Here is a 113613-nt window from a genome sequence, read left to right on the forward strand (position 1 = left end):
AACATGACGCAGGGCAAGGTCGCCATGTGGTACGACGCCACCTCAGCGGCCGGATCCCTGGAGGCGGCCAACAGCCCCGTCAAGGGCAAGGTCGGCTACGCCCCCGCCCCCGTGGAGCGGACGAAGTCCTCCGGCTGGCTCTACACCTGGGCCTGGGGCATCCAGAGGGCGTCCCGCAACCCCGACAAGGCCTGGAAGTTCGTCTCCTGGGCGTCCAGCAAGGAGTACGAGCGGCTGGTCGGCAAGGAGATCGGCTGGTCCAACGTCCCGGCCGGCAAACGGGCCTCGACGTACGCCCACCCCGCCTACCGCCAGGAGGCCGCCGCGTTCCAGGAGATGACCCGCGAGGCCATCGAGGCGGCCCGGCCCGACGACCCCGGGGTGCAGCCGCGCCCGGCACCCGGCATCCAGTTCGTCGGCATACCCGAGTTCACCGACCTCGGCACCAAGGTCTCCCAGGAGATCAGCGCGGCCATCGCCGGACGCCAGTCCGTCGAGGAGGCCCTGCGGACCTCCCAGCGGCTCGCCGAGCAGATATCCGAGGAGTACGAGGGACGATGACCGCGACGACAACGGCCCCGGTGGCCGCCACCCCCGTACGCACCACCCCCCGGCCCTCGCCCCGGCTGCGCGCCTGGGCCACCCGGGCCCCGCTGCTGCCCGCCCTGGTCTTCATGGTCGTGGTCACCCAGCTGCCGTTCGTGGCCACGCTGGTGATCTCCTTCTTCGACTGGAACGCCCTGTACCCCAAGGCCCGGCACTTCACGGGCCTGGACAACTACCGGGACGTGCTGACCGACCCCGACCTGCGCCGCTCGGTGGGGACGACCGTGCTGCTGACGGCGGCCGTGGTGCTGGCGAGCCTGGTCCTCGGCCTCCTCCTCGCCCTGCTGCTGGACCGGAGGTTCCGCGGCCGGGGCGTGGTCCGCACCCTGCTGATCGCCCCGTTCCTGGTCGTCCCGGTGGCGGCGGCCCTGCTGTGGAAACACGTCCTCTACAACCCCGAGTACGGGCTGCTGAACGGTCTGCTGCACTACGTCGGCGGCCCGCAGCCCGACTGGATCTCCGGCACCCCGCTGCTGGCGATCGAGGCCGCGCTGGTGTGGCAGTGGACGCCGTTCATGATGCTGATCCTGCTCGCCGGGCTGCAGAGCCGCGACCACGAGCAGATCGAGGCGGCCCGGGTGGACGGCGCGAGCGACTGGCAGATCTTCCGCCATCTCACGCTGCCGCACCTGCGCCGCTACCTGGAACTCGGCGCCCTGCTCGGCTCCATCTACATCGTCCAGAACTTCGACGCGGTCTTCACGATCACCTCCGGCGGCCTGGGCACCGCCAACCTCCCCTACACCGTCTACCAGAGCTTCTACCAGGCCCACGAGAACGGCCTCGCCTCGGCCGCGGGCGTCCTGGTGGTCATCGGCTCGATCGTCATCGCGACCTTCGCCCTGCGCGTGGTGTCGTCCCTGTTCCGCGAGGAGGTGGCGCGCGCATGAGCGTCGTACGCCGCAACGGTCTCGGCCTGCTGGCCTGGCTGGCCTCAGTCGTCTTCTTCCTGCCCCTCGCCTGGATGGCGCTGACGTCCTTCCACTCCGAGCAGGACGCGGCGACCAACCCGCCGTCCTTCACGGCCGCCCTGACCCTGGACGGCTACCGGGAGTTCTTCGGCGCGGGCGGCGGCGCGAGCCCCTGGCCGGCGCTGGTCAACTCGGCGGTCGCCTCGGTGGCGTCTACGGCCCTAGTGCTGCTGCTGGCCTTCCCGGCGGCCTACGCGCTGTCGGTCAACCGGGTCCGCAAGTGGACGGACGTGCTGTTCTTCTTCCTCTCCACCAAGATGCTGCCGGCGGTGGCGGGCCTGCTCCCGGTCTACCTCTTCGCGAAGAACGCGGGGCTGCTGGACAACATCTGGCTGCTGGTCGTGCTGTACACCTCCATGAACCTGCCGATCGCGGTGTGGATGATGCAGTCCTTCCTCGCCGAGATCCCGGTGGCGGTGATCGAGGCGGCCCGCGTGGACGGGGCCCGCCTGCCGACGGTCCTCGCCCGGGTCGTGGCCCCCATCGCCCTGCCGGGCATCGCCGCCACGGCGCTGATCTGCTTCATCTTCAGCTGGAACGAACTGCTCTTCGCCCGGGTCCTGACCGGCGTGGTCGCCGAGACCGCCCCGGTCTTCCTGACCGGCTTCATCACCAGCCAGGGCCTGTTCCTGGCGAAGGTGTGCGCCGCGTCGCTCGTCATCTCCCTGCCGGTGCTCGCCGCGGGGTTCGCCGCCCAGGACAAACTCGTCCAGGGCCTGTCGTTGGGAGCCGTGAAATGAAGGCCGCCGTCATCGAGTCCGTGGGCAAGGCCGTCGTCGCCGAGGTCCCGGACCCGACGCCCGGGCCGCGTGACGTGGTCGTGGAGGTCGCGGCCTGCGGCCTGTGCGGCACGGACCTGCACATCCTCCAGGGCGAGTTCGCGCCGAGGCTGCCGATCGTGCCCGGGCACGAGTTCGCGGGCGAGGTGGTCGGGGTCGGCACCCAGGTCACCGAACTGTCGGTGGGCGACCGGGTGGCCGTGGACCCCTCGCTGTACTGCCACGAGTGCCGCTACTGCCGTACGGGCCACAACAACCTCTGCGAACGCTGGGCGGCGATCGGCGTCACGACCGCGGGCGGTGCGGCGCAGTACGCCGTGGCTCCCGTGGCCAACTGCGTGAGGCTGCCGGACCACGTCCGCACCCAGGACGCGGCCCTGGTGGAGCCCCTGTCCTGCGCGGTGCGGGGCTACGACGTGCTCCGCTCGCGCCTGGGCGCCCATGTGCTGATCTACGGCTCGGGAACGATGGGCCTGATGATGCTGGAGCTGGCCAAGCGGACCGGCGCGGCGAGCGTCGACGTGGTCGACGTCAACCCCACCCGCCTGGAGACGGCCCGGCGGCTGGGGGTGTCGGCAGCGGCGGTGAACGCGGACGAGCTGGACCGCCCGCAGGGCTGGGACCTGGTGATCGACGCCACGGGCAACGCGGCGGCGATCCAGGACGGACTGGAGAGGGTGGCGAAGGCGGGCACGTTTCTCCAGTTCGGGGTGGCGGACTACGCGACCCGCGTGACGATCGACCCGTACCGCATCTACAACCAGGAGATCACCATCACCGGCTCGATGGCGGTCCTGCACAGCTTCGAACGCGCGGCGGAGCTGTTCGCCAACGGGGTGCTGGACCCGGAGATCTTCATCAGCGACCGGGTCCCCCTCGACCGCTACCCGGAGGCACTGGAACAGTTCGCGGCCGGGGTGGGCCGCAAGACCGTGGTCCTGCCCTAGCCGCCGGCCCGGGGGTCCAGGCGGCGGAGCCCCCTGGCCGGGTCGACGAGGCGGAGCACGGGCCCGGCCGGCCGCCAGGTAAGGGAACGGCAAAACGCCCTCGCTCGTTCACCCGGCATGACAGCTATGACCCCCGGCTCGAACATCCCGCTCTCCGTCACCCGTGTGACGGTGGACGTCGCCGCCCCGGTGCGGCTCGACGTATCGGGCCTGCTGCTCACCGCCGACGGCAAGGTGCGCTCCGACGACGACTTCATCTTCTACAACCAGCCCGCCGGCCCGGGCGTGACCTACCGCTCGGGCGGCGGCACCGCCCCCGACGCGATCACGGTCGACACCACCGCCCTCCCCCCGGGCATCGAGAAGATCGTCGTCACCGCGAGCCCGGACGCCCCGGGCCAGACCTTCCAGGGCATCGAGCCGACGGCCACCCTCCGCAACGCGGACGACCACAGCGTCCTGGCCACGTTCACGCCCCCGCGCCTGGGCAGCGAGACGGCGCTGGTGGTCATGGAGATCTACCTGCGCAACGGCCAGTGGAAGGCCCGCGCGGTCGGCCAGGGCTACGCCAACGGCCTGGCGGGCATCGCCACCGACTTCGGCGTGACGGTGGAGGAACCGGCCACCCCGGCGCAGCCCGCCGCCCCGGCGCGACCGGCCACCCCGCCCCCGCCGATGGCCACACCGCACACTCCCCCGGTCCCCGCCGCACCCCCGGCCCCGCCGGCACCCGCGCCCACCGCCGCTCCCGGCACCGGCAAGATCAACCTCGACAAGGGCCGGGTCAGCCTCCAGAAGAACCAGACCGTCTCCCTGGTCAAGGGCGGCCGCCCGCTGCTCTCCCAGGTCAGGATGGGCCTCGGCTGGGAACCGGCCTACCGGGGCAAGGACATCGACCTGGACGCCTCGGTCATCGCGTACGGCCCGCAGCGCAACCACCTCGACAGCTGCTACTTCGGCAAACTGCAGATCCTCAACGGCGCGATCCGGCACTCCGGCGACAACCTCACGGGCGAGGGAGGCGGCGACGACGAGGTGATCACGGTCGACCTCGGCCGTCTCCCGCAGGAGGTCACCGGCCTGGTGTTCACGGTCAACTCCTTCTCCGGCCAGAAGTTCACCGAGGTCGCCAAGGCCTACTGCCGCCTGCTGGACGGCACCACCGGCGAGGAACTGGTCCGCTTCGACCTCACCAACGCCGAACCGCAGACCGGTGTGATGATGGCGAAACTCATCCGCCAGTTCTCCGGCGAGTGGGACATGACGGCGATGGGTGACTTCGTGAAGTCCCGCACGGTGCGGGGGATGGTCAAGCCGGCGGCCCAGGCGCTGTAACCGCGACGGCGACGCGGACGACTCCAGGGTGCCCCGGCTCACCACGGGGCGCCCGGGCGGCGCCCGCCCGGATCATCCCTCCCCGGGGTCCTCCTGCCGGATGTCCGCGAACTCCCACCAGGCGAGCGGCAGCCAGTCCCCGTCGACGAAACCGTCGACGGATCCTCCGCTGCCGCGTATGGCCACCCGGGTGCCTACCGGATACGTGGTGCCGGACAGCCCGGCGACCGGGACCAGCAACGTGCCGAGACGACGTGACAAAGTGGTCGATCCTTCCCCAACGCAACGAACGGGCCTTCGAAGCCCCTAGGTGCAAATCGTCGCATCATGCACCAGTCTGGACTATGAGGCAGAGCACAGAAGACCGGCCGAGCTGCGGGCCGGGGCCTTCCTCGCGACTGGTGCAGCGGGTTCCCGGCACTGCCGCCCCCGGGGTGTGAGCGCATCATCACATTCAGTGGAGGGTTCGAGATGAGGGCCGTCGTGTACAAGGGACCGTTCGAGGTGGCGGTCGAGCAAGTGGAGGATCCCCGGATCCAGCACCCGAACGACGTGATCGTCCGCGTCACGTCCACCGCGATCTGCGGCTCGGATCTGCACATGTACGAGGGCCGCACCGCGGCCGAGCCGGGCATCGTGTTCGGCCACGAGAACCTCGGTGTCGTCGAGGAGGCCGGCGAGGGCGTGACGTCGCTCAGCCGCGGCGACCGGGTGGTCATGCCCTTCAACGTGGCCTGCGGCTTCTGCAAGAACTGTACGGCGGGCTACACGGGCTTCTGTCTGACCGTGAACCCGGGCTTCGCCGGCGGTGCCTACGGCTATGTGGCGATGGGCCCGTTCGTCGGCGGCCAGGCCGAGTACGTACGGGTGCCGTACGCCGACTTCAACTGCCTGAAGCTGCCCGAGGGCACCGAGAAGGAGACCGACTTCGTCCTGCTCGCCGACATCTTCCCGACCGGTTACCACGGCAACGAGCTGGCCGACGTGCGTCCCGGTGAGAGCGTCGCCGTGTACGGCGGTGGCCCGGTCGGCCTGATGGCGGCCTACTCGGCGATGCTGCGCGGCGCGAGCAAGGTGTTCGTGGTCGACCGGGTGACGGAGCGGCTGCAGAAGGCCGAGGAGATCGGCTGCGTACCGATCAACTTCACGGAGGGCGACGCGGCGGAGCAGATCAAGGAACAGACCGGAGGTGAGGGAACCGACAAGGGCATCGACGCCGTCGGCTACCAGGCCCAGGCCCACGGAGAGGACCGCGAGGAGCCGGCGACCGTGCTGAACTCGCTCGTCGAGACGGTCCGCCCGACGGGCGCGCTCGGCGTGCCCGGGCTGTACGTCCCGCGCGACCCCGGCGGACCGGACGAGCAGGCCAAGCAGGGCATGCTGCTGGTCTCCATCGGGCGTCTGTTCGAGAAGGGTCTGCGGATGGGCACCGGCCAGTGCAACGTCAAGCGCTACAACCGCCGGCTGCGCGACATGATCATCGAGGGTCGCGCGACGCCCAGCTTCGTGGTGTCGCACGAGCTGCCCCTCGACCAGGCGCCCACGGCGTACGAGAAGTTCGACAAGCGCGTCGAGGGCTACACCAAGGTCGTACTCCACCCACACGAGTGAGGACGCCTCGCGGGTCCCACGCGCCCGGGGCCCCCTCGCCGGCGCCGGCCGGTGAGGGGGCCCCGCTGCTGTCATCGCGCGCCGCGACACGCGTCCGGCACGCCGGTTCACGCGGGAGGCCGGGGATGTCCCAGGCCCGCGTCCCGCGCGAGGGCCGCTGCCTCGGTGCGGGTCCGGGCGTGCAGTTTCGCCAGGACGTCGCTGACGCGATTGCGGATGGTCTTCTCGGACAGCCCCAGGCGGCGCGCGATGGACGCGTTGTCCAGGCCGCGGGAGATCAGGTCGAGGGTCTCGCGTTCGCGGTCGGTGAGGTGCGGGAAGGGAAGGGCGGACCGGGCGGCTGGCGGGGTGGCGAAGTGGGACAGCACCCGCTGGGCGATCCGGGGGCCGAAGACCGCCTCGCCGCGGGCGACCCCGAGCACGGCGCGGTGGACGTCCGCGCCGTCGGCCTCCTTGAGCAGGTAGCCCCGCGCACCGGCGCGCAGCGCGGCGAACACCGAGTCGTCGTCCTCGTCCATGGTCAGGATGAGCACGGCGGTCCGCGGATGGGCCGTGGTGATCCGGGCCGTGGCCTCCAGGCCGTTCAGGTGCGGCATCCGCAGGTCCATGAGCACGACCGCGGGCCGCAGCCGGCCGGCTTCGGTGACGGCCTCGGCGCCGTCGGACGCCTCTCCGACGACCCGCACATCGGGCAGACCGGCGAGGACGGTGGCCATGCCGGCCCGGAAGACGGGATGGTCGTCGACGACGAGGACGGTGACGGGCTCGCTCACGACGGGTCACCGCCCGCCTGGTCCCCCACCGGAAGGCCGGCCCGTACGAGGGTGCCGCCGCCGGGCGCGGTCGTCACCTCCAGCCGGCCCCCGATCTCGGCCGCGCGTTCCCGCATGCTGCGCAGCCCGACCCCGGCTGTGTGCCGGGGCGGGATGCCGCGTCCGTTGTCGCGGACCGAAAGGATCAACACGGAGTCCTCCATACGGGCGGTCAGCTCCAGGCGGCCGGCGGCGCTGTGCCGGACGGCGTTGGCGACCGCCTCGGCGGCGATGGCGTACGCGGCGACCTCGACGGCGGCCGGGAGGCGCCGGCAGGCGCTGTCGATGCTGCTGTGGCACACGGGGGTGTCGTATCCGGCGAGCAGCTCCCGCAGGGCGCCGGGCAGCCCGAGCTGGTCGAGGACCGCGGGCCGGAGCCCGTGGACCACCGTGCGCAGATCGGTGACGCTGGTGCGCAGCCGGTCGCGCAGTTGCCTGAGGCAGGCGGCCAGGTGGGGGTCGTCGGTGCGCCGGGCGAGGGCGTCGAGCTGGTGGGCGGTGCCGGCCAGGGAGGGGCCGATGCCGTCGTGGAGGTCCGCGCGCAGCCGCCGGCGCTCCTCCTCGCGCACCGACAGGATGCGCGCCCGGCTCCGGGCGATGTCCTGCACGAGACCGGCGGCGTAGGCGAGCGTTCCGGCCCGGTCCGCGACCTCCTCGACCGCTGCCTGCTCCTTCGCCGTCCAGGGGTCGTTGAGGCTGCGCCGGCCCACCCGCAGCACACCGAGTTCGCGGCCCAGAGCACGGCAGGGAAAGGTCCGCCACCCCGCGCCCGCGACGGGGCTGCCGGACGCCGCCGCCACGGCGGGGCTGTCGAAGGCCGCGTAGGGCAGACGCAGCGCGTGCCGCAGGGCGTCCACGAGGTGCTGCAGGGCCTGGACCGGCTCGCAGGCGGGGGCGACACGGCGGCCGACGTGGGCGACGACGGCGTACGGATCGTGGCGGTGCCCGAACAGGGTCCGGTCCACGGCTGCCTGGACGGCGCCGCGGGCACGTGCCGCGAGCAGGGCGGTGAGGGCGATCAGGCACGTCCCGGCCAGGGACCCGGGAGCGATCAGTCCCGCACCGGCGACGACCGCGGCGTACACCCCGAGCACGAGCGCGCTGAGGACGGCGAGGACGATGGCGCGGCCGAGGACGAGTTCCACGTCGAACAGCCCGTGCCGCAGCATGGCGACCGCGACGCCGGCCGGCGGACCCAGCAGCCCCAGCAGCATCACGAGATCACCGAGCACCGCCGGCTGCCCCGTGGCGTCCAACGGGATGGCGAGGAAGGACAACGCCATCAGCAGCCCGCCGAGCAGCAGCCACTGCAGCCGGGCCCGTTCCGCACCGGTCGCCGCCCGGGTGCGCAGCACGAGGAACACGGCCGCCGCACAGGTACCGCCGACCATGGTGGCCCCGGCGCACACGGACATCACCGTGTGCAGCCACTCCCAGCCCGCGATCCCCAGCGGATTGGGCACCCCGCGGACGGGGTCGGTGCCGCTGGGGCGCACCATCGTGGCCAGCGTGCCGGTGGCGGCGATCGTGACCACCGCCCAGGCACACGCCCGGCGCGGCGCCGTCTCCAGGCGGCCGTGCGGGAAGAGCAGAGGAACCAACGGCGTGGCGAACCAGTACCCGGCGAAGCCCCAGCAGCCGATCCAGGCCCCCGCCTCCCAGCCGGGGAGGGGAGCTGCGGCGAGGAAGCGGCTGTAGGCGGCGTAGTAGGCCAGCAGGTGGTACGGCCCGATCATCGCGGGCAGCAGCATCAGCCAGCACACGGGATTGCGCGGACGGTTCCTCGCGACGAGGGCGCCCACCAGCGGCCAGGCCGTGCCGAGCACCAGGTCGGACCAGTACAGAGGCGTCACGGCGACGCGTGCGGCCAGCCAGTGGTGCACGGGCACCGTCACCCCACAGCTCACCGCCCCCAGTCCCGCGATGACGTACGCAAGGTGACGCAGTGCCCGATCCCCCCGACTCACACCCATATGTTCCCCGAAGGGGGCCCTCACCGGGCGGGATCCCGGCAAAACCGTCCCGGTCGTGCGGGACCCGTGTCCCTGGGCGGCGGGACGCCTCCCCCGCGACACTCCCCTCGCCAAGCAGGCCGCTGGGAGAGGGAGTCGACACGCATGAGCACCGTGGAACCGGAGGCGCGCGCGGACGGCGCGGCGCGGCAGGAACACGAGAAGAAGGCGAAGTGGCCCCTGTTCGGGGTCGGAGCGGGTGTGCTCGGAGGGGTCGCCACGCTGGTCACGGACGTCCGGTCCGGCACGGCCGGGCGGGAACCGGTCGATGCGTCGGTCGTCGACGAGGTGAGCCGCCCCGTGGCGCACCTGGGTCTGGTGGCGGGCTTCCTGACGGTCGTCCTGCTCCTGGTGCTGGCCGCGGCCTGGCGCCGGCAGGTCGAGCCGCGGGTGCCCGGCAGCACCGCCGCCTACGTGGTCAGCGGCGCTCTGACGGCCTCGGCCGCGGGACTGACGTACGGCTACGGGTGGAAGGGGGCCCTGGCGATCTACCTGCCGAGCGGTATGGACGAGCGGGCCTTCCGCGAGGACGGGCTGTTCGTCTACTTCATGCTCAACGACTTCGGCGGGTACATCGGCTGGCTCGGTGTCGTGGTCGCGGCGGGAGCGGTGGCCTGGATGGCGTTGCGTGACCGCCTGATCTCACGGTGGATCGGCTGGTTCAGCGTCCTGCCCGTACTGGCGGTCGTCCTGTTCGCGGGCCTCACCGGCCTTCCCGGCTTCCAGGGCGTCGTCGGGCCGGCGTGGATGCTGGTCACCTTCCTGGGACTGACGTGGGGCCGCAGTGCCGTCGTCCGCTGACCCGCCCCAGGGCGCCGCCGCGGCGGCGCCCTGGACCGGCGGCGGACCGGTCAGCGCTTGTGCCGCTTCCACGGCCCGGTGATGGCGAGCATGATGCCCGGGTCCTGGATGTTGGCGTACAGCGTGCGCCCGTCGGGCGAGAAGGTCACACCGGTGAACTCGCTGTACCCGGGCTCCTGTTCGGTGCCGATGTTGAGTTCGTTGCGGGCGATGGGGTACGTCCGTCCGCTGTCGGTGGCGCCGAAGAGGTGCTGCACGCCCTCGCCGTCCTCGGCGATGACGAGGCCGCCGTAGGGGGAGACGGTGATGTTGTCGGGGCCGTCGAAGGCGCCGTCCTGCGCGGGGTCGGGGTTGACGCCGAGCAGCACTTTGAGGGTGAGCGTGCGGCGCTTGGGGTCGTAGAACCAGACCTGGCCGTCGTGCTGCACGGGGCTCTCGGCGCGGGCGTACGAGGAGACGACGTACGCACCGCCGTCGGCCCACCACATGCCCTCCAGCTTGCGGGCACGGGTGACCTGGCCGTCGGTGAACTGCTTGCGGGTCGGGGTGGTCCGGGCGTCACGGTCGGGGACGTCCACCCAGTCGACGCCGTACACCGTGCCGGTCTTCGTGGCGCGGGAGAGGTCGTCGACGAACCTGCCGCCCGAGTCGAAGCACCGGAAGGCCTGGAGGCGGCCCGCGTCGTCGGCGAGGGCGCGGAACCTGCCGTGGCCGTGACAGAAGCCCTCCGGCGGGGTCCAGCGGTAGAGCAGGCCGTTGGGGCCGGCGGCGTCCTCGGTGAGGTAGGCGTGACCGCGCCTGGGGTCGATGACGACGGCCTCGTGGTCGTAGCGGCCGAAGAACTTCAGCGGCTTGGGGTGCAGGTTGGCGCGCCGGTCGACCGGGTCGACCTCGAAGACGTAGCCGTGGTCCTTGGTCATGCCGTTGACGCCGGCCTTGTCGGAGTTCTCCTCGCAGGTCAGCCAGGTGCCCCACGGGGTGCGGCCGCCCGCGCAGTTGGTGGAGGTGCCGGCGATGCCGACCCACTCGGCGACACGGCCGTCGGGGCGTACCTCGACGACGGTGCAGCCGCCGGCGGCGGCCGGGTCGTAGACGAGGCCCTCGGTGAGCGGCACGGGGTAGGTCCATTTGGCGCGCGGCCCCTTCAGCTCGTGGTTGTTGACGAGGAGGGTGGTGCCGCGGGGGCCGTCGAACGTGGCGGTGCCGTCATGGTTGGACGGGGTGAACTCGCCGGACTCCAGCGTGGTCTTCCCGCTGTAGGTGATGATCGTGTACGAGAAGCCGGCGGGCAGGGCGAGGATGCCCTCCGGGTCGGGGATCAGCGGTCCGTAGCCGACACCGCCGAAGGCTTCGGCCCCCTCGACGTCGGTGGCGGCCAGGGCGTTGGGCGCGGAGGCGAGGGCGCCGACGGTGCCCGCCAGTGCGACCCCGGCACCGGTGAGCGCGGAGGTTCTGGCGAAGTCCCTGCGGGTGAGCGACATGGTGTCTCCTGTGACCGTGGGTGTGCCGTGGAGGGTGACGGCCCTCGTGCGGCGCCACCGTCCCGCCCACGCCTGAACACCAGTTGAACCGGGGGCGACCTCCCTGACCCCAGTTACGTGAACCACCCGGCCCCGGCCTGGCCCAGCCCGGAGCGGACAGCGACCCACCAGCGGCGGCACCCCGAATCCCGCTTCACCACCCGGCCCGCCGCGCACAGCCACGAAGCCCCGGCACACCGCCTGCCCGCCGGCCCGCCACACGAGCCGTACTCACCAAGCGACCAACCGAACCCAGCCACCGAAACCCGGCCCACCACCCACAGCCACGAAGCCCCGGCCCACCACCCGACCCGCCGACCGCCGCAGTCACGCCGAAGCCCCGGCCCACCACCCGACCCGCCGACCGCCGCAGTCACGCCGAAGCCCGGCTCACCACGCCGGAACTCCGCCCCACACCCGCCCGGGACAACGACCGAGCCGCCCCGCCACCCACGCTTCCGGTGCCGAGCCGCCCCACTCCCCACGCTCCCGGTGCCGAGCGGCGCAGCCCCCTCACCCCCCGTGCTGGGAGCGTGCCTTGAACGCCGCCTTCCGCGCTTCCTTCGCGATCTTCTTGTCGGGGTGCAGCCGCCCCATCGCCTCCAGCACCTCGGCCGTGGCCGGATGGTCCACCCGCCAGACCGCCGTGAAGAACCCGCTGTGCTGCCGCGCCAGCCCCTGCACCAGGGCGCGCAGTTCCTCGGAGTTGCCCTCGGCCGCCAGTTGCGCGGCCAGGGTGTCGATGGTCAGCCAGAACACCATGGACTCGGAGGGCGCCGGTACGTCGGCGGCCCCGTGCTCGGTGAGCCACACACGGGCCAGTCCGCCCAGCTCGGGGTCGTCGAGAACCTCCCGCAGGGCCGGCTCGGCGGAGGCGCCGACCAGCGACAGGGCCTGCTGGCAGCGCAGCCGCCGCAGCGGCGCACCGGCGTCCGAGCCGCGGGCCGCGGCGAGCAGCTCCCGGGCCGCGGCCAGGGGGTCGCGGCGGGCCAGCCACTGCTCGGTCTCGGCCTGGGCCGCCGCAGGCGGGAACGCCGCCGTGCCGTCGAGCAGCGCGTCGGCCCCCTTGTCCGCGAGGTCCCCGACCGCGGGCGCGTCGAAGCCGGCCTCGAGCAGCCGGGCGCGCAGGCCGTACAGCCCGAGGGGCGTCAGCCGCACCATGCCGTACGTGGCGACGTCGGTGTCGTCGACCGCCGGGGACGACGCCTCGTCCCCGGGGTCCGCCCTGAGCGCCTCGTCGACCGGCCGGTACTGCACGAGCCCCACCGGCTCCAGCATCCGGAACTGGTCGTCCAGCCGCATCGTCGCGTCGGACACCTGCTGCAGGACGTCGTTGCTGGGCTCCTGCGTGCCGCTGGGCACCAGCACCGACGCGGCCAACGCCGGGACCGGCACGGGTGCCGGCACCGGCCCGTCCTCGCCGGCGGTCATCAGGTAGAGGTTCCCGAGGACCCCGTCGAGAAAGGCGGCCTCCCGCTCCGGGTCCCAGTCGAGCGCGGAGAAGTCGATCTCGCCGTCCTGGACCGCGTCGGCCAGCCCGTCCAGCTCGGGCACGCTCGCGTCGGCGACCACCGTCTCCAGGGCGCCGAGCCACACGCCGAGCACGTCCCGGGGCGAGCCGCCGGTGAGCAGGGCCAGGTTCCCGCCCGCGCCGACGGTGCCCTCCTCCTCGTCGACGACCTCGACGAGCCCGGTGTCCAGGGCCACCCGCCACGCCCCGCTCGCGTCGGCCTGTCCCTCCTCGCCGCTCAGCCCGAGCACCTCGGCCGCCGCCGGCAGCTGTTCGTCGACCAGCCCGCCCCCGGCGTCCACCCGGGTGTCCGGCCCCGCCCAGCGGGCCAGCCGCGCGGCCCGTGACAGCAGAGGCGTGGACAGGGCGTCGCGCGCCAGCTCCGCTTCGGGATGCAGCCGGACCGGCGGCAGGGTGGAGCTGTCTGACATCGGCTGTTTCTCCTAGGACGCCTCGTACGACTCGCCCGCTCAGCCTAGACGGATTCGCCCCCATGCCGCCCGCTTCATCTCCCCGTCAGCGGCCGTACATGGCCGAAACCTTGACAAGTGGCCTGAGCAGGCTGGAGATTGACGCGCGTAGAAATCGGCGGACACCTGTACACCGGGCGGCCCCACCGCGCCCGCCGTCAACCGGTCTTCTACGCGCGTCGCACCGCCCCACCGGTCGGCTCCCACCGTCCAGCTCCACCCTCGTCCCGGCGTCCGTCACGTCCCGGCGTCCGTCACGTCCCCGGAGGGATTCACCTTGCCGAGCAAGTCGCCGAGCAAGTCGTCCGCGCGTCTCGCCGCGCTCACCGTCGCCGCCGTGTGCTCCGCGGCGTCCACCGTCGTCCTGACCACGCCCGCGCACGCGGACGCGGACGCGGTCCGTATCCATGACATCCAGGGCAGCACCCGCATATCCCCGTACGCCGGCCAGAAGGTCACCGACGTGACCGGCGTCGTCACCGGTATCCGCACCTACGGCTCCTCCCGCGGCTTCTGGATCCAGGACACGGCTCCGGACGCCGACCCGGCCACCAGCGAGGGCGTCTTCGTCTTCACCGGCTCCACCCCGAAGGGCGTCGCGGTCGGCGACGCGGTCAAGGTCACCGGCACGGTCTCCGAGTTCGTCCCCGGCGGCACCTCCTCCGGCAACCAGTCGTTGACGGAGATCACCAAGCCCACGGTCACGGTGGTCTCCTCCGGCAACCCGCTCCCGGCCCCGGTGACCGTCGACGCCGAGTCGGTCCCCGACGCGTACACCCCCGCCGGCGACCCGGCCGCGGGCGGTTCGGTCAACGCCCTGCCCCTGAAGCCGTCGCAGTACGCCCTCGACCTCTACGAGTCCCTGGAGGGCATGACCGTACGGGTCGCCGACACCCGCGTGGTGGGCGCCACCGACCCCTACACGGAGCTGTGGGTCACGGTGAAGCCGCAGGAGAACCCCACCCGACGCGGCGGTACGCTCTACGGCTCCTACGACGACCAGAACACCGGCCGCCTGCAGATCCAGTCCCTCGGCTCCACCGCCGACTTCCCGAAGGCGAACGTCGGCGACACCCTCAGCGGCACCACCGCGGGCCCGCTGGACTACAACCAGTTCGGCGGTTACACGCTGGTCGCGAGCGAGCTCGGCACCCTGACGAGCGGGGACGTCCAGCGCGAGACGACCCGCAAGCAGCGCAACGGCGAACTCGCCGTCGCCACCTACAACGTCGAGAACCTCGACCCTGCCGACGACACCTTCGCCGCGCACGCGGCCGCGATCGTGAACCACCTGCAGTCGCCGGACATCGTGTCCCTGGAGGAGATCCAGGACAACAACGGCCCCACCAACGACGGTGTGGTCGCCGCCGACCAGACGGTGGGCAAGCTGATCGACGCCATCGTGGCGGCGGGCGGCCCGCGCTACGACTGGCGCTCCGTCGACCCCGCCGACGACGCCGACGGCGGCGAGCCCGGCGGCAACATCCGCCAGGTGTTCCTCTTCAACCCCGAGCGGGTCTCCTTCACCGACCGCCCGGGCGGCGACGCCACCACGGCCACCGAGGTCACCAAGGTCCGCGGCAAGGCGGCCCTGACCCTCTCCCCCGGCCGGATCGCGCCCGCCGACCAGGCGTGGAAGAACAGCCGCAAGCCGCTGGCGGGCGAGTTCGTCTTCCGCGGCCGCACGGTCTTCGTGATCGCCAACCACTTCAACTCCAAGGGCGGCGACCAGGGCCTGACCTCTTCGTACCAGCCGCCGGCGCGCGGCTCCGAGGTGCAGCGCCACCAGCAGGCGGCGCTCGTCAACGCCTTCGTCAAGGACATCCTCGACACCCAGAAGAACGCGGACGTCATCGCCCTCGGCGACATCAACGACTTCGAGTTCTCCGGGACCGCGCAGATCCTCGAACGGGACGGCGCCCTGTGGTCGGCGGTCAAGTCGCTGCCGAGAAGCGAGCGTTACTCCTACGTGTACCAGGGCAACAGCCAGGTCCTCGACCAGATCCTGGTGAGCCCGTCGATCCGGCGCGGCTGCGACCTGTCCTACGACAGCGTGCACATCAACGCCGAGTTCCACGACCAGATCAGCGACCACGACCCGCAGGTGCTGCGGTTCCACCCGTGACCGCCGGGGGCCGGCTGACGGCTGTTCAGCCGGCCCCGCCGCACGTCAGGGCACGAGAGCGAGGGCGTGGTCGTACCGGCTGACCGTGGTGCTCTTCAGCCCCGGCCAGGTCTGCACCCGCTCCCACAGCGCGGCGGCCGCGGGCGACCCGATGCCGTCGCCCGGGGCGGCGAGAGCCTCGATGTGGGCCTGGGCGCTCTCCCACTCGGCGTAGTTGAGGACGCGGGTGCCGTCCGTGCCGAGGTGGAAGTGGGCGCCGATGCCCCCCGGGTGCGGGTTCGGCTCGTTCTCCAGCGCTTCGAGCACCGCGTCCACCCAGGCCCGCTGCCGGTCGGCATCCGGCCCCTCGAACTCGATGTCGACGATCACGACGCACCCGGGCACGCCCTCCCGGCGCCGGCTGCGGTAGTGCCGGAACCGGCCGGGCTCGAGCCGCTCGATCCCCGGCACCGCCGCGTCGATCTCGTCGACGCGTTCCTGCCGCAGCGTCCCGGCGAACGCCTCGTGGGCCTTATCGTCCGTCCACTGCGCGTAGTGCAGCAGGGTGGTGGCGTCGTGCCCGGTGTACACGTGGTACGCCAGCAGGCCCTCCGGCCAGGGCCGTCGCTCCCAGGCGGCGGCGACGGCCTCCACCGCCTGCCGCTGCCGCAGCGGCGTGCCCACCCGCCAGATGCCGAAGAAGGGCGCTGTCACCCGCGGGTCGGCGAGATCCGGATGCGTGTCACTACGACGAGTCATGCTGCCTCCGTGGTCGGTAATCGACGAACGACACCACCACCCTGCGACCTCAACCAAGATTCAGGTCAAGTCCCCGATTCGGTACGGGATTTCGGGTAACCCGCCCGGTCATGGACAAGGACAGTCCCACCCGCTTGCCCGCCCGGTCCTGGCGGGCGGTGGCGCGGCGCACGTTCAAGGAGTTGCTGGACGACGAACTCTCGGACCGCGCGGCCGCGTTGACGTACTACGGCGTCCTGTCGCTGTTCCCGGCCCTGCTGGTGCTGGTCTCCCTGCTGGGGGTGGTGGGACAGCGCGCCATCGACAAGGTCCTCGACAACATAGGCGACCTGGCACCGGGCCCGGCGCGGGACATCCTGCGCGACGCGGTGATCCAGCTCAGCGACACGGGCGGTACGGGCAGCGTCCTGGCGATCCTCGGTCTGCTCTTCGCCCTGTGGTCGGCGTCGGGCTACGTCGCCGCGTTCATCCGCACCTCCAACGCGGTGTACGACCTGCCGGAGGGCCGCCCGGTCTGGAAACTCACCCCGCTGCGGCTGGCCCTGACCGTCGCCCTCATGCTGATGCTCGCCGCCAGCGCGCTGATCGTGGTCTTCACCGGCCCGCTCGCCGAACGCGTGGGCACGGCGATCGGCCTGGGCGGCGCGGCCATCATGGCCTGGGGGATCATCAAGTGGCCGGTCCTGCTGCTCCTCGTCATGCTGATGATCGGCCTGCTGTACTGGGCGGCCCCCAACGTCCGCGGCCGCGGCTTCCGCTGGATCTCCCCCGGCAGCTTCCTGGCCACGTTCTGCTGGCTGGGCGCCTCGGCCGGTTTCGCCGTCTACGCGGCCAACTTCGCCTCGTACAACAAGACGTACGGGGCCCTGGCGGGCGCCATCGTCTTCCTGGTGTGGCTGTGGCTGTCCAACCTGGCGATCCTGCTGGGCCTGGAGTTCGACGCGGAACTGGCCCGCGAACGCGCGATCACCCACGGCCGCCCGCCGACGGAGGAGCCGTACGTCGAACCGAGGGACACCCGCAAGTGGCCTCCCCGCCTACGCTCCCGCCTCCGCCCGGCAAAGCGCGCCTAGCGGACTTGGCCGCGGACAGCCAGGCAGCCTAGCTGCGGGCAGTCGTGCCGCTGGGGCGGCACGGGTGGGCGCAGCGGTACCCCGCAGCGCCGGGTTGCGCAACGCCCCAGCAGCTGCACAACGCCGGGTGCATCACTACCGGCAGTGCGGCAACACCGTACGGGTGCCAAACACAGCCACCGAGCACGCGAAAACCCCCGGCCAAGCCGCAGCAGCCAAGGGCTCACAACGACCGACCGGGGGCAACCCACCTCACCTGTGCCAGCGATGCCCCCCATGCCGCTGCCGCCGCGCCCCCACCTTCCAGGAAAGCCCGGCGTGCCGACGCGACCCGCCCCCCTGCTTGCGCCGCAGCACCTCCGCCGCGACAACCGCCCCCGCCGCCGCCCCGGCGACCAGCACCGGCCGCGGATGCCGCAGCTCGGCCTGCATGGTCTGACCGGCCTGAGCCGCAGTGCTGCGCAACTGCACCGTCATCGCCCCGGCCTTGTCCCGCAGATCGGCGGCCCGGGCCCGCGCACGGCCCTTCACGTCCGCCTTCCCCGCCAGCTCCTCGACGGTGTCACCCAGTTCGCTGCGGGTCTGCTCGATCTGCCGGCGCAGTTCGTCGGGCCCCTTGGCCCCGCCGCCGGCGGCCGTCGCTCCGGCGCCCTCGTTCCTCGTGTCCGTCATCGATGCGCCCTTTCCTTGATCTCCTCCACATCGGCCTTGACGCTGCCGATCGCCTCCTCGGGCGTGGGCGGCACGGCATGGCGCAACTGCCCACGGCCGACCGCGGCCAGCACGGCCGCGATCACGAAGAGCACCGCCGTGACGATGAGCGCGGCGGCCCAGACGGGCAGCACCAGCGAGAGCGCGGCGGCGCCCGTGGCGGCCAGCGCGAGGAACCCGGCGTACGCGACGGCGCCTGCGGCACCGAGCAGCCCGCCGCCGCGGCCGGCACGCCGCCCCTTCTCGGCGAGCTCCTCCTTCGCGAGCGCGACTTCCTGCCGCACGAGCCGGGAGAGCTGTTCGGTGGCCTGCCCGACGAGCTCGCCCACGGAGTGATGCTCGGCGTGCTCGTGGCGCCCAGGGCGCTCGTCGTGCACGACCCTGGGATGCATGGTCCCGGTCACGGTGTCCCGCCTCCTCTCGGTTACGGAACTGCCGGGTACCCCTGCCCGGCCGCGACTACCCGTGGCCCTCTCCCGGGCCTCCCGGGCGGGCACCGCCGGGTCCCCGCTCCCCGAGCCGGGCCAGCTGGGTCTGGAACCAGTCGAGCCGGGCCTGCAACAACGCGGCCTCCGCGACGAGTTCCGGAACCCCGAGCCGCCCGTCGCCCGCGCCCGGCCCGTCGTCCGGCCCGGCCCCCACGACCGCCTCCGGGGCCCGCACCACCCGCACCCCGTCCCCCGCCAGCCGGGCGAACCCGGCGAGCGAGACGGACGGCCGGGCCCGCAGGCAGCCCGCGCAGGAGGCCTGGAGCGCCCGCCATCCTGGCCGCCCCCACCCGGCGTCGGCCAGGGCCACCGCAGCCGCGCCGCAGCCGCACGCCCCGACCGTCACGCTGCGCACCCGCTGCCGGGCGTAGCGGAACCCGCGTTCGAAGCGGATGTAGGCCCCGAGCACGGAGACCTCCAGCAGCACGGCCGTACGGTGCTCGGCGGTGCACAGCAGCGCCTCCGCGGCCGCCCGGTCGTGTACGCAGTGGAAGCCGCAGTCGCACCAGCGGCTCGGTGCCCGGTGCCGCAGTCCGTACACGCAGGACGCCTCGGCCACGACCCCGTACGGCAGCGCGCCGCCCAGCGACACACCGGTGAACCCGGCCCGGGTGCCGTCCTGGGACAGCACCGGGTGGGCGATCTTGTATCCCGTGGGCGGCTCCGCAGGGCGTTCCTGGGGGAGCCGCAGCCTCATCGCGCGACCGGGACCTCTTCGGCCACCGCGGCCTCGCTCTCCTGAGGCACGCGAGTGTTCTGGATGTCCTGGCCGTCCTGGATGTCGATCTCCTGGACCACCTCGGTCTCCCGGCTCTCCTCCGCGACTCCGGTGGCCAGTGCCCTGCCCAGCTTCATGACGCCTCCATGACCTGCCGTCGGTGACCGTCACTGCCATGGTGACCCATGAGCCCCGGGTTGGACATACCGCGCCCACCGCGCCGCCCCCACCACACCTAAGCGACCCTTATCAGTACCTCGCAGCAGATTTAAGTGGCGCTACGCAAATCTGCCCCCGACACTGACCCCCATGACGACGGACCCCGCAACGCAAACCCGCCCTCCCTTCGGCCGCGTCCTGTGCGCGATGGTCACCCCCTTCACCCAGGAGGGCGCCCTGGACCTCGACGGCACGCAGCACCTCGCCGCTCATCTGGTGACGCACGGCTGCGACGGTCTGGTGCTCTCCGGCACGACGGGCGAGTCGCCGACCACGACGGACGCCGAGAAGTCAGCGCTGATCAGCGCGGTCCGTGAGGCGGTGGGCGACCGTGCGTCGATCGTGGCGGGCGTGGGCACGGCCGACACCCGGCACACGGTCGAACTCGCCCGGGCGGCCGAGAAGGCGGGCGCGGACGGACTGCTGGTGGTCGCCCCGTACTACAGCAGACCCCCGCAGGAGGCGGTCGAGGCCCACTTCCGCGAGGTGGCGGACGCCACCGGCCTCCCGCTCACGCTGTACGACATCCCGGGCCGCACCGGCACCCGCATCGAGCCCGGCACGCTGATCCGCCTCGCCGAGCACCCGCGTGTCGTGGCGGTCAAGGACTGCTCGTACGACTTCCTCGGCGCCCAGCAGGTACTGGCCCGCACGGATCTGGCGTACTACGCGGGCTGCGACGAGCACAACCTCGCCCTGTACGCGGTGGGCGGCGCGGGCTGCGTCAGCACGGTGGCGAACGTCGTCCCGGACCGGATCCGGGCCGTCCTGGACGCCTTCGACGCCGGCGACACGACGGGCGCGGCCCGGCTCCAGCAACGGGCCACGCCCCTGATCACGGCGATGATGGCGGCGGGCCTGCCCGGCACGGTGACGGCCAAGGCCCTGCTGGGCGCCCTGGGCCTGCCCGCGGGCCCGGTCCGCGCACCGCTCATGCCCGCCGACCGTGAGACGACCGACGGGCTGCTGCGGCTCTACGAGGAGCTCACCGCAATCCGCGGAAGGACGCTCAACGGGGATCCACACTGACCACGGCCGCCGTTGCTCAGTTGTGGCTGTGGAGAACCTCGTTCAGCCCGCCCCACACCGCGTTGTTCGGCCGGGCCTCCACCGCGCCGGTGACCGAGTTGCGGCGGAAGAGGATGTTGGACGCGCCCGAGAGCTCGCGGGCCTTGACGATCTGGCCGTCGGGCATCGTCACGCGCGTGCCCGCGGTGACGTACAGGCCCGCCTCGACCACGCACTCGTCGCCGAGCGCGATGCCGACGCCCGCCTCGGCGCCGATCAGGCAGCGCTCGCCGATGGAGATGACCACGTTGCCGCCGCCGGAGAGCGTGCCCATCGTGGAGGCGCCGCCGCCGACGTCCGAGCCGTCGCCGACCACGACACCCGCGGAGATACGGCCCTCGACCATGGACGTGCCGAGGGTGCCCGCGTTGAAGTTGACGAAGCCCTCGTGCATGACGGTGGTGCCCTCGGCGAGGTGGGCACCCAGGCGGACCCGGTCGGCGTCGGCGATGCGGACGCCCTTGGGGACGACGTAGTCGGTCATGCGCGGGAACTTGTCGATCGAGGTGACCTGGAGGTGCAGGCCCTCGGCGCGGGCGTTCAGGCGCACCTTCTCGATGTCGTCGACGGCGACCGGGCCGAGCGAGGTCCAGGCCACGTTGGGGAGGAAGCCGAAGATGCCGTCCAGGCTCTGGCCGTGCGGCTTGACCAGGCGGTGGGAGAGCAGGTGCAGACGCAGGTAGACGTCGTGCGTGTCGATCGGCTTCTCGTCCAGGGAGGCGATGACCGTACGGACCGCGACCACCTCGACGCCCCGGCGGGCGTCCGGGCCGATCGCCGCGGTCGCGCCGCCGCCGATCAGCTCGGCGGCCTGCTGGGGGGACAGCCGCTCGGTGCCGGAGGGTCCGGGCTCGGCGACGAGTTCGGGCGCGGGGAACCAGGTGTCGAGAACGGTGCCGTCGGCGGCGATCGTGGCGAGGCCGGCGGCCACGGCGCCGGTGGTGCGAGGAGCAGTCGTGTCGGTCATGAGGGCAACCTAACGCGGCGCCGCCCGCCGGTGCGAACCGGCCGCAGCCCGTCTCACGTGCCGGGCGGGATCACCTTGGGTCTTCCGTACAGAGCGGGGGCGGTGCGGGGGCACGGACGGCCCGTCGTCACGCTCAGAAATCGCTCTCATCAAACGACTGACCGGAAGCCCTCGCTTCCACTACGGTGTCTGCGATCACCCACCGGGTGCCCCCGCTTTCCCGCCGTCACGGGCGCCCCGCCGAAGGAACAGTGCATGCCAGACAACGCGTCCCCGCCTTCTCTCGACCGACCTTGGGAGAGCGGCTGGGTCCCGGACACCACCCGTGCCCCGGGAACCCGACGACTGTGGCTGGCGGGTGCCCTGGCCGTGGCCACGGTCGCCGCCTGCCTGACGTCCATAGCCCTGCTGGAGGACCGTTCCGAGGCGCCCTCGACCAAGTCCCTGCCGTCCGGTCCCGCCGCGACGGTGCCGGGCCTGATCTCCTTCCCCAGCCCCACCCAGGACCGCACCGCGGCCCCCGGCGGCAAGAAGACCCGCACGTCCCCGAGTCCCAGCACGGCCGCACCCACCCCCAGCGACCGGCAGACGACGCCCGAGGCGCCCTCGAAGCATCCCGAGCCGCCCGCGCCGGCCCCCAGCTCGGCGCCGGCCCACAAGCCCGCTTCCACCGCGATCTCGCTGCGCTCGGTCAACTACCCGGACCGCTACTGGCACGTGAGCGACGGCTCTGTGCGCCTGGACCAGATCGGCTCCGGCTCGGAGCAGCGCGAGGACGCCACCTTCCGGCGGGTGGCCGGCCTCGCCGACTCCTCGTGCTCCTCCTTCGCCACCGCGGACGGCAGGTACCTGCGCCACCGCAGCTTCGTCCTGGTCAAGGACCGCGACGACGGCTCCGCCCTGTTCCGCCAGGACGCCACCTTCTGCCCCCGCCCCTCCCCCTTCCACTCCGGCGCGGTCATGCTGGAGTCGGTGAACTACCGGGGCCGCTTCCTGCGCCACCAGAACTTCCAGATCCGTCTGGACCCGTACCAGAACACGCCCCTGTACCAGGCGGACTCGGCGTTCCGGGTGGTGGCGGGACTGGGCTGAGCACGCGAAACGGCGACGCCCGCGGGGCGCCGCCGTTTCCTTCACGCAGGGTGGCTCAGACCGTTGTCACCCGGGGTGTCTCAGACGTTGAACCCGAGTGCCCGAAGCTGCTCGCGGCCGTCGTCCGTGATCTTGTCCGGGCCCCACGGCGGCATCCAGACCCAGTTGATGCGGAGCTCCTTGACCAGGCCGTCCGTGGCGGACTTGGCCTGGTCCTCGATGACGTCCGTCAGCGGGCAGGCCGCGGAGGTCAGGGTCATGTCGACGGTGGCGATGTTCGCGTCGTCGATGTGGATGCCGTAGATCAGGCCGAGGTTGACGACGTCGATGCCCAGTTCGGGGTCGACGACGTCCATCAGGGCCTCGCGGAGTTCCTCCTCCGAGACCGGCTTCATCTCAGCGGTGTCGGTCATGCCGTCTTCCTTTCGAGGGCCTGGGCGGTCGCGTCCTTCCACGCCATCCAGCTCAGCAGGGCGCACTTCACCCGTGCCGGGTACTTCGAGACCCCGGCGAACGCGACCGCGTCCTCCAGGACGTCCTCCATCGCGTCGTCGGGCTCGATCCGGCCCTTGGACTGCATCAGCTCCAGGAACGTCTCCTGGATCTTCTGCGCCTCGGCCAGGTCCTTGCCGACCAGCAGCTCGTTCAGCACGGAGGCCGAAGCCTGGCTGATGGAGCAGCCCTGTCCCTCGTACGAGACGTCGGCGATGGTCGTGCCGTCGTACTTGACGCGCAGCGTGATCTCGTCGCCGCACGTCGGGTTCACGTGGTGCACCTCGGCGTCGCCATCCCGAAGACCACGCCCGTGCGGGTTCTTGTAGTGGTCCAGGATGACGTCCTGGTACATCGAGTCAAGCTTCACGACCAGCCCTTCAGCCGAAGAAGTTCCGTACGTGCTCCAGCCCCTCGACCAGTGCGTCGATCTCAGCCGGCGTGGAGTACAGATAGAACGACGCTCGCGTGGTCGCCGGAATTCCGTAGCGCAGGCAGACCGGCCGCGCGCAGTGGTGGCCGACCCGCACGGCGATGCCCTGCTCGTCGAGGACCTGGCCCACGTCGTGCGGGTGGATGTCGCCCAGCGTGAAGGAGATGGCCGCGCCGCGGTCCTCGGCCGTGGTGGGGCCGATGATCCTGAGGTCGGGGACTTCCGACAGCCGCTTGACCGCGTACTCGGTGAGCGCGTGCTCGTGGGCGAGGATCTTGTCCATGCCGATCGAGTTCAGGTAGTCGATCGCCGCGCCGAGCCCGACCGCCTGGGCGATCGGGGGCGTGCCCGCCTCGAACTTGTGCGGGGCGGGGGCGTACGTCGACGAGTGCATCGACACGGTCTCGATCATCTCGCCGCCGCCGAGGAAGGGGGGCAGGTCCTCCAGGAGCTCCTGGCGGCCCCACAGCACGCCGATCCCGGTCGGGCCGCACATCTTGTGGCCGGTGAAGGCCACGAAGTCGGCCTGCAGGGCCTGCACGTCCAGCGGCATGTGCGGCGCGGCCTGGGAGGCGTCGACGCAGACCAGGGCGCCGACCTCCTGGGCGCGGCGCACGATCGCCTCGACCGGGTTGAGGGTGCCCAGAATGTTGGAGACCAGCACGAAGGAGACGATCTTCGTCTTCTCGGTGATGATCTCCTCGATGTCGGACAGGTCCAGCCGGCCGTCGTCGGTGAGGCCGAACCACTTCAGCTTCGCGCCCGTGCGCTGCGCGAGCAGCTGCCACGGCACGATGTTGGAGTGGTGCTCCATCTCCGTGATGACGATCTCGGTCTCGGAGTCCACGCGGTAGGGCTCGTCGGCCCAGCCCAGCATGTTCGCCACGAGGTTGAGCGACTCGGAGGCGTTCTTGGTGAAGATCACCTCGTCGCGGCTGGGCGCGTTGATGAACGCGGCGACCTTGTCCCGCGCGCCCTCGTACAGCGCCGTGGCCTCCTCGGCGAGGACGTGCACACCGCGGTGGACGTTGGCGTTGTGCTGCTCGTAGTACTCGGCGAGGACGTCGAGAACCTGGCGAGGAGTCTGCGAGGTCGCCGCGTTGTCGAGGTAGACGAGCTTCTTCCCGTCGTGGAGGACGCGATCCAGGATCGGGAAGTCCTTGCGGAGTGCCTCGGTGTCGAGGAGGCCCGGCAGCTGTGTCACGCGGATGCGCCACCCTTCGTGTATGCCTCGTAGCCCTCGTTCTCCAGCTTGTCCGCGAGCTCGGGGCCGCCGGACTCGACGATCCTGCCGCCGGCGAACACGTGCACGTGGTCGGGCTTGATGTAGCGCAGAATGCGCGTGTAGTGCGTGATCAGCAGGGTGCCGACCTCGCCGGTCTCGCGGACGCGGTTGACGCCCTCGGAGACGACGCGCAGCGCGTCGACGTCGAGGCCGGAGTCGGTCTCGTCGAGGATCGCGATCTTCGGCTTGAGCAGCTCCAGCTGGAGGATCTCGTGCCGCTTCTTCTCACCGCCGGAGAAGCCCTCGTTGACGTTGCGCTCGGCGAAGGAGGGGTCCATGTTGAGGCGCTCCATGGCCTCCTTGACCTCCTTCACCCAGGTGCGCAGCTTGGGGGCCTCGCCGCGGATGGCGGTGGCGGAGGTGCGCAGGAAGTTGCTCACCGACACGCCCGGGACCTCGACCGGGTACTGCATGGCGAGGAACAGGCCGGCGCGGGCGCGCTCGTCGACGGACATCTCCAGGACGTCCTCGCCGTCGAGGGTGACGGTGCCGCCGGTGATCGTGTACTTGGGGTGACCCGCGAGGGAGTAGGCGAGGGTCGACTTGCCCGAGCCGTTGGGGCCCATGATGGCGTGCGTCTCGCCCTGCTTCACGGTGAGGTCGACGCCCTTGAGGATCTCCTTCGTGGCGTTGTCGGCCTCGACGGTGACGTGCAGGTCTCGGATTTCAAGCGTTGCCATGGGTGCCTCAGGACTCCTGGGTGAGGGAGACGAGCACGTCGTCCCCTTCGATCTTTACGGGGTATACGGGGACGGGGCGCGTCGCCGGAAGGGCGTCGGGTTTGCCGGAGCGCAGGTCGAAGCGCGAGCCGTGCAGCCAGCACTCGATGTGGCAGTCGTCGACCTCGCCCTCCGACAGCGAGACGTTCGCGTGCGAGCAGATGTCGTGGATCGCGAACACCTCGCCCTCGGTCTGCACGATGGACAGGGGCGTGCCGTCGAGTTCCACCCGCTTCGGGGTGTCCTCCTCCAGCTCGCTCAGCCCGCAGACGCGTACGAATGCGGTCATGCGACCGACGCCTCCAGCTCCTCCTCGATCTTGGTGATCAGGCGCTCCTCGATGTCCGGGACGCCGATCTGCTGGACCAGTTCGGCGAAGAAGCCGCGGACCACCAGGCGGCGGGCCTCGTGCTCCGGGATGCCGCGGGCCATCAGGTAGAAGAGCTGCTCGTCGTCGAAGCGGCCGGTCGCGGAGGCGTGGCCGGCGCCGACGATCTCGCCGGTCTCGATCTCCAGGTTGGGTACGGAGTCCACGCGCGCCCCGTCCGTGAGGACCAGGTTGCGGTTCATCTCGTACGTGTCGGTGCCCTCGGCCTTGGCCTCGATGAGCACGTCGCCGATCCACACCGCGTGCGCGCTGTCGCCCTGGAGCGCGCCCTTGTAGACGACGTTCGACTTGCAGTGCGGGACGTTGTGGTCGACGAAGAGCCGGTGTTCCTGGTGCTGGCCCTGGTCGGTGAAGTACAGGCCGAACATCTCGACCTCGCCGCCGGGGCCGGCGTAGGTCACGCGCGGGTGCAGCCGGACCAGGTCGCCGCCGAAGGTGACGATGATCGACTTGAAGGAGGCGTCCCGGCCGACGAGGGCGTTGTGCTGGGCCGCGTGCACGGCCTTGTCGTCCCAGTCCTGGACGGAGACGACGGTCAGCTTGGCGCCGTCGCCCAGCAGGTAGTCGACGTTGGCGGCGAGCACCGCGTCACCGGTGTGGTCGATGACGACGACGGCCTCGGCGAAGGCGCCCAGCTCGATCACCTGGTGGCCGAAGGCGACCCCGCCCTCGCCGTGCACCGCGATGCGGATCGGCTCGGTGAGCACGGTCTCCTTCGGCACGGTCACGACCGAGGCCTTCTCGAAGGCCGAGTAGGCCTGGGCGGCGACGCGGTCCACCGGGGTGCCCGCCTTGCCCAGCCGCGCGTCGTCGCGGCCCACGGTCTCGACGGTGACGCCCTCGGGGGCCTGGACGTCGACCTTCACACCGTCGCCGGTGGCGACGGCGGAGCCGTCGTGCAGGCCGCGCAGGCGCTCCAGGGGGGTGAACCGCCACTCCTCCTCGCGGCCGTGCGGGACCGGGAAGTCCGTCACGTCGAACGAGGGGGGCGCGCTCATCCGCGAGACGACGGTCGACTCCGCGGCGACCGCGATCGAGCCCGCGGTGGTGGACCCCACGGGTGGGGGTCCCCCCGCTCGAGCGGAGCCGAGAGTGGGGGAGTTCTGGGCCTCAGCCATGGCTGTCGTAGTGCTCTCTTTCCTGAGTAAGACGTGTGCGGGCGAGGGTGGGGGTCAGCCGACCGCGCCCTCCATCTGCAGCTCGATCAGCCGGTTGAGCTCCAGCGCGTACTCCATGGGCAGCTCCTTGGCGATCGGCTCGACGAAGCCGCGCACGATCATCGCCATCGCCTCGTCCTCGGACAGGCCGCGGCTCATCAGGTAGAAGAGCTGGTCCTCGGAGACCTTGGAGACGGTCGCCTCGTGGCCCATGGACACGTCGTCCTCACGGACGTCCACGTAGGGGTAGGTGTCGGACCGGGAGATCGTGTCGACGAGCAGCGCGTCGCACAGCACGTTGGACTTGGAGCCGGGGGCGCCCTCGCCGATCTCGATCAGACCGCGGTAGGAGGTACGGCCACCGCCGCGCGCCACCGACTTGGAGACGATGTTCGAGGACGTGTTGGGGGCCATGTGGACCATCTTGGCGCCCGCGTCCTGGTGCTGGCCCTCGCCCGCGAAGGCGATGGAGAGGGTCTCGCCCTTGGCGTGCTCGCCCATCAGGTAGACGGCCGGGTACTTCATCGTCACCTTGGAGCCGATGTTGCCGTCGATCCACTCCATGGTGGCGCCCTCGTAGGCGACGGCGCGCTTGGTGACCAGGTTGTAGACGTTGTTCGACCAGTTCTGGATGGTCGTGTAGCGGCAGCGGGCGTTCTTCTTGACGATGATCTCGACGACCGCGCTGTGCAGCGAGTCCGACTTGTAGATCGGGGCCGTACAACCCTCGACGTAGTGCACGTAGGCGCCCTCGTCGACGATGATCAGGGTCCGCTCGAACTGGCCCATGTTCTCCGTGTTGATGCGGAAGTAGGCCTGGAGCGGGATCTCCACGTGCACGCCCTTCGGCACGTAGATGAAGGAACCGCCCGACCACACGGCCGTGTTCAGCGCGGCGAACTTGTTGTCGCCGGCCGGGATGACCGTGCCGAAGTACTCCTTGAAGAGCTCCGGGTGCTCCTTCAGGGCCGTGTCGGTGTCCAGGAAGATGACGCCCTGCTCCTCCAGGTCCTCGCGGATCTGGTGGTAGACGACCTCCGACTCGTACTGGGCGGCGACACCGGCGACGAGGCGCTTCTTCTCGGCCTCGGGGATGCCCAGCTTGTCGTAGGTGTTCTTGATGTCCTCGGGCAGGTCCTCCCAGGACTCCGCCTGCTTCTCCGTGGACCGCACGAAGTACTTGATGTTGTCGAAGTCGATGCCCGACAGGTCCGAGCCCCAGTTGGGCATGGGCTTCTTCTCGAACAGGCGCAGGCCCTTGAGGCGGAGCTTGGTCATCCACTCCGGCTCGTCCTTCTTGGCGGAGATGTCCCGGACGACGTCCTCGTTCAGGCCGCGACGCGCCGACGCACCGGCCTCGTCCCGGTCGGCCCAGCCGTATTCGTACTTGCCCAGGCCCTCGAGCTCAGGGTGGGCAGTCTCCGTGGGGAGAGTCATGCGGGGTTCCTCCCGGCCGTGCTTGCAGATGCGTTCTGGCTGTGGTGATCAGTCGTGGAAGTCTTGGGGATGAACGTCGTGCAGACGCCGTCGCCGTGCGCGATGGTCGCCAGCCGCTGCACATGCGTACCGAGGAGCTCGGCGAAAAATTCCGTCTCGGCCTCGCACAGCTGCGGGAACTGTTCGGCGACGTGGGCGACCGGGCAGTGGTGCTGGCAGAGCTGCTCGCCCTTCTGCGGGTGCGGCGCGCTGCGCGCCGTAGCAGCGTACCCGTCCGCGCTCAGGGCCCTGGCCAGCGCCTCTGTCCGCGTCTCCGGGGTGGCCGCCTCGATCGCCTTGCGGTACGCCTGCGCCTGGGCGCGGACCCGGGCCCGGGCGAAGGCGGCGACCGCCTGCTCCCCGCCCTCCTGCTGGGCGATCCAGCGCAGCGCGTCCGTCGCGAGCTTGTCGTAGGACTGGTCGAAGGCGTCCCGTCCGCAGTCCGTCAGCGCGAACACCTTGGCCGGCCGGCCGCGCGTGCGCGTGCCGTACACCCGGCGCTCCCGCGCTTCGACGACACCGTCGGCCACCAGGGCGTCGAGGTGCCGGCGCACGGCCGCCTGGGTGAGTCCCAGCCGCTCGGCGAGTTCGGCGACGGTCGACGGGCCGTGGTCCAGGACGGACCGCGCGACCCGGTTGCGGGTGGACCGCTCCCCGGTCGCGAGTTCCTCAGGAGCCGCGCCGACGTTTTTCACAACGTCATTGTTGCGTAATTCCGCCGACCCGGGCAAGCCGCCCCCGAACCGCCCGGCGGTGCCGTACGTCACTTAGGCAGACCTAATTGACCTGCGGAAACGATCTTCGGCGCCTCGGGCCGGCAGGAGGCGCACGCCTGTGAGCGGTGGGGCTCATGTGGCGAGAATGCCGCAGAGATCATACTTTCTAGATACATGCCCTCATCCGCCGGGAATGCGATGAACTCTCCGCACGGATTCGTCCACGTCCTCGTCATCGAGGACGAACACGACGTCAGCGACCTGCTGAAGCGGCACCTCACCGCGCTGGGCTGCAGCGTGAGAATCGCCGCCTCGGGCGAGGAAGGGCTGGACCTGGCGTTCGCCGACCCTCCGGACGTGGCGATCGTGGACGTGTTGCTGCCCGGGATCGACGGGCGGGAGGTCATCCGCAGACTGCGAGCGGACGAGCGGACGAAGCGCTGCCACGTCGTCGTCTCCTCCGTGCTCGACCGGGACGACCTGGTCCCACTCCCGGCGGACGACCTGCTGGCCAAGCCGTTCCGGCAGGCGGCGGTGGCACGACTGCTCACCTCCTACCGGAGCTCCGTATCGCAGCAGGAGGACTGATGGCTCGTGTCCTGATAGCCGACGACGACGCCGACATCCGGGACCTCGTGGCATTCAAGTTGGTGCAGAGCGGTCATGAGGTGACGGCAGTGGAGGACGGCATGGCCGCGCTTCGAGCGGTGCGGGAGCGGCCTTTCGATCTCGTGCTCCTCGACATCCGGATGCCGGGGATGTCGGGACTGGACATCTGCCGCGCGGTGCGCGCGGCCCCCGACACCGCCTCGCTCCCCGTCATCCTGATCACCGCGCGGTCCCAGGAGGGAGACGTCGAGCTCGGCTTCGCCGCGGGCGCCGACGACTACATCGTCAAGCCGTTCAGCCCTCGGGAGCTGTCCAGCCGCGTCACCGCGATGCTCAGCCGGGTAGAGCGGTGATCTCGCTCGGCTTGGTGACACAGGCCCTGGTGTACCTGCTGGCCCTCGCGCTGGCCCTGAGCCTGCTGATCACGGGAATCCGCAGCGTGCGCACCTACCGGCAGAACCGACGCCGGCGGATCGCGGCGCCGGTGCGTGCTCTGCTCCTGGAACTGCTGTGCGCGGCGGAGGACGAGCAGAGCGCGTTGCTGGACCGCATCACACGTGTCGACAAGCGGACGTGGAAGGCGCTGGAACCGACCGTCGCGTCGATGCTCGGCAAGGTCTCCGGACGAGCGCGCACGACCCTGGTCCTGCTGTACGAGCGGCGCGGATCCCCGGCGGACGCCGTCGCCCGGCTGCGCAGCCGCAGCGCGGTCCGACGGGGGCGCGCCGCGCAGGTGCTCGGTCAGCTGCGCCACCGCCCGGCGGCCCCGTCGCTGTGCCGCCTGCTCGACGACCCGGACCGGGAGGTGCGGCTGACCGCGGCGCGGGCGCTGGGCCGTATCGGTGACCCCGTGGCCGTACCGCGCCTGCTGGCCTGCCTGCACGGGGCGCGCACCGTGCCGCCCGCGGTGGTCACCGCCGCGCTGGCCGCCCTCGGCCCGGACGCGTGGCCCGGCGCCGCTGCGGGGCTGCGGGACCCGGCGCCCCTGGCCCGGGCCGTGGCCGTCGAAGTTCTGGGGGTCACCGGCGCGATCACCCAGACCCCCGGCATCGTCCGTGCGCTGCGGGAGGATCCCGAGACCGAGGTCCGGATCCGCGCGGCGCGCGCCCTGGGCAGGCTGGGCATGCCCGACGGCCTGGAGCCGCTGCTGGCGGCCATCCGGCCCGGTGAGCCCTACGCCCTGCGCATCGTGGCCGCCGGGGCGCTGGGCAGTCTGGGAGCCACGGCGGCGACAGACCCGCTGGCGGAGGTGCTCGGTGACGCCGACCCGCATGTGGCAGGCACCGCGGCGCGAGCGCTGCTGCGGCTCGGCCCGGCCGGTGCGGCGGCGCTGCGTGAGGCCGCCGACGGCCGTTCGGGCGTGCGGGCCGCCGCCCAGGCCCGGGCCGTCCTCGCGGAGGCGGCCGTCGGCGGCACCCGCCAGGACGTCCTGGTGGAGGTGGCCCTGTGAGTACGGGGGCGGACGGCCCGATGCACGCGGCACACGTCGAGATGTGGGACGGGGTGCTCGGCACGCTGCACGGCCTGATCGCGGTGTGCGACACCGGCATCATCCTGTACTTCCTGGCCATCAACACCGGCTATCTGGTGCTGATCGTCCTCGCCCTCGCCGAGCTCGTCAGGAGGATGCGCCGGTCACCGTTCGCCGGCTACGAGGACGCCGCCGCCAGCCCGTTCACCCCTCCGATCTCGGTGATCATGCCCGCGTACAACGAGGCGGCGGGCATCACGGACGCCGTGCGGGCCATGCTGCTGCTGCACTACCCGGTGTTCGAGGTCATCGTCGTCGACGACGGCTCCACCGACGGCACGCTCGACGCCCTGGTCGAGGCCTTCGACCTCGCCGAGGTGGACCACGTCGTCCCCGAGGACGTCCCCATGCGGGGCAAGGTCACGTCCCTGCACCTGCCGAGGGGAGGTCCGGTGCCCGTGGTGGTGGCCCGCAAGGAGAACGGCGGCAAGGCCGACGCGCTCAACGTCGGGATCAACCTGGCCCGCTACCCGCTGGTGTGCATGGTGGACGCCGACTCCATCCTGGACTCCCAGTCCCTGCTCTCCGTCGCCAAACCGTTCAGCGACGACCCGCTGCGGGTGGTGGCGACAGGGGGTGTGGTCGGCATCGCCAACGGCTGCACCGTCGAGGCCGGGCGCGTGGTCGACGTGCACGTCCCCAGGGACCCGCTCGGACGTGCGCAGGTCGTCGAGTACCTGCGCGGTTTCTTCCTCGGCCGTACCGGCTGGTCCAAGGTGGGCGGACTGCTGATCATCGCCGGTGCCTTCGGCCTGTTCCGGCGGGACGCGGTGGTGGCGGTCGGCGGCATGGACCCGGACTGCATCGGCGAGGACGCGGAACTGGTCGTACGCCTCCACCGGCACCTGCGCGAGCAGGGCCGCCGTCATCGCGACTACCGCATCGTCTTCGTCACCGAGCCGATCTCCTGGAGCGAGGCGCCCGCCACGCTGCGGGTCCTCGGGCGCCAGCGGCGCCGGTGGCAGCGGGGTCTGACGGAGATCCTGCTCAAACACCGCCGCATGATCGGCAACCCACGCTACGGCCGCGTCGGGCTGGTGGCCATGCCGTTCTACGTGCTCTTCGAGCTGATCGCCCCCCTGGTGGAACTCTCCGGTCTGGTGCTGGTGCCGCTGAGCGTGCTGATCGGCGCGGTCAACGCCGGCTTCCTGTGGCGTTTCCTGCTCGCCGCCTACGCCTACGCGGTGATCGTCGGGCTGGTGTCGGTCGCGGTCGAGGAGTACGCCTACCACCGCTTCTCACGGTGGCGGGACGTGTGGGGCGTCCTCGTCGGCACGATCGTCGAGAACCTGGGCTACCGCCAGTTCACGGCTTGGTGGCGGTTGCGCGGCATGTGGGACGCGCTGCACAGGGCGCCGCAGGTGTGGGGCTCGATGCAACGCAGCGGATTCGGCCCGCCCCAGCCGGACCGGAAGGGCGGTGATGGGCTGTGAGGATCACCACCGCACGACGTGACGCGTCCGTGGCACGACGCCTCAGCCTGGCCTTCGGCCTGCTGATCGCTGTGCTCCTGGTCGTGGGAGCAGGGGCACTGGCGATGTCCCGGGTGGCGGACGACATGCACACCCGGAGCTACCGGCTGCAGCCGGTACTCCGCGAGAACGTCCGGGTGCGCGACCAGGTGACCCGCATGAACCGTGCCGTGCGCACCTATCTGCTCACCGGTGACGCGGCCGCGCGCAGCAGCTACCGCCAGATGCGCGACGAGCCCTTCGCCACCCTGGCCCACGCGCGCCGGGTCGCTCCCGCCTGGGCCCTCCCCGACCTCGCGGCGCAGGAACGGCGCCTGCGTGTCTACGTGCGGCTCGCCGACCAGCAGGCGAACAGCAGCCCCGGCAGCGCCGACGCTCGCCGGCTGACCGCCGAGGCCGGCCCGCGGCTCGCGGACTTCGACAGCGCCAACCAGCGGCTCGAGGCACGGCTCACCCGCGACATGCAGCGGCTGGAGGACGGAGCCGACAGGTTCCTCGACGGCAGCACCGTGGCCATCGGCATCCTCCTGGCGGCGGGCGGGGTGCTGGCCCTGTTCACGGCGGTGCACACCACCCGCGCCCTGACCGGACCGCTGCAGAGCACCGCCGCGACCCTGGGCCGGCTGGCCTCCGGCGAGCACTCGGCACGCGCGCGGGAGGCGGGCCCGAGCGAGATCAGGGCGGTGGCGAGGGCGGTGAACGCGCTCGCGGACGAGAGCGGCCGGCTGCGCGCCGTGGAGCAGGAGCGCCGCAGGCTGTCCCAGGCCGCCCGGGAGACCGGCATCCGGATCAGGGACCGGCTCGACGTCGACTACGTCCTCGACACCGCGTGCACGGGTATCGGTGAGGTCCTGGCCGCCGACTACGTCTTCATCCTCCTCGCCGAGGACGACGGCTCGGCGTTTCCCGTGGTCCGGGTGTGGTCCGCGGAGCGGGGCCTGCTGCCGGAGGACGAGGGGAGGAGCACTCCGACGCTGCCGGCGGACGTGGTCCGCGACCACTACCGGCGGGGCACGGTCTGGCTGATCACCGACATGCCCCGCTATGTGTCCGACGCCACGCCGATGCCGGGCGCCCCCGGCTCCTTCGGGAGGGACGGCATGCCCGTCGAGAACCGCACCGCCGCCGCAGCGATGAGGCTGGACTCGGTGGTGATCACGCCCATCGGCGTGGGAGAGGAACCGATCGGTGCCGTGGCTGTGGCGCGTACCAGCGCGGACCGCCCCTGGCGACAGGTGGACATCGAGATCGCCGAGTCCATGGCCAGCGGCCTCGGCCGGGCCCTGCACACCGCCCTGCTGTACGAGCAGGAGTCGACTCTGGTGGAGAAGCTGCGTGCCCTGGACAAGGCCAAGAGCGACTTCCTGTCCACCGTCTCGCACGAGCTGCGCACTCCGCTGACCAGCATCGTGGGGTACATCGAGTTGCTGAAGGACGAGGAGACCGGTCCGCTCACCCCGCCTCAGCTGCGCATGCTCGACGTCGTCGACCGCAATGCCAACCGCCTGCGGGCGCTCATCGAGGATCTGCTGACCCTGTCCCGTATCGAGTCGGGGGCGTTCGGCTCCCGGAAGGAACCGGTCGATCTGTGCCGCCTCGTCGCGTCGGCCACCGACGCGATCCGGCCGGCGGCCGACGCTGCCTGCGTCGGCGTGGAGACGCACTGTCCCCGCCGGCCCCTGGTGCTGGAGGCGGACAGCGACCAGCTCGACCGGGTCCTGATGAACCTGCTGTCCAACGCAGTGAAGTTCACCCCGCGGGGCGGCAAGGTCACCGTACGTGCCGAGGCCCGGGACGGCCAGGCGGTCCTGAGCGTCAGCGACACCGGCATCGGCATCCCGGCGGCCGAGCAGGAGAAGCTCTTCCAGCGGTTCTTCCGCGCGTCGAACGCTACGGAGTCGGCCATTCCGGGCACCGGTCTCGGCCTCACCATCGTCCGGACGATCGTGGAGAACCACGGCGGCGAGATGACCGTCGACTCCCGGGAGGGAAACGGCACCACCTTCACCGCCCGGTTGCCGATCAGTCCCCCGGGCGGGGCGGCTGTCCCGCCGTGAGCCGCTGCGCCCGGTACGGGGTGGTTCAGACGGTGTCCTCGAAGGTCACCCCCCGCGTCCGGTAGTCGGCGACGACGGCCTGCACCTCGGACGGGCTGAGCACCTGGTCCTGGGCGAAGTACACGTAGTCGACCTTCTGCTCGTACGCGCGTGTCTTCCGGCTGCTGATCCCCAGCAGATTGATCAGCCAGTGGTTGAAGCGGATGCTCATCGTCGACTCGGGCAGGTACGGCTCGCTGTGCGTGGCGAACACCCGGCCGTCGATGAAGTAGGTCACGGCGGTGCTGTCGACCGTGATGACCAGGTCGTGCCATCCGGCGAAGCTCGCGCGCTCCTGGGTGCTGACGTTCTCCTCCTGGGGCGGGTCCTCCGAGTAGGTCTCCCAGGAGGTCGCGAGCAGTGCGCTGCCGGGGATGCCCCACCCCCCGTTGGGCAGGTACTCGAAGTCGAGTTCGCTGTAGGACGGGTCCATCGGGTAGGCCAGCGGCGAGATGGTGAAGAACGTCTGCACCATGCGGTCGCCGTCCGGGCCGTAGATCGGCACGTCGCTGAACTGGACCCGTGCGGCATAGGTGCCGTGGAGGAACTTGCGCTGCTGGTAGATCTCGGTGTGCTCGGTGCCGGCCGCCGTGCCGTTGGTGCCGGAGCGCATCGTCATGATCGAGTTTCCGGACACGGTGGCGAAGGTGATGTTCTGCGGCCTCCACGTGGCACCGGGCACACCCGGGCCGCCCTGGCCGGACCGCAGGGTCCAGCCGTGCTGGGTGAGTTGCGGATCGAGGTAGCCGGTGTAGTCGAAGTCGTCGAACAGTGCCGGACCGACGACGGGCTGGGCGGCCGCGCGCGGGGCCGGGAGGGCGACGAGGGCCGCGCCCAGCAACCCGAAGGCGACGAGGCCGGCCGCGGCCCTCATCCGTGAGAGCAGAACGTGTCTGAGCATCAGTCAACTGCCTTTCCCTGGACTCCAGAAGGCGTCCGCTGCCCGACCTGTGCGGACCACGGCCAGTGAAGCATCGTCAGAAGATCACAATGGGGCGGATATGACCGGTTCACCCAGACAGCCCAATGCCGCCGGTGGCGGGTCCCGGGATGCGCGGCAGCGGCCGGAGGTCAGCTCCGGGCCCGCTGGGCCACGGTGACCGTCTCGGCCGGTGCTGCCGCGGTTCAGCTCAGGCGAACGGCGCCCTTGACGACCAGATAGACGCCGAAGGCCAGGCAGATGGCCATGCCGATGGCGCGGCTGTGCCGTTTCGCCGCGGCCAGCAGCGGGGTGAGCACCGATTGCGCCTGGGCGGGGGCGATCAGGTACAGCACGAGCGGCACGAGCACCGCGAGCAGCGCCAGCACCACGGCGATCGCCAGGACGACCACCTGGTCGGCCGTCGACACGGAGGCGCTGAGGGCGATCTCCTTCACCGCGGGCACGAACAGCGCCAGGCTGGAGAAGTTCACCGCCATCAGGCCCGCCCCGAGCGCGGCGCAGGCCGCCGGGCTCGTCACGGCGCGGTGCCTGCGGCGGTGTTCCGTGCGCGCCGGTACGAGCGCGGCGCGCACGGCCAGCAGGAGCAGGAGCAGGCCGAAGACGAGGTCGACGACCGGCGAGATCCTGACATGCCCCTGTCCGCGGGTGCCACGGAAGAGGACGAGCCCGGCCGCCCCGATGACAGCCAGCGGAACTGCGGCCCCCACAGCGAACGCGCCCGCCCGCCGACGCGCCCGGACCGGATCCGACAGCAGCACGACGGCCGCCACGAAGAGAGTCGGGCTGACCGCGGCTCCCAGAGCCAGCGGCAGTACTTTGGCCAGCAGTGTCGTCACAGGGCCAGTCAACGATGATCCGCGGCCGTGTCGGCGCGGACACGCCTGGTCCGGCGGTGGCGTCACCCACCGAGTCGGCTCAGGCAGGGGCATCACCAACCCCCCCGCCCCGGGCCGCGGGCCGGTACCTAGACTCGCATCCATGCGAAGTGAGCCCGTGGTCCAGGTCCAGGCCCTGGTGAAGCGGTACGGTACGAAGACCGCGGTGGACGGGCTCGACCTGGTGGCCCGCCAGGGCGTGACCGCCGTGCTCGGCCCCAACGGGGCGGGCAAGACGACCACGGTCGAGACCTGCGAGGGGTACCGCGAGCCGGACTCCGGCACGGTACGCGTCCTGGGCCTCGACCCGGTGAGCCAGTCCGCCGCACTGCGCCCGCGGATCGGCGTGATGCTCCAGTCCGGGGGCGTCTACTCGGGCGCCCGCGCGGACGAGATGCTCCGCCATGTCGCCAAGCTGCACGCGCACCCGCTGGACGTGGACGCGCTGATCGAGCGGCTCGGGCTCGGCTCGTGCGGCCGTACGGCGTACCGGCGGCTGTCGGGCGGGCAGCAGCAGCGGCTCGCGCTGGCGATGGCCGTGGTGGGGCGCCCGGAGCTGGTGTTCCTGGACGAGCCGACCGCCGGCCTCGACCCGCAGGCCCGCCGCGCCACCTGGGACCTGGTCCGGGATCTGCGCGCCGACGGCGTCTCGGTGATCCTCACCACCCACCACATGGACGAGGCCGAGCAGCTCGCCGACGACGTGGCGATCATCGACGCGGGCCGGGTCATCGCCCAGGGCTCCCCCGAGGAGCTGTGCCGCGGCGGCGCCGAGAACACCCTGCGCTTCACCGGCCGCCCCGGATTGGACGTGGGTTCCCTGCTCAAGGCGCTGCCCGCCGACTGCTCGGCCGCCGAGCTGACGCCGGGCTCGTACCGGGTGACCGGCAAGGTCGACCCGCAACTGCTGGCCACCGTCACGTCCTGGTGCGCCCAGCACGGGGTGATGCCCGACAGGATCTCGGTCGAACGGCACACGCTCGAGGACGTGTTCTTGGAGCTGACCGGTAAGGAGTTGCGTTCATGATTCCGGCCCGCACGGAGACCGGCCGGGGGTCCGGGGGTCGCCCCCCGGGAAGGCACAGCCTGGAGCTGACCGGTAAGGAGCTGCGTTCGTGACCGCCACCGGTACCGGGATGTACACGCCGAAGCCCGGCGCTGCGCCCCTCCCCCGCATGATCGCGGCGCAGGCCGCCCTCGAGACGAGGATGCTGCTGCGCAACGGCGAGCAGCTGCTGCTGACGGTCGTGATCCCGACCCTGCTGCTGGTGCTGTTCAGCACGGTCGACATCGTCGACACGGGCGCGGGCGAGGCGGTGGACTTCCTCACGCCCGGCATCCTGGCGCTGGCCGTGATGTCGACGGCCTTCACCGGTCAGGCCATCGCCACGGGTTTCGAACGCCGGTACGGGGTGCTGAAGCGGCTGGCCTCCTCGCCGCTGCCCCGCTGGGGCCTGATGACCGCGAAGACGGCGTCCGTGCTGGTCACGGAGGTCCTGCAGGTGGTCCTGCTGACGGCGATCGCCTTCGCGCTGGGCTGGTCGCCGCACGGGAACCCCTTCGCCGTCCTGCTCCTCCTCGTCGTGGGCACGGCCGCCTTCTCCGGGCTGGGGCTGCTGATGGCGGGCACGCTGAAGGCGGAGGCCACGCTGGCGGCGGCCAACCTGGTGTTCCTGCTGCTGCTGGTGGGCGGCGGGGTGATCGTCCCGCTGGACAAGTTCCCGGACGGGGTGCGGGACGTGCTGGGTCTGCTGCCGGTCTCCGCGCTCTCCGACGGCCTGCGGGACGTGCTCCAGCACGGCGCCGGCCTGCCCTGGGGCGACCTGGGGATCCTGGCCGTCTGGGCGGTCGCGGCCCTGGCGGCGGCCGGCGCGTTCTTCCGCTGGGAGTAGCGGCCGTGGCGGACCCTCGTGAAAGCGTGCACAAGCGGCGGCCTACCATGGACCGCGTGCCGAACCTGACCCGCGCCGACGCCGTGGCGGCCCTGCGCAACCCTCTCGCCTTCATCGCCGCACGCTGGACCCCGCACCCGAGGACCGTCCAGCGGGCGGCCCTGTCCGCGCTCGTGATGTCGGTGGTCATCGTGGTCACCGGCGGAGCCGTACGGCTCACGGGCTCGGGCCTGGGCTGCCCGACCTGGCCCAAGTGCACCGACGACTCGCTCACCGCGACCAGCGCGATGGGCTTCCACGGCGCGATCGAGTTCGGCAACCGCATGCTGACGTACGTGCTGTGCGCGGCCGTCGGCTGGGCGATCATCGCCGCGCGCTCGCAGAAGCCGTACCGGCGCGGCCTGACCCGGCTGGGCTGGGCGCAGTTCTGGATCGTGATGAGCAACGCGGTGCTCGGCGGGATCGTGGTCCTGGTCGGCCTCAACCCGTACACGGTCGCGGCGCACTTCGTGGCGACCTCGGCGCTGATCGCGGTCGCCACGGTGATGTGGCAGCGCACCCGGGAGGGCGACGCGGCGCCCCGTCCGCTGGTCGGCAAGGCCGTGCAGCAGCTGGTGTGGTTCCTGGTCGCGGCGGCCGTGCTGCTGATCCTGGTCGGCACGGTCGTCACCGGGGCCGGGCCGCACGCGGGTGACTCCAGCGAGGTCGAGCGGATGCCGGTCGACTGGGAGACCGTCGCCAAGGTGCACGCCGTGCTGGCCTGGGTCGTGGTGACGCTGACGTTCGCGCTGTGGTTCGTGCTGAAGGCGGTGGACGCGCCGAAGGGCCCGCTGAGCCGGACCCGTGAGCTGTTCCTGGTCCTGCTCGCCCAGGGCGTCCTCGGGTACGTGCAGTACTTCACGGACCTGCCCGAGATCCTGGTCGGCCTGCACATGCTGGGCTCCGCCGTGATGTGGATCTGGGTGCTGCGGCTGGTGCTCGCGCTGCGGGAGCGGCCGGAGGCGGTGGCCGGCCTGCCCGGTCAGGTGACCGAGGCGAGCCTGACCAAGGCGTAGGCCTGCGAGGCGGGCCTCACGACGGCGCGGGGGCCAGCCCGTAGACCCGCTCGGCGTTGCCCGACGCCAGCATGCCCGCCACTCGCTGGGCGTCCGCCAGGGACCACGCCCCCTCGGCGACCCAGGTGCCGAGCACCCGCCCCAGCGCCTCGCGGAACAGCCGCGCCCCCACCACGTGCAGCTCCGGCAGGCCCTGCGCGCCGCTGGAGAAGAGGATCTTGCCGAAGGGGGCCAGTTCCAGGATCTCCGCGAGGACGGTCGCGGCCCGGGCCCCGGTGCGTAGCAGCGCGGCGCCCGCGTCGACGTAGACGTGCGGGAAGACGCCCGCGAGGTGGGCGGCCTGGCGGTGGTAGGGGTAGCCGTGCAGCAGGATCAGGTCGGTGCCCAGCCCGGCCGTGGCCCGGACGAAGTCCGTGAGCAGGACCGGGTCGGTACGGTCGATGCGCAGGCCGGGTGCGGCGAGCCCCGCGTGCAGCTGGAGGGGCAGGCCCGAGGCGACGGCGATCCACAGCAGGTGCCGCAGCAGGACCGGGTCGCTGAGCTCTCCGCCGACGCTGCGGTCCGCCAGCCAGCGGCCGGCCGCTCCGCGTACCTCCCCCGGCCCGGGTGGCTCCGGCGCCAGCGCCAGGCCGTGCCGTACGCCGGCGACGGAGGTGAAGGCCACGGCGTGCGCGGCGGCGCCGTGCACGGACTCGGCGAGGTTGGCGAGGAACGACTCGACGGTGCCGGAGGTGTCGGCGACCTGCTCGGCCAGCAGCTCCAGCCGCACGATCTCATGGGCCTCGGCGCCCCCGGCCGAGGCCAGCTCGGCGGGGCCGGTGAGGTCACCGGGCAGGCCCGTGTCGACCAGGTAGGTGGTGATGCCGCTGCCGCGCAGCAGCCGGCGGCCCGCCTCCAGCACGCCGAGTTCACGGCGTCTGGCCAGGTAGCGGGCGGGGGTGCAGTGCGGCTCCAGGCCCAGCAGGGGCGGGCACCAGCGGCGGACGGCGAAGCCGGTCTGGGTGTCGAAGAGGGTGGTGCCGGGGGCGGGTGGGCCTTCGGTGCGGGCCAGCTGGGCCTCGAAGGTGCCGAGGCCCAGTTCGGTGCGGAGCACTCCGTGGCAGTACTGGTCCACCAGGGACGGCGTTGCGATCATCCGGGCCTCCCCGCGTGGACAGTGCGCTGCCTACCCGTCCTAACGGGTGAAGCGGGGTTGAGGTGGCGCCGGATCGCGCGCGAGGTGCGTGGGGTGCGGCCGCCGGGGCCGCGCGCGCGGCGGAGCCGCACATGGATGCGGCCCCGCGGCCCTGACGGGCGCCGCTCAGCCGCCGAGCTGGATGCCCGCCATCCGCTTCCACTCGTACGGGCCGGTCTGCACCTTGGCCGCGAACTCGCCGTCGAAGGTCTCGTGGCGGGTGATGCCGGCCTTCTCCACCGCCTTCTCGGCGAGCTCGTACGAGGGGGCCACCAGGTCTCCCCAGCCGCCGTCCGCGCCGACGAGGACGATGCGGGCGCCGCGCTCGCCGAGGTGGGCGATCTGGCCCTCGGCGCCGCCGTGCGCCTTGGAGAAGGAGCTGATCCGCTTGGCGAGGCGGGTCACCTTGCGCTCGTCAACCTGCTGCGTGTCTGCCATACCAGGATGCTACTCACGAGTAGATCGACTGGCGAGAGCAGGCCCCTGTGACGTGCGTCAGCGCAGGAAGGGGTCCACCGCCACCGCCACGAACAGCAGCGACACATAGGTGATGGACCAGTGGAACAGCCGCATCTCCTTCAGCTTCGCGCCGGTGACCTCGGCCTTCGCGCGGTTCTGCAGGGCGTGCGCCTCCCACAGCCACCAGCCGCCCGCCGCCAGCGCGACCGCGGTGTAGAACCAGCCGGTGTAGCCGAGCGGGGTGAGCAGCAGGGAGACGGCGACCATGACCCAGCTGTAGATCACGATCTGCTTGGCGACGACCTTGTTGGAGGCCATCACCGGCAGCATCGGCACGCCCACGCGCGCGTAGTCGTCCTTGACCTTCATGGACAGCGGCCAGTAGTGCGGGGGCGTCCAGAAGAAGATCACCAGGAACAGGATGACCGGGGCCCAGGACAGGGAGTCCTTCACGGCCGTCCAGCCGATCAGCACCGGCATACAGCCGGCGATGCCGCCCCAGACGATGTTCTGCGAGGTGCGGCGCTTGAGGATCATCGTGTAGACGACGACGTAGAAGAGGAGCGCGCCGAGGGAGAGCCAGGCCGAGAGCCAGTTGACGGTGAGGCCGAACAGCAGCGTCGAGACGACCGCGAGGCTGATGCCGAAGACCAGGCACTCGCGCGGGCCGACCATGCCGGTGACCAGCGGGCGCTGCGAGGTGCGGTCCATCAGGGCGTCGATGTCCCGGTCGATGTACATGTTGAGCGCGTTGGCGCCGCCCGCGGACAGGTAGCCGCCGATACAGGTGAGCAGCACCAGCTTCAGGTCGGGCACGCCCTGCTCGGCCAGGAACATCACCGGCACGGTGGTGATGAGCAGCAGCTCGATGATCCGCGGCTTGGTCAGCGCCACGAACCCCTTGACACGGGCCCCGAACGGCCGGTGGGCCGGGCTATGGCTCGTCCCGATTACCCCCGCTGGACGGGATTCAACGGCCGTCACGCACACCCCTACAGAGACATCCCAGCGAGCCTCCCCCGTGTGAATGGGCGGTCAAGGCTCGCGCGTACCACGCCACTGTAGACGTTGCCCAGACCGGGACATTCGCGGGGGTCGGGTCGTGTTGGAGCGCACGCCCCGACGTGCGCTTTCCGGCTCGGTTGAGCACCCGGATGAGCGGTTGCGTATTCACCTGTCGAGTGCGATACGGCCAAGTCAGCAGGCGGATGCGAATCCGTGCCCGCAGTCTGGAACGACCCGGAAGTAGGCACGTCGTACGGGGGTAGGCTCGGCTCCGGCCGGTGGGCGCCCCGATACACCGGCATGACGAACATGTGGAGAGGAGCCCTGACCCAGGGTGAGCACCAAGCCGACCACCACAGACCTCGAGTGGACCGAGTTGGACCAGCGGGCCGTCGACACCGCGCGCGTCCTGGCCGCCGACGCCGTACAGAAGGTCGGCAACGGCCATCCGGGTACGGCGATGAGCCTGGCGCCTGCCGCCTACACCCTCTTCCAGAAGGTGATGCGGCACGACCCCTCGGACGCGAACTGGGTCGGACGCGACCGTTTCGTGCTGTCCGCCGGCCACTCGTCCCTGACCCTCTACACCCAGCTGTACCTGGCCGGCTTCGGCCTGGAGCTGGACGACCTGAAGTCCTTCCGGACGTGGGGGTCGAAGACCCCGGGTCACCCGGAGTACGGCCACACCGTGGGGGTGGAGACGACCACCGGTCCGCTGGGCCAGGGTGTCGCCAACGCCGTGGGCATGGCGATGGCGGCCCGCTACGAGCGCGGCCTGTTCGACCCGGACGCGCCCGAGGGCGAGTCCCCGTTCGACCACTTCATCTACTGCATCGCCGGTGACGGCTGCCTGCAGGAGGGCATCTCCGCCGAGGCGTCCTCCCTCGCGGGCCACCAGAAGCTGGGCAACCTGATCCTGCTGTGGGACGACAACCACATCTCGATCGAGGGCGACACCGAGACGGCCGTCTCCGAGGACACGGTCAAGCGGTACGAATCCTACGGCTGGCACGTGCAGCGCGTGGAGCCGAAGGAGAACGGCGACCTGGACCCGGCCGCGATCTACGCGGCGATCCAGCAGGCCAAGGCGGTCACCGACAGGCCGTCCTTCATCGCGATGCGGTCGATCATCGCCTGGCCCGCCCCGAACGCGCAGAACACCGAGGCCGCGCACGGCTCGGCCCTGGGCGAGGACGAGGTCGCGGCCACCAAGCGGGTGCTGGGCTTCGACCCGGAGCAGACCTTCGAGGTCGCCGACGAGGTGATCGCCCACACCCGCAAGGCGATCGAGCGGGGCCAGGCCGCGCGGGCCGTGTGGGACAAGGCGTTCCAGCAGTGGCGGGACAACAACCCCGAGCGGGCCGCCGAGTACGACCGGATCGCCGCCGGGGAACTTCCCCAGGGCTGGGAGGAGAAGGTCCCGGTCTTCGAGCCCGGCAAGGCGGTCGCCACGCGGGCCGCGTCCGGCAAGGTGCTCCAGGCGCTGGGCGCCGTGATCCCGGAGCTGTGGGGCGGCTCGGCCGACCTGGCCGGTTCGAACAACACCACGATCGACAAGACGTCGTCGTTCCTCCCGGCGGACAACCCGCTGCCGGAGGCGGACCCGTACGGCCGCACGATCCACTTCGGCATCCGCGAGCACGCCATGGCCGCGGAGCTGAACGGCATCACCCTGCACGGCAACACCCGCGTCTACGGCGGCACCTTCCTGGTGTTCTCCGACTACATGCGCAACGCGGTGCGCCTGTCGGCCCTGATGCACCTGCCGGTGACGTACGTGTGGACGCACGACTCCATCGGCCTGGGCGAGGACGGCCCCACCCACCAGCCGGTCGAGCACCTGGCCTCGCTGCGCGCCATCCCGGGCCTGAACATCGTGCGCCCGGCCGACGCCAACGAGACCGCGATCGCCTGGCGGGAGATCCTGCGCCGCTGGACGAAGGAGTACGGCAAGGGGCAGCCGCACGGTCTGGCGCTGACCCGCCAGGGGGTGCCGACGTACGAGCCCAACGAGGACGCGGCGCGCGGTGGTTACGTGCTGTTCGAGGCCGAAGGGCCGGAAGGGCAGAACGCAGTGCCCGAGGTGATCCTCATCGCGACGGGTTCCGAGGTGCATGTGGCCGTTGAGGCCCGTGAGCAGCTCCAGGCCGCCGGGGTGCCCACCCGGGTCGTGTCGATGCCGTCGGTGGAGTGGTTCGAGGAGCAGGACCAGGGGTACCGGGACAGCGTCCTGCCGCCGTCCGTCAAGGCACGTGTCGCGGTCGAGGCCGGAGTGGGCCTGACGTGGCACAAGTACGTGGGAGACGCCGGCCGCATCGTTTCCCTGGAGCACTTCGGCGCGTCCGCCGACGGCAAGGTGCTCTTCCGGGAGTACGGCTTCACCGCGGAGAATGTGGCCGCCGTCGCCCGGGAATCGATCGCCGCAGCCCAGCGCTGACGCTCATATACGACACGTAGGAGATGGAATTTCCATGACAGACGCACTCAAGCGCCTCTCCGAGGAAGGCGTCGCGATCTGGCTGGACGACCTGTCGCGCAAGCGGATCACGTCCGGCAACCTCGCCGAGCTGATCGACCAGCAGCACGTCGTGGGCGTCACCACCAACCCGACGATCTTCCAGAAGGCGATCTCCGAGGGCGACGGCTACGACCAGCAGCTCGCCGACCTCGCCGCCCGCGAGGTGACGGTCGAAGAGGCCATTCGCATGATCACCACGGCGGACGTCCGGGACGCCGCCGACATCCTGCGCCCGGTCTTCGACGCCACCGGAGGCAAGGACGGCCGGGTGTCGATCGAGGTCGACCCCCGTCTGGCGCACAACACCCGGGCCACGGTCGCCGAAGCCAAGCAGCTGGCCTGGCTGGTGGACCGGCCCAACACGCTCATCAAGATCCCGGCCACCGAGGCGGGTCTGCCGGCCATCGCCGAGACGATCGCCACGGGCATCAGCGTCAACGTCACGCTGATCTTCTCGCTGGAGCGCTACCGCAAGGTGATGGACGCCTACCTCACCGGCCTGGAGAAGGCCAAGGAGAAGGGTCTGGACCTGTCGCAGATCCACTCCGTGGCGTCCTTCTTCGTCTCCCGCGTCGACACCGAGATCGACAAGCGGATCGACGCGCTGGGCACCGACGAGGCCAAGGCGCTGCGCGGCAAGGCCGCCATCGCCAACGCCCGCCTGGCCTACCAGGCCTACGAGGAGGTCTTCTCCTCCGAGCGCTGGCAGGCGCTGGAGAAGGCGGGCGCCAACAAGCAGCGTCCGCTGTGGGCCTCCACCGGCGTGAAGGACAAGGCGTACCAGGACACCATGTACGTCACCGAGCTGGTCGCGCCGAACACGGTCAACACCATGCCGGAGGCCACCCTGCTGGCCACCGAGGACCACGGCGAGATCACCGGTGACACCGTCGCCGGCACGTACGAGCAGGCCCGCGCCGACCTCGACGCCGTGGAGAAGCTCGGGATCAAGTACGACGACGTGGTGCGGCTGCTCGAGGAGGAGGGCGTCGAGAAGTTCGAGGCGTCCTGGAACGACCTGCTGAAGTCGACCGAGGCCGAGCTCAAGCGCCTCGCCCCCGCGGAGGGCTGAGACCTTGTCGAGCAGCAACCCGCTGCGTGACCCTGCCGACCGACGGCTCCCGCGTATCGCGGGGCCGTCGGGCCTGGTCATCTTCGGCGTCACGGGCGACCTGTCACGGAAGAAGCTCATGCCCGCCGTGTACGACCTCGCCAACCGGGGTCTGCTGCCGCCGGGCTTCTCCCTCGTCGGGTTCGCCCGCCGCGAGTGGGAGCACGAGGACTTCGCGCAGGAGGTCCACGACGCGGTCAAGGAGCACGCGCGCACGCCCTTCCGCGAGGAGGTCTGGCAGCAGCTCGTGCAGGGCATGCGGTTCGTGCAGGGCACGTTCGACGACGACGACGCGTTCGAGCGGCTGCGCTCGACGATCGAGGAGCTGGACAAGGCGCAGGGCACGGGCGGCAACTTCGCCTTCTACCTGTCCGTGCCGCCGTCGGCGTTCCCGGTGGTCATCCAGCAGCTGAAGAAGCACCAGCTGGCCGACCAGAAGAACGGCTCCTGGCGGCGCGCGGTCATCGAGAAGCCCTTCGGTCACGACCTGAAGTCGGCCGAGGAGCTCAACGCGCTCGTCCACGAGGTGTTCGCGCCGGAGCAGGTCTTCCGGATCGACCACTACCTGGGCAAGGAGACCGTCCAGAACATCCTGGCGCTGCGGTTCGCCAACACGATGTTCGAGCCGATCTGGAACCGGTCCTTCGTGGACCATGTGCAGATCACGATGGCGGAGGACATCGGCATCGGCGGCCGGGCCGGCTACTACGACGGCATCGGCGCCGCCCGGGACGTCATCCAGAACCACCTGCTGCAGCTGATGGCGCTCACCGCGATGGAGGAGCCCGCCTCCTTCGACGCGGACGCGCTGGCCGCGGAGAAGACCAAGGTGCTCGGTGCCGTACGGCTGCCGAAGGACCTGGGCCGGGACACCGTACGCGCCCAGTACACGGCCGGCTGGCAGGGCGGCGCGAAGGTCATCGGCTACCTCGACGAGGAGGGCATCGACGCCACCTCGAAGACCGACACCTACGCCGCGATCAAGCTGGGCATCGACAACCGCCGGTGGGCGGGCGTGCCGTTCTACCTGCGCACCGGCAAGCGGCTGGGCCGCCGCGTGACGGAGATCGCGGTCGTCTTCCAGCGCGCCCCGCACTCCCCCTTCGACACCACCGCCACCGAGGAGCTGGGCTCCAACGCGATCGTCATCCGCGTCCAGCCCGACGAGGGCGTGACGGTCCGCTTCGGTTCGAAGGTGCCCGGCACCTCCATGGAGATCCGGGACGTGTCGATGGACTTCGCCTACGGCGAGTCGTTCACGGAGTCCTCGCCGGAGGCGTACGAGCGGCTGATCCTGGACGTCCTGCTCGGCGACTCGAACCTCTTCCCGCGCACCGAGGAGGTCGAGCTGTCCTGGAAGATCCTCGACCCGATCGAGGAGTACTGGGACAAGAACGGCAGGCCCGCCCAGTACCAGGCGGGCACCTGGGGGCCCGTCGAGGCGGACGAGATGCTGGAGCGAGACGGACGGAGCTGGCGCCGGCCATGAAGATAGACCTGACCGACACCACGGCCAGCAAGATCAACAAGGCGCTGGTGCAGGGCCGCCGGGCCATCGGCACGCCGGCCGTCGGCATGGTGCTCACGCTGGTCATCGTCACGGACGAGGAGAACGCCTACGACGCGTTGAAGGCCGCCAACGACGCCTCGCACGAGCATCCCTCGCGCACGCTGGTGGTCATCAGGCGTGTCTCGCGCACGCCCCGCGACCGCACCTCCTCGCGCCTGGACGCGGAGGTGCGGGTCGGCGCGGACGCGGGCAGCGGCGAGACCGTCGTGCTGCGGCTGTACGGCGAGGTGTCCGACCACGCCCAGTCGGTGGTGCTGCCGCTGCTGCTGCCGGACGCGCCGGTGGTGGTGTGGTGGCCGGTGAACGCGCCGCTGGACCCGGCCAAGGACCCGCTCGGCGCCCTCGCCCAGCGGCGGGTGACCGACAGCTACTCGGCGGAGAAGCCCGTGGACGAGCTGCGGGCCCGCGCCGAGAACTACGAGCCCGGCGACACCGATCTGGCCTGGACCCGGATCACCCCCTGGCGTTCCATGCTGGCCGCGGCCCTCGACCAGGTGACCTGCGAGGTCATCTCGGCCGAGGTGACCGGCGAGGAGCACAACCCGAGCGTCGAGCTGCTGGCCATGTGGCTCGCCGACCGGCTGCGCGTGCACGTGCGGCGCGGGGTGTCCGGCGGTCCGGGCCTGACCGAGGTGCGGATGCGGACGACCTGCGGTCCGATCGTCCTGCACCGGCCGGACGGGGCGATGGCCACGCTGTCGCTGGAGGGGCAGCCGGACCGCGCGGTGGCGCTCAAGCGCCGCGAGACCTCCGACCTGATCGCGGAGGAACTGCGGCGGCTCGACCCGGACGACACCTACGCCTCGGCCCTGCGCTTCGGCGTGGACCGCCTGGGCGGGATGGGGACGGTGTCCGAGCCGCGTCCGTGGGACAAGGCACCGGCGCTGCCGATGGCCGCGTCGGCGTCGGCCTCCGAGGAGCCGTCTTCCTCCTCCGGAAGCGAGGCTTCCCCGTCCGAGAGCCCGGCTTCCCCGGCCGAGAGCCCGTCGGACGCGCCAGGCGCGTCGGGCGCCTCCGACGGCGGGGACGGCGACCGGCCGACCCCGGCGCAGATGCCCCCGGTCAAGAAGGCGGCGGCGCAGTGAGCACGGCACCGCAGCTGGTCGTCCACCGCGACAAGGAGCTGATGGCACAGGCCGCGGCGGCCCGGCTGATCACGAAGATCGTGGACGCGCAGACCTCGCGGGGTTCGGCGTCGGTGGTCCTCACGGGCGGCCGCAACGGCAACGGCCTGCTGGCCGCGCTGGCGGCGGCACCGGCCCGGGACGCCGTCGACTGGAGCCGGCTGGACCTGTGGTGGGGCGACGAGCGGTTCCTGCCGGAGGGCGACCCGGACCGCAACGTCACGCAGGCACGCGAGGCCCTGCTGGACGCCGTACCGCTGGACCCCAAGCGCGTGCACGCCATGCCCGCGTCCGACGGTCCGTACGGCCCGGACGTGGACGCGGCGGCGGCCGCGTACGCGGAGGAACTCGCCCGGGCGGCGGCCCCGGAGAACCACGGCCCCGTCCCCACGTTCGACGTGCTGATGCTGGGCGTCGGCCCGGACACGCACGTGGCGTCGCTGTTCCCCGAGCTCCCGGCCGTCCGGGAGACGGAGCGCACGGTGGTCGGCGTGCACGGCGCGCCCAAGCCGCCGCCGACCCGGATCACCCTCACGCTCCCCGCCATCCGCGCGGCCCGCGAGGTGTGGCTGCTGGCCGCCGGCGAGGACAAGGCCCGGGCCGCGACCCTCGCCCTGTCGGGTGCGGGCGAGGTGCAGGCCCCGGCGGCGGGGGCGTACGGCCGCGCCCGCACGCTGTGGCTGCTGGACGCCGCGGCGGCCTCGCACCTGCCGCGCTCGCTGTACCCACCGGCTTCGCCGTGAACGACGACTCGGGCCCCCCGCTCCCGGTGGAGCGGGGGGCCCGAGTCGTGGGAACACGGGGTCGTGCCGGGCTACTTCACCGACCCCGCCATCACCCCCTGCACGAAGTGCCGCTGGAAGGCGAAGAACACCACCACCGGCACGATGAGCGACACGAACGCCCCCGGGGCCAGGACGTCGATGTTGCTGCCGAACTGGCGGATCTGGGACTGCAGTTCCACGGTCAGCGGCTGGGAGGAGCTGTCGGCGAACAGCAGGGCCACCAGCATGTCGTTCCAGACCCACAGGAACTGGAAGATGGCCAGGGAGGCGATCGCGGGCCGGCCCACCGGCAGGACCAGGCGGGTGAAGATGCGCCACTCGCTGCCGCCGTCCATGCGGGCCGCCTCCAGCATCTCCTTCGGCATCTCGGCGAAGTAGTTGCGCAGCAGGAACACCGCGAACGGCAGGCCGTAGGCGACGTGGAAGAGGACGACGCCCGGGATGGTGCCGAACAGACCGAGCTGGCCGAAGAGTTTGGCCACCGGCAGCAGGCCGATCTGGACCGGTACGACCAGCAGCGCCACCACGACCAGGAAGATCGTCTCCCGGCCGGGGAAGTCCAGCCAGGCGAAGGCGTATCCGGCCAGTGCCGCGATGACGACGACCAGGACCGTCGTCGGCACCGAGATCAGCACCGTGTTCCAGAACGCCTGTGTGATGCCCGCGTTCCCCAGCAGCGCCGTGTAGTTGTCGAAGGACAGCTGGCCCGGGCTGGTGAACACCGTCCACCAGCCGCCCTTCGCCGTGTCCTCGGCGGACCGCAGCGAGGAGAGGAACAGCCCGGCCAGCGGTGTCATCCACACCAGGCCGATCACCACCAGGAAGGCCTGCACCAGGCCGTTGCCCAGGTGCCGCCTGACCGCGTTCATCGCTGACTCCTTCGGAAGCGACGGACGTTGAAGACCATGGCCGGGATGACCAGCAGCAGGAGCAGCACGCCGAGCGCGCTGCCCAGGCCCTGGTTGTTGCCGCCGCCGAACGACACCAGCCACATCTGGGTGGCGAGCACGGTCGCGTCCTCCTGCACCGGGCCCGGCGCGATGATGTAGACGAGGTCGAACACCTTCATCACGTTGATGACGAGGGTGACGAAGACGACCGTGAGGACGGGGGCCAGCAGCGGCACCGTGATGCGGCGGAAGATCTGCCACTCGTTCGCGCCGTCCATGCGGGCCGCCTCCAGGGCGTCACGCGGCAGCGTCGACAGGCCCGCGCCGATCAGCACCATCGCGAACCCGGTCCAGATCCACAGGTACGCCCCGATGATCGCGGGGGTGACCAGGGCCGGGCCGAGCCAGGAGATGCCCTCGTAGGGCGGGGCGAAGTTCGACGCGGGGAGCCGGACGGTGTACGAGCCGCCGGGCAGGTCCGCGAAGCGGAAGGAGCCGTCGGGCGCGGTGGTCGCCGAGGCGACCGTCCGCCCGTCGCGGACGGCCTCCACCTTCATCTGCGGCAGGCCGCTCTCCCGCCGGTCGACCTTGCCCTGCTGCCCTCCCCCGCCGGGGGTGAAGTCGAGGTAGACGACACCGCGCAGCTCGCCGGGCGTGGCCTGACGGCCGGCCGCCGGGTAGGCGGGGCGGGCGCCCGCGGGCAGGTCGTCGGGGCGGACGCCGACGAGTCCGAGGGTCACGGTGTCCCCGGGTGACACGCTCCCGCTCGTGCGGTACGCCCCGTCCGCCTCCCGGGTCAGCCCTTGGCCGTCGCGGGCCCGGGCCGTCGGGTAGGAGGAGGTGTCCTCGAAGGCGTCGTGGACGGCGACCACGGCGGCGTTGAGCACGCCCTTGTCGGGGTCCTCGTCGTAGGCGAGCCGGAAGATGATCCCGGCGGCGAGGAAGGACACCGCCATCGGCATGAACAGCAGCAGCTTGAAGGCGGTGGCCCAGCGGACCTTCTCCACCAGCACGGCCAGGATCAGGCCGAGCCCGGTCAGCAGGGCCGGGGCCACGACGACCCAGATCGCGGTGTTGCGGATGGCCTTGAGCGTGGCCGGGTCGCGGAACATCTCCGTGTAGTTCTCGCCGCCCACGAACCGGGTTCCTGAGGCGTCGAAGAAGCTGCGGCCGACCGAGAACAGCACGGGGTAGACGACCAGCGCGCCCAGCAGGAGCAGCGCGGGCAGGACGAACAGCAGGGCGACGATCGTGCCCCGCCGCCGCAGGCGCCGGCCGCGTGCGCTGCCGGGGGCCGGGGCGGCCGGGGGGCTCGTCTCCTTCACCAGGGTCGAGGTCATGGTCAGCCCTGGTACGCCTTGGCCGCGGCGGCCTCGAGCTTCGCCGCGGTGCCCTTCGGGTCGGACGGGTCGCGCAGGAAGTCCTGCAGCAGCTTCCACTCGCCGGCGCCCTTGGTGCCGCCGAACGCGGCCGGGGCCTGGTCGGACATGTCGAAGCGGACCGAGTCACCGGCCTGGACCAGGGACTCGGCGGTGGCGCGGGTGACGTCGTCGCCGTAGGAGGCGAGGTCGAGCTTCTTGTTCGGGGACAGGAAGCCGCCCGCCTCGGCCCACACGGCCGCGGCCTCGGGCGTGGCCAGGTACTCCAGCAGCGCCGTGGCGGCCTTCTGGTTCTTGCCGTCCTTCAGGACGACGGCCGCGTCACCTCCGCTGACCACGGGCGCCTTGCCGCCGCCGACCGCCGGGAAGGGGAAGAAGTTCGCGTCCTCACCGATCGTCTTCCCGAACTGGTCCTTGGCGACGCCGGCCACGAAGTCGCCCTCGTAGACCATGCCGGCCTGGGGCTTCGGGCCGAACACCTTCTCCACCGAGCCGGGGAAGTCGGTGTTCAGGGCGCCCTTCTGGCCGCCCGCGATGAGCTGCTTGTCCTTGAAGAGCTTGCCGAGCGTGCCGAGCGCCTCGACCACCGACGCGTCGGTCCACTTCAGCTTGTGCGCGGCGAGGGCGTCGTACTTCTCGGGCCCGGCCTGGGAGAGGTAGATGTTCTCGAACCAGTCGGTGAGCGTCCAGCCGTCCTGCCCGGCGACGGAGAAGGCGGCGAGCCCGGAGTCGGATACGGTCCGCCCCGCCTTGAGCATCTCCTCGTAGGTCTTCGGCGGCTTGACGCCCGCCTGGGCGAGGGCGTCGGGGCTGTACCAGACGGTCGACTTGTGGGCGGCCTTGAAGTAGAGGCCGTACAGCTTGCCGTCGACGCTGCCGTACTTCTTCCACACGGGGGCGTAGCCGGCGTCCACCGACTGCTCGGTCTTGGGCGACAGCGGCTTGAGCCAGCCCTTGCGCGCGAACTGCTGGAGCACGCCGACCTGCGGGACCATCACGACGTCGGGGGCGTTGCCGCCCTCGATCTTGCTGCCGACGACGGTGGAGACGTTGTCCCCGGTGGAGACGAACTGGGTCTTGGCGCCGGTCTTCTCGCTGAAGGCGTCCAGCACCTTCTGGAAGTTCTTCTGCTCGGTGCCGGACCAGACACCGGCCACGGTGACCGTCTGGCCGCTGAGCGCCTTGTCGCCGCCGCCCGCCGTGACGGGGCCGCCGCCGCAGGCGGTCGTACCGAGCGCCAGGACGAGGGCGGTGCAGCCGGTGAGCAGGGTGGTACGTCGTCGCATCATCGTCGATGTCCCTTCGAGGGGTGGGTGGTGCCGGACGGTCAGAGGTCGTTGATCCACCAGGCGGCCGTGGAGCCGGGCAGGGTCCCGGCCGGGCAGGGGCCGCTGGACAGCAGCGGGGTGCCGGGGACCGGCGCGGGTACAGCGGCGGTGGTGAAGTTGACCGCGCAGACCAGGTCGTCGCCGCGCACGAAGGCCAGGACGCCGGGCGGGGTGTCCAGCCAGCGCAGCGTGCCCTCGCCCAGCTGGGGCAGGGCGCGGCGCAGCTGGAGGCCGTCGCGGTACAGGTGCCAGAAGGAGCGGGTGTCGGCGAGGGCGCGGTCGGTGGCGTACTCGGCGAAGTAGTCGGGCTGCGGCAGCCACGGCTTGGCGCCCTCCGCGCCGGAGGTGAACCCGAACGGGGACGCCTGCCCCGACCAGGGCAGCGGCACCCGGCAGCCGTCGCGGATCCGGGCCCGGCTTCCGGTACGCCGGAAGATCGGGTCGGTGAGCACGTCGTCGGGCAGGTCGACCACCTCGGGCAGTCCGAGCTCCTCGCCCTGGTAGATGTACGCGGCCCCGGGCAGCGCCAGCATCAGCAGCGCGGCGGCCCGGGCCCGGGCGGCGCCGAGGCCGCTGCCGTGCGGGGTGGGTTCGCCGTAGCGGGTGACGGTGCGGACCTGGTCGTGGTTGTTGAGGACCCAGGTGACCGTCGAGCCGGTGCCGGCGATGTCCTGCATGGCCTCGGAGATGACCTTGCGGAAGGCGTCGGCGTCCCAGGGGGCGCTGAGCAGGTCGAAGAAGAAGGCCTGGTGGAGTTCGTCGGGGCGGACGTACTGGGCGTGCTCGCGGGCGGTGGGCACGGACACCTCGCCGACGAGCAGGCGTTCGCGGCCGTCCCGGTCGGCGTACGCGTCGCACAGGGACCGCCAGCGGCGCCACACGTCGTGCACCTCGGGCTGGTTCCAGGCGAGCGGGTTGACCGAGTCGCGGGTGCGGGCGTCGGCCTCGGGGTCGTCCGAGTCGGGCAGCTCCGGGTGCTTGAAGAGACCGGCCGCGACATCGATGCGGAAGCCGTCGACACCCCGGTCCAGCCAGAAGCGCAGGATCCGCTCGAACTCGGCCGGGATCTCGGGGTTGCGCCAGTTCCAGTCGGGCTGCTCGGGCGTGAACATGTGCAGGTACCACTGCCCGGGCCGGCCGTCCGGCTCCGTCACCCGGGTCCAGGCCGGGCCGCCGAACATGGCGTGCCAGTTGTTGGGCGGCTCGCAGCCGTCCGGGCCGCGGCCGTCGGCGAAGTGGAAGCGGGCGCGGGCCGGGCTGCCGGGGCCTGCCGCCAGCGCCTCGCGGAACCAGGGGTGCTCGCTGGAGCAGTGGTTCGGGACGATGTCCAGCAGCACCTTGATCCCCAGCCGGCGGGCGGCCTGGATCAGCAGGTCGAACTCGGCGAGGTCACCGAAGACCGGGTCGACGTCGCAGTAGTCGGACACGTCGTACCCGTGGTCGTGCTGCGGCGACGGATAGAAGGGGCTCAGCCAGATGCCGTCGACCCCGAGCTTCTTCAGGTACGGCAGTCCGGCGCGCACCCCGGCGAGATCGCCGATGCCGTCGCCGGTGCTGTCCAGGAAGCTGCGGACGTACACCTGGTAGATCACTGCGTCGCGCCACCAGTGGTGCCTGTTCAACCCGTTGACCTGTCTCTGTGAAGGGCAGCAGTTATGCATGCATGTTAAGTAGCGGTGTCGCGAGGATGTCAATGAAGTGGGCGGAGGCTCTTGAGCAGTTGACCCGGCAAATACGGACTTATCCCCCCAGAGAGAGTCGAGGTGAGACGTCCGCGTTACCTAACATGTAACTAGGAATGGACTGCTGAGGGAGACCAGCGACTAGCGGCGGGCGACGGCGTCGAGCTCGCGCGCCAGGCGCCGCACGGCCGCCTCGGGCGTCTGCCGCCCGGTCATCGCGTCGTACACGACCGCCTGCACCACCAGGCTGACCTGGTCGTAGTGCGGGCTCTTGGGACGCGGCGCGGCCGCGAGCACGCTCGCGCGCAGGGTCGGCAGGTACGGGAACCTGCCGACCAGCTCGGGGTCCTCGTAGAGGCCGGCCCGCACCGGCGGCAGCGCGCCGCGGGTGAGGACCTGGCGCTGGACGCGCTCGCTGGTGAGGTACGCGATGAGGCGCGCGGCGGAGCCGGGGTGCCGCGCGTGGGTGCTGACGGCCAGGTTGGAGCCGCCGAGGACGCTGGTGCCCGGACCGTGCGGCCCCGGCAGCGGCACCGCGCCCACCTTCCCGGCGACCTTGGACCCCTTGCCGGAGGCGACGACGTACGCGTAGGGCCAGTTGCGCAGGAAGAGCAGCCGGCCGTCCTGGAAGGCCTGCTTGGACTCCTCCTCCTTGTACGTCAGCGCCTCCTTCGGGATCCAGCCCTCGCGCACGCCCCGGGCGAGGAAGCCGATGCCCTCGCGGGCCGCCGCCGAGTCGACGGTGACGCGCTCGCCCTCGTCGCCGAGGATCGTGCCGCCCGCCGAGTAGACGGCCTCGGCCGCGTTGACGGTGAGGCCCTCATACGGCAGGAACTGGCCGGCGTAGCCGTCGAGGCCGTGTTCCGGGGCGATGGTCTTCGCGTACCGCTCCAGTTCGGCCCAGGTGCGGGGCGGCGGGACGCCCTCCTCGGCGAGGACGTCCTTGCGGTAGAGGAGCAGGCCGGCGTTGGTGACGTACGGGACCGCGTACAGCCGTCCGTCGTAGGTCGCCGTGTCCACGACCGGCGGCAGGAAGGACTCCAGCGGGAAACGGTCGCGCGGCAGGGGCCGGATCCAGCCCGCGGCGGCGAACTCCGAGGTCCAGTTGACGTCGATGTTGAGCACGTCGAAGCGGTGGCGGTCGCCGTCGCGCAGGTCGGTGGCCATCTGCGCGCGGGTCTCGTCGGCCGAGTCGGGCAGCTCCACCAGGGTGACCCTCTCCCCGGGGTGGGTCCGGTTCCACCCCTCCAGGAGCGGACCGAGGTAGCCGGTGAGGTCACCGGCGGTCGCGAAGGTGAGCGGGCCGCGGTCCTGGCCGGCGTCGGCGCGCACCCCGGAGGCCGCGTATCCGGTCAGTACGACGACGAGAACGAGGAGGCCCCTACCGGCGGCGCGTATCCACCGCATAGGTTCCTCCTTGGTACACCGGCCACGGGCATCCTCGCTCGGGTCAAGGGCCATGTATACCTGTTAGGTATGCGCGATACTAGGGCCTGGAGCACATTACGCACAGGGTGAGGACAGGAGGACTGCACGCGTGCGCCTGCCCCTCCTGGCACTCCTCGCCCGCGGCCCGGCCCACGGCTACGAGCTCAAGCAGGACCTTGAGCAGTTGCTGGGCTCCGCGTACCCTCAGCCCAACGTCGGCCAGATCTACGTCACCCTCGGCCGTCTCGAGAAGCAGGGACTGATCGAGGGCGAGGACGTCGAGCAGTCCAGCCGGCCCAACAAGAAGGTCTACCACCTCACCGACGCCGGGCGTGCGGCGCTGCGCACCTGGTTCGAGGAGCCCGAGGACGAGCCGCGGGTGCGGGACGAGTTCTTCATGAAGCTGGCCCTCGCCCCGCAGACCGGTCTCGCCGACCAGATCGCCCTCATCAACAAGCAGCGCCGCCAGTACCTGAACACCATGCGGCAGCTGTCGAAGCTGGCCGCCGCCGAAGACCGCGACAACCGCATCGCCCATCTGCTGATCGAGGGCGCGATGCTGCATCTGCAGGCCGACCTCGACTGGCTGGAGAGGTGCCAGGAGGAGCTGGAGGAGCTGGAGTGAGCGACGGTTCCACTGCTGTGCTGCGCGCCGAGGGCCTGGTCAAGACGCATCACGGCGAGGGCGCGCCCGCCCATGCCGTGCGCGGGGTCGACCTGTCCGTACGGTCCGGCGAGTTCGTGGCGATCACCGGCCCGTCCGGCGCCGGGAAGTCGACGCTGCTGCACCTGCTCGGCGGGCTCCAGCGGCCGGACGCGGGCAGCATCTGGCTGGACGGCGAGCGCACCGACGCCTGGAGCGAGGCGCGCTGGGCCGTGGAGCGCAGGAAGCGGATCGGGATCGTCTTCCAGTTCTTCAACCTGGTGTCGAACCTGTCCGTCGCCGACAACGTGGAGCTGCCCGCCCTGCTCGCCGGGGTGCCGCCGAAGCGGGCCCGGGCCGAGCGGGAACGGCTGCTGGCCGAGCTGGGCCTCGCGGGCAAGGAGCGCGGCATGCCGGGCGAGCTGTCCGGCGGCGAGCAGCAGCGGGTGGCCCTCGCCCGGGCGCTGGTCAACCATCCGCCGCTGCTGCTGGCCGACGAGCCGGCCGGCAGCCTGGACAGCAAGGGCACCCGCGAGGTGATGCGGCTGCTGTCCCGCTTCCACCAGCGCGGCCAGACGATCCTGCTGGTCACGCATGACGCGCGGCTGGCGAGCGCGGCGGACCGGGTGATCAGCTTCTTCGACGGGCGGATCGCCGACGACGCCGCCCTGGACGCCTCCCCGCCGCCGCGGCGGTCCGGGATATCCGGTGTGCTGGAACTCAGGGACTGACATGGGGATGTACGTCGGCGCGTCCCCGCGCGGGCCGAGGGGCTGAGGCCGGTGCGAGCCACCCTGCGCTGGGCGCACTCCGATCTGCGTACGCACCGCGGCGAGGCGCTGTTCCTGGTCCTCGCCACCGCGGGCATCGTGGTGTCGCTGCTGCTGGCCACGGCCCTGTTCGGGTACGCCACCAACCCCTGGCAGCGGGTCTTCACCCAGGCGCACGGCGCCCACGTCTGGCTGCACACCTCCGCCACGGCCGACACCGGCAGGCTGGCCGGCCTGGACGGCGTCGAGTCCGTCGCCGGCCCCTACCCCACCGCTTCCGTGACGGTGGCCTCGCGCGGCAGCCGCGCCTCCGTCGAACTGCGCGGTACGGCCGAGCAGCCCTCGGTCGGCCGCCCGCTGCTCACCTCCGGGCACTGGCTGGACGCCGGCACGCCGGACGGCGTGGTGCTGGAGAGCCGGCTGGCCCGGGCGCTGCTGGCCCAGCCCGGTGACACCCTCACCCTGCCCGGCACGGCACGCCGGCTCACCGTCGTGGGCCTCGCCGACAGCGCCGAGCCGCGCTACCGGCCGGGCGAGCAGCCCGGGCTGGTGTGGGCGCTGCCGTCGGCCGTGCCGGGGGCCGACGGGCAGGTGATCGGGCTGCGGCTGACCGACCCCGGCGACACCGACTACGCCGTCCAGCGGGCCGTGACCGTGCTGGGCGCCGGGGCGATCGGCGAGGTGTCCACCTGGAAACAGGCGCGGGCCGAGGCGCAGGGCGACAACCGGCTGCTCGGGCAGGTGCTGGGGCTGTTCGGGGTCGGGGCGCTGATCGCGGCCGGGTTCGCGGTGCACGGCGCGATCGGCACCCGCATCCGCGGCCACCTGCGGGACATCTCCGTGCTGAAGGCGATCGGCTTCACCCCGGGCCAGGTCGTCCGCATCTTCCTGCTGCAGCATCTCGCCTACGCCCTGCTCGGTGCCGTGGCCGCCGCCGCGCTCACCGAAGCGCTGGGCAGCCGTGTCCCGGGGCGGCTCGGCGACGCGGTGGGCGTGTGGCAGGGGCTGCCCGGGCACACGGTGGCGCTGGCCGCGGTGCCGGTGGGCGCGGTGCTGTTCATCGGCGCGACCACGGGGCTCGCGGCCTGGCGGGCGGGGCGGGTGCCGCCGGTGCCGGTGCCCCGGCCGGCCGCGCCGCCGGGCGGACGGCTTACGGGTGTGGCGCGCCGGGCCCTCGGGATGCGGGTGCCGCCCGCGCTGATCCTGGGCTGGCACCAGGCGTTCACCCGCCGTCCCCGCTCTCTGGGCACGGTGGCCCGGCTCGCCCTGCCGCTGCTGCTGGTGGTGGTGGCGATGAGCGCGTGGACCACGATCGACCGTTTCCACAGCAGCCCGGAGCGGGTCGGCCTGCCCACCGCCCTCACCGTCCGCGCCGACGCCTCGCTGAGCGACCGGGACGCCCGCGCCCTGCTGGAACGCGACCCGCAGGTCGCCGCGGCCTACCCGGGCGTGGAGGTCGCGGCCCTTGTGCCGGGCCAGACGGCGACCATCGCGCTGCGCGGCCTCGGCACCCGCGCGCAGCCCTACCCGTACACCCTCGCCGAGGGCCGTGCCGCGCGCGGACCCGACGAGGCAGTGGCCGGGCAGGGACTGCTGGACCTGCTGGACGTGCGGGTCGGCGACTGGGTGCGGATGACGGTCGGGGACCAGCCGCAGATCCTGCACATCGTGGGCCGCAGCATCGAACCGGAGAACGCCGGCCGGGTCGTCTCCACCTCCCTCGACACCCTCCGCGAGAACGACCCCGGCCTGCGCCCGACCCTCTACCAGCTCCGTCTGGCCACCGGCGCCGACCCCCACGAGGTCGCCGACCGCCTGGCCGAGTCCGGGCGCGGCCACCTGGACGTGCACACCGTGACCAACCCGGCCGACGGGCTCTCCCCGCTGCGCGGGGTCGTCCTCGGGCTGATCGCCGTCCTCGCCCTGATCGGGCTCATCGAGCTGCTCACCGCGATCGGCGGAATGGTCCGCGAGGGGGAACGCGACCTGCTCGCCCTGAAGGCGATCGGCCTGTCCCCCCGCCAGATCACCGCCATCACCGTCACGGCCACCGGCTGTACGGCGCTGGCGGCGGTGCTGGTCGCCGCCGCCCTGGGTCTGCCGCTCGCGCACTGGCTGATCGACGCCCAGGGCAGGTCGAGCGGCATCGGGGCGGGGATCGCCCAGGGTCCGCCGCTCCTGCTCCTGCTGCCGCTCGGCGCGGCCGCCGTGCTGATCGCGGCAGCACTCGCCGCCCTGCCCGCGGCCCGGGCGGCCCGCCGCCGGCTGGCGGACACCCTGAGCGCGGTCGCCTGACCGGGGCGCACCGCCCCCGCCAGGTCAGCGACTGCCGGATCCCGGACGGTAGGGGTTGCCGTACGGGTTTCCCGGCGGCGGCGTGCCGCGGGTGCCGTACGGACTCCCCTGCGGCGGCACATACGGCGGTCCCGCCGGAGGCGTCGGCGGCATCGGGGGGAACGGCGGGGGCGGGCCGGGAACGCGGGGCAGGCTCGCCGGGTGCGCTGACAGCCGGATGCCGTACCGGGTCCTCAGGCGCCGCGTCTCCAGTACCGCGATCCCCGTGACCGTCACCGGGGCGCCCAGGATGAACACGACGCCCATCGCCAGGCCGAGGCCGTGCAGGTCGCCCGTGAAGAGGTCGGAGAGGGCCATCAGCCAGGACGTCACCGTGGCGAGCAGCGGAGGCAGGCAGCGGTGCACCGCGGCGGTGCCGAAGAAGTTCCCGGAGATGTGCACGGCGCCGCGCACCACGAAGACGGCCATCCACAGCCCGGCGATGCCGAGCGGCACCACCGCGAGGCCGAACGCCGACGCGTTCTGCAGCAGCAGCACCGCCACGGCGATGGAGCCGACGAAGAGCAGCAGCAGCTTCAGCGAGTTGAACAGCGGCGCCTTCAGGGCACGCACGGTGCCGCCGCGCCGCCACACGGCGAGCATGACGCCGAGGGTGAGCGGCGTGATGAACAACAGGACGGCGGACGCCGTCAGCACGTTCGCCAGGACCTCGGTGAGGGCGAAGCCGCCCTCGAGGAAGGTGTACACGCCGACCGCCGCGACCGCCCCGGCGATCAGCCGGGCCTTCTTCAGATACTCGATCTCCGGGTCGAGCGAGTCGGGTATCCACGCCGGGTGGAACACGGCGCGCGCGGCGTGCTTGGGCCGCAGCAGCTCCCGCGCCGTCAGCCCGCCGCTCGTCCAACTCCCCTGCGAACCAGCCACTTCACTCCCCCGAGACATGGCTTCGTTGATCGCGGGGAGTTTACGGGAAGCGGACGGCGTCGCGCCGCCCGCTTTCCCCTTTCGCCGCGGCCCCGTTCACCGCCGTCCGCGCAGCTCCCGGTACGTGGCCACCAGCGCCTTGGTGGAGGCGTCGAGTCCCGGCACGTCGGCGCCCTCGGTCAGCGCGGGCTCGACGCGCTTGGCGAGCACCTTGCCGAGTTCGACGCCCCACTGGTCGAAGGAGTCGATGTTCCAGATCGCGCCCTGCACGAACACCTTGTGCTCGTAGAGGGCGACCAGCTGGCCGAGCACGGACGGGGTCAGTTCCCGGGCGAGGATCGTGGTCGTCGGGTGGTTGCCCTGGAACGTCTTGTGCGGCACGAGCTCCTCCGGCACCCCCTCGGCGCGCACCTCGTCCGGGGTCTTGCCGAACGCCAGCGCCTGGGTCTGCGCGAAGAAGTTGGCCATCAGCAGGTCGTGCTGCGCCCGGAGCGGGTCGCTCAGCTCGGCGACCGGCTCGGCGAAGCCGATGAAGTCGGCCGGGATGAGCTTGGTGCCCTGGTGGATGAGCTGGTAGTAGGCGTGCTGCCCGTTGGTGCCGGGCGTGCCCCACACGACGGGCCCGGTCTGCCACTCCACCTCGCGCCCGTCCCGGCCGACGTACTTGCCGTTGGACTCCATGTCGAGCTGCTGGAGGTACGCGGTGAACTTCGACAGGTAGTGGCTGTAGGGCAGCCCCGCGTGCGACTCGGCGCCGTGGAAGTTGCCGTACCAGATGCCCAGCAGGCCCAGCAGGAGCGGCACGTTGGACTCGGCGGGCGCGGTGCGGAAGTGCTCGTCGACGATCCGGAACCCGTCGAGCATCTCCCGGAAGCGGTCCGGGCCGATGGCGATCATGAGGGACAGGCCGATCGCGGAGTCGTAGGAGTAGCGTCCGCCGACCCAGTCCCAGAACTCGAACATGTTGGCCGTGTCGATGCCGAACTCGGCGACCTTCTCGGCGTTCGTCGACAGCGCCACGAAGTGCCGGGCGACGGCGGCCTCGTCACCGAGGGCGTCCAGCAGCCAGGTGCGCGCGGAGGTGGCGTTGGTGACCGTCTCGATGGTGGTGAAGGTCTTGGAGGCGATGATGAAGAGGGTCTCGGCCGGATCCAGGTCGCGGATCGCCTCGTGCAGGTCGGCGCCGTCCACGTTGGAGACGAAACGGAACGTCAGCGAGCGGTCGGTGCAGGCGCGCAGCGCCTCGTACGCCATCGCGGGGCCGAGGTCGGAGCCGCCGATGCCGACGTTGACGACGTTGCGGATGCGCTTGCCGGTGTGGCCGGTCCACTCGCCGGAGCGGACCCGGTTCGCGAAGCCGGCCATCTTGTCCAGGACGGCGTGCACCTTCGGCACGACGTTCTCGCCGTCGACCTCGATCACCGCGTCGCGCGGCGCCCGCAGGGCGGTGTGGAGCACGGCCCGGTTCTCGGTGGTGTTGATCTTCTCACCGCGGAACATGGCGTCGCGCAGCGCGAACACGTCGGTGGCGGCGGCCAGCTCGCGCAGCAGCCGCAGCGTCTCGTCGGTGACGAGGTGCTTGGAGTAGTCGACGTACAGGTCGCCGACCCTGAGGGCGTACGCGGTGCCGCGGCCGGGTTCCGCCGCGAAGAGCTCGCGCAGGTGCACCGCGCCGAGCTCCTCGCGGTGCTTGGCCAGAGCGGTCCACTCGGGCATCTGGTTGAGCCTGGTACGGCCGTCTGCGTTCATCTGGGACTTCCGCCTTCTTCCTTGCCTGCCTGTGCTGCTGCGTGCTGCCCCGCTGCCGGTCACCAACCTAATTGATCAGGGGGAAGCAGCCGGCCGCGAGCAGGCCGGGGGTGTGCGCGCAAGCCCGCACCGAAGCCGGACAGCACGGCGGCGCTCCACAGGCACCCCGCGCCGCGCCCAAGACGGCTACGGCCAGGCACCTCTCGGTGCCCGGCCGCCTCTCAACTCCTAGATCTCGCCCCGCAGTTTGGCGAGCGCCTCGGCGAGGATCGCCTCGCCGTCCGCGTCGCTGCGCCGCTCCCGCACATAGGCCAGGTGCGTCTTGTAGGGCTCGGTGCGCGGCGGGTCCGGCGGGTTGTCCCGGTCCTGTCCGGCCGGGAATCCGCAGCGGGGACAGTCCCAGGTTTCGGGCACCTGCGCGTCGCTGGCGAAGCTCGGCTGGGTCTCGTGCCCGTTGGAGCACCAGAAGGAGACGCGCAGCCGCGGCGCGGACTCGCCGCGCTCGGCCTCGCCCATCGGCCCCGCCCCGACCCGGCTTCCTCGGATCGCGTTGCCACTTGCCACGGTCGTAACTCCCTGCGTGATGGTGCCGCGAAGCGAGTCGGCGTTCCGCTTCGCCGCGAGCGCCTCAGTCTACGTAAGGCCCAACGCGCGTCCAGTGATTGGAGTTACAGAGCCCTCACACCCAGACGCAAGCCCCATGATAGGCCGCGCTCAGCTGCGCGCACCGAACATGGGGCTTCAACGGCGGAAAGCGTGCGGAATGTGCGTCCTGGTCAGTTGTTCGCCTTCATCAGAATGCCGAGGACGACAATGCACGCGAACCACAGCAGACCGATCACCACGGTGATCCGGTCGAGGTTGCGCTCGGCGACCGAGGAGCCGCCGACGGAGGACTGCATACCGCCACCGAACATGTCGGAGAGGCCGCCGCCCTTCCCCTTGTGCATCAGCACCAGCAGCATCAGCAGCAGGCTGAAGACGATCAGGGCGATCGAGAACCCCAAAACCACGGCTGGACCAACTTCCTCGGATTCGGATGGACGACGCGGGGCCCAGCACAGTGCTGGACCCCGCAAGGGTACGACGGATCGCCGCTACCGCATACTCACTGGTCGCGGAAGCGCACGATCTTGACGAACTCGTCGGCGTCCAGCGAGGCACCGCCGACCAGGGCGCCGTCGATGTCGGGCTGCGCCATGATCTCGGCGACGTTGCCGGACTTGACCGAGCCGCCGTACTGGATGCGGACCATGCCCGCGGCGTCGTGCGAGTACAGCTCGGCGATCTTGCCGCGGATGGCGGCGCAGACCTCCTGGGCGTCCTCGGCGCCGCAGACCTTGCCGGTGCCGATGGCCCACACGGGCTCGTAGGCGATCACGAGGGTCTCGGCCTGCTCGGCCGGGATGTCCTTCAGGCCGCCCTCGACCTGGGCGAGGGTGTGCGCGACGGCGTTGCCGGCCTCGCGGACGTCCAGCTCCTCGCCGACGCACAGGATCGGGGTCAGGCCGTGCTTGAAGGCGGCCTTGACCTTGGCGTTCACCAGCTCGTCGGTCTCGTTGTGGTACTGGCGGCGCTCGGAGTGGCCGATCACCACGTACGTGCACTTGAGCTTGGCCAGCATCGGGCCGGAGATCTCGCCGGTGTAGGCACCGGAGTCGTGCGCCGAGATGTCCTGGGCGCCGTACTTGATCTTCAGCTTGTCGCCGTCGACCAGGGTCTGTACCGAGCGCAGGTCGGTGAAGGGCGGCAGGACGGCGACCTCGACGGCCTCGTAGTCCTTGTCGGCCAGGGCGAAGGCGAGCTTCTGGACGTGGGCGATGGCCTCGAGGTGGTTGAGGTTCATCTTCCAGTTGCCCGCCATCAGCGGCGTGCGAGTCGTCATGCGGGGTCAGTCCTCCAGTGCGGCGAGGCCGGGGAGCGTCTTGCCCTCGAGGTATTCGAGGGAGGCGCCGCCGCCGGTCGAGATGTGGCCGAATGCGTTCTCGTCGAAGCCCAGGGTGCGGACGGCCGCGGCGGAGTCGCCGCCGCCGACCACGGTGAAGCCCTTGGAGTCGACGAGGGCCTGGGCGACCGCCTTGGTGCCCTCGGCGTAGTCGGGGTGCTCGAAGACGCCCATGGGGCCGTTCCAGAAGACCGTGGCGGCGTCGGCGAGCTTCGAGGCGTACAGCGTGCGGGTCTCGGGGCCGATGTCCAGGCCCTCCTGGTCGGCGGGGATGGCGTCCGCGGCGACGGTGGTGGGGTTGGCCGGGGCCTTGGTCTTCAGGTCGGGGAACTCCCCGGCGACCAGCGCGTCGACCGGCAGGACCAACTCGACGCCCTGCTTCTCGGCGCGCTCCAGGTACTCCTTGACGGCCGGGATCTGGTCCTCCTGGAGGAGGGACTTGCCGACCTCGTAGCCCTTGGCCTTGAGGAAGGTGTAGGCCATGCCGCCGCCGATGAGGAGCCGGTCGGCCTTGCCGAGCAGCTGGTCGATCACGGCGAGCTTGTCGGAGACCTTGGCGCCGCCGAGCGCGACGACGTAGGGCCGCTGGACGTCCTCGGTGAGCTTCTTCAGGACGGCGACCTCCTTGGCGATGAGGTAGCCGGCGGCGTGCGGCAGCCGGGCCGGGAGGTCGTAGACGGAGGCGTGCTTGCGGTGCACCGCGCCGAAGCCGTCGCCGACGTACAGGTCCGCCAGGGCCGCCAGCTGGTCGGCGAAGGCGCCGCGCTCGGCGTCGTCCTTGGCGGTCTCGCCCGGGTTGAAGCGCAGGTTCTCCAGGACGGCGACCTGCCCGTCGGCCAGGCCCGCGACCGTGGAGGTGGCGGACTCGCCGACCGTGTCGGTGGCGAAGGCGACGGCCGAGCCGAGCAGCTCACCCAGGCGGGTCGCGGCGGGGGCGAGGGAGAACGCGGGGTCCGGGGCGCCCTTGGGGCGGCCGAGGTGCGAGGCGACGACCACGCGGGCACCGGCGTCGGCCAGCGCCTTGACGGTGGGCAGCACGGCGCGGATGCGGCCGTCGTCGGTGATGGTGCCGTCGGCGAGCGGCACGTTCAGGTCGGCGCGGACGAAGACCCGCTTGCCCGCGACGCCGTCGGAGAGGAGTTCGTCGATCGTCTTCATGAGGGGGACTCCTGGGAAGAGCTCGTGATCGCTCGGAAGCGCTCGGGATCCAACAGGGCTGAGCTGGACGCGAGTCAGGGCTCGGACAGCGCGGCCGTGCGCTGCCCGAGCCCTGCTCTCACATAGGGTGCCTGCTCTATTGGATCAGAGCTGGTTGCCGACGAAGACCGTCAGGTCGACGAGACGGTTGGAGTAGCCCCACTCGTTGTCGTACCAGCCGATGACCTTCACGTTCTTGCCCTCCTGGACCATGGTCAGGGAGGAGTCGAAGGTGCAGGACGCCGGCGCGTTGACGATGTCGGAGGAGACGATCGGGTCCTCGGTGTACTCGAGGATGCCCTTCAGCTCGCCCTCGGCGGCCTTCTGGAAGGCGGCGTTGACCTCTTCCTTGGTGACCTCGCGGGAGAGCTCGACGACCAGGTCGGTGACCGAGCCGGTCGGGACCGGGACGCGCATGGCCATGCCGTCCAGCTTGCCCTTGAGCTGCGGGAGGACCAGCGAGGTGGCCTTCGCGGCACCCGTGGTGGTCGGGATGATGTTCTCGGCGGCGGCACGGGCGCGGCGCAGGTCCTTGTGCGGGAAGTCCAGGATGCGCTGGTCGTTCGTGTAGGCGTGGACCGTCGTCATCAGGCCCTTGACGATGCCGAAGTTCTCGTCGAGGACCTTGGCCATCGGCGCCACACAGTTGGTGGTGCAGGAGGCGTTGGAGATGACGTGGTGGTTCGCCGCGTCGTACGTGTCGTGGTTGACGCCCATCACGATGGTGACGTCTTCGTTCTTCGCCGGGGCGGAGATGATGACCTTCTTGGCGCCGCCGGCGATGTGCTTCTCGGCGTCTTCCTTCTTGGTGAAGATGCCGGTGGACTCGATGACGATGTCGACGCCCAGCTCGCCCCAGGGGATGTCGGCGGGGTTGCGCTCGGACAGGACCTTGATGGTCTTGCCGTCGACGGTGATGGTGTCCTCGGTGTGCGAGACCTCCTGCTTGAGGCGGCCGAGGATGGTGTCGTACTTCAGCAGGTGAGCGGTGGTCGCGGTGTCACCCAGGTCGTTGACAGCCACGATCTCGATGTCTGCACCCTGCTCCAGCAGCGCGCGGAAGTAGTTACGACCGATGCGGCCAAAGCCGTTGATGCCTACGCGGATCGTCACGAACCGATCTCCTCGTTGGTACGCCGGCTCATCTGTGCCGGCGAGCTGTATGGGATGTCCCCGACCACCCCCGACCCTACCTCCCCGGGGCCGCCGTGGTGACATCGAGTCGCCCCATACACGGCAGGACGGTCCGTACCCGCCAGTAGGGGTACGGACCGCCCGAGCCGGAGGGGCCGACGGGCCAGGGATCACCCGATGTCGTTACCGGGAGTCAGTGCCCGTTGACCGGCGATTCACTCGTCCAGGGCGCGCAGCGCCTTCCTGACCAGTGCCGTGCGGTCGGCCGCGGCGGGCACGTGCTCCAGGCCGAAGCCCAGCAGCACGGTGTCGTCGGTGGTGACCGCCGCGTAGGTCTGGAACAGCGCTCCGGTGCGCGTCCAGTCCTTCCGTACGGCCGGGCTGCCCGCGGGCGGGCCGGCCGCCTTCCAGGCGCCGAGCGAGGTCTCGAAGCCCTCGGTCTCCTTCGCCGTGCCGCCGATCACGAGCGAGGCCTCGTCCGCGAGGACACCGCGGCCGCCGGTGCCCGGGTCGGTGACGTAGCTGATCGACACCTCGACCGTCTTCCCGGCGTAGGCGCTCAGGTCGAAGTTCACCTGCTGCCAGCCGCTGGAGGCGCCGGTGAGGCTGTGCCACGCACCGCTGGTGCCGGTCGCGGTGCAGCCGTCCTGCCCGACGGTGAGGTAGTGCTTCAGCCAGGGGTGCTCGCCGACGTAGAAGCCGCCCGCGCACTCCTCCGGTACGGCGGTGCTGGTCGCGCCGCCCGCCTCGGGCAAGGTGGTCCAGTCGTCGGCACCGGCGGTGTGGGCCTCCACCAGCACGTGGTCGTAGCCGGGCTCGGTGTTCCACAGCAGCCGGGTGCGCAGCGCCGGCTTGTCGGCCGCGCTCACGCCCCTGAGGTCCACGGTCCGCGTCAGGCGCTTGTAGGCGTCGTCGGTGTGCACGGCGGCGGCCATGCCGGAGCCCGCGTAGGGCCCGTACGGGTTGACCGTGCCGGCGAACCTGCCCGCGCCCAAGCTGGCGAACTGCGGGAACGTGTCCGCGGGCAGCTCGTCGGAGGTGACGCCGTAGGTGCCCGCCTTGTCCAGCGGGTTGCCGGGGGCGCCGCCGAGCGCGCCGGTGAAGCCGCCCAGCTTGCCGGAGCCGGTGAAGCCGGTGGCCCCGGGGGTGGAGGCGCGGGTGTAGGCGCCCAGGTAGTACTGGCTGAAGTCGTTCGACAGGACGCCGCCGCCCAGGTCGACGTCGCCGCCCGCCTGCTCGCCGGCCTCGATCAGCTTGCCGCCCTCGTTGAGGAAGGCGCGCAGCTGCAGCTGGGTGGCGATGCCGGGCACGCTCGCGCCGGTGTAGTGGACGACGGTGCCGAAGTGGCTGAGCACGCCGAGCGCGTCGGGTGCGCCCTGCGTGGCGACGTCCCAGACGATCGCGCGACGGCCGTTGGCCTTGAGCGCGTCGACGTACTTCTTGGCCTGTGTGGCGGCCGCGCCCTCCTCGGCGACGACGAGGACGGTCGCGCGGGGCCGCTTCGCCACGGTGTAGGTGAAGTGCTTGCTGGAGACCTTCTTGCCGCTCTTCGTCTTTCCGGTGAACCACACCTCGACCTTGTCGCCGGGGTCGCCGTCGGCGACCTTGGCCCGGTACTCGTCGAAGTACAGGTTGTCCTCACCGCCGTAGGTCTCGCCGCCCTTCCAGGGCCTGAGCGCCCTGGCCTCGGTGCGGCCGCCGTTGACGCGGTACCTCAGCTCCTTGCCGCGCACCGACTTGCGGACGACGACGGAGACCTTCTGGTCGGCGCCGCGCGAGTAGGACGTGGGGAACGCGGCCGGGGTGAAGTCGGCGGCCTTCAGGCCCACCGAGGACGACGGCCGGTCCGGGTGGGAGGCGGTCTCGGCGACGGACAGCGCGAACGGGACGTTCTTCGCGAACTCCTGCTGGATCAGCTTTTCGTCGTCCGGGAAGTTGAAGACCGAGCGGCAGTCGGACGCCTTCCACGCGTCGTTCGGGTCGGCGTCCGAGGCGGTCTGACAGGTCGACATCTCGGGGGTGAACATCGCCGTGCCGTTGACGTTCGCCGCGTGCCCGTCGGCCTCGCCGTTGGTGGTGTACAGCTCGGAGGAGACCTGCGGGTGGTAGCCCGGGACCGCGGGCTTCTCGGGCGTGCCGGCGAGGGCCTTGTAGAGGACGTCGTCCGGGGTGGGCGTGGCGACCTGCCAGCCGACGCCGTACAGGATGAGTTCGGCGGCCGAGTGGTAGTTGATGCCGTACGTGAACCCGATCCGCTTCTCGAAGGCGTCCAGGGCCCGGGTCTCCGGCTCGGAGTTGGGGCCGGCGCCGCGGTAGGTCTGGCTGGTCGGGTTGGGGGACGAGCCCTCGTCGTCGTAGCCCCACTTGTAGGCGAAGTTGCGGTTGAGGTCGACGCCGTCGCCGGTGGTGATGGCGCCGTCGCCGTTGACGTCCCGCAGGTTCTTGCGCCACAGGCGGTTGTCGTCGCCGGAGAAGGTGTAGTCGTAGCCGTCGGGGTTGGCCGACAGGACGAACCACAGCTCGGTGGAGTCGACGATCTTCTTGACGCGCTTGTCGGTCCTGTAGTGGTCCAGGTAGTGGTGCATCAGCCGGCGGGTCATCTCCGGCGTGATCCACTCGCGCGCGTGCTGGTTGGACAGGTACAGCACGGAGGGCTTGGAGCCGTCCTTGGACTTCTTCGCGCCCTTGGTGAGCTTAAGGGCCAGGATGTCCTGGCCCTTGATCGTCTTGCCGATGGAGACGACCTTGGTCAGGCCGGGGTTCTCCTGGGCGGTGCGGAGAATCTCCTCCTTCAGGCCGCCCTTCCCGCTGTACGGGCGGAACACGCCCTGGGCGGCGGCCTCGACGCGCCGTTCCGCCTTGGCGCTCAGGGTGTGCTCCCTGAGGTCGATGCCTTGCTTCTCCAGCTTCTTCGCCTGCTGGTCGGTCAGATACACCTCTACGGTGGCCGTGCCCCGGTCGGGCACCTGCTCGCCGAGTTCGTGGCCGTCCTGGCCGGCCGCCAGCAGCAGGGGCACCTGCTGCTGGGTGACGTCGGCGCGGAAGACCTTGACCTCGTCGGGATCCTGCGAGTCGTCCGGTTGTGCCTGGGCGACGGGTGCGAGGCTCGCTCCACCGAGCAGGAGCGCGCCGACAGCGAGGATCGATCTCGCTCTTCGTCTCATGAACCCCCCTAGCGTGGGTTCGCCACAGCAGCGAACAGATGCCAGGCTCATGACACTTCATGATCGAGTCAAGGGTGCGTCAACGACACGCCGACGCCGGTGCCGATCACCCAATCGGGCGTCTGCACCGGCGTCTTGACTTCGCGTCAGGTGGACTGGGGCAGCGTCAGCGGCGCGCTGTCAGCCCGCGAGGTTGTCGGCCAGTTCCTCGGTGAGGTTGGCTTCCGTGCCGGGAATGCCGAGGTCGGAGGCGCGCTTGTCGGCCATGGCCAGCAGCCGGCGGATCCGGCCGGCCACCGCGTCCTTGGTGAGCGGCGGGTCGGCGAGCGCGCCCAGCTCCTCCAGGGAGGCCTGCTTGTGCTCCATGCGCAGCCGCCCGGCCGCGGCGAGGTGCTCGGGCACGTCGTCACCGAGGATCTCCAGGGCGCGGGCCACCCGCGCACCCGCGGCGACGGCCGCCCGGGCGGAGCGGCGCAGGTTGGCGTCGTCGAAGTTGGCGAGCCGGTTGGCGGTGGCACGCACCTCGCGGCGCATCCGGCGCTCCTCCCAGGCCAGCACCGACTCGTGGGCGCCGAGGCGGGTGAGCAGCGCGCCGATGGCGTCGCCGTCCCGGACGACGACCCGGTCGACGCTGCGCACCTCGCGGGCCTTGGCGGCGATGGACAGGCGCCGGGCGGCACCGACCAGGGCGAGCGCGGCCTCCGGGCCCGGGCAGGTCACCTCGAGGGAGGAGGAGCGGCCGGGCTCGGTGAGCGAACCGTGCGCCAGGAACGCGCCGCGCCAGGCGGCCTCGGCGTCGCAGGTCGCGCCGGAGACCACCTGCGGGGGCAGGCCGCGGATCGGGCGGCCCCGGCCGTCGACCAGGCCGGTCTGGCGGGCCAACTGGTCACCGCCGGCGACGACGCGCACCACGTACCGCGAGCCGCGGCGCAGCCCGCCCGGCGCCATCACGATCAGCTCCGAGCTGTGGCCGAAGATCTCCAGGATGTCCCGCTTGAGGCGGCGGGCCGCCATCGCGGTGTCCAGCTCCGCCTCGATCACGATGCGCCCGCTCACCAGGTGGAGGCCGCCGGCGAACCGCAGGATGGCGGAGACCTCGGCCTTCCTGCAGCAGGTCCGGGTGACGGGGAGCCGGGAGATCTCGTCCTTCACCGCTGGCGTCATCGCCATGGGCCGATCCTTCCATGCATCCGAAAAATACGGTCGTACGCGGCGGCCAGCAGCTCCGGGTCGTGCCGCGGAGTCCCGTCGGTCCGGGCCACCGGCGCCAGCTCGACCGCGGCGCCGAGCCTCTTGGCGGCTTCCACGAGCGCATCGCGATCGGGCACGGCGGCCACGTCGGCCAGCACCACGTCCAGGGCGAGTTTAGGGGCGTGTCGTCCCAAAACCTCCACATGACGCTGCGGGGAGAAGCCCTCGGTTTCTCCCGGCTGCGGGGCGAGGTTCAAGGACAGCACCCGGCGTGCCTTCGTCTGCGTGAGCGCGTCCAGCAGCTCGGGCACCAGCAGGTGCGGGATCACCGAGGAGAACCAGGAGCCGGGGCCGAGCACCACCCAGTCCGCGTCCCGCACGGCCGCCACCGCCTCGGGCACGGCGGGCGGGTCGTGCGGCACGAGGTGCACGGACTGCACCTCGCCGGGGGTGAGGGCCACGGTGGCCTGGCCGCGTACGGTCTCGACGTCGTCCGGGCGGGCCGGGTCATGGCCCTTGACCAGGGCCTGGAGCTCCAGCGGGACGGCGGACATGGGCAGCACGCGCCCGTGCGCGCCCAGCAGCCGGCCCACCAGGTCCAGGGCCTGGACGTGGTCGCCGAGCTGCTCCCACAGGGCGACGATCAGCAGGTTGCCGACCGCGTGGCCGTGCATCTCGCCCTTGGACTGGAAGCGGTGCTGGATGACACGGGCCCAGGTCTGGCCCCAGTCGTCGTCGCCGCACAGCGCGGCCAGCGCCTTGCGCAGGTCGCCGGGGGGCAGCACGCCCAGTTCGTCGCGCAGCCGCCCGCTGGAGCCGCCATCGTCGGCCACGGTGACGACGGCGGTGAGGTCGCCGGTGATCCGGCGCAGCGCGGCGAGCGAGGCCGACAGGCCCATGCCGCCGCCCAGGGCGACGACCTTGGGCTGGGTGCCCCGGCGGCGCGGTCTGCCGCCCCGGGCCTCGGCGGGCCGGCCACCCCTTCCTTCGGGGATCACCTGGCGCAGCCGGCTCAGCCGTGGAGTGCGTCCCGTCATTCGCGTCCCATGTCCCGGTGGACGACCACCGTCTCCACACCCTCGGCCGCGAGCCGGGCGGCGAGCTTCTCCGACATGGCGACCGAGCGGTGCTTGCCGCCCGTGCAGCCGACGGCGATGGTCACATAGCGCTTGCCCTCGCGGCGGTAGCCCGCGGCGATCAGCTGCAGCAGCTCGGAGTACCGGTCCAGGAACTCCTTGGCGCCGGGCTGGTTGAAGACGTACCCGGAGACCTCATCGTTGAGGCCGGTGAACGGGCGCAGCTCGGGGACCCAGTGGGGGTTGGGCAGGAAGCGGCAGTCGACGACGAGGTCGGCGTCGACCGGCAGGCCGTACTTGTAGCCGAAGGACATCACGGTGGCCCGCAGCTCCGGCTCCTCCTCGCCGGCGAACTGGGCGTCCATCTTGGCGCGCAGCTCGTGCACGTTGAGGCTGGAGGTGTCGATCACCAGGTCGGCGTCGCCGCGCAGCTCGCGCAGCAGCTCCCGCTCGGCGGCGATGCCGTCGACGATACGGCCGTCGCCCTGGAGTGGGTGGGGGCGGCGCACCGACTCGAAGCGGCGGACCAGGGCCTCGTCGGAGGACTCCAGGAAGACGATCCGCCGGGTCACCCCGCGCGTGTCGAGGTCGGCGAGGGACTCGCGGAGGTTGTCGAAGAAGCGGCGGCCGCGGACGTCGACGACGACCGCGATGCGGGCCACGTTGCCCTGGGAGCGGGCGCCGAGCTCCACCATGGTGGGGATCAGCGCCGGCGGCAGGTTGTCCACGACGAACCAGCCCAGGTCCTCCAGACACTTGGCGGCCGTGGACCGTCCGGCTCCGGACATGCCGGAGATGATCACCAGCTCGGGGATGGCCGCCTCGGGGACCCCGGCTGCTTCCTTGCCCGTACTCACCTGTGCTCCGTTGTCGTGGCGTGTGTCGCGCTGTGCGCCGTGCCGGCCGGCGTGCTCGCCGGCCGGGCCGGGTGCCCTCCCGTGCTGTGGGGTGGGCGCTGTGTCGTGCTGCGCAGTGGGCGGTGTGTCGTGCTCGGTCATCTCTCCTGCCCCCGTCGTTCGTCCGGAGCCCCCGCGGACACGGGTTCCCCTTCTGGGCCCGCCGTCGTCCCGGGCCCCTCATCTTCCATGATCTCTCCGGTCGCCGTGTTGACGGCGGGGGCGGCCGGTGCCGCCTGGGCGAGGGCGGCGGCGATGGTCTCGGCCGTCTTGCGGCCTATGCCCGGCACCGCGCAGATCTGCTCGACGGTCGCGGACCGCAGCCGCTTCACCGAGCCGAAGTGCTTGAGCAGGGCCTGTTTGCGGGTCTCCCCCAGCCCGGGGACGTCGTCCAGGGGGCCGGAGCGCAGGCGCTTGGCACGCTTGGAACGCTGGTAGGTGATCGCGAACCGGTGGGCCTCGTCACGGACGCGCTGGAGCAGGTACAGGCCCTCGCTGGTGCGGGGCAGGATCACCGGGTCGTCGTCGCCGGGCAGCCAGACCTCCTCCAGTCGCTTGGCGAGGCCGCACACGGCGATGTCGTCGATGCCGAGCTCGTCCAGGGCCCGCCGGGCGGCGGCCACCTGCGGGGCGCCGCCGTCGACGACGACGAGCTGGGGCGGGTAGGCGAACTTCCGGGGACGGCCTTCGTCGTCCTTCAGACCGCTCGCGGACCCGCTGCCGAAGCCGCCCGCGGAGCCGTTACCGACGCCGGCAGCGGAGCCGTTACCGACGCCGGCAGCGGACGCGTTGCCGGGGCTGGCTGCGGATTCGCTGCCGGGGCGCCCCGCGGCCCCGCCGAGGCCACTTTCGGACCCGGTGCCGAGGCCGGCCGCGGAGCCGCTGCCGGGACGTCCCGCGGCCCCGCCGAAACCACTTTCGGACCCGGTGCCGAGGCCGCCTGCGGACCCGCCGCCCGGAACGGTGGCGGACACTCCGAGGCCGGTCGCGGACCCCCCGCCGAGGCCGTCCGGCAGACCGTCGCCGGTCGTGTCGCCGAGGTCGTCGTCCAGCCACTCGCCGCTCTTCTCCTTCTCGGCGAGGTAGCGCCGGAAGCGGCGGGTGATCACCTCGTGCATGGAGCGGACGTCGTCCTGCCCCTCGAAGCCCTTGATCTGGAAACGGCGGTACTCGCTCTTGCGGGCCAGGCCGTCCTCGAAGACGACCATGGAGGCCACGACGTCCTGCCCCTGCAGGTGCGAGATGTCGTAGCACTCGATCCTCAGGGGTGCGCTGTCCAGGTCGAGGGCCTCGGCGATCTCCTCCAGGGCACGCGAGCGCGTGGTCAGGTCGGAGGCACGCTTGGTCTTGTGCAGGGCGAGCGCCTGCTGGGCGTTGCGCTGCACGGTCTCCATGAGCGCCTTCTTGTCGCCGCGCTGCGGGACGCGCAGGGAGACGCCCGAGCCGCGCCGCCCGGCGAGCCACTCCTGGATCGGCTCCACCGGGTCGGGCAGGGCAGGGACCAGCACCTCCCGGGGGACGGCGTCGCCGGTCTCCTCGCCGTAGAGCTGTTGCAGGGCGTGCTCGACGAGGGCGCCGGTGGTGATCTCCTCGACCTTGTCGGTGACCCAGCCGCGCTGGCCGCGCACGCGTCCGCCGCGCACGTGGAAGATCTGCACGGCCGCCTCCAGCTCGTCCTCGGCGACCGCGATCAGGTCCGCGTCGGTGGCGTCCGCGAGCACGACCGCGTTCTTCTCCATGGCCTTCTTCAGGGCCTCGATGTCGTCGCGCAGCCGGGCGGCCCGCTCGTACTCCATCTCCTCGGCCGCCTGCGTCATCTGCTGCTCCAGGCGGCGGATGTACGTGCCGGTGCGGCCGGCCATGAAGTCGCAGAACTCCTCGGCGAGTTCGCGGTGCTCCTCGGCCGAGATCCGCTCCACGCAGGGCGCCGAGCACTTGCCGATGTAACCGAGCAGGCACGGACGGCCCGTACGGGCGGCGTTCTTGAAGACACCGGCCGAGCAGGTCCGGACGGGGAAGACGCGCAGCAGCAGGTCGACCGTGTCGCGGATGGCCCACGCGTGCGCGTACGGCCCGAAGTAGCGCACGCCCTTCTTCTTGTGACCGCGCATCACCTGCACGCGCGGGAACTCCTCGTTCATCGTCACCGCGAGGTACGGGTAGCTCTTGTCGTCGCGGTACTTGACGTTGAACCGGGGGTCGTACTCCTTGATCCAGGAGTACTCCAGCTGGAGCGCCTCGACCTCCGTGGACACCACCGTCCACTCCACGGACGCGGCCGTGGTGACCATCGTGCGGGTACGCGGATGGAGCCCCGCCAGGTCCTGGAAGTAGTTCGCCAGGCGCTGGCGCAGGCTCTTCGCCTTGCCCACGTAGATGACACGGCGGTGCTCGTCGCGGAACCGGTAGACCCCCGGCGAGTCGGGGATCTCTCCCGGCTTGGGGCGGTAGCTGGAGGGGTCGGCCATGTCTCACACCCTACTGGCGCCCACCGACACTCCGACGGGCCTGTGGACAACGCCCGGGGACGGGGTGGGCCGGGCGTGTGTGAAGGCGTAGGGGCAGGACAGGGCGGTGCCCCGGTCCGTCCGGTGGTGGCGGGCCGGTGCACGGTCCTCACGGCCGCTTGAGAGGGACCGGAGGCCGTGCGGCGGCCGCCGGGGGGCGGGGGCCAGGCCCGCCGGGGATCACGCCGCTGCCCGGCCCCACCCGCACGGCCCGACCCGCACGCCGGGGTCCCCTGGGGCCCACCGTCTCCCCCATACCCCAGGGGCTTGTTTCCTCCGCTCTGCCTGCCGCGGAACCCACTGTTCCGCGGATACGGACGTCCCGGTCGCGTCGCGCTTTTCCCAATCGCCCACTATGCCCCAGTGGTTACGTGCGGCCGGAAGAGGGAACGGGGGTACCCACGGCACGGCAGCGCCCGCGGGCGCCGAGCGTGCCGACGCGGACACGAGGTGTCAGTGCGGACCGGCCCGCCTCGGCGAGGACGGCCGGTCCCTGATCGAAGGGCGGTTCGGATGCGGCGGATGCGGATCGAGAAGACACGACGGCCGGTCCGTGCCCGTCGGTACACGGACGAACCCCTGGGACTGCGCGAGGCCCTCGACCCGCGCGACACCGACATCGTGCGGGCCAAGCGCCTGCGCCTGGAGGAGCAGGGCGGCACCGACCGCTCGTAGCGGATCGTCCCGCCGTCGCGGAAGTGGCGCCGCGGCGGCGGGCAGGACGGCAGCAGGTCGCTGTTGGGTATCAAGTGTTGTCGGGGCTTGGTCAACACGCTTCAATGCGGGGGGACTCGGGGCCCGAACGGGCGGCGTACGGACGTGCTCAGCCGCCCGCGTCGACGGGGGCTGCCCCGGGCACCTCTGCGAACGGCCTGACCAGCCGTTGTCGACCTTCACAGAAAGGCCCCTGCATTGCCGCACGCCACACAGCACGCGGACCTCGCCACCGCGGAACTGGACTCGACCCTGCGCAGCGGCCCCTTCCACGTCGCCCTCCGGGCCGCGATCGCCGCGCGCGGACTTCCGTTGCAGCGGGTGCAGCACCATCTGTCGCGGTACGGGGTGAAGGTCGGCGTGACCAGCCTGAGTTACTGGCAGCAGGGAGCGCGGCGCCCCCAGCGCCCCGAGTCGCTGCGGGCCGTACGGGCCCTGGAGGAGATCCTCCAGCTGCCGGAGGAGTCGCTGATCCGGCTGCTCGCCGAGCCCGCCCGGCACGCGGCGGAGCAGCGGCCCGCGGGCCGCTCCTACCGCTCCCTGGTGGAGGCCTCGGACGTCCTGGAGCGCCTGCTGACGGAGTGGGACTGCCCGCCGGACGGGGGGCTGCACTCCCTCGGCCACCACGAGCGGGTCACCATCGGGGCGCGCCGTGAGCTGGCGGGCCGGGAGTCGCACCACATCGTGCGCGCCCACCAGGACGGCGTGGACCGCTTCGTGGCCGTCCACCACGGCGACCCGGGCGCCGCGCCGGAGCGCATGGCCGTGCACGCCCTGGAGAACTGCCGTACGGGGCGGGTGCGGGGGCATCACGACACCGGCCTGCTCGTGGCCGAACTGCTCTTCGACACCCGCTTGCGGGCCGGTGACACGTTTCTCTTCCGGTACGCGGTCGAGGACGGCACGGCCGGGGTGTCCCACGAGTACGTGCGCGGCTTCGGCTCCGGGGGCGGCCAGTACGCACTCGAGGTGCGCTTCGACGCCGGGTCCCTCCCGGTGCGCTGCCACCGGTTCGCCCAGCCCTCGGCGGCGGCACCGCGCGGCGGGCGGGAGCAGCTGAGGCTCAGCGGGCGCCACCGGTGCGTGCACCTTGTCGAGCCGCGGGTGCGGTCCGGATACCTGGGGATCGGCTGGGACTGGGAGTGAGCGAGCCGCGCTGACGGCACCGGGCACCGCGGCCGTCAGGCGGCCGGCTGCGCGAGGATCGCGCCGTCCAGTCGACCCTGGCACCGAGCGGAGGCGCCAGAGGCGTGGACGTAAACGTTTGCGCAAGCGTTTACGTGCCCCCCTCCGATGCGATACCGTTCCCGCCCGGCGCGCCGGCCCGGGCGTGCGTGGAGGGAAGGAGGGGGCCGCGATGGCGACCATGGCCGACGTGGCACGCAGCGCCGGTGTCTCGGTGGCGACCGTCTCCCACGTACTCAACGAAACCCGGCCGGTGCGGCCGCACACCCGTCAGGCGGTCCTCGACGCCGTCGAGAAACTCGGCTACACCCCGAACACCCTGGCCCGCTCGCTGGTGACGTCCCGGACCCGGTCCATCGGGCTGGCGGTGTCGGCGATCAGCAACCCGTACTTCACGGAGATCCTCCAGGGCGTCGAGGCCGGTGCCCTGGAGCACGGCTACAGCCTGCTCATCGCCGACCCGCACGACGATCCCGCGCACGAGCGCACGGTCGTCCAGCTGTTGCACGAGCGCCGCGTGGACGGCATGATCGTGGCCCCCTCGGCGGATCCGCGTGAGCTGCTCGCCTACCTGGGGCGCCACGAGGTACCGGCCGTCTTCCTCGACCGGCTGGTCGAGGCGCCGCGCATCGACCAGGTCGTCACGGAGAACGCCGCGCCGACGGCCGGTCTGGTCACCCACCTCGCGGGCCTCGGCCACCGCCGGATCGCGCTGATCGCCGGACGGCCCGGGCTGAGCACCACGCACGAACGGATCACCGGCTACCGCGACGGCCTGGCGGCCGCCGGGCTGCCGTACGACGAGCGGCTCCTGGTGCACGGCCACTCCGAGTCGGCGGGCGCCGAGCGCGCCACGGTGGCCCTGCTGTCCCTGCCCGAGCCGCCCACCGCCCTGGTCACCGCCAACAACGCCATGACCATCGGCGCCCTGCGCGCCCTGCGGGACAGCGGCGTGTCCGTGCCCGAGGACATCGCGCTGTGCTGCTTCGACGACTTCGCCTGGGCGGACCTGTTCGCGCCCCGGCTGACCGCGGTCGCACAGCCCAGCAGGGACATCGGCGCGACGGCAGTACGGGTCCTGCTGGACCGTCTCGCCGAGCCGGACCGGCCCGCCCGGACCGTGCGGCTGCCCTGCGCCTTCGTCCACCGCACCTCGTGCGGCTGCCCCGAACAGCCCCGGAAAGGAACCCTCGCATGATCGTCGTCGCCGGTGAGGCACTGATCGACCTGGTACCGCAGGGCACGGGCGCCCTGGCGGCGCTGACGCCGGCGCTCGGCGGCGGCCCGTTCAACACGGCGGTGGCGCTGGGCCGCCTCGGCTCCCCCGCCGCCTTCTGCTCCCGGGTGTCGTACGACGCGTTCGGTGAGGCACTGCTGGACCGGCTGCGCGCGACCGGTGTGGACGTGTCGGCGGTGCAGCGCGGGCCCGAGCCGACCACCCTCGCGGTCGCCTCCGTCGGCGCGGACGGCTCCGCGTCCTACTCCTTCTACGTGGAGGGCACGGCGGACCGGCTGTTCACGGCGCCCGCCGCGCTGCCCCCCGGCACCCGCGCCGTGTCCTTCGGCACCTGCTCGCTGGTGCTGGAGCCGGGGGCCGGCGCGTACGAGGAGCTGCTGCACACCGCGTCCGCGCAGGGCGTGTTCACGGCGCTGGACCCGAACATCCGGGCCGGGCTGATCCCGGACCCGGACGCCTACCGGGCCCGGTTCAAGAGCTGGCTGCCGTCGGTGACGCTGCTGAAGCTGTCCGCCGAGGACGCCGAGTGGCTCGGCGGCACGCCGAAGGAGTGGCTGTCGGCCGGTCCTGCGGCGGTCGTGATCACCCAGGGCGGCGACGGGCTGACCGCTTTCACCCGGGACGGCGGTGTGCACATGGTGCCGGGCGAGCCGGTCAAGGTGGTGGACACCATCGGCGCGGGCGACACGGTCAACGCGGCGCTGCTGCACGGCCTGGCCGTACGGGACGCCCTCAGCGCGTCCGCCCTGGCCGCGCTGGGCCCGGACGGGTGGGCGGAGCTGCTGGGCTTCGCGGCGCGCGCGGCGGCGATCACCTGCTCGCGGGCGGGAGCGGAGCCGCCGTACGCGCACGAGCTGGAGGGCTGACGCCGGTTCCGAGTCAGCCTGGGGAGACCGGGAAGAACACCGACGCGCCGTACCCGTGGGGCACGGCGCGTCGGTGGCGAGGGCGTCGTCAGGCCTTGCGGGCCCGGGTCGTCTTCTTCGCGGCCGTCTTGGTGGCGGCCTTGCCGGCCGCCTTCTTGGCCGCGGTGCCGTCCACGCTCGTGCCTGCGCCGGTCCGCTTCGCCGTGGCCTGGGCGGGCACCGTCTTCCTGGCCGCCGCCTTGCGCGGGGCCTTGACCGATGACGCGTCGCTGATGCGGTCCGCGCCGAGGATCTCCCGCAGGAACTTGCCGGTGTGGCTGGCCGGCACGCCCGCGACCTGCTCGGGCGTGCCCTCGGCGACGACCAGGCCGCCTCCGGCGCCGCCCTCGGGGCCCATGTCGATGATCCAGTCGGCGGTCTTGATCACGTCGAGGTTGTGCTCGATGACGATGACCGTGTTGCCCTTGTCGACCAGGCCCGACAGCACCTTCAGCAGCTTGCTGATGTCCTCGAAGTGCAGACCGGTGGTCGGCTCGTCCAGGACGTAGACGGTGCGGCCGGTGGAGCGCTTCTGGAGCTCGCTGGCGAGCTTGACGCGCTGGGCCTCGCCGCCGGACAGGGTGGTCGCGGACTGGCCGAGGCGGACGTAGCCGAGACCGACGTCGTTGAGGGTCCTGAGGTGGCGGGAGATCGCCGGGACCGCCTCGAAGAAGTCCATGGCCTCCTCGATCGGCATGTTCAGGACCTCGGCGATGGACTTGCCCTTGTAGTGGACCTCCAGGGTCTCCCGGTTGTAGCGGGCCCCGTGGCAGACCTCGCACGGGACGTACACGTCCGGGAGGAAGTTCATCTCGATCTTGATGGTGCCGTCGCCCGCGCAGTTCTCGCAGCGGCCGCCCTTGACGTTGAAGGAGAACCGGCCCGGCATGTAGCCGCGGACCTTCGCCTCGGCCGTCTCGGCGAACAGCTTGCGGATGTGGTCGAAGACGCCCGTGTACGTCGCCGGGTTGGACCGGGGCGTGCGGCCGATCGGCGACTGGTCGACGTGGACCACCTTGTCGACGAGGTCGTCGCCGTCCACGCGCGTGTGCCGTCCGGGCACGGCCCGTGCCCCGTTCAGCTCGCGGGCCAGGTGGGTGTACAGGATGTCGTTGACCAGCGTCGACTTGCCGGAGCCGGACACGCCGGTGACGGCCGTGAACACGCCCAGCGGGAAGGACACGTCGATGTCCTGGAGGTTGTTCTCGCGGGCGCCGTGCACCGTGAGCTGCCGGGACGGGTCGACGGGACGGCGGATGTCGGGGACCGGGATGGCCTTGCGGCCCGACAGGTACTGGCCGGTCTGCGACTCCTCGTTGGCGAGCAGCTCCTTCAGGGAGCCGCTGTGCACGACCTTGCCGCCGTGCTCGCCGGCTCCGGGGCCGATGTCGACGACCCAGTCGGCGGTCTTGATGGTGTCCTCGTCGTGCTCGACGACGATGAGGGTGTTGCCCATGTCGCGCAACCGGACCAGGGTCTCGATCAGCCGGTGGTTGTCGCGCTGGTGCAGGCCGATGGACGGCTCGTCCAGGACGTACAGGACGCCGACCAGGCCGGAGCCGATCTGGGTGGCCAGGCGGATGCGCTGGGCCTCGCCGCCGGAGAGCGTGCCGGCCGCGCGGTTGAGCGAGAGGTAGTCCAGGCCGACGTCGACGAGGAACCTCAGCCGCTCGTTGACCTCCTTCAGCACCCGCTCGGCGATCTTCTTGTCGCGGTCGCTCAGCCTGAGCTCGCCCAGGAAGTCCGCGCAGTCGCTGATGGACATCGCGGAGACCTCGGCGATGGACTTCCCCATGATCGTGACCGCGAGGACGATCGGCTTGAGGCGTGTGCCCTCACAGGTGGGGCAGGGCACCTCGCGCATGTAACCCTCGAAGCGCTCCCGGCTGGCGTCGGACTCGGCCTCGCTGTGCCGGCGCTTGACGAAGGGGACGGCGCCCTCGAAGGCCGTGGTGTACCGGCGCTCGCGGCCGTACCGGTTGCGGTAGCGGACCTCGATCTGGGTCTTGTGGCCGTACAGCAGGGCCTTCTTGGCGCGCTGCGGCAGACCGCCGAAGGGGATGTCCGTACGGAAGCCGAGGGCGTCCGCGAGGGCGCCGACCAGCCGGCCGAAGTAGTCCTTGGTGTGGCCGTGCGACCAGGGGTGGATGGCGCCGTCGTCGAGGGACTTGTCCGGGTCCGGGACGATCAGCTCCGGGTCGACCTCCATGCGCGTGCCGATGCCGGTGCAGTCGGGGCAGGCGCCGAAGGGCGAGTTGAAGGAGAAGGAGCGCGGCTCGAGCTCCTCGAAGGACAGGTCGTCGTACGGGCAGTACAGGTGCTCGGAGTACATCCGCTCGCGCTCGGGGTTGTCCTCGGGGAGGTCGACGAAGTCGAGCACGACCATGCCGCCGGACAGGCCGAGGGCGGTCTCCACGGAGTCGGTCAGGCGCCGCTTGGCGGAGTCCTTCACGGTGAGGCGGTCGACGACCACCTCGATGGTGTGCTTCTCCTGCTTCTTCAGCGTCGGCGGGTTGGACAGCTGGACGGTCTCGCCGTCCACGCGCGCGCGGGAGTAGCCCTTGGTCTGGAGGTCGGCGAACAGGTCGACGAACTCGCCCTTGCGCTCCCGCACCAGCGGCGAGAGCACCTGGAAGCGGCTGCCCTCGGGCAGCTCCAGGACCTTGTCGACGATGGCCTGCGGCGACTGGCGCGAGATGGGGCGGCCGCACTCGGGGCAGTGCGGCTTGCCGATGCGCGCGAAGAGCAGGCGCAGGTAGTCGTAGACCTCGGTGATGGTGCCGACCGTGGAGCGCGGGTTGCGGGAGGTCGACTTCTGGTCGATGGAGACCGCCGGGGACAGGCCCTCGATGAAGTCGACGTCCGGCTTGTCCATCTGGCCGAGGAACTGCCGGGCGTACGAGGACAGCGACTCCACGTAGCGCCGCTGCCCCTCGGCGAAGATGGTGTCGAAGGCCAGCGAGGACTTGCCCGACCCCGACAGGCCCGTGAAGACGATGAGCGAGTCGCGCGGGAGGTCGAGCGAGACGTTCTTCAGGTTGTGCTCGCGCGCTCCACGAACGATGAGACGGTCGGCCACGCCGGTCCGCACCTTTCTTGAGAGAAGTGACAGGGGCGGGGCCCCCGTGCTTTCCCAGACTAGGGGGAGCCACTGACAACGCCGGTCGGATCCACGGGTTGCGAACAATCCCCGGCTATCCAGCATGCCCGACGCCGCGTCCGACCATATAGCACGTGCATTCGATTAGCGGCCGGGGCTCGCCACCTTCACCCGAACGTGTGGCGGAGCTAGGGTCAGCAGCATGATGGATCACGCTCATGACCTGGCGTCTGTACGGGACGCGACCGAACGGCTGCTGACCGCGCTCGGCAAGCTGGACAACGCCGCTGTGACCGAACCGTCACGGCTGCCCGGCTGGACCCGTGGCCATGTCCTGGCCCACCTGGCCCGCAACGCGGACGCCCTGGTGAACGTCCTCCAGGGCCGCCCCATGTACGCCTCCGCCGAAGCGCGGGAGGCCGACATCGAGCGGGACGCCCCGCGCCCCCTCGACGAGCAGATCGCCGACGTACGCGCCAGTGCGGACCGCTTCCAGGAGGCTGGGGCCGCCCCGGCGGACTGGTCGCGTACGGTCCGGTTGCGCAACGGGGTGACCGACGCGGCGGCCCGGGTGCCGTTCCGGCGGTGGGTGGAGGTGGAACTGCACCACGTGGACCTCGGGATCGGATACGAGCTGGAGGACCTGCCCGCGGAGTTCACCGAGCGGGAGATCGGCTTCCTCGCGGAGCGGTTCGACGGGCACCGGGACGTACCGCCCACGCGCCTGACGGACGGCACGCGCGTGTGGCGCACCGGCCGGGACGCGGACGCACCCGAGGTGACCGTCACCGGGTCGCCGGCCGACCTGCTGGGCTGGCTGGCCGGCCGCCGGGAGGGATCGGCGCTGACGGTGCAGGGCGGGGCGCTTCCGGCGCTTCCCCCGCTGTAGCGAAGGGGCGGTCTTCCGGAGCCGTTCCTCGCCGTGGCCGGGGCGGGCCCCTTTCCGTTCCGGCCGGGAAGCGGCTCCGGCGCCGCTGCCCGGCTATAGGCTGGCGGTCATGACGTACAGCGGACAGGTGACGGTCGGCGGACCTGCCGACGTGCACGAGCTCAAGGACCTGATGATCACCAAGATCGCGGTCGGTCCGATGGACAACAACGCCTATCTGCTGCGCTGCCGGGCCACGGACGAGCAGTTGCTGATCGACGCGGCGAACGACGCGCCGACGCTGCTCGGCATGATCGGTGACGACGGCATCGCGTCGGTCGTCACCACCCACCGGCACGGCGACCACTGGCAGGCGCTCGCCGAGGTCGTCACGGCCACCGGCGCCCGTACGTACGCGGGCCGGCACGACGCCGAAGGCATCCCCGTACCGACCGACGTCCTGCTCGACGACGGCGACACCATCCGGGTGGGGCAGGTAGAGCTCACCGCCCGCCACCTGGTCGGGCACACGCCCGGTTCGATCGTCCTGGTCTACGACGACCCGCACGGGCACCCCCATGTGTTCACCGGGGACTGTCTCTTCCCGGGGGGTGTCGGCAACACCCACAACGACCCCCAGGCGTTCGCCAGCCTGATCCATGACGTCGAGACCAAGATCTTCGACGTGCTGCCGGACGAGACCTGGGTCTACCCCGGCCACGGCAACGACACCACGCTGGGCGCGGAGCGCCCGCAACTGCCGGAGTGGCACGCGCGCGGGTGGTGACCGGCGGGCAGTGGTGGGCCGGCAGGAAGTGGTGGGCCTGCACAGATCGATGACCGGCCCAGGGTGGTGACCGGCCGGCCGAGGGGGGCGCGTTCTGCAACCGCGCGCCCCCACACACCCCGTGTGAAGACTCCGCACGCGCCTGCGCCCCGCGCGCGCTCCCGGCGCGTGTGGTTGCGCGGTCAACTGGTAGCAGCCACGCCCGGGATGACGGCTCCCGGGCGGACGGGCCGCCGGTCTCACCCGAATCCCCGCCCTCGACCGGCGGCCCCCGGCAGGCAACCCCCGCGTCGGCGGACAGGGAACGTTCACAAGAATGCAACACACGTTCCCACCATGCGGACTTTGCCGCCGTGACCTCGACAAACGGGCCGATCGGCTGCCAGTCTCCCGCCATGCATCCTGCTGCTCCGCGCACGTCGCGCCGTGCTGTCGCCGCCGTCACCGTCGCCCTCCTCGCCACCGCCGCCGCCTGTGCTCCGCAGCCCGAGGAGCCGGCGGCCGGCACGTCGTCCGGCTCGGCCAAGACCAGCTGCGCCAAGGGCGAGTTGGCCACCAAGACTGCGGGCAAGCTGACCATCGCCACGGACCAGCCCGCCTACGAGCCCTGGTTCAAGGACGACGACCCCGCCAACGGCAAGGGTTTCGAGTCGGCCGTCGCCTACGCCGTGGCCCGCGAGCTCGGCTACGGCAAGGGCGCGGTCGTCTGGCAGAGCGTCCCCTTCAACAAGGCGTTCGCGCCCGGCGAGAAGACCTTCGACTTCGACATCAACCAGGTGTCCATCAGCGCCGAGCGCAGGAAGGCCGTGGACTTCTCGTCCGGCTACTACGACGTGCGCCAGGCCGTCATCGCACTGAAGGGCTCCAAGGCCGCGAAGGCCAAGGGCATCGCGGACCTGAAGGACGTCAAGCTCGGCGCCCAGGTCGGCACCACCAGCCTGAACTACATCAACGACGTGGTGAAGCCGAAGCAGGCGCCGGCCGTGTACGGCAAGAACGACCAGGCCAAGTCCGCGCTGAAGAACGGCCAGGTCGACGCCATCGTCACCGACCTGCCCACCGCCTTCTACATCACGGCGGCCGAGGTCACCGACGCCACGATCGTCGGCCAGTTCGAGAACCAGGGCGGCACGCCGGAGCAGTTCGGGCTGGTGCTCGACAAGGGCAGCCCGCTCACCTCCTGCGTCAGCAAGGCCGTGGACGCCCTGCGCCAGGACGGCACGCTCGCGAGGATCGAGCAGCAGTGGCTGTCGCACGCCGTCGACGCCCCGGTGCTCAAGTGACCGTCGTCAAGGGCGTGTCCGGCCAGGAGGGCACGGAGGACGCGTACGTCCCCTCCCAGCGGCGGCTGGACCGGGAGCGCTTCAAGCGCGCCCGGGCCCGCCGCGCCACGGCGATCGCCGCGCTGTCGACCCTTGTCACCGCCGCCGTGCTGTACCTGGTCGTGGTCAACGCGCCGGGCTGGCCGCGCACCAAGGAGACCTTCTTCGACTGGGGCTACGCGCGCGAGGCGTTCCCCAAGGTGCTGGAAGGGCTGTGGCTCAACGTCCGGCTGCTGCTGGTCTGCGGCGCGGCGGTGCTGGTCCTCGGCATGCTCATCGCCGTCGCCCGCACCCTGCGCGGCCCGGTGTTCTTCCCGCTGCGCGTGCTCGCCGCCGCGTACACGGACTTCTTCCGCGGCCTGCCACTGATCATCAACCTGATGATCGTGGTCCTCGGCGTTCCCGCGCTGCGGCTGCAGGGCGTGACCGTGGACCCGGTGCTGCTCGGCGGTACGGCGCTCACGCTGACGTACTCGGCCTACGTCGCCGAGGTGTTCCGCGCGGGCATCGAGTCCGTGCACCCCTCGCAGCGCGCGGCGGCCCGCTCGCTCGGGCTCAGCAACCGTCAGGCGCTGCGGTACGTGGTGCTGCCGCAGGCCGTACGGCGTCAGGTGCCGCCGCTGCTGAACGACCTGGTGTCGCTGCAGAAGGACACCGGGCTCGTGTCGATCGGGGGTGCCGTGGACGCCGTGCGGGCCGCCGACCTCATCGTCGGGCGCAGCCTGAACTACACGCCGTACATCGTCGCGGGTCTGGTGTTCGTCGCGCTGACGATTCCGATGACCCGCTTCACGGACTGGGTGACGGCCCGGATGGACCGCCGGCGCGCCCAGGGAGGGACGACATGAGCGACGCGCCGGTGCTGCGGATGGAGGCCGTCCGCAAGACCTTCGGCGGTGCGGTGGTGCTGCGGGACGTGGACCTCCAGGTCACCCCGCACACGGTCACCGCCCTGATCGGAGCCTCCGGGTCCGGCAAGTCGACGCTGCTGCGCTGCGCCAACCTGCTGGAGGAGATCGACGACGGGGCGATCTGGCTGGACGGGGAGGAGATCACCGACCCGCGCGTCGACCAGGACGCGGTGCGCCGCCGGATCGGCGTGGTCTTCCAGGCCTACAACCTCTTCCCGCACATGACGGTGTTGGAGAACATCACCCTCGCCCCGCGCCGGGTGCACGGCGTCACCCGGGCCGAGGCGGAGGAGCGCGCGCGGGAATTGCTGGAGCGGCTCGGGCTCGGTGACAAGGCGGGCGAGTACCCGGACCGGCTCAGCGGCGGCCAGCAGCAGCGCGTGGCGATCGTGCGGGCGCTGGCCGTACGGCCCCGGCTGCTGCTCCTCGACGAGATCACCGCCGCCCTCGACCCGGAACTGGTCGGTGAGGTCCTGGCCGTGGTCCGTGACCTGAAGGAGGAGGGCATGACCATGGTGCTGGCCACGCACGAGATGGGCTTCGCCCGGGAGGTCGCCGACCAGGTGTGCTTCCTGGACGGCGGCGTGGTGCTGGAGCGCGGCACCGCCGAGCAGGTGTTCGGGGACCCGCAGCAGGAGCGCACGCGGCGTTTCCTGCGGCGGATCGTGGAGGCGGGGCGGCTGTAGGGGACTCAGGCCGCGGCGTGGCCTGCCCCGGCCAGCGCCGCGATCCGTTCCACCCCGAACACGTACCCCTGCACCCCGCACCCCGCGATGACTCCGTCGGCGCGCAGCGAGACGTAGGAGTGGTGCCGGAACGACTCGCGCCGGTGGATGTTGGAGATGTGGACCTCCACCACTGGAAGCCCGTCGCAGGTGTTGAGGGCATCCAGGATCGCCACGGAGGTGTGCGAGTAGGCGCCCGGGTTGATGACGATTCCGCAGTGGTTCAGCCGTGCCTCCTGGATCCAGTCCACGAGTTGACCCTCGTGGTTGGACTGGCGGAAGTCGACCGTGCCGCCGTGCGCGGCCGCCGCCTCGGCGCACATCGCCTCGACGTCGGCGAGGGTGTCCTTGCCGTAGATCTCCGGCTGGCGCTGTCCGAGCAGGTTCAGGTTGGGGCCGTTGAGGATCATGATCGGGGCGTGGGCCAGGGTGCGGGGCACGGTTCCTCCGGTCCGTTCTGGGGTCGGGCGGTCCGCCGGGGACCACTGCTCAGACCCGGTTTATCACGGTGCGCCGACACCGCGGCGGGCCGTAGCCTCACGCCATGACGCCCCCCTCGTACCCGCCCAAGCCCGTGCCCGGCGACCGTGTCGCCGTCGTCTCGCCCTCCGCCGGCCTGCCGGGGCTCTTCCCGCGCCCCTACGAGCTCGGGCTGAAGCGGCTGCGCGAGGAGTTCGGGCTGGAGCCTGTCGAGTATCCGGCGACCCGGAAGATGGGTGCGACGCCCCGGGAACGGGCCGACGACCTGCACGCCGCCTTCGCCGACCCGGGCATCAAGGCGGTCATGGCCTCGATCGGCGGCGACGACCAGATCACCGTCCTGCCGCTGCTGGACCGGGAGCTGATCCGGGCCAACCCCAAGCCGTTCTTCGGGATGAGCGACAACACCAACCTGCTCGCGTTCCTGCGGGCGAGCGGCATGGTCGCCTACCACGGAGCGACCGTGATGTGCGAACTCGGCCGGCCCGGAGCGATGCACCCGCAGACCGCCGAGTCCCTCCGGGCGGCCCTGTTCACCTCGGGCCCGTACGAGCTGCGGCCCGCCGAGCGGTGGCGTGACGTCGACCGCGACTGGGCGGACCCGGCGACGTTCGACGCGGAACCGGAGACCCGGCCCGGCACCGGCTGGACCTGGCACCACGCCGACCGGGTGGTGGAGGGCCGCAGCTGGGGCGGCTGCCTGGAGATCGTCGGCTGGCTGCTGATGGCCGACCGCGAGGTCGCGCACGACCTGTCGGAGTACGACGGCGGTGTGCTGCTCCTGGAGACCTCCGAGGGCATGCCGAGCGCCCGTGAGGTCTTCTGCACGATGCGCGCCATGGGCGAGCGCGGACTGCTGCAGCGGTTCGCCGCGCTGCTGGTGGGCCGTCCGAAGACCTGGTCCTTCGAACGTCCCCACAGCCCCGAGGAGGGCGCCCGGTACGCGGCCGAGCAGCGGGAGGCGGTGCTGCGCGCGATGCGGATGTATGCCCCCGACACCACGATCGTCTTCGACGTGGACTTCGGCCACACCGATCCCCAGCTGGTGATCCCCTACGGCGGTGTCGTCCGCGTCGACGGACCCGCCCGGCGCATCACCGTCACGTACTGAGGCGGCTGCGCGCCCCCGTAACCCGCGATCACGGTGGGTAGTTGACGCAGCATGCACGACGTACGCACCGTAAGAGCCCCCTCCATGCTGCGGCTCGCGGCCGCCTCGCTCGCCGGAACGGCCATCGAGTTCTACGACTTCTTCGTCTACGGCACGGCGGCGGCGCTGGTCCTGGGCCCGCTGTTCTTCCCGGCGTTCTCGCCGGTGGCGGGGACGCTGGCCGCGTTCGCGACGTTCGGGGTGGGCTTCGTCGCGCGGCCCCTGGGGTCGGTGCTGTTCGGGCACATCGGGGACCGGCGGGGGCGACGGCCCGTCCTCGTCGCCTCCCTGCTGCTGACCGGCGCCTCGACGGTCGCGGTCGGCTGTGTGCCGACGTACGACGCGATCGGGGTGGCCGCGCCCGTCCTGCTGCTGGTCCTGCGCTTCCTGCAGGGGCTGGGGCTCGGCGGGGAGTGGGGCGGGGCCGTGCTGCTGACCACCGAGCACGCGCCCGCCGGGCGACGCGGGCTGTGGTCGAGCTTTCCGCAGGTCGGGCCCGCGCTGGGGTTTCTGCTCGCCAACGGGGTGGTGCTGGGGCTGTCGGCCGGACTGTCCGAGGCGCAGTTCACGCAGTGGGGGTGGCGGGTGCCCTTCTGGGCGGCGGGCATCCTGGCCGTGGCCGGGCTGTGGCTGCGGTCGTCGCTCGCCGAGAGCCCCCGGTTCCTCGAGATCGACGACCACGCGCGCGTGCCGCTCGCCGAGGTGGTTCGCGGCCACTGGCGGCTCCTCCTGCTGGCCGGCGGGGCGCTCACGGTGGGGTACGCGATCTTCTACGCCGTGACGACCTGGTCCCTCGCGTACGCGACGGAACGGCTCGGCGTGAGCCGCGGCGTCATGCTGACCTGCATCATGGCCGCGGTCGTGGTGAAGGGCGCGCTCACGCCGGTGGCGGCCCTGTTCGGCGACCGGTACGGCCGGCGGCCCCTGTGCCTCGTCGGCTGCGCGGCGGCCGCCCTGTGGATGTTCCCGATGGTCGCGCTGCTGGCGACCGGCGCACCGCTGCCGATGTTCCTCGGGTTCCTCGGCGCGATGGTCGCGTTCATCACCATGTTCGCGGTGATCGCCGCGTATCTGCCGGAGCTGTACCCGCCCCGGGTGCGCTGCACGGGTGCCGCTGTCGGCTACAACCTCGGCGGTGTGCTCGGGGGCGCGCTGACCCCGATCGCGGCGACGGCGCTCGCGGAGCAGGGCGGCCGGGTGCCCTGGGGCGTGGGCGCGTACCTCACCGGGACCGCGCTGCTCAGCCTGGGGTGCTTCGCGCTGCTGCCGGAGACCCGGCCGGTGCCGGTTGCGGCGGCGGAGCCGGCGTCCGGCTGAGGCCCCAGCCGGCTTCAGGGGTTGATCGTCGGCACCGCTCGTGGCCCGGGGAGCCCGTCCACCTGGCTGGCCGCGGCGAGCGCGTCGAGCGGGCCCCCTCCGCCCGGCCAGGGCTTCCCAGGAGGGGGGACGCGCTCGGCACCGAGCACCGGGAGCGGTGACCGGCCATGCGCCGCTCACCGCTCCCGGGGTGGTCGCTCTCGCGTCCGGTGGAATCAGACGTCGACGCTGTCCTTCGCGGCGCCTGCACCACGCTCGGCCGCCGCCTGCTTCCTGGAAGCCCGCAGGCTGGTGATCGTCGTGACGATCAGGACCGAGCAGATCACGCCGAGCGAGACCGGGATGCTGATCTCGGGGACGTGGACACCCGACTCGTGCAGCGCGTGCAGCACGAGCTTCACGCCGATGAAGCCCAGGATGATCGACAGGCCGTAGGAGAGGTGGACCAGCTTCTTCAGCAGGCCGCCGATGAGGAAGTACAGCTGCCGCAGCCCCATCAGGGCGAACGCGTTCGCGGTGAACACGATGTACGGGTCCTGCGTCAGGCCGAAGATCGCGGGGATCGAGTCGAGCGCGAACAGGACGTCGGTGGTGCCGATCGCGAGCATCACGACCAGCATGGGCGTCATGACCCGCTTGCCGTTCTGCTGGATCCACAGCTTGGTGCCGTGGTAGCGGTCGGCGACACCGAACCTGCGCTCGGCGGCCTTGAGCAGCTTGTTCTCCTCGTACTCCTCGTCCTGCTCCTCGGACCGGGCCTCCTGGATGAGCTTCCAGGCGGTCCAGATCAGGAAGGCGCCGAAGAGGTAGAACACCCACGAGAAGCTGGCGATGATCGCGGCGCCCGCGGCGATGAATATCGCGCGCAGGACCAGGGCGACCAGGACACCGACCAGCAGCACCCGCTGCTGGTACTGGGACGGCACCGCGAACTTCGCCATGATCAGGACGAAGACGAACAGGTTGTCGACGCTCAGCGACTTCTCGGTGATGTAACCGGCGAAGAACTCACCGGCGGGCCGGCCACCGCCGAACACCAGCAGCCCGATCCCGAAGAGCACGGCCAGCACGACCCAGACGACCGTCCAGATGCCGGCTTCCTTGATCGACACGTCATGCGGCTTGCGGCCGATGAAGAAGTCGACGGTGATCAGGGCGATGAGGCCCACTACGGTCAGGACCCACAGGGTCATCGAAACATCCACTGCGCCTCCGGCAGTCGTCCCACGGCATGGTCAGTCAGCGACTTCGCTGCCGGAGGTCTCTTCCACCCCGGGCTTCCCCCGCGCGGAGCGCGTGGACAACCCACGGGCCGACGCCCCGGGACCTGGCCAGATCCGTATTGACGGGAACGCCGCACAGACAGGGAGTACTCCCCTCCGTACGGAAAACAGTACCCCAATCACCAAGGACAGGTAAAGAGCTTGGCAAAGGAAGGATCAAATTACCTGGTCAGACGGCTTTACACGGTCTTGGTGAAGGGTCGGGCGGTCAGCGGTTCCAGGCCCGGCGGGCCGCGGCGACCTGGCTGAGAACCTGCTGGAGGATCTGGCTGCCGGGCGGCACGAGCGACGGCTCGTACGTCCACGCGTGTCCCACCCACGGGTCGGCGAGGTGGTCGTCGGGCACCGGCGTCAGGCGCAGCAGCGAACGCCACAGCGGGTCGAGCAGCGGACCGTAGCCCGAGGACTCCTCGCGGTCGGCGACCATCATCAGGTGCACCCCGACGTCCGGGCCCTCGTCCGCGAGGTAGCGCAGCTGGTTGACGGCACGGTCGTCGAAGCCGTGCGGGAAGTCGTTGACGATCAGCAGCTGATGTGAGGTGTCGAAGCCGGGGGGCAGCGCGTCGGCCGCACCGCCGCGCAGCGCCATCTGGACCAGGTCGACGCGCTGGGTGAGCCGGCCCAGCACATCGGCCACCCCGGCCGCACCGAGCGCCGGCGGGGCGGCGAGCACACCCGTCTGCACCAGCGGCACCAGAGGAAGCGCCCCGGACCCGGCCGGGTCGATGACGTGGACGGTGAACTCGCCCGCGGGGTAGACGGCGAGCAGCCGTGCCGCGTGCGCGACCGCCGCCTCCATGGCCAGGCGCCGCAGCTCGTCGGAGTCGGTGAACGAGCCGTCGAGCGATCCGGCCCGTCCGCTGTCGATCCACAGGCCGCGCTCCAGCGGCAGCCTCACCAGCATGGGTATGCGGACCTGAGCGGCCTCGGGCAGGTGGAGGTCGCCCAGCCGCAGGGCCATGGGCATCTCCATCGGCACCCGGTAGCCGTGCCAGACGGGGTTGTCCCAGCCCGCGTAGGCAGGCGGCAGCGCCGGCTCGACGACCTCGGCCTCCGCGGCGAGCTGGGCGAGGTCGCGGTCGAGGGCCTCCCGGGCCTGCGCGACGAGCTGGGCGTGCTTGGCGCGGGCCGCCTCACGCGCGGCGTCGCCCTGTCCGCCGATCCTGCTGCGCGGGTCGGACAGGACCTGTTCGAGCTCCTTGTCCATGCGGGACTCGGCGAAGTCCACGGCGCTGCGGTAGGCGGCGGTGGTGCGGGCCAGGTCCTCGAACATGCCCCACACCTGGTTGTAGAGCCGTTCGTCCATGGACCAGCCGGTCGCGTCGCCCGCGACGGGCCGGGCGGGCTGCCCGGGCGGGGCCGGCGGCGCGGTCGGCGGGGGCGGGGGCGGCGCGGCGTTCTGACGGCGCGGGTGGCTGTAGTCGATCGGACCGCCGGAGGTGGGCGCGGACGGCTGGGTGACCGACGAGGGGTCAGCGGCACCTGCGGGGTAGGGCGGCTGCGGGGCGGGCTGTGCCGGACCGCCGGGTGCCTGACCGCTGTAGGAGCCCTGCGGCGCATAGGGCGGGACGGGAGCGCCCTGGGGTGCGGTGCCGCCCTGGTCCGGGGCGCCCAGCGCCGGGGTGGCCGTCTGCCGGGTGCGGTCGCCCTCCGGTGTGCGGGGCGGGGCCGTCTGCACCGAGCGGGCCAGGCCTCGGGCCACCGCCTCGCCGATGCCGGCCGCGAGCTGCTGCGCCTCGCGCAGCCCTTGGTCGGCGAGGAGTTCGGCGAGACCGCCGGCGTAGCCCTGGCCGACGGCGCGCACCTTCCAGGCGCCCTGCCGGCGGTAGAGCTCCAGGGCGACGACGGCCGACTCGGCGTCCAGGCCGGTGAGGGTGAAGCTGGCGAGCTCGGTGCCGTCCAGCCCGGTGACGGCGACGAACGGGGCGGCCACCGCGCCGAAGCGCACCGGGCCGCTCCCGGCGGGCAGGGCGAGCAGCACGTTGACGCGGTGCACGGCCTCCGCCATCGCGTCCAGGTCGACCGCGAGGCGATGGTCGGCGGCCGCCTGCCGGGACACCTCGAGGCCCGGCAGGGTGGGGGTGCCCGGGTGGGCCACCCACTCGACGCCGGAGATCCTGCCGTCGGCGTCGCTGAGCGTGGCCGCGGCCACGACCGGCGTGCCGGCCGAGACCCGTATCTCGAGACGGGTCTGGGAGAGCGGGTGGTTCTGCCCCCGCACCAGCTCGGCCGTCATCGCCTTCTCCCCCTGTGTCGCTGTTGATCTGTCGTGTGCGTTGCGCCGGCCCCGCCCGTGCCGGTGTGTCCCTGCCCTCTCAGAGGAGCGGCAGGATGGCCGGCATCAGGTCCTGGAAGGTGCGGCCGTTGGCCGGCGTACCGAGGGCCGTCATCGTCCAGGCCGGGCCCGAGCGGTGCACCTTCGCCATGATCTGAGCCGTGTACTGGCCGCCGCCGGCCAGGGTGTAGCGGGCCAGCTCCTGGCCGTTGGTCTCGTCGACCAGACGGCAGAACGCGTTCTGCACCTCCTGGAACGTCTGGCCCGTGAAGGAGTTCACGGTGAAGACGATCTGGTCGATGTGGACCGGCACGCGCGCGAGGTCGACCAGGATCGCCTCGTCGTCGCCGCCCTGGCCGACACCGCCGACGAGGTTGTCGCCGGTGTGCCGCACCGAGCCGTCGTCGCTCACCAGGTGGCGGAAGAACACGACGTCGACCGGCTGCTTGTCCGCGAACAGGACGGCGGAGGCGTCCAGGTCGATCTCCCGTGTACGCGACCCGAACAGGCCGCGCCGGGGGGCCGCCTGCCAGCCGAGACCCATGCGCACCGCGGTCAGGCTGCCGCCGTCGTTCTTCTGAAGACTGATGGCCTGACCCTTGGTCATGTTGACGGTCACGCGCTGATTCCCCTCTCGAACGTCCCCTGTTGCCGCGAGACCCGCGGTTGACGAGAACCCTACGCAGGGGCACTGACAGTGCCGTACCCAGGTCGGCACTTTGTGTCGGTCTTGCAACACTGCGCGTACGAGGTGGGGCGCGCGGGGCGGGCGGGGTGCCGGTGCGGTCCGCACCGGCCCCCCGGCCCGGCCGTCACGACAGGCCCGCCTCCTGCATCTGGCGCAGTTCCTTCTTCATCTCGGAGACCTCGTCGCGCAGCCGGGCCGCGATCTCGAACTGCAGGTCCGCGGCGGCGGCCCGCATACGGGCGGTCAGCTCCTCGATCTGCTCGGCGAGTTCGGCCGCAGGCCGGTCGGTCGGGACCGTCCCGGCGGCCTTGCCCTTGGCGGCCTTGGTGCTCTTCGCGGCCTTGCCGCCGAGGGAGGGCACCGGGGCCTTGGTGCCGCCGCCGTCCTTCCTGGCCTTGCGGTAGCCCGAGCCGAGCAGCTGCTCGGTGTCGATGTCCTCGCGGGCGATCTGCGCGACGATGTCGTTGATCTTCTTGCGCAGCGGCTGGGGGTCGATGCCCCGTTCCTTGTTGTACGCGATCTGCTTGTCCCGGCGGCGGTTGGTCTCCTCGATGGCCTTCTCCATCGCCGGGGTGATCTTGTCGGCGTACATGTGGACCTGGCCGGAGACGTTGCGCGCCGCGCGGCCGATGGTCTGGATCAGGGACGTGCCGGAGCGCAGGAAGCCCTCCTTGTCGGCGTCGAGGATCGCCACCAGGGACACCTCGGGCAGGTCGAGGCCCTCCCGGAGGAGGTTGATGCCGACCAGCACGTCGAACTCGCCGGAGCGCAGCTCGCGCAGCAGCTCGACGCGGCGCAGGGTGTCGACGTCGCTGTGCAGGTAGCGCACCTGGATGCCGAGTTCCAGGAAGTAGTCGGTGAGGTCCTCGGCCATCTTCTTGGTGAGCGTGGTGACCAGGACGCGCTCGTCCTTCTCCACGCGCGTGCGGATCTCGTGCACCAGGTCGTCGATCTGGCCCTCGGTGGGCTTGACGACGACCTCCGGGTCGACGAGGCCGGTCGGGCGGATGATCTGCTCCACCACTCCGTCCGAGCGGGACAGCTCGTAGGGGCCGGGGGTCGCCGACAGGTAGACGGTCTGCCCGATGCGCTCCTGGAACTCCTCCCACTTCAGCGGGCGGTTGTCGAGGGCGGAGGGCAGCCGGAAGCCGTGCTCGACGAGGGTGCGCTTGCGGGAGGCGTCGCCCTCGTACATGGCGCCGATCTGCGGCACGGTGACGTGCGACTCGTCGATGACCAGCAGGAAGTCGTCCGGGAAGTAGTCGAGCAGGGTGTTGGGCGGGGAGCCGGGCTCGCGCTGGTCGAAGTGCATCGAGTAGTTCTCCACGCCGGAGCAGGTGCCGATCTGGCGGAGCATCTCGATGTCGTACGTGGTGCGCATGCGCAGACGCTGGGCCTCCAGAAGCTTGCCCTGCCTCTCCAGCTCGGCGAGCCGCGCCTCCAGCTCCTTCTCGATGCCGTTGATCGCGCGCTCCATGCGCTCGGGGCCGGCGATGTAGTGGGAGGCCGGGAAGACGTACAGCTGCTGGTCGTCGCTGAGGATCTCGCCGGTGAGCGGGTGCAGCGTGGAGAGCGCCTCGATCTCGTCGCCGAACATCTCGATGCGGACGGCGAGCTCCTCGTAGACCGGGAAGATCTCGATGGTATCGCCGCGCACCCGGAAGGTGCCGCGGGTGAACGCCATGTCGTTGCGCGTGTACTGGATGTCCACGAAGCGGCGCAGCAGCTCGTCCCGGTCGATCTCGTCGCCGACCCGCAGGGTGACCATGCGGTCCACGTACTCCTGCGGCGTGCCCAGGCCGTAGATGCAGGAGACCGAGGCGACCACGACGACGTCGCGGCGGGTGAGCAGCGAGTTCGTCGCGGAGTGGCGCAGGCGCTCGACCTCCTCGTTGATCGAGGAGTCCTTCTCGATGTAGGTGTCCGACTGCGGGACGTACGCCTCGGGCTGGTAGTAGTCGTAGTACGAGACGAAGTACTCGACGGCGTTGTTCGGCAGCAGCTCGCGGAACTCGTTGGCCAGCTGGGCGGCCAGTGTCTTGTTCGGTGCCATCACCAGGGTGGGGCGCTGGAGCTTCTCGATCATCCACGCGGTGGTGGCGGACTTGCCGGTGCCGGTCGCGCCGAGCAGGACGACGTCCTTCTCGCCTGCCCGGATGCGCCGGGCGAGCTCTTCGATGGCCTGCGGCTGGTCGCCGCTGGGCCGGTAGGGGCTGACGACCTCGAAGGGCGCCACCGTGCGTTCGATGTGGGAAACGGGCCGCATGCCATCCACCGTACGACCCGCCACTGACAACCGGCTCGGGTCAGCGGTTCTGCGGGGTGCGGGGGCGGTGTCCCGCCGGGCGGGGGCGGACCTGGAGGCGGTGCGCGGAGTCGTGGTGTCCGGCCGGGTGGGCGGGGACGCCCGGCTTGTGCTCGGCGGGCAGCACGGCGGGCCTGCCCATGACCGCCATCGGGTCGCGCAGCACCACGACTCCGGCGAGGAGCAGGAAGGCGAGCGGGCCGACCAGCATGGGCGCGAGCAGGGCCGCGGGCGAGTCTCCCGAGGCGGGCTCACCCGTGCCGTGCAGGTGGACGCTGAGGGCGGCCATGCCCGTGTAGTGCATGCCGCTGACGGCGAGTCCCATGACGAGGCTGGCGCCGACGCTCCACAGGAAGCCCCTGACCTGTCCGGCCGCCCACAGCGCGGCGGTGGCGGCGACCATGGCGATGACGACGGACGCGGCGACGGTGGCGGTGTTGTACTCGAGATTCCCGTCCAGGCGCATGCCGGCCATGCCCAGGTAGTGCATCGAGGCGATGCCCAGGCCGGTGATGGTTCCCCCGGTGAACAGGGCCGTGCCGCGCGTGCCCCGGTAGCCGACGATGAAGATCCCGATGCCCACCATGACGATGGCCACCGCCAGGCTCGCGAAGGTCATCGCCATGTCGTAGTGGACGGGCGTCTCCTTGACGGTGAAGCCCATCATCGCGACGAAGTGCATGGTCCATATGCCGGACCCGATGGCGGCCGAGCCGAGGGCGAGCCAGCCGGCCCGCCAGGACTGCGTCACGAGCATCGCCCTGGTGGTGCAGCGCAGGCCCAGGGCACCACCGAGGCAGGCCATCAGATAGGCCACCAGCGGTGTGACCAGGCCGTAGCTGAATCCGTCGACCGTGCCCTGCATGCGCGGCTGCCCTTTCCGCCCTGTGCGTCCCCTGCATACCTGATGTCCGCCCACTCCCGGGCCCGCGTGCGCGGCCAGGGTTGACGCAGAGAGTATGACTCCCCCGGAATGGTCGAACGATGTCCCGGCAAAGAAACACGGCCTTGCCGCAGTTGTGGGCCATCGGTGACCGGAGTTGGACGCCTCCGTTCCATCTGTGTCCATCCTGTACCCCCCTCCCGTTGACTCGGTGCTGTCACAGTTGAACTCACTGTGACTGCCCGATTGCTCAACGTGAGGATTACGCATGTACGCGCGCGCTGTCGCCGCCTCCACCACCGCGCTCCTGGGAACCGCCGCCCTCCTGTTCCCCGCCTCCCCCGCCCGGGCCGTCGACGGCGGCACGCGGCCGCTGGTCATCGCGCACCGGGGCGCCTCCGCCCACGCACCCGAGAACACCCTCGCCGCCGTCGACAAGGCCGCCGCGCTGCGCATCGGCTGGGTGGAGAACGACGTCCAGCGCACCAAGGACGGCCATCTGGTCGTCCTCCACGACGACAGCCTGCGGCGTACCACCGACGTCGAGGAGGTGTTCCCCGACCGGGCGCCGTGGAAGGTCAAGGACTTCACCGCCGCCGAGATCGCCCGTCTGGACGCGGGAAGCTGGTTCGGCCCGGCGTACGCGGGCACGCGCGTGCCGACGCTGGAGCAGTTCGTGCACCGGGTCGAGCTGCACCACCAGAAGCTCCTGCTGGAGATCAAGAACCCGGAGCTCTACCCCGGCATCGAGCGGCAGACGCTGAAGGTCCTCAGCAACGAGGGGTGGCTCGACCGGCGGCACCTGGCGCGCCGTCTGATCGTGCAGAGCTTCAGCGCGGACAGCATCCGCACCGTCCACCAGCTCAAGCCGGGCGTCAAGACCGCTCTGCTCGGGACACCCCCGGTGACGGACCTGCCCGCGTACGCGGCCTTCACGGACCAGATCAATCCCTCGTACGGGTCCTTGTCCCTCCCCTACGTCGCCGCGGTCCAGGCGTTCACGGGGCCGCACGGCAGGCCGATGAAGGTCTTCACCTGGACCGTCGACGACGCGGCCACCGCCCAGCGGGTCGCCGGCTACGGCGTGGACGGCATCATCAGCAACCGGCCGGACGTGGTGCGCGGCGCGGTGCACCGCTGACCGTCCCACCGCCGCGGGGCGTTGTCAGTGGCGGGTCGTACGGTGGGGCGCATGGACAGCCCTGGGCAGAACGAGCAGCAGGTCGTGTGGACCGTGGTCGGCACCGGCATCGGTCCGCTGCTGCTGGCCGCGACCCGCGACGGCCTGGTCAACGTCGTCTTCCACGCGACGGACGCGGTGCGCGACAAGGCGCTCGGCAGGCTCGCGTCCCGGCTCGGCGCCGAGCCCGTCGAGGCGCCCGGCTCTCCACTGCTGGCCGAGGCGATGCGCCAGGTGCGGGCCTACTTCGCCGGACAGCGGCGTGACTTCGAGCTGCCGCTGGACTGGTCGCTGATCTCGGGTTTCCACCGTCAGGTGCTGCGCGAGCTGGCGTCGGGTGTGCCGTACGGAACGGTGGTGGGCTACGGCGATCTGGCCGGGCGGGTCGGGCAGCCGGGCGCGGCGCAGGCCGTGGGGGTGGCGATGGGGTCCAATCCGCTGCCGGTGGTGGTGCCCTGCCACCGGGTCGTCGAGAGCGGCGGGGGCATCGGCGGGTTCGGGGGCGGTCTGGAGACCAAACGGAAGCTGCTGGCCCTCGAGGGGGTGCTGCCCGAGCCGCTGTTCTGACGGCTCGGGCGGTCCGCCGGGCCGGGCAGCCGTCCCGCCGCGGGCGTGCCGTCCGTCCTGTACTCCAGGCCGGTGCGTCCGCGACGGCCCGCGCGGGTTTGATCCGGGGCGCTGCCCGCCAGAGATCAGGGGAGACCGACTGACAGGAGGCAGGCCCGTGGTGCTGGTGGTGTCCGACGAGGTGCGCGAGGCGATGGACACGGGTCGCGCCGTGGTGGCCCTGGAGTCGACGATCATCGCGCACGGGCTGCCGCGGCCGCGCAACCTCCACGTGGCCCTGGAGCTGGAGGCGGCCGTGCGGCGGGAGGGCGCGGTGCCCGCGACGATCGCCGTGCTGGACGGGCGGCCCCATGTCGGCCTGGACAAGGAGCAGCTGGAGCGGGTCGCGAACGAGGAAGGGATCCGCAAGCTGGGGCACCGCGATCTGCCGCTCGCGGTGGCTGCCCGGGCGAGCGGGGCGACCACGGTGTCGGCGACCGCTGCGCTGGCGTCGCTGGCGGGCGTGCGTGTGTTCGCGACCGGAGGGCTCGGCGGGGTGCACCGGGAGTGGACGGTGACACAGGACGAGTCGGCCGACCTGGGTCTGCTGGCGCGGACGCGGATCACCGTGGTGTGCGCGGGAGTGAAGTCGATCCTGGACGTGCCGGCCACGCTTCAGCGGCTGGAGACCCTGGGGGTCGCGGTGGCCGGGTACGGCACGGACCGCTTCCCCGGCTTCTACCTGTCGGACTCGGGCCATCCGGTGGACTGGACACTGTCCACGCCGGAGCAGGTCGCGGCCGTCATGCGGGCGCAGGACGCGCTCGGCGGGCCGGAGTCGGCGCTGATCGTCGCCAACCCGGTCCCCGGGGAGGAACAGCTGGATCCGGAGCTGCACGCGCGTGTGCTGGCCGACGCGCTGGAGGCGTGCGAGGCGGAGGGGATCACCGGTCAGGCGGTCACGCCGTTCCTGCTCGACTACCTGGTGCGCCACACCGACGGCGCCTCGCTGAGCGCCAACCTGGCGGCGGTGCGCGGCAATGTGCGCCTGGCGGCGCGGATCGCGACGGCGTGGACCCGGGAATGACCGTGACGGCGCCGCGGGAGGGGCGGACAGGTGGTGCCCTGCTGGTCGTCGGCGACGTGGTCACGGACGTCGTGGCACGCCATCGGGGGCCGCTCGCCGCCGGTACGGACACGGCGGCCGTCATCCGGACGCTGCCGGGCGGCGCGGGTGCCAATGTGGCCTGCTGGGCGGCGCATCAGGGTGCGGCGGAGGTGCGACTGCTCGGCCGGGTGGGCAGGGACGCCGCCGCCTGGCACGAGCGGGAGCTGGCCTCCTGCGGGGTGCGTGCCCGTCTCGTCGTCGACGAGCGGGCCCCGACCGGGACGGTGGTCTGCCTCGTCGACGAGGGTGCCGCGGCGGAGCGGACGTTCCTCACCGACAGCGGCGCCTCGCTGCTCCTGGACCCCGGCGACTGGTCGGACGCGCTGCTCGACTCGGTCGCCCGGCTGCATCTGTCGGGCTACCTGCTGTTCTCCGCCCCGAGCCGGGCCCTGGTGGCGGTGGCCCTGCGGGCGGCACACGCGCGTGGCGTCCCCGTGAGCCTCGATCCGGCCTCGGCCGGCTTCCTGGTGGAGCTCGGCATCGAGCGTTTTCTGACGCTGATCGACGGCGTGGACGTGCTGCTGCCCAGCCGTGACGAGGCGTGCCTGCTGACGGGGCTGACCGATCCGGCGGACGCGGCGGCCGAACTGAGCCGGCACATTCCCCTCGTGGTCGCCAAGCAGGGCGCGGACGGCGCGCTGGTGGCCCGGTCCGGCGCGATACGGGCCCGCGTGCCCGCCGTACCGGCGGTGCCCCGGGACACCACGGGCGCCGGTGACGCGTTCACGGGCGCGTTCCTGGCCGCCCTGCTCGCCGGTGCCGGCCCCGAGGAGGCGGCGGCGCGGGGCTGCGCGGCGGGGGCGCTGGCGGTGGAGCGGGTGGGCGGCCGGCCGCCCGCGTGTGGCTGACGGCGCGTCGACTCGGCCATGCCCCGCCTACGGCTTGCGCCCCCACGCGGAGATCAGAGGTGGCGCCGCCAGGTCCATGGCGCCGGAGGCGATGTTCGCCAGGTGGTCGTCGATGTCCTGGTCGCCGGCGAGGCCCGCGGCGACGAGCGGGCCGCGGAACCGGCGGATCGTCGCGGCCTCCAGGGCCGCGCAGGCGGGCGAGGCGATCGGGAAGCGGGCATCGGCCTGGACGCGGCTCAGCCCCGCCTCCCGCAGCAGACGAGGGAGCCGGCGGCCCTGGGCGAGGCCGGCCCCGCGGTCGGCGAGCAGCCGGCGCACGGCGTGCCGCAGCCGGTTCGCGAGCCGCTGCTCGGGCCCGTACTCGTCCGGGCAGAGCAGGGGCTGCAGTTCGGGGTCCGTGTCCTCCACGAGCAGGCGCCCGCCGGGGCGCAGCGCCCTGGCCATCGTCCGCAACGCGCGTCCCAGGTCGGGCGTGTGGACGGGGACGAGCCGGGCGTGCACCAGGTCGAAGCCCTCCCCCGGCGGCTCCTGCGTGCCGAGGTCGTGGACGCGGGTCTCGACCGGCGGACGGGCGGCCGGTGCGACCCGCGAGATGTCGCTGGCGGTCGCGACGACCCGTCCGGTGGGGCCGACCTTCCTGGCCAGCCAGGACACCACCGAACTGTCGCCGCCTGCACCGACCTCCCAGCAGCGCCAGCCCGGTCCGACACCGAGCGCTTCGAGATGCCGGAACGTCGTCGGATCGAAGAGGGCGGCGAAGGCGTCGCAGCCTTCCGCCGTGCCGGTGTGCCGCTCGTCGAGGAGATACTCGTCGGTTCGCATCATGATCCGATCATCCTGGTTGTCCGGCTTGTCCGCGATGATCGACGCTCCGATGCGGCGAACCGTGCGGCGGCGGCGCGCGTCCATTCCTGCGCGGCCACTTCTGTGCGGCCACGGCTGGACGGCCACGGCTGCGCGGCCACATTCGTGCGGCCACGGCTGCGCGGCCACGTCGTGCGTCGACCTCTGCGCGCCACAATCCGCGCGCCGAAGTCTGCGCGCGAGGTCCGCGCATCGAAGTCCGTGCGACGGCGTCGTGGCCGCGGATTAGTCGTCCACAGGCGGGAACCAAGCGGAATCCGCCGTTTCCACAGGCTTACCCGCAGCTCACGCAGGCCTGGCAGACTGGCGCGCCAAGGCGCACCGGCACGGCGCGAGGAGATCCACATGTCCATGGCAGGGAATCTGCGGAAGGTCACGAGCCTGGGTGGGGTCGGCGGCCTCCGCAAGGTGGCTCGACTGGCCCGGCGGCGTCCGCGCGTCGACCTGAGTCACCCGGCCCGGTCCCCGCTGGGCTCCTCGGTCGTGAACTGCGTGACCTACCGGGAGGGTGTCCGCACGGCCGCGCGCGGCGACCTGGTGCACGCGGTGGAGCGGGTACGCAAGAGCGGTGAGGGCTTCGTCTGGCTCGGCCTGCACGAGCCGACCGACCAGGAGTTCGCGGGCATCGCCGACCTCTTCGACCTGCACCCGCTGGCGGTCGAGGACGCCGTCGAGGCCCACCAGCGCCCCAAGCTGGAGCGGTACGGCGAGACGCTCTTCGCGGTGTTCAAAACGGTCTGCTATGTCGAGCACGAGGAACTCACGGCCACCAGCGAGGTGGTGAACACCGGCGAGATCATGGTGTTCGTCGGCCAGGACTTCGTCATCACGGTGCGGCACGGCCGGCACGGCTCGCTGGGTCCGCTGCGCGAGGAGCTGGAGTCCGACCCCGAGCAGCTCGCCAAGGGCCCGGCCGCGGTGCTGCACGCGGTCGCGGACCACGTGGTCGACGACTATCTGAACGTCATCGAGGCCGTGCACGCCGACATCGACCAGGTCGAGACGGACGTGTTCGCCCAGGACGGCGCTGGGGCCGACCCGGGCCGTATCTACCAGCTCAAGCGCGAACTGCTCGAACTGAAGCGGGCGGTGGTGCCGCTCAGCCGCCCGCTGGAGGAGCTCGCCACCCGGCCGATCCGGGTGGTCGCGCCGGAGATACAGGCCTACTTCCGTGACGTCTCCGACCACCTGCTGCGCGCCAAGGAGCAGATCGCCGCCTTCGACGAACTGCTCAACTCCATCCTCCAGGCACACCTCGCGCAGGTCACGGTCGCGCAGAACGAGGACATGCGGAAGATCACGGCCTGGGCGGCCATCGTCGCCGTGCCGACGATGGTCTGCGGGGTGTACGGCATGAACTTCGATCACATGCCGGAACTGCACTGGCGGTACGGCTACGGCATGGTCATCGGCGTCATATCCGTCGCCTGCCTGGTGCTGTACCGGGGCTTCCGGCGCAACGGCTGGCTCTGACGCGCGCCTGCTGACGGGGTTCCCCCAGGGCTCCTCGGCGGCCGGGTCAGGCGGGCAGGCCGCTCCACGCCGGATGGCGGGGGTCGTCGGCCCGCACCAGGACGTCGGCCGTGCCGGCCGGGTCGGTCTCGTGCTCGTACCGCTCGAAGGCGGGAAGCGTCCAGTGCTCTGCCTCGGGGGTGCGGCGGCGCAGGGCGCCCGGTGAGAGGAGGACGTGGACGCTCAGGTCGAAGGGGAACCAGTGGCGCAGGAGGAAGGGGCCGTGGAGGAGCAGCAGGCCACCGGGCGGGAGCCGCACGTAGGGGCTGCGGGTGGCGCGGTCGGTGACCGGGTCCCAAAGGTCGGGCAGGACGCGTCCGTCGCCGCCGGGTTCCAGCGGGCCGAAGACCTCGCGCCACAGGGCACCGGTGTCGTACCAGCCGCTGTAGTAGGACTCGACGTCCCGGCGGCCGTGCTCCAGGCGGAGCGAGGCGGGACGCAGGAAGCCCTGCGCCCCGACGACGAGGCAGGAGCGGCCGTGGACGCGCAGCGCTTCGCCGACGCGTTCGGCGAGGTCTGCGGGGCGGGCGGCCGGAGCACCGTCGAAGGCGACACGCGGCCAGGGACTGCCGTCGGCGGGCTCCACATCGAGCAGGCGCTCGGCGAGCTGCTCGCCGAGCCGGTCCCAGGTGATCGCTTCCAGTCGCACACGGCCCATGATGCGTCAGGGAGCGAGCAGAATGCGTCCCCCGCCCACAGGGGTGAGGCGGTGCGCCGCCCCCCGGCAAGGGGAAGAAACCCCGTATGGGCCCCCGCGCAACTCCCCTGCCCCACCCCGGACTTCTCGTCTTCCAGCCCGTCAGGAGGCGGCACTGCGCCGTGTGCCACCGCGGGCCGCTGCCGCTGCTCGTCATGGAGGACGGCGCCCCGCGCTGCCTGGACTGCGCCGACCTCGGGCACCTGGTGTTCCTGCCGCGCGGCGACACGGCCCTGACGCGCCGGGCACGGGAGGAGAGCGGGCTGTCGGCGGTGGTCGTGCGGTTCGACCGGCGCGCAAGCCGGTACGAGCGGCAGGGCGTGCTGGTCGAGGAGGCGGCGCTCGCCCGCGCCGAGCAGCGGTGCCTCGCGGACGCCGACGCCCGGCGACGGCGCCGGGCACGTGACGCGCGGCGGCGGGCGGCGCAGGACGCGCGGTTCGCGGAGGCGTTCGCGGCGGAGATACGGCGGCTGTTCCCCGGGTGTCCCGCCGGGCGCGCGCGGGACATCGCCGGGCACGCCTCGGTGCGGGGCAGCGGACGGGTGGGCCGCAGCGCTGCGGGCCGGGCACTGACGGAGGGCGCGGTGACCTCGGCGGTCGTGGCGTCCGTACGGCATCTGGACACGCCCTACGACCGGCTGCTGATGAGCGGCGTACCCCGGCACGAGGCGCGCCGGCGGATCACGGCGGCCGTGGAGGCGGTGCTGAGGGGGTGGCGGACAGCACCGGACCGGTGCGCCTGAGGGCCGGGACCCTCGTGGCCTTCGTGCCGTGGCCAGAAGAAGCGCCAGGCAGGTCATGGCAAACCCGCGGGAAAGCGCTGTCCCAGGCTCTGCACAAGGGCCCCGGGGCACGTATCGTGGCCGGAAGAGTGCCGCCCGACGACGTACGGCCCGCCACCCGCGTGCGCAAGGAAAGACGGCCATGGCCGATCCCAAGGGATTCATGACCACCCCTCGTCAGGACTGGCCCCGCCGGCCCGTCGAGGAACGGGTCCGGGACTGGAACGAGGTCTACGTCCCCGGGGCGCTGTTGCCCCTCATCAGCAAGCAGGCGGACCGCTGCATGGACTGCGGCATCCCCTTCTGTCACGACGCCTGCCCGCTGGGCAACCTGATCCCCGAGTGGAACGACCTGGTGTCCAGGGAGGACTGGCGGGCGGCGGCGGAGCGGCTGCACGCGACCAACAACTTCCCCGAGTTCACCGGCCGGTTGTGCCCGGCGCCGTGCGAGGCGGGCTGTGTGCTGGCGATCAACCAGCCGGCCGTCACCATCAAGAACGTCGAGTGCGCGATCGCCGACAAGGCCTGGGAGGAGGGTTTCGCGCCGCCGAGCCCCCCGGAGCGGCTGTCCGGCAGGACGGTCGCGGTGATCGGCTCGGGGCCCACCGGGCTGGCCGCGGCGCAGCAGCTGACCCGGGCCGGGCACACGGTCGCCGTGTACGAGAAGGACGACCGGATCGGCGGGCTGATGCGGTACGGCATCCCCGAGTTCAAGATGGAGAAGCACCATCTGGAGCGGCGGCTGGAGCAGATGCGGGCCGAGGGGACGAAGTTCCGTCCGTCGACGGCGGTCGGGCGGGACGTCGACGCGGCGGAGCTGCGGGGCCGCTACGACGCCGTGGTGATCGCCACGGGCGCCACCGCCTGGCGCGAGCTGCCGGCTGCGGGCCGGGAGCTGGCGGGGATCCACCAGGCGATGGAGTACCTGCCGCTGGCCAACCGGGTGTGCGAGGGCGACCTGGAGGTCTCCCCGCTGTCCGCCGCCGGGAAGCACGTCGTCATCGTCGGCGGCGGTGACACCGGCGCCGACTGCCTGGGTACGGCCGTCCGGGAGGGGGCCGCGTCGGTGACCCAGCTGGACATCTACGCCCAGCCGGGGACGGAGCGCGACGAGGAGGCCGAGCCCTGGCCGACGTACCCGGTGCGGGTCTACCGGCTGTCGGCCGCGCACGAGGAGGCCCGCGACCTGCGCACGGCTCCGGCGGCGGACGCCGACGCGCGGCTGTTCGCCGCGTCCACGCTGCGCTTCACCGGGGACGCGGACGGCCGTGTGCGGGCCCTGCACCTGGTGGAGGTGGACGCGCGGCGCCGCCCGGTGCCCGGCACCGAGCGGACGCTGCCGGCCGACCTGGTGCTGCTCGCCCTCGGCTTCTCCGGGCCCGACCGCGGGGACGGGCTGATCGACCAGCTCGGGCTGGAGCTGGAGCCTCGCGGCACCATCGCGCGCGACGCCGGGTTCGCCACCAACGTGCCCGGAGTGTTCGCGGCCGGGGACGCCGCCCGGGGGCAGTCGCTCATCGTGTGGGCGATCGCCGAGGGGCGGGCCGTGGCGGCGGCGGTCGACCGCTACCTGACGGGCGGCACGCGACTCCCGGCGCCGATCGGACCGTACGACCGGCCGATGGCGGTGTAGGGCGGCGGAGGTGCCGCGCAGCCCACGGCGGCCGTGCCGCCCGTGAATCGACGAGGGCGGGGTCGAGGCCCTCGGTGGCGGCGGCGTCGAGGGCGATGAGGGCGCGGAAGACCTTCGGGGCGGACCGGGCGAAGTCGAGGCGGGGCGTCTGTGCCGCAGAGGGGGTGTGCGTCGTCATGTGCCTCAACTTACGTACTGCATAGACCGGTTGTAGGGTGCATTGGCATGCCGGAATCATGGGTCAATGACGCGGAGCGGATCGGCGCCGACCTGCATCTGGACCTGTCCGGGCCGGGCGGGCGCCGGGCCGCGCTCACCCGGGCGCTGCGGGAGGCCGTGCGCAGCGGGCGGCTCGCCCCTGGCACCAGACTGCCGCCGTACCGTTCGCTCGCCGCCGACCTCGGCGTCGCCCGCAACACCGTGGCCGACGCGTACGCGGAGCTGGTGGCGGAGGGCTGGCTGACAGCGCGCCAGGGCTCGGGCACCCGGGTCGCCGAGCGGGCCGAGCCGCTGCGGAAGACGCCCCGGGTCCCCAAGAAGGCGCCGCCACGCGCGCGTGGCCCCCGGCACGATCTGCGCCAGGGCACTCCCGACGCGTCGGCCTTCCCCCGCGCGGCCTGGCTCGCCTCCTACCGGCGGGCCCTCCAGCAGGCCCCGAGCGAGGTGTTCGGCCCCGGCGATCCGGCCGGCCGGATCGAGCTGCGGGAGGCGCTCACCGAGTACCTGGCACGCGCGCGCGGGGTGCGGACCGAACCGGGCCGGATCGTGATCTGCTCCGGTTTCGCGCACGCCCTGCGGCTGCTGTTCGGGCAGGGCGCGGGAGGGGTGCTGCGCGGCCCGCTGGCCGTCGAGGCGTACGGGCTGGGGTTCCACCGGCAGCTGCTGGCGACCGCCGGGGCGCGGACCGTGCCCCTGCCCCTGGACGAGCACGGCGCGCGGGTGGAACGGCTGGGGCGCGAGCGCGCCGTGCTGCTCACCCCGGCGCACCAGTTCCCGACCGGCGGCCCGCTGCATCCCTCGCGCCGGGCCGCCGTGATCGACTGGGCACGCGCGCGTGACGGGCTGGTGATCGAGGACGACTACGACGGGGAGTTCCGCTACGACCGCAAGCCCGTGGGCGCCGTCCAGGGACTCGACCCGGAGCGGGTGGTCTTCATCGGTTCGGTCAGCAAGAGCCTGTCCCCGGCGGTGCGGCTGGGCTGGATGGTGCTGCCGGAGCGGTACGTCGACGGGGTGCTCGCGGCCAAGGGCGACCGGGAGGCCTGGGCGAGCGTCCTGGACCAGCTGAGCCTCGCCGACTTCCTCGCCTCCGGGTCGTACGACCGTCACGTACGCCGGATGCGGCAGCGCTACCGGCGCCGGCGGGACCGGCTCGTGGCGGCCCTCGCCGAGCACGCCCCGCACATCGAGGTCACCGGTGTCGCCGCCGGGCTGCACGCGGTGCTGCGGCTGCCGCCGGGCACCGAGCGGTCGGCGGTGAAGGCGGCCGCCTGGCAGGGCATCGCGCTGGACGGCCTGGCCGAGTTCCGGCACCCGGAGACGGACATGCCCGCGCGCGACGGGCTGGTGGTCGGCTACGCGACGCCCTCCGAGCACGCCTACGGAGCGGCACTGGAGGCGCTGATCGGCGCACTGCCCCCGGACGGGGAGGCCAGCGCCGCACCGGGCGGCGACTGAGCCGCTCCGTAGGGCTGGTCAGGGCTTGCGGCCCACCGCCCCGTAGCCGGGGACCACCCCGTCGTCCTGGCCGGGCACCGGCTCACCCAGTTCCGGGTGCCAGCGGTGGGGCACCTCGACGCCGGGCTCGACGAGGTCGAGCCCGGCGAAGAAGCGGGTGAACTCCTCCTTGGAGCGCAGGGCCAGGGTGACCCCGGCGGCCTTGAGCTTCTCGGTGGCGGCCGCCGACTCCTGCGGGGTGAAGTCGGCCGTCGCGTGGGTCATCACCAGGTAGCTGCCGGAGGGCACCTCGGCCAGCAGCCGCCGGACCAGGTCGTGGGCGCCGTCCTCGTCGGGGACGAAGTGCAGCAGCGCGACGAGCGACAGCGCGACGGGCCGGGTGAGGTCCAGGACCTTCCTCGCGCCCTCGACGATGGCGTCCGGCTCGCGCACGTCGGCCTGGAGGTACTCGGTGACCCCCTCCTCGGTGCCGCGCAGCAGGGCCGCCGCGTGGGCCAGCACGATGGGGTCGTTGTCGCAGTAGACCACGCGCGCGTCGGGTGCGATCCGCTGGGCGACCTGGTGGAGGTTGGGCTCGGTGGGGATGCCGGTGCCGATGTCGAGGAACTGCCGTACGCCCCGGCCCGCCAGCCAGCGGGTGGCCCGGTGCATGAAGGCGCGGTTGACCCGCGCCATCACCGGCACCCTGGGGTCGAGGGCCAGCATCTGCCGGCCCATCGCCTCGTCGACCGGGTAGTTGTCCTTGCCGCCGAGGTACCAGTCGTACATCCGGGCGGGATGCGGCCTGCTCGTGTCGATCTCGACGGGGGGCTGCCCGGTCATGGCCTGCTCCATAGGTCTGCGGTTGATGATCAACTCGGGGCCACCATACGGGACTTGACGCGAGTACGCGTCAGGACAGCAGGAAGTCCGCCTCCCCCGCCTTGGCCCCCTCGATGAAGGCCGTCATCTCGTCGGAGGTGTAGATCAGCGCCGGCCCGTCCGGGTCGGTGGACTGCCGTACGGCGATCCGGCCGTCGGCGAGCTTCATGGCCTCCAGGCAGTTGCCCCCGTTGCCGCCGCTCCACGGCTTGTGCCAGCCTTCGCTGCCCAGCTCCCGGGCGGGCATGCCGTTGTAGATCCGCTCGGCGCGGACCCGCGGCTTGGGCTGGGACTTGATGCGATCCATTCACAGCTCCTTGCGGAGATCCTCCAGGATCTCCTTCGTGCGATGTGCCGTGGCGGCCTGCGCCGCCATGCGGTCCATGACCTCGAGGTGGGTCGCCACCTCGGCGCGCGCGTCGAGGTAGACGGCGCCGGTCAGGTACTCGCTGTAGACCATGTCCGGCAGTTCGGGCATGGCGAACCGGAACAGCACGAACGGCCCGTACGTCCCGGGGTGCGGCCCGCCGGCGAACGTGGCGACCTGCAACGTGACGTTGGGCAGCTTCGTGGCCTCGAGCAGTCTGTCGATCTGGGCACGCATCACCTCCGCCGGGCCGACCGGGCGGCGCAGCGCGGTCTCCTCCATCACGACCCACAGCCGGGGCGCGTTGTCACGGGTGAGCAGCTCCTGGCGCTGCATGCGCAGGGCGACATGGCGCTCGATGTCCTCCGGCCGGGTCTGGCCGATGGCACCCGAGCGCAGCACTCCGCGCGCGTACTCCTCGGTCTGCAACAGGCCGGGGACGAAGTGGGGTTCGTAGGAGCGGATGAGGCTGGCGGCACCCTCGAGGCTGACGTACATCGAGAACCAGGAGGGCAGGATGTCGTGGAACCGCTGCCACCAGCCGGGCTTGTTGGCCTCCTCGGCCAGCCGGACGAAGGCGTCGGCCTCCTCGCCGGAGACGCCGTAGGCCTGCAGGAGCATCTGGAGGTACGGGATCTTCAGCGCGACCTCGGCCGTCTCCATACGGCGGACGGTGGCGGGCGCCACCCGCAGGACGCGGGCGGCCTCCTCCCGCTTGAGCCCGGCGCGCTCGCGCAGGTCCTGAAGGCGCCGGCCGAGGACGACCTGGCCGACCGTCGGCGCGGACCGCGGTTCGCTCACGTTCCACCTCCCACCGCAATTACACCGGCGCCCACGGGGAGCCGTTCGAAAAGTTCCCGACAGCCCGGCGGCGCCATGCGAAGACCGGCCGGGACCCGGACACTTCCCGCCCTTCATGTGAAGGACTGAAAGGGGACGGATCGTCGACGATCCCAACTGGCGCCGCTCGAGGTGCTGGTGCGAGCAGTGTGCCACGCCGGTCCAGACCGTCACACAGCACTCTGCAATTTTCACAGTGACACTTGCCAACCTGTTCCTGGCGGGGCGATAGTGGCAAGCGTGATTCCGCCCGCGCCCTTAGGAACAGACGCCGTCGCAGGTCCCCCCGGCCTCGGCGCAGTCACGGCGGCAGGCCCCGACCAGGCCGCTGCCGAGCGCCGGTTCCGCTTCGAGCTGGCCGCGCACCCGGGCTCTCCCGCGCAGGCCAGGCGCCTGACGCGCGCCCGGCTGACCGGCTGGTCGGTGTGCGAGGACACCTGCGACACCGCGGCCCTGGTCGTCTCCGAGCTGGTCACCAACGCCATCGTGCACACCGCGAGCACGCACATAGTCTGCGAACTGCACGACGGCGACGATCTGCTGCGCATCGCCGTGCGGGACGAGGGCTGCGCCCCGGGCCAGCCCCACGCGGACACCCGGCAGCGCCCCGAGGACGAGCACGGGAGGGGACTGCTGCTGGTCGACGCCCTGTGCCGGGCCTGGGGCGCCCATGAGCACGGCCCCGGGCTGCTCGTCTGGGCCGAGCTGCCGCGCGGGGGCGAGACCCCGCGCCACCCCACCGCGCCCATCAGCCACCCCGCCGGGCCCCGGGGCGACCTGGGCTGGGGGACCCGCCCGAAGCCGGGCACGTCCGGCGGCTCGAACGGCGCGGGCACCCACGGCAGCCGTACCGCACGCGACTCCGGAGCAGCAGAGCCGCCCCCGGACAGGGGCAGCGGGTGAGCAGCGGGCCCGGCCGGGTGCTCAGCCTGGACTCACTGGTCCGTCTGCGGCGTGGACAGTCCCCGGCCGGCGCCCCCCTGCGACTGCCCGTACCCGACGGCATGACCGCGCCGCTGGGCTGCGACGCGGTGGCCGTGCCCGCCCGCCTCGGACCGCTGCTCATCCCCCGGCTGCCGCGCGTCGGGTGTGTCTACGCCGACGAGGCGCACTGGTGGTGGCTGGTTCCCTCCGACTCCGACTACGCCCTTCAGTGGCCCGCCCCCGCGCGGTACGCCACCGGCGCGGTCGTGCCGGACGCCCCCTGCATGCCCGGGCTGATCCACCGGCCGGAGGGCACCCTTCCGTACACGCCGCCGATCCCGCTCTACCTGGCGCTGTGCCGGCTGACCGGGACGAGTCCCACCTGGTCACGGCCGGTGAGCGCGTAGGGGCACAGACCGTTCGGGCGCGCGCTCGGCCGACGGATTCGCCGTTCCCCGGCGCGCTGCCGACCGCGCTGCCCGTGCGCCACCGCACAACGCCGCCGCCCGCGCTGCCCGCGCACCCGCCCCGCGCCACCGTTCTGCGATCTCTGCGCGGAGCTGTACGCGCTCCAGGCGGAACAGTTCACCCGGCCGCCCGCCCAGGCGCCGAAGCCGGGGTGGGGTCAGGCGGTGGCGTCGGCGCCGTCACCGCTTCGCACGATCACCAGGAACATGTCCGTCGCGAGGTCCATGACAACCTCGGCAGGCAGGCCCTCCAGACGCCGCGCCTGCGCGAACTCCTCCGCCGGCCACGAGCCACGCGGCCCACCGGCGGGAAAGCGTTCGAGCACCGTTCGCCCGTTCACCCTGCACCTCCATGTAGCGCTGTACTCGTAGAGTTAAACGCCAATCATGGGGAAAAGGCCTCGCCCGGTGACGGTACTGAGACGTAGTTGACACCCGTTCACCGCCAAGTGTGATCGATCTCTCGGCCATTCGGCCGTTCGCGTGACGGACGGCGTCAATCCCCGTACTCACCGTGATAACGCATGCACTCACGTCCCACAGGTCCCACTGCTGAGGCCGGGGACGGCGTCATGGTGCCGGCTCCCGGTCAGACGGCCCCCGGTCAGACGGCGCGCGGGAGGTCCGGCAGCGCGGGCAGGCCGATGCGCCGCTGGTGGCCGGCGAGTTCGCCGAGGAGGGCGGTGAGCCGTTCCCTCTGCTGGGGCGAGAGCTGTCCTGTGTCGTCGAGGTGCACCGCGCAGGCGGTCGTGGTGTCCACGAGCCGTTCCAGGAGGGCGGCGACCTCGTCCGCGCCCTCGGCGTGCCGGGCGAGGGCGGGCAGTTCGTGCGCGGTGAGGGAGATGGCCGTGCGGGCCTCGGCGAGGGTGCGGTAGGCCTCGCGGCGCAGGGTCCAGCGGGTGGCACGGTGGTCGGAGGGGGTGCCGGAGGTGCCGATGCGCGGAGCCTGGGCCTCGTCGAGGACGTGGACCAGGTAGGCGTGCGCCGCGGTGCCCGCCGCCACGAGCCGGGCCCGGACGCCCCCGCCGCGCTGTCCGGGTATCGGCAGGTGCCCGACGACCAGGACGATCGCGCAGGCCAGCAGGGTCTCGCCGATGCGGCTGGCGGAGGCCTGCGGTTCACCGCCGACCATCACCAGGGCGAGGACGAGGACGGTGACGACGGCGGTCTGGGCGGCGAAGTGCCGGGTGGCGACCGGGATGAGCGCTCCGCACACGGCGACCAGCGCGATCAGCCCCTCGGGCCGGGGCAGCACCGCGGCGAAGGCCGCGAAGAGCAGCGCGCCCAGCACGGTCCCGGCGGCCCGGCTCAGCACCCGTGAGGCCAGCGGCCCGAGGTCGGGCTTGACCAGGAACACGGCGGTGGCGGGCAACCAGTACCAGTGCTCGTGCTGCCCGTACCACTGGGCCCGGTGCAGGGCCTGGGCGGCGGCCGCGCTGGCGCCGAAGCACAGGGC

103 protein-coding genes and 1 pseudogene (2 of these 104 cut by a window edge) are annotated in these 113613 nt (G+C 71.8%); 48 read left to right on the forward strand and 56 right to left on the reverse strand.

From position 1 onward, the window contains the following. From AB0K80_RS09090 to AB0K80_RS09110, 5 genes are all read left to right on the forward strand, one after another. Positions 1–561, forward strand: the final stretch of a protein-coding gene (locus AB0K80_RS09090) for a sugar ABC transporter substrate-binding protein (protein ID WP_365667401.1). It extends 813 nt beyond the left edge of the window; only the last 561 of its 1374 coding nucleotides appear in the window; its start codon lies beyond the left edge, outside the window; it ends in the stop codon at positions 559–561. Next, complete coding sequence (locus tag AB0K80_RS09095) at positions 558–1496, forward strand: sugar ABC transporter permease (protein ID WP_365667403.1); 939 nt, start codon at positions 558–560, stop codon at positions 1494–1496. Before AB0K80_RS09090 ends, AB0K80_RS09095 begins: the two co-directional genes overlap by 4 nt. Continuing rightward, complete coding sequence (locus AB0K80_RS09100) at positions 1493–2317, forward strand: carbohydrate ABC transporter permease (RefSeq protein WP_365667405.1); 825 nt, start codon at positions 1493–1495, stop codon at positions 2315–2317. Before AB0K80_RS09095 ends, AB0K80_RS09100 begins: the two co-directional genes overlap by 4 nt. Further along, on the forward strand, positions 2314–3303 hold the full coding sequence (locus AB0K80_RS09105; RefSeq protein ID WP_365667407.1) for a zinc-dependent alcohol dehydrogenase family protein: 990 nt from the start codon (positions 2314–2316) through the stop codon (positions 3301–3303). The genes AB0K80_RS09100 and AB0K80_RS09105 overlap by 4 nt, the downstream gene beginning before the upstream one ends. Positions 3304–3429: 126 nt before the next feature. Continuing rightward, on the forward strand, positions 3430–4638 hold the full coding sequence (locus tag AB0K80_RS09110; protein WP_365667409.1) for a TerD family protein: 1209 nt from the start codon (positions 3430–3432) through the stop codon (positions 4636–4638). 72 nt (positions 4639–4710) lie between these two features. Here the strand turns inward: AB0K80_RS09110 and AB0K80_RS09115 are convergent, their stop codons facing one another. After that, positions 4711–4899 (reverse strand): hypothetical protein, encoded by a 189-nt coding sequence (locus AB0K80_RS09115; RefSeq protein WP_365667411.1) that lies wholly within the window; start codon positions 4897–4899, stop codon positions 4711–4713. A gap of 210 nt (positions 4900–5109) precedes the next feature. Between AB0K80_RS09115 and AB0K80_RS09120 the strand changes: the two genes are divergently transcribed. Further along, positions 5110–6249, forward strand: coding sequence for a glutathione-independent formaldehyde dehydrogenase (locus AB0K80_RS09120; RefSeq protein WP_365667413.1), 1140 nt, complete (start codon positions 5110–5112; stop codon positions 6247–6249). A 107-nt stretch (positions 6250–6356) separates the two neighbouring features. Here the strand turns inward: AB0K80_RS09120 and AB0K80_RS09125 are convergent, their stop codons facing one another. Together AB0K80_RS09125 and AB0K80_RS09130 are read right to left on the reverse strand one after the other, a co-directional pair. Then, positions 6357–7022 (reverse strand): response regulator transcription factor, encoded by a 666-nt coding sequence (locus tag AB0K80_RS09125; RefSeq protein WP_365667415.1) that lies wholly within the window; start codon positions 7020–7022, stop codon positions 6357–6359. Continuing rightward, a complete protein-coding gene (locus tag AB0K80_RS09130) occupies positions 7019–8956 on the reverse strand; it encodes an ATP-binding protein (protein ID WP_365667417.1) in 1938 nt (645 codons plus the stop codon). Before AB0K80_RS09130 ends, AB0K80_RS09125 begins: the two co-directional genes overlap by 4 nt. A 222-nt stretch (positions 8957–9178) precedes the next feature. Here AB0K80_RS09130 and AB0K80_RS09135 point away from each other — a divergent pair, with 222 nt between their 5' ends. Next, positions 9179–9874 (forward strand): hypothetical protein, encoded by a 696-nt coding sequence (locus AB0K80_RS09135; protein ID WP_365667419.1) that lies wholly within the window; start codon positions 9179–9181, stop codon positions 9872–9874. Between the two features lie 50 nt (positions 9875–9924). Here the strand turns inward: AB0K80_RS09135 and AB0K80_RS09140 are convergent, their stop codons facing one another. Continuing rightward, positions 9925–11355 carry an alkaline phosphatase PhoX gene (locus tag AB0K80_RS09140; protein ID WP_365667421.1) on the reverse strand — a complete coding sequence of 477 codons (1431 nt, stop codon included), beginning with the start codon at positions 11353–11355 and terminating at the stop codon, positions 9925–9927. A 552-nt stretch (positions 11356–11907) separates the two neighbouring features. After that, the gene (locus tag AB0K80_RS09145) at positions 11908–13335 is read right to left on the reverse strand and encodes a hypothetical protein (RefSeq protein WP_365667423.1); all 1428 of its coding nucleotides are present in this window, start codon (positions 13333–13335) and stop codon (positions 11908–11910) included. 316 nt (positions 13336–13651) lie between these two features. Here AB0K80_RS09145 and AB0K80_RS09150 point away from each other — a divergent pair, with 316 nt between their 5' ends. Beyond that, the gene (locus AB0K80_RS09150; RefSeq protein ID WP_365667425.1) at positions 13652–15499 is read left to right on the forward strand and encodes an endonuclease/exonuclease/phosphatase family protein; all 1848 of its coding nucleotides are present in this window, start codon (positions 13652–13654) and stop codon (positions 15497–15499) included. Between the two features lie 45 nt (positions 15500–15544). Here the strand turns inward: AB0K80_RS09150 and AB0K80_RS09155 are convergent, their stop codons facing one another. After that, positions 15545–16237, reverse strand: coding sequence for an antibiotic biosynthesis monooxygenase (locus tag AB0K80_RS09155; protein WP_365667427.1), 693 nt, complete (start codon positions 16235–16237; stop codon positions 15545–15547). A gap of 110 nt (positions 16238–16347) precedes the next feature. On the opposite strand from AB0K80_RS09155, the gene AB0K80_RS09160 reads away from it, so the two are divergent. Further along, entirely contained in the window at positions 16348–17310 is a 963-nt protein-coding gene (locus AB0K80_RS09160) for a YihY/virulence factor BrkB family protein (protein ID WP_365667429.1), read from the forward strand. Between the two features lie 252 nt (positions 17311–17562). On the opposite strand, the gene AB0K80_RS09165 is transcribed toward AB0K80_RS09160, so the two are convergent. The 4 genes from AB0K80_RS09165 to AB0K80_RS09180 form a co-directional block, all read right to left on the reverse strand. Then, positions 17563–17982 (reverse strand): DUF3618 domain-containing protein, encoded by a 420-nt coding sequence (locus AB0K80_RS09165; protein ID WP_365667431.1) that lies wholly within the window; start codon positions 17980–17982, stop codon positions 17563–17565. Further along, positions 17979–18413, reverse strand: coding sequence for a phage holin family protein (locus AB0K80_RS09170; protein ID WP_365667919.1), 435 nt, complete (start codon positions 18411–18413; stop codon positions 17979–17981). The genes AB0K80_RS09165 and AB0K80_RS09170 overlap by 4 nt, the downstream gene beginning before the upstream one ends. Before the next feature lie 67 nt (positions 18414–18480). After that, positions 18481–19206, reverse strand: coding sequence for a hypothetical protein (locus AB0K80_RS09175; protein ID WP_365667433.1), 726 nt, complete (start codon positions 19204–19206; stop codon positions 18481–18483). After that, on the reverse strand, positions 19203–19364 hold the full coding sequence (locus tag AB0K80_RS09180; RefSeq protein ID WP_365667435.1) for a hypothetical protein: 162 nt from the start codon (positions 19362–19364) through the stop codon (positions 19203–19205). Before AB0K80_RS09180 ends, AB0K80_RS09175 begins: the two co-directional genes overlap by 4 nt. 172 nt (positions 19365–19536) lie before the next feature. On the opposite strand from AB0K80_RS09180, the gene dapA reads away from it, so the two are divergent. Beyond that, positions 19537–20475, forward strand: coding sequence for a 4-hydroxy-tetrahydrodipicolinate synthase (dapA, locus tag AB0K80_RS09185; protein WP_365667437.1), 939 nt, complete (start codon positions 19537–19539; stop codon positions 20473–20475). 16 nt (positions 20476–20491) lie between these two features. Here the strand turns inward: dapA and dapD are convergent, their stop codons facing one another. Next, the gene (gene dapD, locus AB0K80_RS09190; RefSeq protein WP_365667439.1) at positions 20492–21481 is read right to left on the reverse strand and encodes a 2,3,4,5-tetrahydropyridine-2,6-dicarboxylate N-succinyltransferase; all 990 of its coding nucleotides are present in this window, start codon (positions 21479–21481) and stop codon (positions 20492–20494) included. 255 nt (positions 21482–21736) lie between these two features. On the opposite strand from dapD, the gene AB0K80_RS09195 reads away from it, so the two are divergent. Further along, positions 21737–22573 carry an AbfB domain-containing protein gene (locus tag AB0K80_RS09195; RefSeq protein WP_365667441.1) on the forward strand — a complete coding sequence of 279 codons (837 nt, stop codon included), beginning with the start codon at positions 21737–21739 and terminating at the stop codon, positions 22571–22573. Between the two features lie 80 nt (positions 22574–22653). On the opposite strand, the gene AB0K80_RS09200 is transcribed toward AB0K80_RS09195, so the two are convergent. The 8 genes from AB0K80_RS09200 to AB0K80_RS09235 are packed head-to-tail and all read right to left on the reverse strand — an operon-like array spanning position 22654 to position 29218. Then, the gene (locus AB0K80_RS09200; protein ID WP_365667443.1) at positions 22654–22986 is read right to left on the reverse strand and encodes a metal-sulfur cluster assembly factor; all 333 of its coding nucleotides are present in this window, start codon (positions 22984–22986) and stop codon (positions 22654–22656) included. Continuing rightward, positions 22983–23435: a Fe-S cluster assembly sulfur transfer protein SufU gene (gene sufU / locus AB0K80_RS09205; RefSeq protein ID WP_365667444.1), complete on the reverse strand. Its 453-nt coding sequence runs from the start codon at positions 23433–23435 to the stop codon at positions 22983–22985. The genes AB0K80_RS09200 and sufU overlap by 4 nt, the downstream gene beginning before the upstream one ends. 10 nt (positions 23436–23445) lie before the next feature. Continuing rightward, positions 23446–24702, reverse strand: coding sequence for a cysteine desulfurase (locus AB0K80_RS09210; RefSeq protein ID WP_365667446.1), 1257 nt, complete (start codon positions 24700–24702; stop codon positions 23446–23448). Continuing rightward, entirely contained in the window at positions 24699–25463 is a 765-nt protein-coding gene (gene sufC / locus AB0K80_RS09215; RefSeq protein WP_365667448.1) for a Fe-S cluster assembly ATPase SufC, read from the reverse strand. The genes AB0K80_RS09210 and sufC overlap by 4 nt, the downstream gene beginning before the upstream one ends. Positions 25464–25470: 7 nt before the next feature. Then, positions 25471–25791, reverse strand: coding sequence for a non-heme iron oxygenase ferredoxin subunit (locus AB0K80_RS09220; protein ID WP_365667450.1), 321 nt, complete (start codon positions 25789–25791; stop codon positions 25471–25473). Then, positions 25788–27008, reverse strand: a complete 1221-nt coding sequence (sufD, locus tag AB0K80_RS09225; RefSeq protein WP_365667452.1) for a Fe-S cluster assembly protein SufD — start codon at positions 27006–27008, stop codon at positions 25788–25790. Before sufD ends, AB0K80_RS09220 begins: the two co-directional genes overlap by 4 nt. Before the next feature lie 54 nt (positions 27009–27062). Then, positions 27063–28484, reverse strand: a complete 1422-nt coding sequence (sufB, locus tag AB0K80_RS09230; protein ID WP_365667454.1) for a Fe-S cluster assembly protein SufB — start codon at positions 28482–28484, stop codon at positions 27063–27065. Then, positions 28481–29218 carry an ArsR family transcriptional regulator gene (locus AB0K80_RS09235; RefSeq protein ID WP_365667456.1) on the reverse strand — a complete coding sequence of 246 codons (738 nt, stop codon included), beginning with the start codon at positions 29216–29218 and terminating at the stop codon, positions 28481–28483. The genes sufB and AB0K80_RS09235 overlap by 4 nt, the downstream gene beginning before the upstream one ends. 219 nt (positions 29219–29437) lie before the next feature. Here AB0K80_RS09235 and AB0K80_RS09240 point away from each other — a divergent pair, with 219 nt between their 5' ends. From AB0K80_RS09240 to AB0K80_RS09260, 5 genes are read left to right on the forward strand one after another with little or no spacing between them, the layout of a single operon-like run. After that, the gene (locus AB0K80_RS09240; protein ID WP_365667458.1) at positions 29438–29827 is read left to right on the forward strand and encodes a response regulator; all 390 of its coding nucleotides are present in this window, start codon (positions 29438–29440) and stop codon (positions 29825–29827) included. Further along, on the forward strand, positions 29827–30201 hold the full coding sequence (locus AB0K80_RS09245; protein WP_365667460.1) for a response regulator: 375 nt from the start codon (positions 29827–29829) through the stop codon (positions 30199–30201). The genes AB0K80_RS09240 and AB0K80_RS09245 overlap by 1 nt, the downstream gene beginning before the upstream one ends. 14 nt (positions 30202–30215) lie before the next feature. Then, positions 30216–31298 carry a HEAT repeat domain-containing protein gene (locus tag AB0K80_RS09250; protein WP_365667462.1) on the forward strand — a complete coding sequence of 361 codons (1083 nt, stop codon included), beginning with the start codon at positions 30216–30218 and terminating at the stop codon, positions 31296–31298. Next, on the forward strand, positions 31295–32812 hold the full coding sequence (locus AB0K80_RS09255) for a glycosyltransferase (RefSeq protein ID WP_365667464.1): 1518 nt from the start codon (positions 31295–31297) through the stop codon (positions 32810–32812). Before AB0K80_RS09250 ends, AB0K80_RS09255 begins: the two co-directional genes overlap by 4 nt. 29 nt (positions 32813–32841) lie before the next feature. After that, a complete protein-coding gene (locus AB0K80_RS09260) occupies positions 32842–34908 on the forward strand; it encodes an ATP-binding protein (protein ID WP_365667465.1) in 2067 nt (688 codons plus the stop codon). A 25-nt stretch (positions 34909–34933) separates the two neighbouring features. Here the strand turns inward: AB0K80_RS09260 and AB0K80_RS09265 are convergent, their stop codons facing one another. Continuing rightward, complete coding sequence (locus AB0K80_RS09265) at positions 34934–35848, reverse strand: glycoside hydrolase family 16 protein (RefSeq protein WP_365667467.1); 915 nt, start codon at positions 35846–35848, stop codon at positions 34934–34936. Positions 35849–36072: 224 nt separating this feature from the next. Continuing rightward, complete coding sequence (locus AB0K80_RS09270; protein ID WP_365667469.1) at positions 36073–36726, reverse strand: GAP family protein; 654 nt, start codon at positions 36724–36726, stop codon at positions 36073–36075. Between the two features lie 142 nt (positions 36727–36868). On the opposite strand from AB0K80_RS09270, the gene AB0K80_RS09275 reads away from it, so the two are divergent. From AB0K80_RS09275 to AB0K80_RS09285, 3 genes are all read left to right on the forward strand, one after another. After that, positions 36869–37792: an ABC transporter ATP-binding protein gene (locus AB0K80_RS09275; protein WP_365667471.1), complete on the forward strand. Its 924-nt coding sequence runs from the start codon at positions 36869–36871 to the stop codon at positions 37790–37792. A gap of 109 nt (positions 37793–37901) precedes the next feature. Then, positions 37902–38657, forward strand: a complete 756-nt coding sequence (locus tag AB0K80_RS09280) for an ABC transporter permease (RefSeq protein WP_365667921.1) — start codon at positions 37902–37904, stop codon at positions 38655–38657. Positions 38658–38704: 47 nt separating this feature from the next. Then, complete coding sequence (locus tag AB0K80_RS09285; protein WP_365667473.1) at positions 38705–39712, forward strand: COX15/CtaA family protein; 1008 nt, start codon at positions 38705–38707, stop codon at positions 39710–39712. Between the two features lie 16 nt (positions 39713–39728). Here the strand turns inward: AB0K80_RS09285 and AB0K80_RS09290 are convergent, their stop codons facing one another. The 3 genes from AB0K80_RS09290 to AB0K80_RS09300 form a co-directional block, all read right to left on the reverse strand. Continuing rightward, positions 39729–40847, reverse strand: coding sequence for an amidohydrolase family protein (locus AB0K80_RS09290; RefSeq protein ID WP_365667474.1), 1119 nt, complete (start codon positions 40845–40847; stop codon positions 39729–39731). Positions 40848–41012: 165 nt separating this feature from the next. Further along, positions 41013–41324 carry a hypothetical protein gene (locus AB0K80_RS09295; protein ID WP_365667476.1) on the reverse strand — a complete coding sequence of 104 codons (312 nt, stop codon included), beginning with the start codon at positions 41322–41324 and terminating at the stop codon, positions 41013–41015. Positions 41325–41381: 57 nt separating this feature from the next. Further along, complete coding sequence (locus tag AB0K80_RS09300; RefSeq protein WP_365667478.1) at positions 41382–42335, reverse strand: heme o synthase; 954 nt, start codon at positions 42333–42335, stop codon at positions 41382–41384. Positions 42336–42684: 349 nt separating this feature from the next. On the opposite strand from AB0K80_RS09300, the gene tkt reads away from it, so the two are divergent. Genes tkt through pgl form a run of 5 tightly spaced genes read left to right on the forward strand, consistent with a single transcriptional unit; the run spans position 42685 to position 49416 of the window. Beyond that, positions 42685–44787 carry a transketolase gene (tkt, locus tag AB0K80_RS09305; RefSeq protein ID WP_365667480.1) on the forward strand — a complete coding sequence of 701 codons (2103 nt, stop codon included), beginning with the start codon at positions 42685–42687 and terminating at the stop codon, positions 44785–44787. 34 nt (positions 44788–44821) lie between these two features. After that, a complete protein-coding gene (gene tal / locus AB0K80_RS09310) occupies positions 44822–45940 on the forward strand; it encodes a transaldolase (protein ID WP_365667482.1) in 1119 nt (372 codons plus the stop codon). Positions 45941–45944: 4 nt separating this feature from the next. Next, positions 45945–47468 carry a glucose-6-phosphate dehydrogenase gene (gene zwf, locus AB0K80_RS09315; protein WP_365667484.1) on the forward strand — a complete coding sequence of 508 codons (1524 nt, stop codon included), beginning with the start codon at positions 45945–45947 and terminating at the stop codon, positions 47466–47468. Next, positions 47465–48634: a glucose-6-phosphate dehydrogenase assembly protein OpcA gene (gene opcA, locus AB0K80_RS09320; protein WP_365667486.1), complete on the forward strand. Its 1170-nt coding sequence runs from the start codon at positions 47465–47467 to the stop codon at positions 48632–48634. The genes zwf and opcA overlap by 4 nt, the downstream gene beginning before the upstream one ends. Continuing rightward, positions 48631–49416 (forward strand): 6-phosphogluconolactonase, encoded by a 786-nt coding sequence (pgl, locus tag AB0K80_RS09325; protein WP_365667487.1) that lies wholly within the window; start codon positions 48631–48633, stop codon positions 49414–49416. The genes opcA and pgl overlap by 4 nt, the downstream gene beginning before the upstream one ends. Positions 49417–49487: 71 nt before the next feature. On the opposite strand, the gene AB0K80_RS09330 is transcribed toward pgl, so the two are convergent. From AB0K80_RS09330 to AB0K80_RS09350, 5 genes are all read right to left on the reverse strand, one after another. Then, positions 49488–50327: a carbohydrate ABC transporter permease gene (locus tag AB0K80_RS09330; protein WP_365667489.1), complete on the reverse strand. Its 840-nt coding sequence runs from the start codon at positions 50325–50327 to the stop codon at positions 49488–49490. Beyond that, positions 50324–51688 carry an ABC transporter permease subunit gene (locus AB0K80_RS09335; protein WP_365667491.1) on the reverse strand — a complete coding sequence of 455 codons (1365 nt, stop codon included), beginning with the start codon at positions 51686–51688 and terminating at the stop codon, positions 50324–50326. Before AB0K80_RS09335 ends, AB0K80_RS09330 begins: the two co-directional genes overlap by 4 nt. Positions 51689–51690: 2 nt before the next feature. Continuing rightward, on the reverse strand, positions 51691–53016 hold the full coding sequence (locus AB0K80_RS09340; protein ID WP_365667493.1) for an ABC transporter substrate-binding protein: 1326 nt from the start codon (positions 53014–53016) through the stop codon (positions 51691–51693). A 38-nt stretch (positions 53017–53054) separates the two neighbouring features. Further along, on the reverse strand, positions 53055–54716 hold the full coding sequence (locus AB0K80_RS09345) for a glycoside hydrolase family 13 protein (RefSeq protein ID WP_365667495.1): 1662 nt from the start codon (positions 54714–54716) through the stop codon (positions 53055–53057). A 162-nt stretch (positions 54717–54878) separates the two neighbouring features. Continuing rightward, entirely contained in the window at positions 54879–56144 is a 1266-nt protein-coding gene (locus AB0K80_RS09350; RefSeq protein ID WP_365667497.1) for an ABC transporter substrate-binding protein, read from the reverse strand. A gap of 130 nt (positions 56145–56274) precedes the next feature. On the opposite strand from AB0K80_RS09350, the gene AB0K80_RS09355 reads away from it, so the two are divergent. From AB0K80_RS09355 to AB0K80_RS09365, 3 genes are read left to right on the forward strand one after another with little or no spacing between them, the layout of a single operon-like run. After that, positions 56275–56790 carry a PadR family transcriptional regulator gene (locus tag AB0K80_RS09355; RefSeq protein ID WP_365667499.1) on the forward strand — a complete coding sequence of 172 codons (516 nt, stop codon included), beginning with the start codon at positions 56275–56277 and terminating at the stop codon, positions 56788–56790. Continuing rightward, a complete protein-coding gene (locus tag AB0K80_RS09360) occupies positions 56787–57539 on the forward strand; it encodes an ABC transporter ATP-binding protein (protein ID WP_365667500.1) in 753 nt (250 codons plus the stop codon). The genes AB0K80_RS09355 and AB0K80_RS09360 overlap by 4 nt, the downstream gene beginning before the upstream one ends. A gap of 51 nt (positions 57540–57590) precedes the next feature. Next, on the forward strand, positions 57591–59873 hold the full coding sequence (locus AB0K80_RS09365; protein WP_365667502.1) for an FtsX-like permease family protein: 2283 nt from the start codon (positions 57591–57593) through the stop codon (positions 59871–59873). Between the two features lie 24 nt (positions 59874–59897). Here the strand turns inward: AB0K80_RS09365 and AB0K80_RS09370 are convergent, their stop codons facing one another. From AB0K80_RS09370 to uvrC, 12 genes are all read right to left on the reverse strand, one after another. Further along, positions 59898–60797: a hypothetical protein gene (locus tag AB0K80_RS09370; RefSeq protein WP_365667504.1), complete on the reverse strand. Its 900-nt coding sequence runs from the start codon at positions 60795–60797 to the stop codon at positions 59898–59900. A gap of 96 nt (positions 60798–60893) precedes the next feature. After that, the gene (pgi, locus tag AB0K80_RS09375; protein ID WP_365667506.1) at positions 60894–62546 is read right to left on the reverse strand and encodes a glucose-6-phosphate isomerase; all 1653 of its coding nucleotides are present in this window, start codon (positions 62544–62546) and stop codon (positions 60894–60896) included. 228 nt (positions 62547–62774) lie between these two features. Then, entirely contained in the window at positions 62775–63110 is a 336-nt protein-coding gene (locus AB0K80_RS09380) for an RNA polymerase-binding protein RbpA (protein ID WP_119105043.1), read from the reverse strand. A 212-nt stretch (positions 63111–63322) separates the two neighbouring features. Continuing rightward, entirely contained in the window at positions 63323–63559 is a 237-nt protein-coding gene (secG, locus tag AB0K80_RS09385) for a preprotein translocase subunit SecG (RefSeq protein WP_365667508.1), read from the reverse strand. 95 nt (positions 63560–63654) lie between these two features. Next, positions 63655–64431, reverse strand: coding sequence for a triose-phosphate isomerase (tpiA, locus tag AB0K80_RS09390; protein WP_365667510.1), 777 nt, complete (start codon positions 64429–64431; stop codon positions 63655–63657). 6 nt (positions 64432–64437) lie between these two features. Continuing rightward, positions 64438–65649, reverse strand: coding sequence for a phosphoglycerate kinase (locus tag AB0K80_RS09395; protein ID WP_365667512.1), 1212 nt, complete (start codon positions 65647–65649; stop codon positions 64438–64440). Between the two features lie 144 nt (positions 65650–65793). Then, the gene (gap, locus tag AB0K80_RS09400; RefSeq protein WP_365667514.1) at positions 65794–66801 is read right to left on the reverse strand and encodes a type I glyceraldehyde-3-phosphate dehydrogenase; all 1008 of its coding nucleotides are present in this window, start codon (positions 66799–66801) and stop codon (positions 65794–65796) included. A 236-nt stretch (positions 66802–67037) separates the two neighbouring features. Further along, entirely contained in the window at positions 67038–69986 is a 2949-nt protein-coding gene (locus AB0K80_RS09405) for a M14 family zinc carboxypeptidase (protein ID WP_365667516.1), read from the reverse strand. A 180-nt stretch (positions 69987–70166) separates the two neighbouring features. After that, positions 70167–71156, reverse strand: a complete 990-nt coding sequence (whiA, locus tag AB0K80_RS09410; protein WP_365667518.1) for a DNA-binding protein WhiA — start codon at positions 71154–71156, stop codon at positions 70167–70169. Then, positions 71147–72214 (reverse strand): uridine diphosphate-N-acetylglucosamine-binding protein YvcK, encoded by a 1068-nt coding sequence (yvcK, locus tag AB0K80_RS09415; RefSeq protein ID WP_365667520.1) that lies wholly within the window; start codon positions 72212–72214, stop codon positions 71147–71149. Before yvcK ends, whiA begins: the two co-directional genes overlap by 10 nt. Next, on the reverse strand, positions 72211–73251 hold the full coding sequence (gene rapZ / locus AB0K80_RS09420; RefSeq protein ID WP_365667522.1) for an RNase adapter RapZ: 1041 nt from the start codon (positions 73249–73251) through the stop codon (positions 72211–72213). Before rapZ ends, yvcK begins: the two co-directional genes overlap by 4 nt. Beyond that, entirely contained in the window at positions 73248–75617 is a 2370-nt protein-coding gene (gene uvrC / locus AB0K80_RS09425; RefSeq protein WP_365667524.1) for an excinuclease ABC subunit UvrC, read from the reverse strand. The genes rapZ and uvrC overlap by 4 nt, the downstream gene beginning before the upstream one ends. A gap of 561 nt (positions 75618–76178) precedes the next feature. Here uvrC and AB0K80_RS09430 point away from each other — a divergent pair. The 4 genes from AB0K80_RS09430 (at position 76179) to AB0K80_RS09445 (ending at position 79658) form a co-directional block, all read left to right on the forward strand. After that, the gene (locus AB0K80_RS09430) at positions 76179–76331 is read left to right on the forward strand and encodes a hypothetical protein (RefSeq protein ID WP_365667526.1); all 153 of its coding nucleotides are present in this window, start codon (positions 76179–76181) and stop codon (positions 76329–76331) included. Positions 76332–76568: 237 nt separating this feature from the next. Then, entirely contained in the window at positions 76569–77516 is a 948-nt protein-coding gene (locus AB0K80_RS09435; protein WP_365667527.1) for a hypothetical protein, read from the forward strand. Between the two features lie 211 nt (positions 77517–77727). After that, a complete protein-coding gene (locus AB0K80_RS09440; protein ID WP_365667529.1) occupies positions 77728–78753 on the forward strand; it encodes a LacI family DNA-binding transcriptional regulator in 1026 nt (341 codons plus the stop codon). Further along, positions 78750–79658, forward strand: coding sequence for a carbohydrate kinase (locus AB0K80_RS09445; RefSeq protein ID WP_365667531.1), 909 nt, complete (start codon positions 78750–78752; stop codon positions 79656–79658). The genes AB0K80_RS09440 and AB0K80_RS09445 overlap by 4 nt, the downstream gene beginning before the upstream one ends. Before the next feature lie 88 nt (positions 79659–79746). Here the strand turns inward: AB0K80_RS09445 and uvrA are convergent, their stop codons facing one another. Beyond that, positions 79747–82776: an excinuclease ABC subunit UvrA gene (gene uvrA / locus AB0K80_RS09450; protein ID WP_365667533.1), complete on the reverse strand. Its 3030-nt coding sequence runs from the start codon at positions 82774–82776 to the stop codon at positions 79747–79749. A 223-nt stretch (positions 82777–82999) separates the two neighbouring features. On the opposite strand from uvrA, the gene AB0K80_RS09455 reads away from it, so the two are divergent. The 5 genes from AB0K80_RS09455 (at position 83000) to AB0K80_RS09475 (ending at position 87371) form a co-directional block, all read left to right on the forward strand. After that, positions 83000–83686: a maleylpyruvate isomerase family mycothiol-dependent enzyme gene (locus AB0K80_RS09455; protein WP_365667535.1), complete on the forward strand. Its 687-nt coding sequence runs from the start codon at positions 83000–83002 to the stop codon at positions 83684–83686. Positions 83687–83795: 109 nt separating this feature from the next. Then, entirely contained in the window at positions 83796–84452 is a 657-nt protein-coding gene (locus AB0K80_RS09460) for an MBL fold metallo-hydrolase (RefSeq protein ID WP_365667537.1), read from the forward strand. Positions 84453–84847: 395 nt separating this feature from the next. Continuing rightward, entirely contained in the window at positions 84848–85735 is an 888-nt protein-coding gene (locus tag AB0K80_RS09465) for an ABC transporter substrate-binding protein (protein ID WP_365667539.1), read from the forward strand. Further along, complete coding sequence (locus AB0K80_RS09470) at positions 85732–86622, forward strand: amino acid ABC transporter permease (protein ID WP_365667541.1); 891 nt, start codon at positions 85732–85734, stop codon at positions 86620–86622. Before AB0K80_RS09465 ends, AB0K80_RS09470 begins: the two co-directional genes overlap by 4 nt. Further along, on the forward strand, positions 86619–87371 hold the full coding sequence (locus AB0K80_RS09475) for an amino acid ABC transporter ATP-binding protein (RefSeq protein WP_365667543.1): 753 nt from the start codon (positions 86619–86621) through the stop codon (positions 87369–87371). The genes AB0K80_RS09470 and AB0K80_RS09475 overlap by 4 nt, the downstream gene beginning before the upstream one ends. Before the next feature lie 5 nt (positions 87372–87376). Here the strand turns inward: AB0K80_RS09475 and aroQ are convergent, their stop codons facing one another. Continuing rightward, the gene (gene aroQ / locus AB0K80_RS09480; RefSeq protein ID WP_365667544.1) at positions 87377–87850 is read right to left on the reverse strand and encodes a type II 3-dehydroquinate dehydratase; all 474 of its coding nucleotides are present in this window, start codon (positions 87848–87850) and stop codon (positions 87377–87379) included. Between the two features lie 104 nt (positions 87851–87954). Between aroQ and AB0K80_RS09485 the strand changes: the two genes are divergently transcribed. Next, complete coding sequence (locus tag AB0K80_RS09485; protein WP_365667546.1) at positions 87955–89001, forward strand: S66 peptidase family protein; 1047 nt, start codon at positions 87955–87957, stop codon at positions 88999–89001. An 84-nt stretch (positions 89002–89085) separates the two neighbouring features. Beyond that, a complete protein-coding gene (locus AB0K80_RS09490) occupies positions 89086–90357 on the forward strand; it encodes an MFS transporter (RefSeq protein ID WP_365667922.1) in 1272 nt (423 codons plus the stop codon). Between the two features lie 215 nt (positions 90358–90572). Here AB0K80_RS09490 and AB0K80_RS09495 read toward each other — a convergent pair whose 3' ends face one another. The 5 genes from AB0K80_RS09495 to AB0K80_RS09515 all read right to left on the reverse strand — a co-directional run bounded on the left by AB0K80_RS09495 (position 90573) and on the right by AB0K80_RS09515 (position 97773). Then, positions 90573–91562 carry a TerC/Alx family metal homeostasis membrane protein gene (locus AB0K80_RS09495; protein ID WP_365667548.1) on the reverse strand — a complete coding sequence of 330 codons (990 nt, stop codon included), beginning with the start codon at positions 91560–91562 and terminating at the stop codon, positions 90573–90575. Positions 91563–91848: 286 nt separating this feature from the next. Further along, positions 91849–93876 carry a TerD family protein gene (locus AB0K80_RS09500; protein ID WP_365667549.1) on the reverse strand — a complete coding sequence of 676 codons (2028 nt, stop codon included), beginning with the start codon at positions 93874–93876 and terminating at the stop codon, positions 91849–91851. A gap of 79 nt (positions 93877–93955) precedes the next feature. Next, a complete protein-coding gene (locus tag AB0K80_RS09505) occupies positions 93956–94534 on the reverse strand; it encodes a TerD family protein (protein WP_365667550.1) in 579 nt (192 codons plus the stop codon). A 193-nt stretch (positions 94535–94727) separates the two neighbouring features. Continuing rightward, entirely contained in the window at positions 94728–96869 is a 2142-nt protein-coding gene (uvrB, locus tag AB0K80_RS09510) for an excinuclease ABC subunit UvrB (RefSeq protein WP_365667552.1), read from the reverse strand. Between the two features lie 40 nt (positions 96870–96909). After that, on the reverse strand, positions 96910–97773 hold the full coding sequence (locus tag AB0K80_RS09515) for an MHYT domain-containing protein (protein ID WP_365667554.1): 864 nt from the start codon (positions 97771–97773) through the stop codon (positions 96910–96912). Positions 97774–98059: 286 nt separating this feature from the next. On the opposite strand from AB0K80_RS09515, the gene AB0K80_RS09520 reads away from it, so the two are divergent. The 4 genes from AB0K80_RS09520 (at position 98060) to AB0K80_RS09535 (ending at position 101533) form a co-directional block, all read left to right on the forward strand. Further along, positions 98060–98932 carry a glycerophosphodiester phosphodiesterase family protein gene (locus AB0K80_RS09520; RefSeq protein ID WP_365667556.1) on the forward strand — a complete coding sequence of 291 codons (873 nt, stop codon included), beginning with the start codon at positions 98060–98062 and terminating at the stop codon, positions 98930–98932. A 51-nt stretch (positions 98933–98983) separates the two neighbouring features. Then, the gene (locus AB0K80_RS09525) at positions 98984–99538 is read left to right on the forward strand and encodes a methylated-DNA--[protein]-cysteine S-methyltransferase (RefSeq protein ID WP_365667558.1); all 555 of its coding nucleotides are present in this window, start codon (positions 98984–98986) and stop codon (positions 99536–99538) included. A 160-nt stretch (positions 99539–99698) separates the two neighbouring features. Beyond that, complete coding sequence (locus AB0K80_RS09530; RefSeq protein WP_365667924.1) at positions 99699–100604, forward strand: pseudouridine-5'-phosphate glycosidase; 906 nt, start codon at positions 99699–99701, stop codon at positions 100602–100604. Continuing rightward, positions 100601–101533, forward strand: a complete 933-nt coding sequence (locus AB0K80_RS09535) for a PfkB family carbohydrate kinase (protein WP_365667560.1) — start codon at positions 100601–100603, stop codon at positions 101531–101533. The genes AB0K80_RS09530 and AB0K80_RS09535 overlap by 4 nt, the downstream gene beginning before the upstream one ends. Positions 101534–101560: 27 nt before the next feature. Here the strand turns inward: AB0K80_RS09535 and AB0K80_RS09540 are convergent, their stop codons facing one another. Continuing rightward, on the reverse strand, positions 101561–102358 hold the full coding sequence (locus AB0K80_RS09540; protein ID WP_365667561.1) for a methyltransferase domain-containing protein: 798 nt from the start codon (positions 102356–102358) through the stop codon (positions 101561–101563). A 384-nt stretch (positions 102359–102742) separates the two neighbouring features. Between AB0K80_RS09540 and AB0K80_RS09545 the strand changes: the two genes are divergently transcribed. Further along, positions 102743–103870 carry a magnesium and cobalt transport protein CorA gene (locus AB0K80_RS09545; protein WP_365667562.1) on the forward strand — a complete coding sequence of 376 codons (1128 nt, stop codon included), beginning with the start codon at positions 102743–102745 and terminating at the stop codon, positions 103868–103870. A 46-nt stretch (positions 103871–103916) separates the two neighbouring features. Here AB0K80_RS09545 and AB0K80_RS09550 read toward each other — a convergent pair whose 3' ends face one another. Further along, on the reverse strand, positions 103917–104558 hold the full coding sequence (locus tag AB0K80_RS09550) for a uridine kinase (protein ID WP_365667564.1): 642 nt from the start codon (positions 104556–104558) through the stop codon (positions 103917–103919). Between the two features lie 95 nt (positions 104559–104653). Here AB0K80_RS09550 and AB0K80_RS09555 point away from each other — a divergent pair, with 95 nt between their 5' ends. Then, entirely contained in the window at positions 104654–105349 is a 696-nt protein-coding gene (locus tag AB0K80_RS09555; RefSeq protein WP_365667566.1) for a DUF2293 domain-containing protein, read from the forward strand. Positions 105350–105530: 181 nt separating this feature from the next. Next, complete coding sequence (locus AB0K80_RS09560) at positions 105531–107021, forward strand: glutamate synthase subunit beta (RefSeq protein ID WP_365667567.1); 1491 nt, start codon at positions 105531–105533, stop codon at positions 107019–107021. 46 nt (positions 107022–107067) lie between these two features. Here the strand turns inward: AB0K80_RS09560 and AB0K80_RS09565 are convergent. Next, a pseudogene (locus tag AB0K80_RS09565) lies at positions 107068–107199 on the reverse strand (carboxymuconolactone decarboxylase family protein); the annotation flags it as partial. Positions 107200–107246: 47 nt separating this feature from the next. Here AB0K80_RS09565 and AB0K80_RS09570 point away from each other — a divergent pair. Continuing rightward, entirely contained in the window at positions 107247–108698 is a 1452-nt protein-coding gene (locus AB0K80_RS09570; protein WP_365667569.1) for a PLP-dependent aminotransferase family protein, read from the forward strand. Positions 108699–108716: 18 nt separating this feature from the next. Here the strand turns inward: AB0K80_RS09570 and AB0K80_RS09575 are convergent, their stop codons facing one another. The 3 genes from AB0K80_RS09575 to AB0K80_RS09585 form a co-directional block, all read right to left on the reverse strand. Next, positions 108717–109520: an SAM-dependent methyltransferase gene (locus AB0K80_RS09575; RefSeq protein ID WP_365667571.1), complete on the reverse strand. Its 804-nt coding sequence runs from the start codon at positions 109518–109520 to the stop codon at positions 108717–108719. Positions 109521–109590: 70 nt separating this feature from the next. After that, positions 109591–109866, reverse strand: a complete 276-nt coding sequence (locus AB0K80_RS09580) for a DUF397 domain-containing protein (protein WP_365667573.1) — start codon at positions 109864–109866, stop codon at positions 109591–109593. Then, entirely contained in the window at positions 109867–110727 is an 861-nt protein-coding gene (locus AB0K80_RS09585; protein ID WP_365667575.1) for a helix-turn-helix transcriptional regulator, read from the reverse strand. It abuts the gene before it with no gap. A gap of 270 nt (positions 110728–110997) precedes the next feature. Here AB0K80_RS09585 and AB0K80_RS09590 point away from each other — a divergent pair, with 270 nt between their 5' ends. Next, positions 110998–111669 (forward strand): ATP-binding protein, encoded by a 672-nt coding sequence (locus AB0K80_RS09590; protein ID WP_365667577.1) that lies wholly within the window; start codon positions 110998–111000, stop codon positions 111667–111669. After that, on the forward strand, positions 111666–112097 hold the full coding sequence (locus AB0K80_RS09595; RefSeq protein ID WP_365667579.1) for a hypothetical protein: 432 nt from the start codon (positions 111666–111668) through the stop codon (positions 112095–112097). Before AB0K80_RS09590 ends, AB0K80_RS09595 begins: the two co-directional genes overlap by 4 nt. A gap of 218 nt (positions 112098–112315) precedes the next feature. On the opposite strand, the gene AB0K80_RS09600 is transcribed toward AB0K80_RS09595, so the two are convergent. Both AB0K80_RS09600 and AB0K80_RS09605 read right to left on the reverse strand, forming a co-directional pair. Then, positions 112316–112498 carry a hypothetical protein gene (locus tag AB0K80_RS09600; protein WP_003989511.1) on the reverse strand — a complete coding sequence of 61 codons (183 nt, stop codon included), beginning with the start codon at positions 112496–112498 and terminating at the stop codon, positions 112316–112318. 263 nt (positions 112499–112761) lie between these two features. Beyond that, positions 112762–113613, reverse strand: partial view of an FUSC family protein gene (locus AB0K80_RS09605; RefSeq protein WP_365667581.1) — the 3' end only. The gene runs 1044 nt beyond the window's last position; 852 of the gene's 1896 nt are visible here — the last part of the coding sequence; the start codon falls outside the window, past its right edge; its stop codon occupies positions 112762–112764.

It is taken from the genome of Streptomyces sp. NPDC052682 (assembly GCF_040678435.1).
Taxonomy (GTDB): Bacteria; Actinomycetota; Actinomycetes; order Streptomycetales; family Streptomycetaceae; genus Streptomyces.

Coding starts and splice junctions, on each gene's coding strand:
- AB0K80_RS09095 (WP_365667403.1), top strand. CDS start 558: ATGACCGCGACGACAACGGCCCCGGTGGCCGCCACCCCCGTACGCACC.
- AB0K80_RS09100 (WP_365667405.1), top strand. CDS start 1,493: ATGAGCGTCGTACGCCGCAACGGTCTCGGCCTGCTGGCCTGGCTGGCC.
- AB0K80_RS09105 (WP_365667407.1), top strand. CDS start 2,314: ATGAAGGCCGCCGTCATCGAGTCCGTGGGCAAGGCCGTCGTCGCCGAG.
- AB0K80_RS09110 (WP_365667409.1), top strand. CDS start 3,430: ATGACCCCCGGCTCGAACATCCCGCTCTCCGTCACCCGTGTGACGGTG.
- AB0K80_RS09120 (WP_365667413.1), top strand. CDS start 5,110: ATGAGGGCCGTCGTGTACAAGGGACCGTTCGAGGTGGCGGTCGAGCAA.
- AB0K80_RS09135 (WP_365667419.1), top strand. CDS start 9,179: ATGAGCACCGTGGAACCGGAGGCGCGCGCGGACGGCGCGGCGCGGCAG.
- AB0K80_RS09140 (WP_365667421.1), bottom strand. CDS start 11,355: ATGTCGCTCACCCGCAGGGACTTCGCCAGAACCTCCGCGCTCACCGGT.
- AB0K80_RS09145 (WP_365667423.1), bottom strand. CDS start 13,335: ATGTCAGACAGCTCCACCCTGCCGCCGGTCCGGCTGCATCCCGAAGCG.
- AB0K80_RS09155 (WP_365667427.1), bottom strand. CDS start 16,237: ATGACTCGTCGTAGTGACACGCATCCGGATCTCGCCGACCCGCGGGTG.
- AB0K80_RS09160 (WP_365667429.1), top strand. CDS start 16,348: ATGGACAAGGACAGTCCCACCCGCTTGCCCGCCCGGTCCTGGCGGGCG.
- AB0K80_RS09165 (WP_365667431.1), bottom strand. CDS start 17,982: ATGACGGACACGAGGAACGAGGGCGCCGGAGCGACGGCCGCCGGCGGC.
- AB0K80_RS09170 (WP_365667919.1), bottom strand. CDS start 18,413: ATGCATCCCAGGGTCGTGCACGACGAGCGCCCTGGGCGCCACGAGCAC.
- AB0K80_RS09175 (WP_365667433.1), bottom strand. CDS start 19,206: ATGAGGCTGCGGCTCCCCCAGGAACGCCCTGCGGAGCCGCCCACGGGA.
- AB0K80_RS09180 (WP_365667435.1), bottom strand. CDS start 19,364: ATGAAGCTGGGCAGGGCACTGGCCACCGGAGTCGCGGAGGAGAGCCGG.
- dapA (WP_365667437.1), top strand. CDS start 19,537: ATGACGACGGACCCCGCAACGCAAACCCGCCCTCCCTTCGGCCGCGTC.
- dapD (WP_365667439.1), bottom strand. CDS start 21,481: ATGACCGACACGACTGCTCCTCGCACCACCGGCGCCGTGGCCGCCGGC.
- AB0K80_RS09195 (WP_365667441.1), top strand. CDS start 21,737: ATGCCAGACAACGCGTCCCCGCCTTCTCTCGACCGACCTTGGGAGAGC.
- AB0K80_RS09200 (WP_365667443.1), bottom strand. CDS start 22,986: ATGACCGACACCGCTGAGATGAAGCCGGTCTCGGAGGAGGAACTCCGC.
- sufC (WP_365667448.1), bottom strand. CDS start 25,463: ATGGCAACGCTTGAAATCCGAGACCTGCACGTCACCGTCGAGGCCGAC.
- AB0K80_RS09220 (WP_365667450.1), bottom strand. CDS start 25,791: ATGACCGCATTCGTACGCGTCTGCGGGCTGAGCGAGCTGGAGGAGGAC.
- sufD (WP_365667452.1), bottom strand. CDS start 27,008: ATGGCTGAGGCCCAGAACTCCCCCACTCTCGGCTCCGCTCGAGCGGGG.
- sufB (WP_365667454.1), bottom strand. CDS start 28,484: ATGACTCTCCCCACGGAGACTGCCCACCCTGAGCTCGAGGGCCTGGGC.
- AB0K80_RS09240 (WP_365667458.1), top strand. CDS start 29,438: ATGAACTCTCCGCACGGATTCGTCCACGTCCTCGTCATCGAGGACGAA.
- AB0K80_RS09245 (WP_365667460.1), top strand. CDS start 29,827: ATGGCTCGTGTCCTGATAGCCGACGACGACGCCGACATCCGGGACCTC.
- AB0K80_RS09265 (WP_365667467.1), bottom strand. CDS start 35,848: ATGCTCAGACACGTTCTGCTCTCACGGATGAGGGCCGCGGCCGGCCTC.
- AB0K80_RS09275 (WP_365667471.1), top strand. CDS start 36,869: ATGCGAAGTGAGCCCGTGGTCCAGGTCCAGGCCCTGGTGAAGCGGTAC.
- AB0K80_RS09280 (WP_365667921.1), top strand. CDS start 37,902: ATGTACACGCCGAAGCCCGGCGCTGCGCCCCTCCCCCGCATGATCGCG.
- AB0K80_RS09285 (WP_365667473.1), top strand. CDS start 38,705: ATGGACCGCGTGCCGAACCTGACCCGCGCCGACGCCGTGGCGGCCCTG.
- AB0K80_RS09290 (WP_365667474.1), bottom strand. CDS start 40,847: ATGATCGCAACGCCGTCCCTGGTGGACCAGTACTGCCACGGAGTGCTC.
- AB0K80_RS09295 (WP_365667476.1), bottom strand. CDS start 41,324: ATGGCAGACACGCAGCAGGTTGACGAGCGCAAGGTGACCCGCCTCGCC.
- tal (WP_365667482.1), top strand. CDS start 44,822: ATGACAGACGCACTCAAGCGCCTCTCCGAGGAAGGCGTCGCGATCTGG.
- opcA (WP_365667486.1), top strand. CDS start 47,465: ATGAAGATAGACCTGACCGACACCACGGCCAGCAAGATCAACAAGGCG.
- AB0K80_RS09330 (WP_365667489.1), bottom strand. CDS start 50,327: ATGAACGCGGTCAGGCGGCACCTGGGCAACGGCCTGGTGCAGGCCTTC.
- AB0K80_RS09335 (WP_365667491.1), bottom strand. CDS start 51,688: ATGACCTCGACCCTGGTGAAGGAGACGAGCCCCCCGGCCGCCCCGGCC.
- AB0K80_RS09340 (WP_365667493.1), bottom strand. CDS start 53,016: ATGATGCGACGACGTACCACCCTGCTCACCGGCTGCACCGCCCTCGTC.
- AB0K80_RS09345 (WP_365667495.1), bottom strand. CDS start 54,716: ATGCATAACTGCTGCCCTTCACAGAGACAGGTCAACGGGTTGAACAGG.
- AB0K80_RS09350 (WP_365667497.1), bottom strand. CDS start 56,144: ATGCGGTGGATACGCGCCGCCGGTAGGGGCCTCCTCGTTCTCGTCGTC.
- pgi (WP_365667506.1), bottom strand. CDS start 62,546: ATGAACGCAGACGGCCGTACCAGGCTCAACCAGATGCCCGAGTGGACC.
- tpiA (WP_365667510.1), bottom strand. CDS start 64,431: ATGACGACTCGCACGCCGCTGATGGCGGGCAACTGGAAGATGAACCTC.
- AB0K80_RS09395 (WP_365667512.1), bottom strand. CDS start 65,649: ATGAAGACGATCGACGAACTCCTCTCCGACGGCGTCGCGGGCAAGCGG.
- AB0K80_RS09405 (WP_365667516.1), bottom strand. CDS start 69,986: ATGAGACGAAGAGCGAGATCGATCCTCGCTGTCGGCGCGCTCCTGCTC.
- whiA (WP_365667518.1), bottom strand. CDS start 71,156: ATGGCGATGACGCCAGCGGTGAAGGACGAGATCTCCCGGCTCCCCGTC.
- yvcK (WP_365667520.1), bottom strand. CDS start 72,214: ATGACGGGACGCACTCCACGGCTGAGCCGGCTGCGCCAGGTGATCCCC.
- rapZ (WP_365667522.1), bottom strand. CDS start 73,251: ATGACCGAGCACGACACACCGCCCACTGCGCAGCACGACACAGCGCCC.
- uvrC (WP_365667524.1), bottom strand. CDS start 75,617: ATGGCCGACCCCTCCAGCTACCGCCCCAAGCCGGGAGAGATCCCCGAC.
- AB0K80_RS09430 (WP_365667526.1), top strand. CDS start 76,179: ATGCGGATCGAGAAGACACGACGGCCGGTCCGTGCCCGTCGGTACACG.
- AB0K80_RS09440 (WP_365667529.1), top strand. CDS start 77,728: ATGGCGACCATGGCCGACGTGGCACGCAGCGCCGGTGTCTCGGTGGCG.
- AB0K80_RS09445 (WP_365667531.1), top strand. CDS start 78,750: ATGATCGTCGTCGCCGGTGAGGCACTGATCGACCTGGTACCGCAGGGC.
- AB0K80_RS09455 (WP_365667535.1), top strand. CDS start 83,000: ATGATGGATCACGCTCATGACCTGGCGTCTGTACGGGACGCGACCGAA.
- AB0K80_RS09460 (WP_365667537.1), top strand. CDS start 83,796: ATGACGTACAGCGGACAGGTGACGGTCGGCGGACCTGCCGACGTGCAC.
- AB0K80_RS09465 (WP_365667539.1), top strand. CDS start 84,848: ATGCATCCTGCTGCTCCGCGCACGTCGCGCCGTGCTGTCGCCGCCGTC.
- AB0K80_RS09475 (WP_365667543.1), top strand. CDS start 86,619: ATGAGCGACGCGCCGGTGCTGCGGATGGAGGCCGTCCGCAAGACCTTC.
- AB0K80_RS09485 (WP_365667546.1), top strand. CDS start 87,955: ATGACGCCCCCCTCGTACCCGCCCAAGCCCGTGCCCGGCGACCGTGTC.
- AB0K80_RS09490 (WP_365667922.1), top strand. CDS start 89,086: ATGCTGCGGCTCGCGGCCGCCTCGCTCGCCGGAACGGCCATCGAGTTC.
- AB0K80_RS09500 (WP_365667549.1), bottom strand. CDS start 93,876: ATGACGGCCGAGCTGGTGCGGGGGCAGAACCACCCGCTCTCCCAGACC.
- uvrB (WP_365667552.1), bottom strand. CDS start 96,869: ATGCGGCCCGTTTCCCACATCGAACGCACGGTGGCGCCCTTCGAGGTC.
- AB0K80_RS09515 (WP_365667554.1), bottom strand. CDS start 97,773: ATGCAGGGCACGGTCGACGGATTCAGCTACGGCCTGGTCACACCGCTG.
- AB0K80_RS09520 (WP_365667556.1), top strand. CDS start 98,060: ATGTACGCGCGCGCTGTCGCCGCCTCCACCACCGCGCTCCTGGGAACC.
- AB0K80_RS09525 (WP_365667558.1), top strand. CDS start 98,984: ATGGACAGCCCTGGGCAGAACGAGCAGCAGGTCGTGTGGACCGTGGTC.
- AB0K80_RS09535 (WP_365667560.1), top strand. CDS start 100,601: ATGACCGTGACGGCGCCGCGGGAGGGGCGGACAGGTGGTGCCCTGCTG.
- AB0K80_RS09540 (WP_365667561.1), bottom strand. CDS start 102,358: ATGATGCGAACCGACGAGTATCTCCTCGACGAGCGGCACACCGGCACG.
- AB0K80_RS09545 (WP_365667562.1), top strand. CDS start 102,743: ATGTCCATGGCAGGGAATCTGCGGAAGGTCACGAGCCTGGGTGGGGTC.
- AB0K80_RS09555 (WP_365667566.1), top strand. CDS start 104,654: ATGGGCCCCCGCGCAACTCCCCTGCCCCACCCCGGACTTCTCGTCTTC.
- AB0K80_RS09560 (WP_365667567.1), top strand. CDS start 105,531: ATGGCCGATCCCAAGGGATTCATGACCACCCCTCGTCAGGACTGGCCC.
- AB0K80_RS09570 (WP_365667569.1), top strand. CDS start 107,247: ATGCCGGAATCATGGGTCAATGACGCGGAGCGGATCGGCGCCGACCTG.
- AB0K80_RS09575 (WP_365667571.1), bottom strand. CDS start 109,520: ATGACCGGGCAGCCCCCCGTCGAGATCGACACGAGCAGGCCGCATCCC.
- AB0K80_RS09580 (WP_365667573.1), bottom strand. CDS start 109,866: ATGGATCGCATCAAGTCCCAGCCCAAGCCGCGGGTCCGCGCCGAGCGG.